Below are 113,831 nucleotides of genomic sequence, written 5' to 3'. Positions count from 1 at the left end.
TCACCCGCTTCGCGCCGAGGAGCTTCGCGATCTGTCCGACGGCGGTGCCGACGGCTCCGGCGGCACCCGAGACGAAGACCGTGTCGCCCTCGCGCAGACCGGCGATGGCGGTCAGCCCGACGTAGGCCGTCAGCCCGGTCATTCCGAGGATGTGGAGCCGGAGCGACGACGGCACGCCGGGCACCTCGGGCACCGCGCGGAAGGATCCGGCCGGCGCCTGGACGGTATCGGCCCACCCGTGCTGGTGCAGCACCACGGTGCCCACGGGCAGCTGCTCGGCGGCCGAGGCGACCACGCGACCGATCGCGCCGCCGGCGATCACCTCGCCCAGTGCGTAGGGGGCGACGTAGCTGCGCACGTCGTTCATCCGCCCGCGCATGTACGGGTCGACGGAGACGAACTCGTTGGCCACGCGCACCTCCCCCGGCGCGAGCTCGGGGTGCACGACGGTGACCGTGCGGAAGTCGTCGTGCGTCGGCCAGCCCTGCGGGCGGCGGGCGAGATGGATCTGCGTGCTGGTGGTGTTGCTCATGGCTCTTCTCTGCGAGTGCTGCGGGGCAGGGTGGGGTGTCGGGAAGTCGGAATCGATCGGGTGGCCGGCTCGCGTCAGAGTGCGAGTCCGATCGCGAGCGCGACGACGGCGAGTGCGGGGACGACGCCCTGCTTGAGCGCGGCGCCCGCCTTGTCGGGGCTCGAGAGGAGCAGGACGAGGCTCGCGGCGACCATGGAGCCCGCGCCGGTGAAGACGAGGGTCGCGCCGATCGTCGCATCGCCGATGGCGAAGAACACGATGCCGAGCACGACTGCGACCGCCAAGAAGAGGTTGTAGAACCCCTGGTTGAACGCGAGCTCCTTCTGCACGGCGGCCTGTTCGACCGTGCCGGTGCCGAAGATGCTCCGGGCCCGCTTGCTCGTCCAGGCGATGGACTCGAGATAGAAGATGAAGACGTGCACGAGCGCCGCGATGCCGGCGAGCACGAGTCCCGCGATGACCATATGGGGAGTCCTTTCGAAGCGGCAGGGTGCCGAGGATGATTACTGTACCGTTCGATCCAATATATACTGGACCGACCGGTACGCAAATCGAGATGGAGTCACCGATGGGACGCACGCAGACGTTCGACACGGGCGACGTCGTGCGCGCTGCGCGGGCGGTGTTCTGGGAGCACGGCTTCGAGAGCGCGGCGCTGCCCGAGCTCGAGCGTGTCACCGGACTCAGCCGGTCGAGCATCTACCACGCGTTCGGCTCGAAGCGGGGCCTGTTCGACGCAGCCGTCGACAGCTACCTCGACGAGGTGATCCGCCCCCGGCTCGCGCCGCTGACCGTCGACCCCGTCGCCCCGACCGCGCTCGAGGAGTACCTGACGGGCCTGCGCGGGGCGCTGACCCGGCACGGCACGCTGCCGGCAACGAGTGGGTGTCTCCTCGTCAACGCCTCCGCCTCCCCCATCGGGCACGACGACGCCGTCGCGCGCACGATCGCCTCGTACCGGGCGGAGCTCCGCGCGGCGTTCGGCAACGGCGTGCGAGCGCGCGCCGCCGGCGCGACTCGCGATTCTCAGGATCTGCTCGCCGACATCTGCACGGGGCTCGTCATCTCGGCCTTCGCATCGGTGCGCGTCGACCCCGAGGCCGCGGCCGGTTACCTCGACAACGCGAGGGCCCTCATCGCCACGCACCCAGCCTGACGCGACCGCGACGATGGAGCGTCAGCTCGGGACGGAATGGGTGGGCCCTGCCGGGCTCGAACCGACGACATCCACGGTGTAAACGTGGCGCTCTACCAACTGAGCTAAAGGCCCGTCGCGCATGTGCGACGCATCCGCAATGCTATCGCGGACGGCGCGCTCAGCCTGCGCGCAGCAGCTCGAGCGCCGCGCGGTACTGCTCGATCGTGCGCGGCTCGCCGGCCGGCGTCGCGAAGGCCGCACGGATCACGCCCGCCTCGTCGATCACGAAGGTCGCGCGGGCCGCGTAGCCGCGGTCCTCGACGAACGCGTCGTACGCCCTCGCGACCTCGCCGTGCGGCCAGAAATCGGCGAGCAGCGGGAAGCCGTAGCCCTGCTCCTCGGCCCAGGCGCGCAGCGCGAACTTCGAGTCGACCGAGATGCCGACCAGGCGCACGCCCGCGTCCTCGAACATCGCGAAGTCGTCGCGCAGCGCGCCGAGCTCCCCCTGGCAGGTGCGCGAGAAGGCCAGCGGGAAGAAGACGAGCACGACCGATTTCTCGGCCCGGAGCTCGGCCAGCCGCGCGGTGCGGCCGAGGTGGTCGACGAGTTCGAAGTCGGGGGCGGGGGCACCGATCTGCAGCGGCATCCGATCTCTTCTCTGCTTTGTGGGAAGGCTGAGCGAAGCCACAGCCGACCGAGCCGAAACGTTGTGCGAATGTCACTAGTATGGCCAAGTGTGATCGGTCGAAACCCGGCCGTTCGTCGTGCGCGCAGCACCCCGCGCGCCGTAGATCTGCCGTAGAGAAAGGTCGAGTGTGACTGTCAACGACCAGGACCCTTACTCCGTCGAGGCGCTGGACGCCGATCCCGAGGAGACGAGCGAGTGGGCCGAATCCCTTGACGCCCTCGTCGCCGAGAAGGGCCACCAGCGCGGGCGCGAGATCATGCTCAGCCTGCTCAAGCGCTCGAAGGAGCTCCACCTCGGCGTGCCGATGGTGCCGACGACCGACTACCTGAACACGATCGCCCCCGAGAACGAGCCCGCGTTCCCCGGCAACGAAGACATCGAGCGCCGTTACCGCGCCTGGCTCCGCTGGAACGCCGCCATCCTGGTGCACCGTGCGCAGCGCCCCGGCATCGCCGTCGGCGGCCACATCTCCACCTACGCGGGCGCCGCGTCGCTCTACGAGGTCGGACTCAACCACTTCTTCCGCGGCCAGGACCACCCCGGCGGCGGCGACCAGATCTTCTTCCAGGGCCACGCCTCCCCCGGCATGTACGCCCGCGCGTTCCTCGAAGGGCGCTTCGACCAGGACGACCTCGACGGCTTCCGCCAGGAGAAGTCGCGTGCCCCGCACGGCCTCTCGAGCTACCCGCACCCGCGCCTCATGCCCGAGTTCTGGCAGTTCCCGACCGTCTCGATGGGCCTCGGCCCGATCAACGCGATCTACCAGGCGCAGCTCAACAAGTACCTCACCAACCGCGGCATCAAGGACGCCTCCGACCAGCAGGTCTGGGCGTTCCTCGGCGACGGCGAGATGGACGAGGTCGAGAGCCGCGGTCAGCTCCAGGTCGCCGCGAACGAGGGTCTCGACAACCTCAACTTCGTGATCAACTGCAACCTGCAGCGCCTCGACGGCCCGGTGCGCGGCAACGGCAAGATCATCCAGGAGCTCGAGAGCTTCTTCCGCGGCGCCGGCTGGAACGTCATCAAGGTCGTCTGGGGCCGCGAGTGGGACGACCTGCTCGCGCGCGACCACGACGGCGCGCTGCGCAACCTGATGAACGTCACCCCCGACGGCGACTACCAGACGTACAAGACCGAGTCGGGCGCCTACGTGCGCGAGAACTTCTTCGGTCGCGACCCGCGGGCGCTCGAGCTCGTCTCGCACCTCAGCGACGACGAGGTCTGGGGCCTCAAGCGCGGCGGCCACGACTACCGCAAGATCTACGCGGCGTTCAAGGCGGCGACCGAGCACAAGGGCCAGCCCACGGTCATCCTCGCGAAGACCATCAAGGGGTACGGTCTCGGCAAGTCCTTCGAGGGGCGCAATGCGACGCACCAGATGAAGAAGATGACGCTCGACAACCTCAAGACCTTCCGCGACGAGATGCGCATCCCGATCTCCGACGCGCAGCTCGAGGAGAACCCGTACCTGCCGCCTTACTACCACCCCGGTCAGGACGACGAGGCGATCCAGTACCTGCAGGAGCGCCGCCGCGAGCTCGGCGGCTACGTGCCCGAGCGCCGCTCGAAGCACGTCGCGCTCAACCTGCCCGACGACTCGACCTACGCGATCGCGAAGAAGGGCTCGGGCACGCAGGAGATCGCCACGACGATGGCCTTCGTGCGTCTCCTGAAGGACCTCATCCGCTCGAAGGACTTCGGCCACCGCATCGTGCCGATCATCCCCGACGAGGCGCGCACCTTTGGCATCGACGCGTTCTTCCCGACCGCGAAGATCTACAACCCGAACGGCCAGCACTACACCTCGGTCGACCGCGAGCTGCTCCTCGCCTACAAGGAGAGCCCGCAGGGTCAGATCGTCCACGTCGGCATCAACGAGGCCGGAGCGTTCGCCGCGTTCACGAACATCGGCACCTCGTACGCCACGCAGGGCGAGCCCCTCATCCCGGTCTACGTCTTCTACTCGATGTTCGGGTTCCAGCGGACGGGCGACGCGATGTGGGCGGCCGGCGACCAGATGGCGCGCGGCTTCATCATCGGCGCGACCGCCGGACGCACCACCCTCACGGGTGAGGGCCTCCAGCACGCCGACGGCCACTCGCCGCTGCTCGCGTCGACGAACCCCGCGGTCGTGTCGTACGACCCCGCCTACGGCTACGAGATCGGGCACATTATGCGCGCCGGCCTCGAGCGCATGTACGGCGGCAACCACGCCGACCCGAACGTCATGTACTACCTCACCGTGTACAACGAGCCGATCGTGCAGCCCGCCGAGCCCGAGGGGGTCGACGCCGAGGGCCTGCTCCGCGGCATCCACCGTCTCTCGGAGTCGAACACCGCAGGCCCGAAGGCGCAGCTGCTCGCCTCCGGCGTCGCCGTGCCGTGGATCCTCGAGGCGCAGCAGCTCCTCGCCGAGGACTGGGGCGTGTCGGCCGACGTCTGGTCGGTCACGAGCTGGTCGGAGCTGCGTCGCGACGGCCTCGCCGCCGACGAGCACAACTTCCTGAACCCCGACGCCGAGCGTCGCGTCTCATACCTGACGCAGAAGCTCGCGGGGGCGCGCGGCCCGTTCGTCGGCGTGTCCGACTACATGCACGCCGTGCCCGACCAGATCCGTGCTTACGTGCCCGGCCAGTTCGCGACGCTCGGCGCCGACGACTTCGGGTTCTCCGACACGCGTCCGGCCGCACGCCGCTACTTCAAGATCGACGGCCCCTCGGTGGTCGTCCGCACGCTCGAGATGCTCGCCGAGCGCGGCGAGGTCGACCGTGCGCTGCCCGCGCAGGCGATCGAGAAGTACCGTCTGCACGACGTGAACGCCGGCACGACCGGATCGGCCGGCGGCGAGAGCTAGCAGGCGACGAGGTGGCGACGAAGCCGAAGACGAAGGCGGAGACGCTCGCGTGGTTGCGGACCATCGCGGGCGAGCTCGCGACCGCGACGCTCAAACGACTCGAAGACACGTTGCCGTGGTACGGCGACATGCCGCCGAGCCGCCGCTCCGCCGTCGGCCTCGTCGCCCAGGCCGGCATCTCCTCGTTCATCGCGTGGTTCGACGACCCTCGATCGACGCCCTGGATCGCCGCCGACGTGTTCGGCGCGGCTCCACGTGAGCTGCTGCGATCGGTGAGCCTGCAGCAGACGCTGCAGCTCATCAGGGTGACGGTCGAGGTCGTCGAGGACCGCGTCAAGGACGGCGGCGAGCCGCTCCGCGAGGCGATCCTGCTCTACTCGCGTGAGATCGCCTTCGCGGCGGCCGACGTGTACGCGCGCGCCGCCGAGGCCCGCGGCCTCTGGGATGCGCGGCTCGAGGCGCTCGTGGTCGACTCGATCCTCTCGGGCGAGGCCGACGACGAGCTGCCGAGCCGCATCGCGGCCCTCGGCTGGCACGGTCACGGCGAGGTCGCGGTGCTCGTCGGCACCGCACCGAAGCAGCTCGACGTCGATCACGTGCGACGGGCCGCCCGGCACATGCACGCCGATGTCCTCATCGGCGTGCAGGGCAACCGGCTCGTGCTCGTCATCGGCCGGGCCGACCCGCTCGCCCGTGAGGCCGACGAAGCGATCGGCACCGCGCCGGCGCTGACCTTCATGGAGATCGCCGCGCAGCTCGAACCGCACTTCGGCCCGGGGCACCTCGTGCTCGGGCACGCGGTGCCGAACCTCGTCGACGCGTCGAAGAGCGCGAAGGCCGCCCTCGCGGGCTTCGCCGTCGCCCGATCGTGGCGCCACGCCCCGCGGCCGGTGCACGCCGACGATCTGCTGCCCGAGCGCGCCCTGGCGGGCGACCCGCTCGCCCGTGCGACCCTCGTGCACCGCATCTACCGTCCGCTGCGCGCGCACTCGACCGAGCTGCTCACCACGCTGTGGAGCTACCTCGACAACGGCCGCTCGCTCGAGGCGACGGCGCGCGAGCTGTTCGTGCACCCGAACACGGTGCGGTACCGCCTGAAGCGCGTATCCGACGTGATCGGCTGGGATGCCACGGGCGCCCGCGAGGCGCTCATCCTGCAGTCGGCGCTCATCATCGGTTCGATGAGCGATCACGAGCACGGCACGCCGCCACGCCGCCCCTGATCGGGCCTCGCCCGATGCGTTCGCGCGCGTTCCGACCGGGCCCGCTGTGTCGTCGGCACAAGGGTTTCGCGAAGAGCTTGTAGCGTGTGCACACCACTTGCGGCCCGGTGATTGGCAGACTGGGGTGGTGATCGTCGTCGTCTGCCCTGGACAGGGCTCTCAGACCCCCGGATTCCTCGCCCCCTGGCTCGACGTGCCCGGCTATGCCGAGCGCCTCGACGCGTTCTCCGCCGCCGCGGGCCTCGACCTGGCCGCGCACGGCACCGTCAGCGACGCCGACACGATCCGCGACACCGCGGTCGCGCAGCCGCTCATCGTCGCGGCGGGGCTGCTCACGCTCGGCGGTCTGCTCGCCGACGGCCGCGCCGAGCGCATCGGCGGCATCGCCGGCCACTCGGTCGGCGAGATCACCGCGGCCGCCGGCGCCGGCGTGCTCAGCGACACCGACGCGATCGGCTTCGTCGCCGAGCGCGGTCGCGCCATGGCGGATGCCGCGGCGCAGGTCGCCACCGGCATGAGCGCCGTCATCGGGGCCGACGAGACCGAACTGCTGGCGCGCCTCGCCGAGCTCGGGCTCGAGCCCGCGAACTTCAACGGCGGCGGGCAGATCGTCGTCGCCGGCGCACTCGACGCGCTCGAGCAGCTGAAGGCCGAGCCGCCGGCCGGGGCACGGGTCATCCCGCTGCAGGTCGCCGGCGCCTTCCACACCCGGTACATGCAGCCCGCGGTCGAGCGGCTCGCACAGGTCGCCGCGACCCTCGCCCCTGCCGACCCCGCGCTGCCGCTGTGGTCGAACCGCGACGGCGGCCGCGTGGCATCCGGTGCGACCTTCCTCGAGCTGCTCGTCGGGCAGGTCTCCTCGCCCGTGCGCTGGGACCGCTGCATGGAGTCCTTCGCGGACGCCGGCGTGACCGGCATCATCGAGCTCGCGCCCGCCGGCGCGCTCGTCGGGCTCGCGAAGCGCGCGCTCAAGGGCGTGCCGACCGTCGCCGTGAAGACGCCCGACGACCTCGCCACCGCGATCGACCTCATCGATCAGGCCGCCTGATCCCCCGCACTACGAGAAAGCCGAGCATGACGAGACCTACGCTCCAGCAGTCGCACGGACCCGCGTACACGCGCATCTACGCCCTGGGCGCCGCCCGCGGCGCGAACGCGGTGCCGAACGACGACCTGATCGGACCGATCAACTCCTCCGACGAGTGGATCCAGCAGCGCACCGGCATCATCACCCGCGCCCGTGCCGGCGCCGAGGTGTCGGCACTCGACCTCGCGACCGACGCGGCGAAGGAGGCGATCGAGCGTTCGGGCGTCGCGCCCGAGCTCATCGACCTCGTGATCGTCGCGACGATCTCGAACGTGCAGCAGACCCCGTCGATGGCCGCGGTCGTCGCCGACCGGGTGGGTGCGAACCCCGCCGCGGCCTACGACAGCAACGCCGCCTGCGCGGGCTACGCCTACGCGGTCGCCCAGGCCGACGCCCTCATCCGCACCGGTGGCGCGCACTACGCGCTCGTGATCGGCGCCGAGAAGCTCTCGGACGTCGTCGACCCGACCGATCGGAGCATCTCGTTCCTGCTCGGCGACGGCGCCGGCGCCGCCGTCATCGGCCCGAGCGACACGCCCGGGATCGCGCGCACGGTGTGGGGCTCCGACGGCTCCAAGGCGGGTGCGGTCGGCATGAACGGCACGCTCGTCGAGTACCGCGACGGCACCGCCGAGTGGCCGACGCTGCGCCAGGAGGGCCAGACGGTCTTCCGCTGGGCCGTCTGGGACATGGCGAAGGTCGCGAAGCAGGCACTGGATGCCGCGGGCGTCACGAGCGCCGACCTCGCCGCCTTCATCCCCCACCAGGCGAACATGCGCATCATCGACGAGTTCGCGAAGCAGCTGAAGCTGCCCGAGTCCGTCGTGATCGCCCGCGACATCGCGACGACCGGCAACACCTCGGCCGCGTCCATCCCGCTCGCGACGCACCGTCTGCTCGAAGAGCACCCTGAACTTTCCGGGGGCCTCGCCCTCCAGATCGGCTTCGGCGCGGGCCTCGTGTTCGGCGCCCAAGTGGTGGTTCTTCCCTGAACCGCCGACCCCTGTCCATCTAGACTGTCTCTCGGTCAAACGAGACACCCCTCAAGGAGAAGAACCATGGCATTGTCCACCGAAGAAGTGCTTGCCGGCCTGGCCGAGCTCATCAACGACGAGACCGGCATCGCAACCGACACGGTTGAGCTGGACAAGTCGTTCACCGACGACCTCGACATCGACTCGATCTCGATGATGACCATCGTCGTCAACGCCGAAGAGAAGTTCGACGTGAAGATCCCCGACGAAGAGGTCAAGAACCTCAAGACCGTCGGTGACGCCGTCAGCTTCATCGTCAAGGCCCAGGCCTAGTCGCCGCGACGAGCGGGCCGCGGCATCGCCCGGCCCGCTCGATCCGTATTTCCTTCGCCTTCCTCCCCGGAGTGTTTTCGTCATGACCAAGAAGATCGTCATCACGGGTATCGGTGCGACCTCGCCCATCGGCGGCACCGCTCGTGACAGCTGGAAAGCCCTGCTCGCAGGCGAGTCCGGTGCCCGTGCCCTCGAGCACGACTGGGTCGCCGAGCTCGAACTGCCCGTGACCTTCGCCGCGACCGCCAAGGTCGCCGCCTCCGAGGTGCTCGAGCGCCACGAGATGAAGCGTCTCGACCCCTCGAGCCAGTTCGCCCTCATCGCCGGCCGCGAGGCCTGGGCCGACGCGGGCGCCCCCGAGGTCGAGCCCGAGCGGCTCGCCGTCGACTGGGCGACCGGCATCGGCGGCGTCTGGACGTTGCTCGACGCCTGGGACACCCTGCGCGAGCGCGGCCCGCGTCGCGTGCTGCCCATGACCGTGCCGATGCTCATGCCGAACGGCCCGGGCGCGGCCGTCGGCATGGACCTGCACGCCCGTGCCGGCATCCGCACCGTCGTCTCGGCGTGCGCGTCGAGCACCGAGTCGCTCGTCAACGCCTACAACCAGCTGCAGGCGGGCGAGGCCGACGTCGTCATCGCCGGCGGCTCCGAGGCGGCGATCCACCCGATCACCATCGCCTCGTTCGCGTCGATGCAGGCGCTCTCGAAGCGCAACGACGACCCCGCGACGGCCTCCCGCCCCTACGACGTCAACCGCGACGGCTTCGTGATGGGCGAGGGCGCGGCTGCGCTCGTCGTCGAGACCGAGGAGCACGCGAAGGCCCGTGGCGCCCGAATCTACGCCGAGCTGCTCGGCGGCGCGGTCACGAGCGACGCGTACCACATCACCGCGCCCGACCCCACGGGTCTCGGGGCCTCGCGTGCGATGCGCGCGACCCTCGAAGCGGCCGGCCTCGAGCCCGGCGACGTCGCACACGTGAACGTGCACGCGACGAGCACGCCGGTCGGCGACATCGCCGAGTACACGGCGCTCCGCGAGGTCTTCGGCGACCACCTCGACAACATCGCGATCAGTGCGACCAAGGCATCGACCGGGCACCTGCTCGGAGGCGCGGGCGCGATCGAGGCGATGTTCACGGTGCTCGCGCTCCATGAGCGCACCGCTCCCCCGACGATCAACGTCACCGAGCTCGACCCCGAGATCCCGCTCGACGTGGTGCGCGAGCCGCGCGCGCTCGCCGACGGCGAGCTCGTCGCGATCTCGAACTCGTTCGGGTTCGGCGGACACAACGCGGTCGTCGGATTCCGGTCGGTCTGACGCCCACTGCATGACGAAGGTCCCGGTGCGAATCGCACCGGGACCTTCGTCGTCGTCGGGCCGCTGCTTCACTCGTACGGCTGCCGGGAATCCCCCTTCCGACCTCCGCGTCGCGCCGCAGCGGGCCCTCGGTTCGTCACCCCACCTGGTGCAGCCAGACGACGGGGGCGAAGTCGCTCGCGTGGCGGAACGGCTCGAGTTCGTCATCCCACGCCTGGCCGAGCGCGAGCCGCAGTTCGCGGTGCACCTCGAGCGCATCGAGCCCGCCGACCTCGAGCGCGTAGCGGACGCGGTCTTCGGGGATGACGGTGTTGCCGGCGGCATCGGTCTGCGCGAAGTAGACACCGAGCTCGGGCGTGTGCATCCATCGGGCCCCGTCGTTGCCCGGGGTGGGGTCTTCGCTCACCTCGAAGCGCAGTTGCTCCCAGCCGCGCAGCGCCGATGCGATCTTCGCGCCGGTGCCGGGTTCGCCCTCCCAGTAGAACTCCGCGCGCATGGCGCCGCGAAGCACGGGCTGCTCCTGCCAATCGAAGTTCACGGGTGCACCGAGGGCGCGCCCAGCGGCCCACTCGACATGCGGACAGAGCGCCCGCAGCGAGGAATGCACGAACAGCACACCCCGCGCGGAGCGTGCGGCCCGCGCGACCGTCTCTGCCATCTCCTTCTCCGTTCTGCTGAGGTGCGTCTTCCCCTACGACCTCTGAACGGCGGGTGGCCGGATGTTCGATTGTGCGCGGCAAGCGCCGCATCGCCGATTATGCCCCGGATCAGGGCGGTTCACAAGGGTCGCGGCCGGTGCGGTGCATCGCGGCGCGAGGATCACTATGCTCGGTGAGGTATTCGCCCGACACTGAAGGAGTCGCGGATGGCCGTACGTGAGGCACTGCTGGCATCGCTCATCCCCGGCCCCGCCTACGGCTTCCAGCTGCACGGCGCGCTCACCGCCCGGACGGGCGGGCGGCGCCAGGTCAACGTGGGCCAGAGTTACGCGACGCTCGAGCGTGCGACCAAGGCGAAGCTCATCGAGGCCGCCGGCGCGACCGACGACGGGCTGCCGCTGCACCGGCTGACCGCAGTGGGGCGCGCCGCCGCCGACGCCTGGCTCGGCGGCGAGGATGCCTCGGGCGCCGACCCGTGGGACGAGACGGTCGACCGCGTGCTGATCGCGGCATCGCTGCCCGGCGTGGACGTGTCGTCGATCGTGGCGGCCGAGACGCAGCGCTGGCGCGCACGGCTCGTTGAGGCCGAGCACACGGCGGGCGATGACGACACCTCCGGCTCCGACGCCGCACTCGCCGGGCTCGCCCGGGCGGCCGATGCCGCGCGGGCCCGGGCGGCGATCGACTGGCTCGAGGGCGTGGCCGTGGCCGTGGCATCCGGACCGTCGCTCGAGCTCGTGCCGAGCGCCGAGCGCCCCCGACGCGGCCGACGCCCGTCGGCGGCAGCGGCGCCCGACGCCGACGCTCAGCCTTCGGCCAACGCGTAGCTGTCGACCACCGCGAGGTCGAGCGGGAAGTCGACCGGGAAGTCGCCGAAGAGCAGACGCCCCGAGCTCGCAGCGCAGTCGGCGACCGCGGCGGCGACCTCGTCGGCGCGATCGGCGGGCGTGTGCACGATGATCTCGTCGTGGAGGAAGTACACGAGGTGCGGGACCGCGGCGAACGCCGGGCCGGAGCGCGGGGCCAGGGTGCTCGACGGCGGAAGCGCGCTGAGCCGGGTGCGGAGGGCCGCCATCCAGCAGAGGGCCCACTCGGCGGCGCTGCCCTGCACGACGAAGTTGCGGGTGAACCGTCCCCACTCTCGCGCGACGGAGCGCGCACGCCGCTCGTCGACGGCCGTGGCCTCGGGGTCGCTCGCGCGTGCCTGGGTCTCGCGCCACGACGCCGGCGGCAGGGGTGAGGAGCGACCGAGGTTCGTGGTGACCTGGCCGCCGCGCTCCCCCACCGCCGCTGCACGGTCGACGAGCGCCATGGCACGCGGGTACGCCCGCGCGAGGCGCGGCACCAGGCGGCCGCTGTCGCCGGTCGTCGCCCCGTACATCGCACCGAGGATCGCGACCTTCGCCTGGTCGCGCGTCTCGACGACCCCCGCGTCGACGATGCCCTGGTAGAGATCGGTGCCGCGCGCGGCGCCCGCGAGCGCCTCGTCGCGGGCGAGCCCGGCGAGCACCCGCGGCTCGAGCTGCGCGGCATCGGCGACGACGAGCTTCCATCCGGGGTCGGCCACCACGGCGGCGCGGACGTTCTTCGGCAGCTGCAGCGCACCACCGCCCGAGGTCGCCCATCGCCCGGTGGCCGTACCGCCCGGCACGTAGTCGGGGCGGAACCGACCGTCGAGGATCCACTCGTCGAGCCAGGACCAGCCGTTCGCGCTGAGGAGCCGCGCGAGCCGCTTGTACGCGAGCAGCGGCTCGATCGCCGGATGATCGTGCTCGCGCAGCTCCCACTTGCCCGTCGAGGCGACCTGAATGCCCGCGCGCCGCAGCGCGCGGAGCAGGTCGACCTGCGAGTCGAGGTTGACCGTCGGCTGCTCGAGCGCGGCGCGCACCTCGAGGGCGAGCGCCTCCATGCGGGCGGGCTTCCACCCGGGTTTCGGCTTCGGTCCGAGCTCGCGTTCGAGCACGGCCTCGTGCACGCCGCGATCCCACGGCAGGCCGGCCGCCTGCAGCTCGACGCCGATGAGCGCCCCCGCCGACTCGGCGGCGAGCAGGAGCTGCAACGCGCGCGGTCGTGCGCTCGCCTCGACGAGGCGCAGCTGCCGCCGGTACTCGGCGACGACGGCGTCGACCGTGACGTCGCCGGCGAGCGTGTCGGATGCCTCGGCGTCACCGCTCGCCCTACCGGGAGGCACGACGCTCGCGGCCTGCGCGGCGGCCTCGGTGTCGGCCCCGGCCGACTCATCAGCGAACTCGTGGAAGTCGAACAGCGCGGTCGATCGTGCGGCCGCCGTGGCGGCGCTCGGCGCGACGGGGATCGCGCCCTCGAGGCTCGCGAGGTTGGGTGCTGCCGAGAGCCAACGCGGGCGCGGCTCGTCGTCGGCCGCACGAGCCGCGACCGTGTCGGCCGAGCCTTCGACGATCGCCCCGCCGAGCAGGAGGTCGTGGCAGCGCTCGACGCGCACGCCTGCACCGAGCAGCGCCGGATACCAGCGTCGGGCGTCGCTCCACACCCATCTGGGGCGCTGCCGCTCGAGCTCGGCGACCGCGGCGGGCAGCTCGTCGGCGTCGAGCACCGCGATCGGGTGCGACGGATCATCGACGTCGACGAGCGCGACCCGGCCGCGCGGCGCCGTTCCGATCGCGATCCGCATCCCTCCATTCTCGTGCCGGGCACCGACAGCGGTGCACCGCGGATGCCGCAGCGGCGCCGGTGTCGGTGGTGCGGGGCAGGATCATCGGCATGAGGAGCACGGGAGGCGACGCATGGTCGCCGTGAGATTCCGCTGCGGGCACGGGGCTGCGTCAGGCGAGGGCACGGTCACGCTCTCGCGCGGCTGCCCGTTGTGCATGCTCATCGACGAGACGCAGCGCTCGCGCAGCGAACTGCTGCGCAGAGTGGCGCCCGCACAGCGTGCGCGACTGGCGGTCGAGACCCGCATCGGCGCCGAGTACGACTGGCGCTGCGATCGCGGCCACGACCGCTACACCGCGACCGCGCGCGAGGCCCTGACGAGCCCGGGGTGTCCGAAGTGCCGCCGCAACGCTGCCGGACCGAGCGCCGCCCGCGAGGCCGGCCTCGCCTACATGAACCACGGTCTGCGCACCCGCACGTCCGCGACCGAGCAGCGCCTGCGTGTCCTGCTCGGCGAACGCATCCGCCTGCATCACCGGGTGAACGCCGTGCGCATCGCCCGCACGTTCTACGGGCGCCAGGAGGTCTGGCCCGACATCCTCGTGCCGCAATTGCGCATCGCCGTCGAGTACGACGACCCGGGCCGCTCGCGACGGGCGCACTCAGGCCTGAAGGCGGCGTCCGATCTCGAGAAGGACGAGGCCCTGCACGAGGTCGGATGGGACGTGATCCGCATCCGTGCCGGCGGGCTCGACGCGATCAGCCCGACGAGCATCGTGTGCCGCGCGCTGACCGTCGAGGTGGTCGACGAAGTGGTGGCGATCATGCGCCGCCTGCGCGGCGACGCCGCGGTCGATGCGCTCGCCGTCGGCGGCGCGGTGACCGCCGGCGCTTCATCGTGAACCGCCTTCCGTGAACCGACTGCTCTGAGCGGCGACCGCTCGATGGCAGCGGTCGCGAATCGGCGGCATCATGTAGGCACACACCGATGAAGGGCACACCATGCTGATCTATTCGATGAGCGTCTCGATCGACGGGTACATCGCCGACCGCGACGGGCGGTTCGACTGGTCCGTGCCGAGCGAGGAGCAGTTCCGCTTCCACCTCGAGGAGACCCGCACGCTCGGCGGCGTCGTGTGCGGCCGCAGGCTCTACGAGACGATGCTGCCCTGGGAGAACGATCCCTCGCTTCGCGATGAAGAACTCGGTGCCGAATTCGCCGACGCCTGGAACGCACTGCCCAAGGTCGTCTTCAGTCGCACGCTCGACCGCGTCGAAGGCAGCGCACGTCTCGCCGAGGGCTCGCTCGCCGACGAGGTCGCGGCCGCGCTCGCCGCAACCGACCAGCACGTCGAGATCGGCGGCGCGGGCCTCGCCGCCGAGGCGATCGAGCTGGGACTCGTCGACGAATTGCGCATCTTCCGCAACCCGGTTGTCGTCGGCGGTGGAACCCCGTTGCTGCCGCCGGTCGCGGCGCAGATCGACCTCGAACTCGTCGAGACGCGCACCTTCACGTCGCGCGTCGTCTACGAGCGGTACCGCTTCGCGGGGCGCGGCCGGGCGTGACGCGACGGGCCGAACTCCTCGCCGAGCTCACGAGCTGCGTGAAGAGCTCGTAGACCATGAAGTCGGTCCAGAAGATGCCCTGGAAGAAGGCCCAGATGAACAGCCAGAACTGGTCGGCTTGCTGAAAGTTGAACACCCAGGCGCCGATGACGCCGAGCCCGTAGATGGCGCCGCCTCCGGAGAAGCATCCCGCGTTGGAGTTCCTGTCGGTCATCTCGCGCCTCCCTGCATCGATGGCCCGCCCGTCAGCTGCAACCCACTCCGAGCCGACGCCGACGGAAAGGGAGATCGCATCCCGAGTTCCGGCACGTCCGCCCGGGGCTCCGCGAGGCCGATCCGGGCCTTCGTCTTGGCTCTGCGAGACCTCGTCTGCTAGGAAGGGTGCGCCCCCTATCGGCACGACGATTGGACCCGACGATGAGTTCCTCCACCCTGCAGACCGAGCCCGAAGCCCTCAGCGACTACGCCGCAGTCGGCGGTGCCCCGGCGATCACGGCGGTGGTCAACCGCTTCTACGAGCTGGTGCTCGGCGACGACGACCTCGTGCGCTACTTCGACGGCATCGAGATGGTCCGCCTCAAGCGGCACCAGGTCGCGCTCGTCTCGCACGTGATGGGCGGGCCGGTCGTCTACGAGGGCCGCGACGTGCGCACGGCGCACGCCGGCATGGGCATCTCCGCCGACGACTTCGCGGCCGTCGCGGGGCACCTCGTGACCGCGCTGACCGAGGCGGGCGTGCCGGCCGAGATCATCGACCGCACCGTGAGCGCGGTCGCGGCGACGCAACCCGACATCGTCGAGGTCACCTCGACGCAGGAGTGATGCGGTGGACACCGCCGCACTGAAGCACAGCTGGTCGCTCGCCGAGTCGCTCGGCGACGAGGTGCCGCTGTTCTTCTACTCGCACCTCTTCTACACCCACCCCGAACTGCGGGGGATGTTCCCGGTGTCGATGGCGACCCAGCGCGACCGGCTCGTCGGCGCGCTGGGACGCATCGTGTCGAACGTCGACCAGCTCGACGAGGTCACCGCGTTCATCCAGCAGCTCGGTCGCGATCACCGGCGCTTCCAGGTGGTCGCGGGACACTACGACGCGGTCGGCCTCTCGCTGCTCACGACGCTGAAGCACTTCCTTAGCGAGCGGTGGACGCCCGAGCTCGCGGCAGACTGGGCCGCGGCGTACGGCGTCATCGCCACCGCGATGGTGCAGGCCGCCGAGGAGTCCGAGGGCGACAGTCCGGCTTTCTGGGAGGGACACGTCACCGCCGTCGAACGACGCGGCATAGAACTCGCGGTCGTGCAGGTGCGCCCCGAACCCGCCCTGGTCTTCGAACCCGGTCAATCGGTCGCGGTCGAGACGACGTACGCGCCGCGCCTGTGGCGCTATCTCAGCATTGCCAACGCGCCGCGGCCCGACGGCTCGCTCGAGTTCCACGTGCAGCTCGTGCCCGGCGGTCAGGTGTCGAGCGCGATCGTCCGCAAACTCAAAGCCGGTGACGTGCTGCGCCTCGGGGCGCCCGTCGGCAACGAGCTCACGCTCACCTCCGACGAGCACGAGCGCGACCTGCTGATGGTCGCCGGGGGCACCGGGTTCGCGCCGCTCCGTGCGCACCTGGAGCGCATCGACCTCGACTGGCAGGAGACCGGCCGAGCCCCCCGCGTCCACCTCTTCCACGGTGCACGCGTGCCGTGGAACCTGTACGAGCACCGCCTGCTGCAGAGCCTCGCGGGCCGACCCTGGTTCAGTTACACGCCCGTCATCTCCGACGACCCGAGCTACCCCGGACGCACGGGGCTGGTCGGCGATGTCGCGGTGGCCGAGGGCCTGCGCCCCGACTCCCTGGCGATGGTCTGCGGCTCCCCCGCCATGGTGCGGCACACCCTCGCGCAACTCCGCAGCGCCGGCCTGAAGGCCGGTGATCTCCGCTTCGAGCAATTCGCGACGCTCGAAGACGGCGGTGCGAGCGGCCCTCGTCGCGACATCCGAGATGGGCAGCCGTCCGCGCAGCCCGCCGAACGATTGGGAAGTGCACGATGACGCCCGACCCTGACAACGAACTCCGGTCCGACACCGCTCCGACCCCGGTGACCGCGCCTGATCCCGTGCCTGCGGTCGACCTCGCCCGCGCCATCGCCCGGCTCCCCAAGACCGACCCGGCGAAGTTCTCGGTGCGTCACATCGGGGCCGGGTACGACCGCTCCGAGATCGATGAGTTCCTCGCCGAACTCAACGAGGCGATCGACACCGTACGCGCCGCGGCAGAGCATGATCGCCGCGAGATCGACGCGCTGCGCGCCGAGAACGCGCGACTGAGCTCCACCGCCGAGGCGAAGCACGACGAGGAGGTCACGCTCGGCGCGGTCGATCTGCTCTCGCAGGCGCAGACGATCGCCGACCGTGCGGTCGCCGACGCCGAGCAGTACGCACGAGACCTGGTGCTGGCCGCTCGCGAGGAGTACCGCGATGTGCTCGAACGCGCCGCGCGCGCCGAGGAGGCCCACGCTGGATCGGGTGCCGCCGCACCCGACGCTGCATCTCATGGCTCGATGCCCGAGATCGAGTACGTGCGCACCTACGCGAAGGTCGCCCAAGTGCAGCTGCGTTCGGTGCTCGAGGCCCTCGCCGAGCAGGTCGACCGGCTCGGCTCGTTGCCGCAGCCCCGGAGCGCCCCCGCGAGCAATCCGGAGGACGCATCCGATGACCACGACGGCATCGACGATGAGCCCGACTGGCTGCCGGCGGTGCCGCCAGAGCCCGCCATCCAGCGGCAGACGTACATCAAGCCCTGACCGCGCTCGGCGCGGCCGACGGAGGCGTCGGCCGCACCGCATGCGCGGGCAACCACGCCGGTCCGAGCGGCGGCCCGGCCGGAACCCGGCTCAGGACGCAGCTCGGAGTGCTTCGTCAGGTACGGCCGGTTCGGCGCCCTTCTCCGACCCATCGCTGTCATCGGACACGACGGCCACGGAGTCCCCTGCCCCTCCCGACTCGGTACAGCTAGCTCACGAGTTGCGTGAAGAGCTCGTAGACCATGAAGGCGGGCCAGAAGATGCCCTGGAAGAAGGCCCAGATGAACAGCCAGAACTCGTCGGCCCGCTGGAAGAAGAACACCCAGGCGCCGATGACGCCGAGCCCGTAGATTGCGCCGCCTCCGGCGAAGCATCCCGCGTTGGAGTTCCTGTCGGTCATCTCGCACCTCCTGGGAAGGGTGGATCGCAGCTCGGGGTGACCGCACCGGGCGGCCTGCCGACGAACCGGCAGCGACCGCCCGAGCGCGACCCCGGCGCTCGCCGCTCAGTGTACGCGCGGCCGGGCGGGGCCGACACCTCGTGGAAGGTGCAGTTGCCCTCGGCTGCGGACGACGGCATGCGGGTCTAGTCGGCCCGCGGCTCTGTCATCCCGTCCTGCTCGACCGAGTGCACCTTCAGTGGCACAAACCCGCCCTCGAGCTCCTCGATGGTGAACGGCGAGCTCAGCGTAGGCAACCCCTGCAGCAGCGACATCGAGTACTCGCGAGCTTCATCGTGCTCCAGCATCGCGAAGGCGGCGGTGATTCCATCGGCGACCCTGCGCACCCGGTCCCACTCCTCCTGCGGCGTCTGGACGCGCAGCCGCTGTCGGATCAGCTCGATGTCGAAGGGCGGCGGATCGCCCGGCCGTGGACGGCGCGTCGGGTTGTACATCTCCTGGTAGCGGCGGAGGAAGACCTTCAGACACCCCTCGAACTGGCGCGTGTACGACGGATCGATCTCCACGACAGCCCCGCGGACGCCGATGAGGACGCTCGGCCTCGCTGTCGGCTGCGACAGCACGTTGCCCGTGACGTCGGCATCCGTGATCGCACAGCCGACGGTGATCGGGAATCCGCCGGTGACCCCCGTGACGGTGATGTCGAGGCCGTTCGACGTGACCGCGTACCCCAGCACGACGGAGGCCGGATACTCGTGGGGCTCCTTTCCGCTGAAGCCCTGAACTGTCACGGAGAGCGTGATCGTCCCCGAGGCTGCGCTGAGTGCGTGCCCGTTGATCGTCCACGCGGAGGCCTTCGCGGTGCGGAATCCGGTCGCGTCGAAGCGCACGTGGATCCGCTCATCGAGGGCGGAGGTCTTCCACCAGTAGTCGCGGTCCGCGATGCAGAAGGAGAGCCCGCCCTTGCCAGGCCGGAACGTGCCCTCGCCGAGCGTGCGGCGCGACGTCTCGCGGAGCTTCACGCGCAGCCGTGCGGCGTAGCCCTCGTTGACGGGGATCACCGTGCGGCCGTGCGCATTCGACCAGTAGGCCTGCAGCTTGACGTCGTCGGTGTAGGCGGTCTGGTCGGTGGCGTTCGCCGTCCACGGTGTGTTTCCCGGCCGCGGCGACTGGCCGGCGTCGACGATCTCGTTCGCACCGCTGTTGACCTCGGTGTGCCAGCCGTCGCCCTCGGGATCGGTCACGATCTCGGCGATCTCGTGCGCGACCGTGACCACGGTCTCGTCGGGCGCCGAGCCGCCGGCGTCGGCGAGCCGCACCCAGCCTGCCCAGTACTCGTCGGAGTCGAACGGCCCGTCGAAGTCGTAGTCGTGCCAGTGCGCGCCGAGACCGCCGTCGGTGACCACGTAGCCGTCGGGAAGCAGGACGACGAACGCGATGCGCGGGCCGTCGTCTGGATCGGGGAACACGTCGTCGTCGAGCAGGTCGTCGACCATGTCGAGTGTGGCGCGCATCGTCTCCGTCCCGCTGCCGCTCATGGGCGGGCCCGGCGAGATCACGGTCATCGCGCCGCGCCAGACCGGCGCTCGCGGGATCCCGTACTGCACGAGCTGCGTGAAGTAGCGGGACGCGAGCAGCCGATGGGTCTGGGCGATGATCTCCCCCTTCATGCCGCTCCCCGGGCCGTTCCACCACGAACCCCAGAAGAGCAGCTGCACGGGGACGCCGGTGGCCGTGCCGGCGATGGTCCCACCGTGGTGGGTCATCTTCGTGCCGTCCATGTTGTGGTCCGCGAAGATGTAGATCGGGTCTCGCACTCGGCTCCAGACCCCCTCGTAGGACTCGTCGCTGAGCTTGTTGGTCAGGATCTCCGCGACGACCGAGTCATCGAGACGTTCGAACGCGTGAAGGAATCGTTTCGTCATCTGCTCGCCCCCCCGAGCTGCCGACCGCAGGCGTACCCACCCACAAGTGCGAGCGTGGCACCGTGTCGAGCTGTGGTCAAGACCGCGGCACGAGGACGCAGCAGCGCCGCGTCAGCGGCTCGGCAGTTCCTCGGGCGCGAGCACCAGATCGACGAGCGCACCGTTGCGCAGCACGGTCATCTCCATACTTCGGCCGATGGCGTCTTCGACCATGAGGCGCTGCACGCCGGTCGGGTCGAACACGGGGGTGCGGTCGATCGTGACGACGACGTCGCCCCTGCGAGCTCCGGCCAATGCGGCCGGGCTGCCTGCGACCGTCGACATGACCTGCATGCCGGTGGGCGATCCGACCCGTGCGGCGGCCTCGGGGCTCAACGGCACCTTCGCCCCGGCCACGCCCAGCCACGCCCGACGCACGCGCCCGTCTGCCGTGAGCTTCTCGATGATGCCGAGCGTCGTGGCGTTGATCGGCACCGCGAGCCCGAGCCCGAAGCCGGCGACCGCGGTGTTGACGCCGACGAGCCGGCCCGCGCTGTCGGTGAGTGCTCCCCCGCTGCTGCCGGGATTGAGCGCCGCATCCGTCTGGATCACCTCGTCGATCACTCGGCCCGCGCCGGTCGGCAGCGAACGGCCGAGTGCTGAGACGATGCCGGCGGTGACGCTGCCGGCGAGCCCGCGCGGGTTGCCGAGGGCCACGACGAGCTGTCCGACGCGCAACCGCGTCGCGTCGCCGAGCGGCACCGGACCCGGCGTCGGCCCCGTCGCGCGCAGCACCGCGAGGTCGGAGAGCACGTCGACGCCGACCACCTCGGCGTCGGTCGAGCTGCCGTCGGCGAAGGCGAGTTCGACCGCGGACGCATCGACGACCACGTGCGCGCTCGTCAGGAGGCGGCCGTCGGCGCTGATCACCGAGGCGCTGCCTGCGCCTGAGCCGGCGGCGGTGCGCACGCTCACCGCCGCGATCGACGGCAGCACGGTCTCGGCGACGCGCACGACCGCCGCCGAGTACGCGTCGAGGGCTTCATCGTCGTCCATACAGCCAGTCTCGACCTGCCGGACGGCCCAGCGGCCCGGGTTCGCGCAGGGCTGACGAAGTCGACGACCCTTCACCACTGGATGTTGTCGACGTCCCCCAGCGGCTGTCGCTTCCCGCATCAGGTCTCGCTGTCACTCGACACCGCGTAGGTCACACGCGGGCCCGAGTCGGTCGGGCGGAGCGAGTTCGACTTCGGGGTGCCGATCAAGCCGCGATATGCGGATCTACGGGCCGGGCTCGATCGGCTCGTCTGTGAGCGATGGGTGAACGGCGCAATCAAGCAGGAGGCGCGCAGGACGTGGTGTCCCGCACGGACTTCTCCGTGGGGACTCGCTCGCTCGATCGCGCGATGCGGGAGGCCGGAGATCGCCAGCGACCGTTCTGCATGTGAGCTACTCGACCGTCGCGGTCTCACCATCGCAGGGTGCGAACGCACCCGAGTCCCGCTGCCCGTCCGTATCCCGGACGAACGTGAACCGCGTCCCGTCGCCGTCCGTCGGGAGCGCCATGACCGCGCCGTATTCACGAGTCCAGCCGTCCGACACCAACCAGTAGTTCTCGCCGGTGCGATCCAGCAGTCGGAGCCCCGTGTAGCGGTATCTCGTGTTCTCCCCATCGGACGTGCAGAGGGCGATCACTCCGGGAGCGGTGAGGTCGAGCGGCTTCGTGCTGTCCACCTCGACGCCCGGGAGCCCGGCGACCACGCGTTCGTAGTCGGCCGCGAGGCTGGTCCCCTCGACGATGGCGTAGTTGTGCGCCGAGTAGAACACGCCGACCGCGACGAGCAGCGCGGTCGCGCCGCGGAACACCGCCTCGGTCGTCGATGAGACCGCGACCGCGCCGGGGAGCGTCGAGCGGAGCCTGAAGCTGTACGCGACGAGGAGCAGGCCGCCGGCGGCGATGAGCGGACCGGCGATGAAGGTCCACGCGAGTCCGACGAACCCGAGCAGGAACCCTCCGACGATGACGCCGAGCGCGATCGCCCACATCCAGCGAGCGAACCACGTCGCGATCGGGTCGTGCGGGTCGCGTGCGCGGCGGCTCGCCCACCAGCGGTCGAACCCGACCCAGGCGAGCGCCGCGAGGCCGACGAAGAGGACCGGAACGAAGACCGACCGAACGCTCCGCAGCAGGTAGTCCTCGACCGACATCCGCAGGATCGACTCGTCGATTCCGAGCTCCGCGGCCATCCGGTCGCTGCGGACCCATCCGAAGTAGACGAGCAGCGCCGTCAGGACGCTGACGTTGAGGAGGATCGTCGTGAGCGTCCGGACGAGGCCGCTTCGGGTTTCCTCCGCTTCCTCTGCGGACTCGGGTGCCGGTGCCGGTTCCGGCACCGGTGCCGGTGCCGGTGAAGAGGCTGGCGCGGACATCGTTCACGCTCCGGGATCCTGCGCAGGCTCGACGAGCGGATCGGTGGGGACCTCCGTCCCCGCCGGGACATCCGCCGGGGCATCCGGCTCGGGGACTGCGACTTGCTCCGTCGGTGCCGGGGCTTCCGCCGGGGCATCCGGCTCGGGGACTCCGGCGTCCTCGGTCGATGCCGGATCGATGGGATGAGCCTCAGCGGCCGGCTGGAGGGCCGGCGCGTCGGCCGTCGGAAGGGCCTGGCCCTCGGCCGGGGACTCCGGCGGCTCAGCACCCGCAGGCGCCTGCTCCTCCGCGTCCGGCCCGGCCGTCGAGAGGTCAACGTGTTCCGCGGATGCCTCGAGGACGATCACCGCGTCACCGGCCGTCGCCGGATCCTCCGCTGAGAGTCCCGCTGGATCCCCTTCCGGACCTGAGCCGGGGAGGGGGGTGACGGCCGCTTCGGAGGCCGTGAACAGGCTGTACAGATCTGCCGTGTAAGTGCCCTCGTCGGGGAAGGGCGGCGGCGGTCCGCTCGGGCAGGTGTAGCTCGCCCCGGCCTGCCCATCGACCACGCTCCGCACGGCGCGGTACAGGATGCAGACTCCCGGATGGGTCGCCGTCAGCCCCGAGGTGCCCCAGGTGGCGTCCGCACGGTCGGCGAGGTCTCGAGCGACCTGCACATCGGTGGGAGTTCCGCAAAGATACGAACCGGCAGCCAGGTAGACGACCTCGCGAGGGCTGTAGTAGAGCGTGAAGATGAAGTGCTCCCCGAGGTCGTGCTCGATGATCGACCGCACCGCTTCGCCGCCACCGACGCAGCTCATCAGGATGCCGAAGGTGGTGGTGAACCCGGACGCCACGTTCGGGTTCTCCGACACGAGCACCCAGCGGTACTCGCGCTCGCCCGATCCTTCAGCGGCCTGTCCCTCGCGATCTGTTCCGGGCCGACCGGAGCCCTCCACGCTCGTGTCGGGCGCGGCCAAGTCGAACGCATCCGCCGAGAAGTCCTCGGGCGCGTCGGGGATCGGGGCCGGGGCCGGGTCCGGGGCGTCAGCGCCATCCGGTTGCTGCGGCGGTGCAGCACCCGTGGTCACGGCAGGCGGCAGGGTCCACCGGTACGCGGGGGCATCCGTCTCGGGCGCCGCGGATCCCTGCGTCGGCGTGGGTTGCGACCACCACCCCGGACCCGCGGTGACCACGGCGGCGGCCAGCACCCCGGCACCGATGAGGCCGCCGATCACGACGACGAGTCGACCTGAATGAGCAACTCTGGACATGGCTGACTCCCTCGTTCATTCGTTCCCTGCGCCGGGCGGCGCGCCCGAGTCGGTCGCGGGCACGTCGGTTGCACCGCCCTCGCCATCCTCCGGCGGGTCGGTCGTCGGCGGACTGCTCGACGGCGGGACATCCGCGCGGTCGCTCTCGTCGACGTCGAGCGTCACCGGGTCGTCGACCCACGTGACTCCGTTGGCGTCGGTCCGGAAACGGTATTCCGGCGGACTCCCTCCGGGGCAGTCGTATTCCTCGCGCGGTGCCTGGTCGAGCACGCTCATGACCGATCGGTACACCTCGCACTCGGGTGCGCTATCGGGGTCGCAGCTCGCCGGATCGCAGGGCGGGAGGATCTCCGGGTTGTAGAGTCCCGCGAGTCCGTACTCCTCGATCGCGTGCGCGGCGTAGATCCTCGCGGTGTCGAGGTCTCCGCGGCACACCGCGATGGCGGCGACGAACATCACCACGTTCCGTGGACTCCGGAAGCCGTAGCCTTCCGGGGCGCGGTCGTCGAGGTACGCCTGACCCTCGTCGCAGCTCCGCTGCAGCGATCCATAGGCCGGCCCGTCGTTGCCGCTGACTCCGGTGTTCGTCGTCGGGAGCCCCCACGTGTAGGACACCGCTTCGGCGCCGCCGCCACCGGGGTCGCCGCCACCGGGGTCGCCGCCACCGGGGTCGCCGCCACCGGGGTCGCCGTTGCCCGTGCCCGCGTCGGGCGACGACTCGGCATTGCTCGACGGCTCGCCCCCTGCCGGGGCTCCCGGTGCCGAGAGGCCGCACGCCGTCGAAGTCATCACCAGGGCGAGCACCACGCCCGCCACCACGATGAATACGGACCCGCTTCGCGGGCCCCGACTGAACACGGCGACCACCTCCGGATGCAATCGGTCGGATGACCGACTGGTACACGATCACGGTGCGCTCGGCGGTGGTGCGCGGCATCCGTGCAGATACTGACCCGGTTCCGGGTGGTCCCTGAACGTGGTCTCGCAGCGTAGCGATCGACTGGGACGTCACGGCCAACGGCAACGTCTGTACTACGTCAGGCGCCGACGCTGCGGCAGGCTCTCTTCACATGGTGCCGTACCGACGAAGTGGAACGAGATCTCCTACCAGCCGTTGGTCACCGTGCGGCCACTGTGGCACACATCGCGATCAGGCCGTCAGAGACGCTGAGGAATGAGGTCGGCGCCGGACCGGAAGACCGAACAACTGGCTCGAGTTGATTCGGCCTGGAGTTGGTTCCGCGTCCGCCAGAGCTCTGTCGTACACCCAATCTTTGCCGATCGGATGGGCGTCAGGCTGCCCTGCCCATGCCGAGAACGCCCCCACTTCGGGTGCCCTTCTCGCAGTCGACAAACTCTCACTTCTCGGTCACACTGACTTACGGGGGGCGGTTGGCGCCGGTGGGAAACGCCGACTCACGTCGACCGGATATGCCATGATCGGTCCAGTTCGCCAGATCCAACTCGGCAACGGTGCATCCGCAGATCTGTATCTTCTGCGGTTCGACAAGAACGGGCGGCTGCAGAGTCCGAAGACCGCGGAGCTCGCAGTGAAGGCAGCTCGCGCGGCAACCGACGTCTACCTGTTCTCGCACGGCTGGAACAACGTGTATGCCGACGCGCTGGCCGCCTACGTGCGTTTCGCCGAAGGCTTCATCGAGCAGCGGAGGAAGCTGGATCTCCCTGTCCCCGGCCAGTACAGACCCGTGCTGATCGGCGTGATCTGGCCGTCGACATGGTTCGTCCCCAAACGCGACCGAGGTCCGGTGATCGCCGGCGGCGGCGAAGACGACGCCGAACGCGAGCGAGACGAACGCATGCTCGCCGAGATCACCAGCCAGATGTCGTCCGAGGCGGCCGCGGAGTTCATCGAACTCATCGACGGGGCCGACTCGCTCGGGCGCCACGACGCAGAACGCGTGGCCGAGCTCATGCGGGCGGCGATCTGGTCCGAACCCGATGATGACGGCGCATCCGCACCGCCGGACAATGCCGCCGTGCTGTCGGCATGGAGTGCGATCTCGAATCCTGACGAGCCGTTCGTCGAGGAAGAGGAGGACGTGAAAACGGTCGACCGCCCGACCGACGAACCGACGAGCGCCGCGTCAGCGGAGTCGGAGACGCCCAAGACCGCCGGTGGCACCCGCTTCAGCCCGCGCGACGCGCTCCGGCTCGGCAGCGTCTGGACGATGAAGGCTCGAGCCGGAAAGGTCGGCGTCATCGGGGTGCGCCCTTTGCTCGAGGAGATCCTCGCCCGAGGTTCCGATGCCAGAGTGCACCTCGTGGGCCACTCCTTCGGCGCGCGAGTGCTCCTCTCCGCCGTCGCGTCAGCGCGGCTCGACCGCAAGGTCCGATCGATGCTCCTGCTTCAGCCGGCGGTGAATCGATGGTGCTTCGCGGAGAAGGTCATAGGAACTGAAATCCCCGGCGGATACCGAGTGGTGCTGCAACGTGTCGAGCAGCCGGTGCTCGCGACGCGATCCAAGCACGACTATCCGCTCCACCAGTTCTTCCACCTGGCAGTGCGCGGTGGATCACTGGGCGAGATCGACATCGCGGCCGTGGGCGACACCGACCGATACGGAGCCCTCGGCGGATATCGACCGCAACAGGAGGCTGACTTCCCGCACGGCGACCTGCTCGATCCAGGAAAGGCCTACAACCTGACGGGCACGACAACGGTGATCTCCCTGGACGGCTCGCGTCAGGTCAACGGCAAGCCTGCGATCGGCGGCCATGGGGACATCAACAATCCGTTCACATGGTGGGCGCTCCACGCCCTTGCGGCACCACCGAAGGCGCCCTGATGTCCGGTGCGCTCATCCGGCGGTGGCGGCTCGCAGTGCTGCGGGTGCGTCTCGATCTCTCAGCGAGTGCACCGACAGTGGAGAGCCGGCTGGACGGGTATGCCGGCGAATCCGACGTGACCTATTGGACGCGCACCGATCCGCTCGGGGACTTCGGGCCGAAGGTCTCGCCCACCATCCCGGACCGGGTCGTGCTGCCCCAGGCACTTGTCGAGGCGGTTCGCAGCACCATGGCCGAGGAACTCAAGCACGAGACGATCCTGTGGCTCCGGTTGCAGCCTCCCTACGGGTACCTCGGCGCGGTGCCATGGGAGAACCTGTCCGAGCTCATCGACATCCCGGTGCTCCGAGTGCCCGACCACCTCCCGCTCCCCGCGTCCCTGGGCCGAACCTGGCGGGTCGCGATGGTCGTGAACGCTCCCAGGCAGGCGCTTTGGGGCGCCAAACACGTGCAGGAGTTCACCGCGGCTTTGCGGTCGGCGTTCCGACATCGGGACGTGACGATCGACGTCTTCCCGGATGTTCGGACGCACGAGCAGCTGATGAACGGGCGAAAGGACCAGGACGACATCGTCCGGATCCACGACCCCAACCGCGCACATCTCTCGCACGAACGCGCCGTCTCCTCACGCCGCCGGCGGCCGGAGACGCGAGCCGCCTCGGGCATGCGACCGTTCGAGCCGAACGACCCCCGCCTGCTCTGGGCGGAATGGATCGTCGACTCCCTGAGCGGCGTCGCCGTGCGGGCGCTGCACGTGGCTGCGCCCGGCATCGCAGGCGTCGATCGCGCGGTTCTCGCGATCGCGGCGGACCCAGCCCTTCCAATGAGGGGTTCGCTGTTCGAGGCGGTCGACAGCAACGACCTGTGGAAGCTCGCCGACGTGCTCGGCGCATCACTGGTGTCGATCGCCGCACCCGAATCGCGTGGCATCGACGTGGCGGCGAGAATGGTCGCGGACAGCCTCGGGCAGTTACGGCCGGGGCCGACGCTGTTCAGCTCGCTGCGCCGCGACCCCGGGAGCAGGGCCCTCGCCCGCGCACACGCGTTCTTCGCCGACCCGTCGGCAGCGCAGGATTTCCCGAGTCACCCGTCCTGGTTCGGGTACGTCCAGCCCGAATCGGTCCGGGAAGTCGTGGGCACGCCCCCACTCGATCAGACCGGCCAGCAGGCACGCGAGACGCTCGCGGAAGCGGCGTTGTCGGAATCGCCGGACGCCGGGCTGCTCGCCCGGACGTTCGAGTCGGTTGACGAAGTACCGACATGGGTCGCATCGTCGTCGCGCTTCGTCGAAACGAAGTTCGCCGATCTCCGCAACCTGTCGGCTCCGACTCGCGAGATCGCGTCGTCGAGAGCGTACGAGTCGGGCGCCTCGAGCGCTCTCGCCGACATCCAAGCCCTCGTCCAGCGACACACCAAGGGGCTGTGATGAGGATCATCGTGAACCTGGACGCCGTCGGCAAGATGACGGTGCTGGCGCTCAACAAGGCACCCTTCGCCGTCGACGGCATGAACCAGGGACGGCAGATCCGGATCGGCGAGCTCAACGGCGCCAACGCCCAGGCACGCGGGCAGGAACTCGTGCGTCTGCTGCAGCGGCACGAACCGGTCAAGCAGGCGCTCAAGATCACACTCGCCCAGCCACCGGCGTCGCCGCCGCAGCCGGTGTACTTCCGCGTCGTGTCACCCCAGGCCGATGCGCTCCCGTGGGAATGCCTCTACGACCCGAAGCAGGGCTTCGTCGCGCTCGACCGGCGATGGCCACTCGCCCGCATCGGCACCCTCGTGTATGACGTGAAGGAACGCTCCTACCGGCCTCCGCTCAACGTCCTCGCGGTCCTCTCGGCTGCGCAGCGCGACGCCCTCCCTCAGTTGGACGCCCTCATCAGCGCCGTGCGGAAGGCGCGCAAGGAAGGACTCGACGTCCACCTGCACGTGATATCGGGGCAGCAGACGGTCCTGGAGCGGATCGCGAAGAACCCGGCGCCGTACCTCTCCGGCCAGCGGCTCGAAACCACTCCAGCCGCACTGGCCGCGCAGATCGGTGACGCAGAACCCGACATCGTTCACGTCCTCTGCCACGGAACCTACTCGGGAACGGTTCCCGGTCTGGCATTCGCCACCAAGCAGGACCTCACCGGTGACGAACCCGTCGGTACCGTCGTGTTGGCGACAGAGAATCTGGCCGGAGTCCTGCAGCCGCACGATCCGTGGCTGGTCGTGCTGGCGGCCTGCGAAACCGCGCAATCCGGAGACGGAGCGGGCTTCGCTCACAAGCTCGTCGACGCCGGGCTCCCGGCCGTGATCGGGATGCGCCGGCTGGTCAACCTCGGTGCGATGAACACGTTCACCGCGGCCGTGTACCCCGAGATCTTCTCCTTGGTGAACTCAGCGGTCGGTGGGAATGGGAATCCAGGCCTGCCGCGCGTCATCGAATGGTCATGCGCACTCACGGCGCCACGCCAGGCCGCGACCGTCGGGGTAGACCCGATCGTGGTGGACGCCTGGTCCGACCCGGTGCTGTACTCGCAGCAGGACGATCTGAAAGTGCTGGTGGAGCCCATCGATCCGGTCGCCGCCGACCAGCAGGGACAACTTCGCGCAGCGCTCGACACCTGGAGCGAGTACCGGCAGACACTCGACCCCGTGACCACGCCGCCCGATCTCCTGACCGAGGCCGACGAGACGATCGCCCGGCTCCGCACACTCGTGGAGGCGTCCCGTGGCTGATCTTGACGACGAACTCCCGCATGCGATCCAGATCGATGCCTGGCCGGGCCGGCCGGCCGTCGGCGCGCTCGTCGCCGGCGCGGAGGCCTGGGGGGCGCGACGCGGTCTTCCGCCCGCTCAGGAGCCGCTCGCGTTCGAAAAGCCGGTCGACATGACCTGCTGGCAGGATCCCCGAGTCGGATACGGCATCCTGCTTCGCGACACCCCCGACCTCGCGTGGTCGCGCGAGAAGGTCTCGGGTGTGCTCGCTCCGCCGGCGATCCGGGAGCTTCTGGCGGCTCGGAAGGGGACCGCACTCCTGTACTGGAACCCAGCCCTCGGCGACACCCACGTGCGGCGCTACTACGACGACGGGAGCACGAGCGACCACCCGGTCGGGCTGACCCATTTCGGAACGACGAAGAACAAGCTGCCGCGCTACATCCTCATCGCCGGCTCACCGACCGAGATTCCGTGGCAGGTGCAGTTCTCCTTGGCCGTCCGTCACGCGGTGGGCCGCCTGCCCTTCGACGGCGACGCGCTGGAGCCGTACATCGACGCCATGCTCGACGGCGAGAACGGATGGGAGTCGACGCCGACCGACGACACGGCGCCGGTCGTCTGGACGGTGGATCACGGTGTGGGCGACATCACACGGCTCATGCGAAGTGTGCTCGTCGCGCCCGTGCTGAAGGCATTCAGGGGAACACTCGCGGGCCTGACCGAGCGAGACGATGCAGAGGCGACTGCCTCGGAACTCGTCGCCGCACTCGGCGGATCCCCGACGGTGGTGATCACGTCGAGCCACGGCGCCACGCCTCTGGATGCGGTCGAACTGCCGAAGGTGCTGGGCCTGCCCGTCGACGTCGAGCACTCGACAGTACCGCTCGACGACCTGACCTCCTCGATGCCCGCGGGCGCCGTGTGGTTCGCGCAGGCGTGCTGCTCTGCCGGCTCTTCGGCGACGAGCCGGTTCGCAGATCTGCTCGAGCCGAACACCGACGCTCGCGCGGTCGTCGAGTCCGTCACGGCCCTGGGCTCGACCGTCGCTCCGGCTCCCCTGGCGTTGCTCTCCCGGAAGAAGCCCGTGCGTGCCGTCTTCGGCCACGTGGAACCGACGTTCGATTGGACGCTGGAGGATCCTGACTCCGGCGCGCGGCTGACCGGGGATCTCGTCGACGGTCTCTCGAGCAATCTCCACTTCGGCCAGCCAGTCGGCCACATCTTCACCGAGTACCGCGCCGGGATCGGCGCGCTGTACAGCAGATGGACGGGCTTGGCCGTGCTGCTCAACACGGACGACGACGCGAAGGTGCTCAAGGAGATGACGAAACTCAGGCTCACCGCGATGGACCGGCAGTCCTTGGTGCTCCTCGGGGATCCGACCGTACGCATTCCAGGACTCGGTTAGTCAGGGCCGCACGACTCCCCTGCCCAGCGACTCGTACCCCGTGGCGCTCGGCTGCCACGCCGACCCGTCCCAGCCCTTGTGCAGCACATCCGAGTCGACCCCGGCTGCGAACACGTCGATCCGCCCGGGCCCCCACGAGACCACCGAGCCGGCCGGCCGCGGCATGCCGGCCACCGGGACGAGCCATGCGGTGAGAGCCGCCGCGTTCATGCGCAGGATCTCCATCGCGAGCGCGTGGTCGAGGTGCGCGAGCACATCGTCGGCGCTGTGGATGCGGCCGTTCGCGCTGTCGGCGCCCTCGATCGAGAGCACCGCGGGGATCGCCGCGTCGATGAACGGCACGTGGTCGCTCGCGAACGGCGACAGCGAAGTCTCGACGCGCAGCCCCGTGTAGGTCGCTGCGGCGACGGTCAGTGCGTCGATCAGCGTCGCCGAGACCTGGGCGCCCTCGAGCAGCACGGTCGGCACGGCAGTGTTCCGCGTCGCGATCATGTCCATGTTGAGCACCGCGCGGATCCGGGCCCGTTCGGCGGACGACACCGACGCAACGTACGTCCGGCTGCCGAGGAGGCCTTGCTCCTCCCCGCCGAACAGGATCAACCGGAGGTCGTGTTGGAACGACCGGGAGGCGAGCACCCGGCCGAGCTCGAGCACGCCGGCCGATCCGCTGCCGTTGTCATCCGCGCCCGGAGCGGGTGCGCCGGGGCCTCCCGCGAGGTTCACGGAGTCCAGGTGCGCGGACACGATGACGACGCCACGATCGCCGGATGCCGCGCCCGGCCGCTCACCGATGAGATTCGCGCTCCGGCCTCCACCCACCGCGACCAGCTGCCGGCTCGTCGCGAATCCGAGCTCCATCATCCGGCCCTCGGCCCACTCGATCGAGGTCGAGAACCCGGCGCTCAGCGAGTGCCGCGTCGGCAGGCTCGCGAGCGTGGCCAGATCTGCGGCGTACGAGGCCGACGACAGTCGGTCGAGCAGGTCGGCGACCGTCGGGTCAGCGCGCGCCGCCCGGAGCTCTGGAACGTCGACGACCACGGCACCGACCGGGACCGGTTCGACGCGCCAGCAGTCGTCGCGCGGCAGCTCCGACAGGCGTTCGTCGGCCGGGACGACCAGGTGTCGGCCGTGGTCGAGCACCGGCTTCACGTCGGGGAAGGCGTCCTGGAACGACCGCCCGACCTGCGTCACGAGCAGCAGGCCGGACGAGCGGCGGGACGCACGCCCGAGGGTGCGGTCGGCGGAGGTCCAGACGACCTCGGCCTCCGCGATCCGTATGCGATACGCGTCGGCGTGATCGCCGGTCCCCGCAGGTTCTACGAGATAGCGGACGTCGTCGCTCACGGCGGCGGACTCTCCTCCGAGACCTCCAGCCGGTCATCCTCGATCGAGACGATCCGAACGCTGCGGGAGTCGCCCGTCACCCCGTCGAGCGCGAGTCGGTCGGCTCCGACGAGGTGCCAGCCGCCCGGCCGGCTCTCGGCGGTGTCGTCTCGCCCGATACCGTGCTCGACGAGGGTGCCGTCCGGCCGGAACTCGATGCCGGTGCGCCCTCGCGCGGGCGGCAGCGCGTACCCGGCCGGACGGTAGACGGTCACGCCGTCGTGATCCTCCTCGCGGGAGTGCACCCACACCTGGAAGAGCCGCTCGTCCATCATGGTCGTCGGGTGCGCTGGCCGATGAGTGCGTCACCGGGAACGACGAGGCCCGCCGGCGAGTCCGGCACAACGTGCCGGAGGTCGCCGATGACGCCGCCCATGTACTCGTAGCCCGTGACGGACGGCCCCCAGGCCGCGCCATCCCACCACTTGTGGTACAGCGCGCCGTCGGTGCCCGTGACGAACACGTCGAGCCGGTCCGGACCCCACGAGGTGACGTCGGGCCCCTTGACGCAGGTGCCGCCCATGTACTCCCAGTCGGTGACCGACGGACCCCACGAGGAGCCGTCCCACCACTTGTGGTACAGCGCGCTGTCGGTGCCGATCACGAACACGTCGAGCCGGTTCGGACCCCACGACACCACGGCCGGCGCGCTCGTGCAGATCCCGCCCATGTACTCCCAGTCGGTGACCGACGGACCCCACGACGAGCCGTCCCACCACTTGTGGTAGAGCGCGCTATCCGTGCCGATCACGAACACGTCGAGCCGGTTCGGACCCCAGGCGACCGCCGTCGGCGGACTCGTGCAGACGCCGCCCATGTACTCGTAGTCGGTGACCGACGGGCCCCAGCCCGTCACGCCGTCGAACCACTTGTGGTAGAGCGCGCTGTCGGTGCCGATCACGAACACGTCGAGCCGGTTCGGACCCCACGCCACGACCTCGGGTCGCGTGAGGCACACCCCGCCCATGTACTCGTAGTCGGTGACGGCCGGCCCCCAGGCGGCGCCGTCCCACCACTTGTGGTAGAGCGCGCGGTCGGTTCCGAGCACGAACGCATCGAGGCGGTTCGGGCCCCACGTCGCGAGCCGCGGCCGGGTGAGGCACGTGCCGCCCATGTACTCCCAGTCGGTGACCGACGGACCCCACGACGACCCGTCCCACCACTTGTGGTACATCGCCCGGTCGGTGCCGAGGACGAACGCATCGAGGCGGTCCGCGCCCCAGGTCGCGACTTCTGCTGCGCTCATGCAGATCCCACCCATGTACTCGTAGTCGGTGATCGAGGGCCCCCATCCGGACGCGCTGTCGAACCACTTGTGGTACATCGCGCGGTCCGTGCCGATGACGAACGCGTCGATGCGGTCCGAGCTCCACGAAACGACCGGTCCGGCCGGTTCCGGATGACGCGCCAGCGTGAGGAACGAACGGCGGGCGCCGTCCAGCGTCGCCTCCATGCGGGCCACCTGGCCGGTGGTGAACATGAACATCGACGGGTCATCGGTGTAGTCCATGTAGTTCATGAACAGGTCTCCGTCGGGCCCGTTACTGCAGCTCGTCGTCGGGAACGTCGGCGCGCCGAAGTTCGGACCGCCCTGGTTCGGCGTGTCGGCGACCTCGTCGGTGCCGTTGCACCCAGTGCCGTCGTCGCCCCAGATGTGGAAGAGGTTCAGCCAATGCCCGATCTCGTGCGTCGCGGTGCGACCCAGGTGGAACGGCGCGGTGGCCGTGCCCGTCGTGCCGAACGCCGTGGTCGCGATCACCACGCCGTCGGTCGCCGCGGGTCCACCGGGGAACTGGGCGTAGCCGAGGAGCGCACCGTTCACGTTGTGGACCGGACAGACCCAGACGTTCAGGTACCGGTCCGCCGGCCACGCATCGGTGCCGCCGCTCGAGGCGAACTTCGCCGCGTTGGTCTCCTGCGCGAACGACGTCACATTGGTGGCACGGCGCGTGATGCCGTTCGTCGGATTCCCCTGCGGGTCGGTCGACGCGAGGAAGAACTCCACGCGAGCGTCCGCGACGAGCGGCTGGAACACGCCGGGCACGGCCGAGACGTCCGGGTTCGTCGCGCGGAAGTCGCGGTTCAGCACGTCGATCTGGCTCTGCACCTGCGCATCGCTGATGTTCAGCGCGGCGGTGTTGTGCAGCACGTGCACGACGACGGGGATCCGGACCACGCCGGGGAACCGCGCCTGCATGGCCTCTTCGTCCGCCGGAAACTGCCGCGCGTGGTTCTCGATCGCCGCCCTCGCGCGGACGTATTCCTCTGACGTGGAGATCAGACGCCGGTGCTCCTCCATCGTGCCGCACCAACCGCGGGCCGGCATCGGGGCCTCGTCGTCCGATGCTCCGTATGCCGTCCCGCCGGCGCCGCCGCCCGAGACGTCACCCGCCATGCGGTTCATCCCGACCCCCCTGATGCCGTCGGTCCCCATCGAGGCGGCATCCCGGCTCATCGCACCGCTCTTGCGGCCCGACGCGGACATCGCGCCGCCCTTCATCCCGCCGTCGGACATCCCGCGCGCGCCTCCCGACATCGCGCCGCCCGACATCGCGTCCGCATCGGACGCGCCCATCGCCCTTCCGGCCTCGGCCGGGTCCGGCTCTCCGGCCTTGCCGGATGCGCCATTGCTCTTTCGTGGCATGATCGTCCACCCCCCTGTGGCAGGCGGCACGACGAAGGTTCGGCATCGCGCCACCCTCATGGCAGCCTCCCCCTGGGGCTGCAATCCCTCACGATGCTCCTCTCATGGCGTCGCCACAAGCCCCAGTTCGCTGTGGATTCGGCAATCGGTTCTGCGCTGGCCGTCGGGCACCGTCGCGCCGCTGTGCGAGCCGATCACCGCCTAACCCGGTACTGATATGCGCGCGACTCCGCTGCCCGCCATTGCGTCGACAGGAGGAACTGGACGAGTTCGTCCGCCCGCATGAAGATGCTGACTTCCCTCGGCACCAGGTAGGCGGACTCGGGCTGAAGCCAGTCGATCTCCAGGCCTTCGCTGCACACGATCGGGACGATCCACCGGATGTCGGTGGGGACGGCGTGAATCGGGCCGACAGGATGCTGCGCGAAGAACTCGGCGGTCCGACGGACTTGCGCGGCCCACGCACCCACCGCCCGAACTCGAGCGCTCGCGTCCTCGAAGGTCACGCACGTGTCCGTCTTGGTGGCACGGCGCGACTTGCACTCGATCACGAATGCCGTGTCCTCGATCCGCACAACGACATCGGCTTCGGCCACCACCGCCTTGCCGACGCGGAGAGCCGGTCCGACGCTGAGCCCGGGTCACCGGCGACGACATCGAGCACGATCGGGCAACGGTTTCGCTCCCGTCAACCCGCGCACGGAGCGGGCCTCAGTGCTATCCCTCTTGCCGTCCCTCCCGGATCAGGCGTAGGACGGGACCAGATCCGGGAGGATGCGGCGGCCTCGGGGCTCCGCCGCCGGCATCCCCCGTCCCACGGGCGTGAGGGGGCGAACATGGCCAGGGCGACGGACCTCATCGAGGCGATCCGCACCTCCCCTGCGATCGCCGACGACGCACTGCGCGCCGCGCAGCTCGGATCGGATGCGGCGCCCGTCGACCTGCGCGCGATGACCGCGGCGGCGCGGGTGCTCGGGCTCGACCCGGCGGAGTTCTGCGTCGAGCGGGTCGCGGCGATGCATCTCATCCCGGTGTTCCGCGATGCGCTCCGGGTGCGCGGAGCCTCGGTGGGCGTGCATCGAGCGTCCCCGGGGCATCCCGAGACGAACCACCCTGCCCAGGGGCATCCAGCGCCGCCCGGCCACCCGGAGCCGGACGAGCCTTCGGACCGTTTCGACCCCGATCTGCGGAACCTCTTCCTCGCACGGGCCAAGCGGATGCGCTGCAGGGTCTTCGTCGGCGGACGCCTCGAGGGCAGCGGTTTCCTCGTCGGGCCCGACCTCGTGCTCACCGCTTGGCACGTCGTGCGCCGCGCGATCCGGAGCGGATCGACGGACGTCACGGATGTCTCGGTCAGACTCGCCGACGGCCGCGTGTTCCACGTCGCGCCGCACCTGGCGTACTCCTCCGAATGCGGCACGGCCGAACTCCTCCAGCACGCGCCGGGCAGCGACGCCGACGTCGCGGGCAAGCACGATGTCGTCCTGCTCAGGCTGAAGGAGCGGGCGGCGCGCTCGCTCGGCTACGCGGAGCTGCCCGAGTCCGCGCCGAGCGTCACCGACGCCCGGTCGATCTACCTGCTGGACTTCCCCGCGGGGTGGGACCGCGGGTTCGGTCAGGGCCGGGCCTCCTCGATCCGCGACCTGACGACCAGGCTCCAGCACAGCGTGAAGACCGACGGCGGATCGTCGGGCGGGGCATGCTTCGACAGCGAGTACACGCTGCTCGGCCTGCACCAAGGGCGGTACGGCTCGAAGCGGAAGGACGGCAAATGGCAGGCGGGCCGGCTCGTCCCCCTCTCGGCGTTCTACGAGGGCATCCGGCCGGCCGTGACGACGGCGATCCGCCCGGCGGCGCTCTGGCGTCTCGGCGACGGCCTGGAGCATCCGGTCGTCGGGCGCGACCACTTCATCGAAGCCGTCGCCGCTGCCGGCGAGCCGGCAACCCGGGTCCGAGGCGTCCGGCTCAAGCGTCGCGACCCCACCACCGTCGACGACGACCAGACCGGGTTCGGGTTCTCGGCGCGGATCCTGGAGGAGCTCCTCCAGCGCCGGGTCGGGCGGCATGTGCTCATCCGCGTCCCGCTCGACCAACTCCTGGACGATGTCGCCGTGGACATCGCGATCCGCGCCCGCGCCGCCGGCTTCGCGGTGGACGCGGGTGACGGCCTCGACGGTGCCACGCTCGCTGCCCGGCTCGATGCCGCGGCCGGCGACCGGACCGCGTGGGTGTTCGTGGACGACGCGTCGCGCCAGCTCACCGAATCCGGGCGGATGCATCTGGAATCGTTCGTCGGCGCGGCCCTCGAGTGCGAGCACCTGCGCCTGGTGATCGCCGGTCTCGAGACGGTGCAGTTCGGCGGGCTCGAGTTCTCGAGCGCCGGAGCGGCCTCGGGAGAGGGGTCGCGGGGGCTCGTCGTCGACTACGTCGGCACGTTCAGCGCCGCCGACGTGCGCGACTACCTGACCGCCGCGCTCGAATCGGTGGGCGTCGAGCCGAATCCGGACCTGATCGAATCTCACGCCGAGGTCGCGCTCATCGACCGTCCGCACGTGAACGGCGCGTACCCGACAGCCGTGCTCGCGGACATCGCGCCGCAGCTCGGCAAGGTCCTCAAGTTGCTCGGCGGTGCGGCGCTCCGCGCCGAAGGAGGCGGGTGATGGACACCGGTGCCGGCACCGCCGCTCCGCCGTCCGCCGACGGCGAGCGCCACCGGCCTGCACGCGCCGAGCACGCCGCCGAGGAGGCCAAGCGGTTCGCGGCGCTGTCGGGGCCCTTCGACCCGGCCGACGCGCTCCGGGCGGTGGAGTCATGGTCGCGCCTCCGGCCCTCGGAGCTGACCGCGGTCGCCTCCGCCCTGTCCCGTGTCTGCGAAGCGAGCGGAGCAGAGGGGCTGGGGTCGCTCGACACCGCCGACGCCCTCTGGCTGATCCGCGGCGTCGAGCGACGGCGCATCCTCGGAGCCCTGTCGGCGGAACCCCGGTTCCAGGACCGCGTCGCCGAACGCCGCGCTCAGGCGGAGCTCGACGGCGACCGCGCTACGCTCGACCTCCTCGACGCCGTCGACGGCGTCGGGATGTTCACGGACGCGGCGATCACGAGGCTCCTCGAGCGCACCCACCGACCGATCGGCGCCGTCGGCGAGGACGATCGCGGTCTGCTCGCGCGGACCTCGACCGGCCTGAGCTGGGCGAGCGGCCTCGCGCTGTGCGCGGCGCGCCTCACGGAGGTGCGCGCGGTCATCGTGCGGCTCGGCCTCGAGGAGCGCCGGGCGCGGATCGGCGCGGCGGCCTTCGCGGCGGATGCGGCGGATGCGGCGGATATGGCAGCGGATGCGGCGCAGGATGCCACGCACGCCCTCCCGTCCGACGTTCAGGACTGGATCGCGGAAGCCAGGGCCGCTCCGCGCGGCCGGCTGCAGCGCCGCTCGCTGCCCGTCGGAGCGGCCTCGGCGAAGCTGCTCGACCGGCTGGCGAGCGCGGCCGTGCCGGTCGACGACGTCGCCGCGATCCGGCTGGACTTCGCCCGTCCTGGTCTGGACGTGCAGGACGCCCCCGGGCTCGTCGTCGAGTTCGCACGGCAGGCGTCCGTGCAGCTGCGCGGAACCGAGCGCAGGCTCCTCGCTGCGCGCAAGCGCGCCGCCGCCGCAGTGCCCGGCCAGCGGAACCTCAAGGGCGACACCCGGGAATCGGTACCGCCGGAGCTCGCCTCGGCGATCGGCGAAGCGTTCGCAGAACCATCCCGGCCCGGCGGCGGCGCACCCGTCGCCCTCGTCGTGATCGAACATCTCGACGCGCTCCGTTCGCGCGGCGGCACGACGCATCCCAGCCGGTTGCTGTTCCTGCTCGACGAGCTGGCCGAACTCGCCGACATCGCCGTCACCGCGATCGGCGAAGGCCTCGACGAATCCGGGCCGGCAGAGCTCGCGGACCCGGGCGCACGGCTGCGCGACCTGAACGGCCGGTCCGACTGGCTGGAGGGCGACGCTGTGTTCCGCACCGCCTACCGCGGCGTCCCGCCCGCCGCCGGCGCCCCGGATGCCCCGGACGTCCTGACGTTGCTCTGGCGAACCGGCCGCTGGGCCCAGGCGCACGCCGCAGCGGAGCTGGGCGACGGGTTTGGAAGCCGGCTCGCCGACGACCTGCGCGCGAGACCGCTCGACGCGTTCTGCCAGCTCGAGCTCGCCGCCGAGCTCGAGTTCGCGCGGCTCGTCGTGGAGCTTCGGCCCCCGCCCGCCGTACCCGGGGCGCGCGACGCGCAGCCGCCGGACACCTGGACCGAACTCGGGCGGCTCGCCGTCGACCGGATCGCCGGGCCGTCCATCCCGCTGCTCGGCGGCGGGGCCCTGCGCTTCGCGCTGCACGCCGCGGGATTCCCGGTGCACCGGCCGGCGCCCGCCGTCGACGCCGCCGGCTCCGCGGTCTCGACCTGGTACGCGCCGCCGTCGAATCGCGCGCTCGACGCGAGCGGCCGACGCATCGACAGCCGGCTCGGCGTCGACGCGAACGATCGGCCGTGGCCTGCCCATCGCCGAACGGCCGGGATCGCCCGCTCGCTCGCCGCGCTCGTCCCGCACACCGACGTCCTCGACACCATGAGCCGCCTGCCCGAGCATGCGCACCTCGCCGAGCACGCCATGAAGGTGATCGGCCCGCTCGACGCGGTCGGCCTCCTGGCGCCCGGTGGCGCGCGATGGCATGTGCGCCGTCCGGTGCCCGATTCGCTCGCGCTCGAGACGCTGACCGACCTGGGCCTGCTCGCCGAGGTCGCGGGCCTCGCGGCGTGGCTCCGCGAGGACGACGACCTCCGCTCGGTGGCCGCCGCGGCCGAACGCTGGCGTCGCACGGCGGCGGGCCGGTGGGCGTACGGCGTTGTCGAGGAGAGCGCCGCTGCGCCTGCCGCGATCGCGGTCGACGTGTCGATCGCGGATCGCCTGACCCGGCTCGCGAGCGGCGACGGGCCTGCGCTCGCGATCGCAGAGCTCGCGGCATGGCATCCGGATGCCGGCTCCGGCGACGCCGTCCTCGATCTCGTCCGCGACCGCCGGCCCGAGGCGGTGGCGGCGGCGGAGGCCGCAGCGGACGCCGCCGACGGCTCGACCGGCCCTGCCGCGCTCGAGGCGGCAGCGGCCGCCCTGCTCGACGGCGATGTGCCCGCCGCGCTCGTCCCGGGCGTTGCGACCCTCCTGCGCGGAACCGGCCGGCGCGGGACATCCACTCTCCGACCCAGACCACCGATCATCGACCGCGAAGCAGCACCCCACCGAAAGGAGACCGTCATGTCGATCCACGATGGCGACGAGGCACAGCGCCTCGGAAGCCTCCGTCGGGAACTCAACCGTTCCGACGCACTCCGAGCCGCCGTCGAGCGGTTCGTCACCGACCAGCGCCTGCCCGAGACCGTCGTGCCGCCGAACGTCGTCGAGGCCGTGAACGACCGAGGCGCAGAGGCGCTCGAGAGCGCCGACGGCGTCGACCTGCTCGAAGCGATCGTGCAACGCGTCGGCCGGCCCCCGATGCTGGTGAGGAACGGCGAGGTCGAGATCGGCCCCGACGACCTGGTCGACTTCCCCGCCGGAACCGATGCGCTCATCAAGGGCGCCGAAGCCCTGATCCCGTCGGTGGGCCGGGTCGAGTTCCTCAACCATCGGATGGCGTGGGGCGGAACCGGGTGGGTCATCCGCGAGGACGGCGACGCTCGCGTGGTCGCCACCAACCGGCACGTCGCGAAGCTCGTGGCCGAGCGCGTCGCCGACGGCAGCGGCGCCTTCCTGCGCTCGCCGAGCGGGGTCCTCTACCGGGCCAACCTCGACTTCAAGGAGGAGGTCACCTCCAATCCGGGGGACGCCACCCCCTTCAAGGTCGAGAAGGTGCTCTACCTCGCCGACGACCTCTCCGCCGACGTCGCCCTGCTGCGGATCGTGGGCGACGACCTGCCGTCGACGTTCGAGCTCGCCGACGAGGAGGCCGAGCGGGACGCGCTCGTCGCCATCATCGGATATCCGGCGTTCGACAGTCGCAACGACCAGAACCTCATGGCGAAGTACTTCGGCGACATCTTCGACGTCAAGCGCTTCGCGCCGGGCAAGGTGCTCCAGCCGCTCGGCGGAGGCGGCAAGCTCACCCACGACTGCACGACGCTCGGGGGGAACTCCGGATCGCCGCTGTTCGACCTGCACACGGGCAAGGTCGTCGGGCTGCACTTCTCGGGCCTGTTCGGCGTCGAGAACAGCGCGGTCGGCGCCGGAACGCTGCGTGCCCTCGCCGCCGGCGAGCGGCCGGTGGTCGGCGGGTTCGTCCCGCGACCCGACGCGGTTCCGGGACCCGAGGCGGCGGGCGACGGCACCCATCGAGTCGACCACTTCGACGGACGCGAAGGTTACGACCCCGACTTCCTCGGGCACGGCCTCTCCGCGCCCTGGCCGGTGCTGTCGGACGAGCAGGAGCAGGCCCTCGCCGCACCGAGCGACGCCGACGACGACCGGCCGCACGAGCTGCGGTACCTCCACTTCGGCGTGAAGTACCACCTCGCCCGCAAGCAGCCGTTCACGACCGCGGTGAACATCGACGGCGAACACTTCGTGCAGTTGAAGCGATCCGGCGACAAGTGGTTCCAGGATCTGCGCATCCCGTTGGAATCCCAGCTCGGCAAGGACGACTACCGCGACCGGAACCTCGATCGCGGCCACATGGTGCGCCGGCAGGACCCGAACTGGGATCCGGCCGCACGCAACAGCGGCGAGGTCACAGAGCTCGTGCGGCTCGCCAACGAAGACACGTTCCACTACACGAACAGCGCGCTCCAGCACTCCCGGCTCAACCAGGGCGCACAGCTCTGGCTCGGCCTCGAGGACTACATCCTGAACAGTGCGCAGACCGAGGGGCTGAAGGCATGCGTGTTCACGGGTCCGGTCCTGCGGCCCGGCGACCCCGCCCACGACGACAGCGGCGTGCAACTTCCGGTCGAGTTCTGGAAGCTGGTCGTCATGGCGGCCGCGCAGAACGACGGCCAGCCGAAGCTGCACGCCACGGCGTACGTGCTGAGCCAGGGCGACCTCCTGCGCGACCTGCTCGAAGGTCGCGAGCTCGTCGAGGCCGTCGAGGGCTTCGCGTTCGGCGCGTACCGGACCTTCCAGGTCTCGGTCGCCGACCTGGCGGACGCGTTGGACGTCGACCTCGACCACTACCTCGCCGCCGACCCGCTCGGCACCGGCCCCGGCATCGAGGCCGTCGAGGCCGGTCAGCCGGTGTTCCTGCCGCTCGACCGGTTCGACCAGATCGTGACCTGACAGGCCCGCGCACGTGTTGTCGCCGGTGCAGGAGATCGGGCGATTGCCCGCTGTGGGGGCGGATGGGTCCCGATCTCCTGCGCTGACGACCACGGCGCCGGCGTTTCACCCGTGAACGCAGCGGCCGGTTCGAACGCTGCGCCGGGTTTGCCGTACGCGCGCCGGAAGAGGGCGCCCGCTCAGGGCACCCCTTGTCGATGTCCGTGGCCTCGTCTACGGTCGAGCACATGGCCTTCATCGAGGCCCGGGGGCTCGTCAAGCGCTACCAAGTGCGCAAGGCGCCACCGGTAGCAGCGCTCGCCGGCGTCGACCTGTCGGTCGAGCAGGGCACGGTGCGCGCGCTCCTCGGCCCCAACGGCGCTGGCAAGACCACCGCAGTCAAGGTGTTCACCACGCTCCTCGTGCCAGACGAGGGCACCGCGACCATCGGCGGTATCGACGTGCTGAGGCACGGCGATGAGGTGCGCCCAATTATCGGGGTGTCGGGCCAGTACGCCGCCGTCGACGAAGACCTCACCGGGCTCGAGAACCTCGACATGGTGGGTCGCCTCTATCATTACCCGGCCCGTGAGTCGCGACGCCGGGCGCACGAGCTCATCGATGCGTTCGAGCTCAGCGAGGCGCAGAACCGACCGGTGAAAGGCTTCTCGGGCGGCATGCGGCGCCGCATCGACCTCGCAGGCGCGATCTTCTCGAAGCCCCAGGTGCTCTTCCTCGACGAGCCGACGACGGGTCTCGATCCGCGTAGCCGCTTGGGGATGTGGGAGATCATCCAGGGCCTCGTCAGTGAGGGCACGACGGTGTTCCTCACAACCCAGTACCTCGAGGAGGCCGACCGGCTCGCCGACGCGATCTCTGTGATCGACGGCGGGCTCGTCATCGCCGAGGGCACCGCCGACGAGCTGAAGGCACAGGTCGGCGGGCAGCAGATCGAGCTCACCGTCGTCGACCCGGGTGACGCCGGTCTCGTGCTCGCGGTGCTCGAGCGGCACGGAGCATCCGATCCTCGCACATCCGACGACGGGCGCACGTTCACCGTCGGCGTGACCGAGGGCCCACGCGCACTCGAGTCCACGCTCACCGAACTCAACGCGGTCGGGGTGCGCATGCATGACGCAGGCATGCGGCGCCCGACGCTCGACGACGTGTTCCTGAAGCTCACCGGCCACTTGGCCGAGACCGATAACGCCGCCGACCAGCCGGCGCACGAGCGGGCGGAGGCGGGCCCATGACGACGATCGCGCGACCGGCGGCATCTGGTCTCCGTCGTCCGACTGGGCTCAACACCTGGTACACCGACGGATGGGCGACGACGAAGCGCAACCTCATCAAGATCAAGCGCGTGCCTGACGTGCTCGTGTTCACGACCCTGCAGCCGATCATGTTCGTGCTGCTATTCACATACGTGTACGAGGGGGTGATCGACATTCCGGGCATCAGCTACACCGAGTTCATCATGGCCGGCATTTTCGCGCAGACCATCGTGTTCGGTTCGACGTGGTCGGGCTCGGCGATGGCGCAGGATCTGAAGAACGGCATCATCGACCGCTTCCGCACCTTGCCCATCAGCCACTCGGCGGTGCTCATCGGCCGAACCAACGGCGACCTCGTGATCAACTCCCTCTCGATGGTCGTCATGATCGTCGCGGGTCTGATCGTCGGCTGGCGCATCACCACGAGCGTCTGGGAGGGGCTCGCCGGCATCGCGCTCCTGCTGCTCTTCGGCTACGCGTTCTCGTGGGTGATGGCGTTCCTCGGCATGAGCGTTCGCAGCCCCGAGGTCATCAACAATGCCGCATTCATCATTCTCTTCCCGCTCACCTTCCTGTCGAACGCGTTCGTGCCGTCAGAGACCCTGCCGGGTCCGCTCCAGACATTCGCTGAGTACAACCCGGTTTCGGCGCTCGTGCTCGCTGCGCGCGAACTGTTCGGCAACGTGCCGCCCGGATACCCAGAACCCGACGTGTGGACGCTGCAGAACCCGATCGCCACCTCGCTCATCGGCATCGCCCTCATGCTGCTCGTCTTCGTGCCGCTGTCGATCCGAAAGTTCGGCCGGGTGTCGACCAGGTCGTGAGCTCATCGAACAGAGTTTCTGGGGGCAGCCGCATGGCTCGAGGATCTGCCGGCCGGCTCGGTCGGCCCGCGTTCGAGCAGTGATCCCCGACTGAGCGCATTCACCTCCGGCGTCTGGAAGCGACCCGACCTGGCCGGTGACTGCGATGCTCAGCGGGCATCGCAGCAGAACCGGATGGGTCGTGGACGGTGCGCCATCCAGCACGTCACACTGGGGCCCGATCGACCCCCGCTTTCGGATGACCTGAAGGAGTTCCCGTGCGTCGCCCCGTATCGATCCTCGTCTGCAGCACGCTCGCCGCCGCCTTCTTCGTCGGCCTCGGCGTCGCACCCGCCTCGGCCGCCGTCTCACCTGTGCCCGGCGACCCGCTCACCGGCTCGGGAGCGGTGAGTCGCACCGTCCTCACCGCCGCACAGCTTGCGGCGACCACCGCACCTTCAGCGACGGTGGCGAACAGCGCGTTCGCGCTCCCCTCGAGCGCCGCCGCGCCCACGAACTCTTTCGAAGGCACGCTCGCGCTCACCGGTGTCGCCACCTCCGGGAGCTTCACGACGCTGAAGGACACCTACGGCTACGCCGCGACCGCCGCACTCAAGCATCTGCCACCGTTCTCGGTTCAGCTCGTGCAGAACGGCAGCCATCTCGTGCCGACCGCGCGCGGCCTGCAGATCACCGGCAGCCCGTACTGGAATCTCGCGGTCGGCGCCGGACGCGCGTGGAACGAGAACGGCGACAGCGGACAGACCCGCGCCGCTCTGCCCTTCGCGCTCATCGAGCGCAACGCAAACTGCGTGCACAACGGTGTGCTCACGTTCCTCTTCACCGCGTCCTCGGTGTCGAAGGTGCGCTACCAGGTCACCAGCGAGACCTGCGAGTACTTCCAGTTCGACTTGTGGGGCCAGACCGGCGCGACGTACACACCCGCGACGGTGTCCGGCGCGGAGGCGGCGAAGAACGCGTATGCGGCCGAGGTTGCCGGCCGACTGCCGACCAAGCCGATCGCCGCGCTCGCCACCGACTACCCGTCAGCCGGTGTCGACCTCGCTGCCTTCGGCGGAGGAATCACCGCAACCGCCCTCAGCACCTACGGGTTCCTGTACGGCGGCGTCAATTACGTCGGTTCCTGCCCGACGAGACAGGGATCGTACCCGTATTGCGGGCAGCTTCTGCTGCCCTCGTACTCGACCGCGAAATCGGCGTTCGGGGGCATGGCGCTCATGCGTCTCGGCCAGAAGTACGGCACCTCGGTCGCGGGCGAACTGGTGCGCGACCACGTCGCCGAGGCCGGCTCGAGCGCGTGGAACGGGGTGACCGTGCAGCACGCGCTCAACATGGCGACCGGCAACTACACCTCGCCCGACTACGAGGTCGATGAGGCGGGATCGACGATGTCGTCGTTCTTCGTCGCGGAGAGCTACGCCGACAAGATGACCGCCGCGCTGTCATTCCCGCACAAGGCCGCGCCGGGGAGCATCTGGACCTATCACACCTCCGACACCTTCCTGGCGACGCGCGCGATGGACGACATCCTGAAGGACAATGCCGGCTCGGGGGCCGAGCTCTTCGCGATGCTGCGCGACGAGGTGCTGAAGCCGGCGGGTGTCGGCCCAGACTCGCTCACCACGCTGCGGACCGGCAACTCGTCGACGGGCGCGGCCTTCGGCGGCTACGGCATGTTCTGGACGCAGGACGACATCGCCAAGGTCGCGAAGCTGCTCACCGTCGACGACGGCGTCGCCGGCGGCAACCAGGTGCTGCACCCGGGTATCCTCGATGCCACGATGCAGCGCGACCCTTCGAACCGTGGCATCGTCACGACCGGATCGGTGCCTTTCCACTACAACAACGCGTTCTGGGCACGCGACTTCAGCTCAGCCGACAACAGCGCATTCACGACGCCGTTCTCCGTACCGTTCATGTCGGGATTCGGCGGCATCTCGGTCGTGCTCATGCCGAACGGTTCGAGCTACTACGTGTTCAGCGACAACAACGAGTTCGCCTGGAGCAACGCCGTGGTGCAGTCGAACAAGCTCGCGCCCATGGCCGGGGGCGGCGGGGGTGGAACCTGCGCCCGGGCGGAGTTGCTCGGCAACGGCGGCTTCGAGACCGGAACCGCCGCCCCCTGGTCGGCGAGCCCTGGCGTGATCGACAGCCGCACGGCACTGCAACCGCCTCGCACAGGATCGTGGAAGGCGTGGCTCAACGGCTTCGGCACCGCGAACACCGAGATACTCAGCCAGACCGTCACGATTCCCGCCGGCTGCACGAACGCGAAGCTCGAGTACTGGCTGCGCATCGATTCCGCGGAGAACCTGCCGAATCCATACGACACGATGCGGCTCACGGTGACACCGTCGGGCGGCTCGGCGTCGACACTCGCGCAATGGTCCAACCTCGATGAGGCCGGATATACCAAGCGGAGCCACGCACTCGGAGCCTACGCGGGCCAGACCGTCACGCTCACCTTCACGGGCAGCGAGGATGCTTCGCTGCAGACGTCGTTCGTCATCGACGACGCGACGATACCGGCTGCCGGCTGAGCCGTGGCGCCCCGGGGCTCCTGCCCCGGGGCGCCACCTCCGGCTGCGTCTCCGATAGAACAAGGGTGATTCGGCGGAGCTGAATGCGCTCCCGATCGGGACGCGCTCAGGACCACCCGATGAGCACCCGATTGCTATGTCATGATCTCGATGGCCCCGGTGCCGGTGAGGTTCAGGAACATCCGGCCGTCGCCTTCGACGAGTGTGAGCAGCACGGCTCCGCAACCGCGGCACCGCGCGACGCTGCCCGCTGCGCTGCGATAGACGAGCGCGGTCGCCAGTTCCGCGACCGCGCCGCAGCCGTTGCATCGTGCACGCGCCGTCGTCGGGTCGAACGCGAACACCCCGGCGAGCGGGCCCGCGAGCAGATTGCCGTCGAAGTGCTGCATCAGGTTCCTCCGTAGCGTTCGGTGCGGATTGCGCCCTGGTCATGGCCGAGTTCGATGAGCCAGGCGGCGACGCGCTCGACGAAGCCTGTCGAGCCGCAGACGTACACGATCGGCCCTGCCGCGGCGTCGATCGCCGCCGCAGCGAGGCGTTCGCGAGTGATCCGGCCGACGGGAGCACCCGTGCCGGCAGGCGCAGTCCGCGTGTAGACGACGTCGACGGCGAGCGGGGCGGGCCCGCGGTGCGCCTCCTCGAGCTCGGCCGCGAAGAACACGTCGGCAGGCGTGCGCACCGAGTAGAGCAGCCGGAATGGCGTCGCATCGCCCGCGTCGGCATGGGCTCGCGCCATGGCGACCAACGGCACGACGCCCGATCCACCGGCGATGAGCTGCACCGGCCGGCCGACGGCCCCTGCAGCGGGCGGCTGCCACACGAAGAACGCGCCGAGCGGCCCGTGCACCTCGAACCGGTCGCCGGGGCGCAGTTCGTCGACGAGGAACGGCGACACCTCGCCGTCGGGAAGCCGGTCGACCGCGAGCACCACGCGCTCGCCGTCGCCCGACGAGGCGATCGAGTACGAACGCGTCGCCGTGTAGCCGTCGGGCGCGGTCAGACGCACGTCGAGATGCTGGCCCGCCAGATTGCCGGGCCAGCCGGCCACGTCGAGCGAGATGCGCGCCGCCGACGGGGTCTCGCGCCGAGTGTCGACCACCTCGGCGACGTGCCACCCGGTTCGCGGCGCAGTGGCGAGCTGCGGCATCCCGGTCACCAATAGCGCTCCTCCTGCCACGGATCGCCGTGGAGGTGATAGCCGTTCTGCTCCCAGAAACCAGGGTCGTCGCCGGGCATGAGTTCCAGCCCGCGTACCCACTTCGCGCTCTTCCAGAAGTAGAGGTGCGGCACGAGCAGTCGCGCCGGCCCGCCGTGCTCGGGGTCGAGCGGCTCGCCCTCGAACTCGAATGCCACCCAGGCCTTGCCGTCGAGCAGATCGTCGAGCGGCACGTTCGTCGTGTAGCCGCCGTAGCTGTGCGCCATCACGTAGTCGTACTCGGTGTCGACGTCGGCGAACAGCGTGTCGAGCGAGATGCCTCGCCAGGTGGTGCCGAGTTTCGACCAGTGCGTGACGCAGTGGATGTCGGTCGTGATGTCCTCGATCTCGAGCTGCATGAACTCGTCCCAGTTCCACCTCCGCTCGCCCTGCTCGGAGCGGATGGCGAACTCCCACTCGGCGGTGTCGACCTCCGGCGTCGGCCCGGCCGACAGCACCGGGAAGTCGTGCACCAGCGTCTGCCCGGGCGGAAGACGATCGTCGCGTTCACGATCGCGACCGGTGAAGCCCCTGGTGACGAACGACATCGCGACCCCCTTCGCGGGAGCGGCCGCCGCCGCGGCGGTCGCGTACAGGCTCAGCCTGCCACGCCGCCGCGCGACGCGCTACGGACCGACGGCTGGCGATCGCCTCACTCACCTCCCCGAGTTGGAAGCGTCGGCAATACTGTGGATGTGGAGTATGTGTCCAGGGTGCCCGGTCCGCCGTTGGACGGGCTGATCGGCGACCTCTACTACCTGGATGGCGTTCCGCCGTACTCCCGGCTGTTGCTGCCGGCGGCGCCCGCGCCGTTGCTCATTGTCAATCTCGGGGCGCCGTTCCTCATCCGCGCAGGCACCGACGTCGAAACCGTGGAATACGCCGATGGCTGCGCGGTCACCACGCCCACCCATGCGTGGGAGTTCGGCTACCCGACCCCGACGCGGTCCGTGGGCGTCCACTTCAGGCCATGGGGGCTGGCACCGTTCCTTCCGATGCCCGCGGCCGAGTTGTGCGACCGACCGGCGACGGTGGAGCAGATCTGGGGTCGGTCCGAGGTCGCCGAGTTGCGACACCGGCTGGACTTGGCCGGCGCACCGCACGAAATGCTGATGTTGCTCGAGGAGGAACTGGTGCGACGGCTGCGCCCGATCGACGGCCTGGATCTCGTCCGCCACCTGAGCAGCGCCATCGCGGAGACCCGTGGAGCAGTGCCGATCAGCGAACTCGGCGTCGCCGCCCGCGCTAGCAGCACGTACGTGGCGAAGCGATTCAAGGACATCATCGGCATCACACCGAAACGACTGGCGCGCAGCTACCGATTCACCGCCACCGTGTTGGCGCTCGACGTCGCCGCACCGATTGACTGGGGCGACGTCGCCGCCGCCGCGGGCTACTTCGACCAGGCCCACTTCGTCCACGAGTTCCGGGAGTTCACCGGGCTGACGCCGACGCGGTATGTCGAAGTCCGACAGCGCTTTCAACGCGAACATCCCGACCACGAGCTGGACGGCTGGCCGCTGCCAGCGGATTGATTCCTTACAAGAGCGACCGCTCTCGACACACGAGACTTGGGACTTCAGACAGAGGAGGAACCCATGGGAAAAGTGGTCATGAATGCGTCGGTCTCGGTGGATGGTTTCATCGCGGCTGAGAACGACGATCCCGGTCCACTGTTCGAATGGTTGGTCAGCGGCGACGTGCCGTTGGACGACAGCGGCGTACTGAACGTGTCGCAGGCGTCGTACGACCACATCCGGCCGTACTGGGACCAGATCGGGGTGACGATCGCCGGCCGCCACGTCTTCGACCTCACGGACGGCTGGGACGGGAAGCCTCCGAGCGGGATCGACCACGTGGTCGTCGTGACGCACCGGCCGGCGCCCGAGGGCTGGGACTCCAACGCGGCGTTTCACTTCGTCGACGGGATCGAGGCGGCCGTGGCCACGGCGAAGGAGCTCGCGGGTGACCGCACGGTCGAGATCGCCGCCGGCGACGTCGGCGGCCAAGCGCTCGCCGCAGGTTTCGTCGACGAAGTACGCATGGACGTCGCACCCGTCGTGCTCGGGTCCGGCAAGCGCTACTTCGGCTCCGTCGACTCGCAGCACCTGCTGGAGGATCCCGACGTGGTGGTTCAGGGCAACCGGGTGCTTCACCTGCGGTATCAGGTGCGTCGTTGACCGATCTCAGCGCCGCCGCCTCGTGGGCGAGAATCCGATGCGTAGGGCGGACGGGACTTGAACCCGTGACCGATGGGAGCCGACTGCGATTTCAGAGTTTCCCCAACCGCTGGCGATGCCTCGACTGATCTGGCGCTGATCAGCATCTTCTCGTGCGTCACATTCGAACTCCTCCAGAATACCCCGCCTGCTCCTCGGTCCACTTGGAAGGCCCTCGGATCGATTGGCGGTGAATATGTGGTCGAGATCTGCTGCTGAGAGCCCGCGACGCTGATGCTCGCGCATCGATCTTGTCGTGCACGCCCCGTGCGATCTAGGCGATTCCCTGATGCCAAGATGAAGCCGCTCAAGTGGGGCTCAACCGCCGGAGTGATGGCGGCAGGCAGCTCCTAGTCAGCATTTCGGTGCGGGCTCTGTGGTAGTTAGGCTGAACTCGAGTCGCAGGGAGTCGGTTTTTGTCAGCACGATGGCGGTGCCGTCTGTGGCCGTCCAGGCTCGGGGCAGCAACAGGAGCTGACCTCCTTCCTGTGTGATCAACGTGAGGCCGTCATAGCGATAGCCGAAAGCTCCTTCCGCATCGGAGCACGCCGTCTCAGTCACTCCTTCGCCGCCAAGGCTCAGACTTCGCTCCGAATAGACGACGACACTTGGCCATGTAGGCAGGGCGCGGACGACGTCTTCTGCGCGTTGAGATCCGACACGGGCAGACCAATCGCCCACAGCCCAGAACAGACCGACGCTGATCAGCATGATGACAGCTGTCCATTCTGTGACCGCCCATGACGCGCTCCGCCGCCGGGGTGGCCGGTCACTCCGCACCCCGAGCCGGCGCATCGACGCGATCGCTCCTTCCAACAGGAGAACGCCGAAGACAAGCGCAAGGCCGCCGAGTGACGGACGGTCTAGGAACCACGTAGGTCGCACAAACGCCACACCAGCGACGGTGGTGAGCGCGAGCCCGAGCAACGAGAAGACGGGTGCTGCGACTTGCACGATGCGATGGATGGATTCCTGACTCAACTGCGGTGCGAGCAACTGAAACAGCCACGCCACGAACAATACTGCTAGGGACGCGATGCTGAACGGAAACAGCAACCCGTCCGCGCTCCGGAGGATGTAGTCCTCAGGGGAGAGTTCGAAGACGCTGTAGTCCACGCCGAATCCGCCAAAGAACCAGTACGCATGAATGAGGCCGAAGTAGAACATCAACGCGGTAATCAGAGTCAAGGGAGTGATGATCGCCGCTATCCCCTTCACCACCCGCCAAGGTCCCGGCTCAGCCGCACGTTCGATGTCGCGCGGCTCTCCGGGGGGGTGTGCGACCGCGTCCATCGTGGTGGGCCCTGCGTTAACCGGTTTCCGGGATTGCCGTTTCACGCTCGGCCGCGTTTCATTTCTCGATCAGTCCGTTGCCGGGCTCCGGAAGCTCGGGCGCAGGAATGAGTGAGGGTTGTGGGTCATCACCTTCAGGGTCGTCGCTCGGAGTGACGTCTTCGTCGCCCGGCGGCAGATCCTCGCAGCGCACGTTGACGAAAACGACGATGTTGCCCCCTGCGGGAACGTCGACGTAGGCGCCAGACTCTGGAGGAGGGTTCAACACCGAACCCTCTACCTCGCGAATGGTGTCGCACACCGTGCCGTCCTCGAGCTCTAGGCTCAGCCCGACCTTCGTCACAGAGACACATTGCGCGCCTCCGCAGGCCGAACTGATTCCCGACTGCAGGTCGGCCAGACCCGAGGCGAAATTCATCCCCATCAGCTCGTCTGTGGGCAAGGGGATCCGCAGCGGACTGGTGATCGCGTCCGGCCCGGATGGCTCGTCAGCCTCTCCCTCATCTTGATCACTGCCAGGAGAATCGGATCCAGGGGCGGGCGGGGTCGACGTGGGCGTCTCGGTCGTGGAAGGAGTTGGCGAGGGTGTCGATACCTCACCCGTCGAGGCGGACCCGATCGGCGAACACCCGACGAGCAGCACACCAACGAGAAGAACCAGCCCAACTCGCACGCGTTCGAATGTGAAAGCCACAGTCCTACCTCCCCCAAGCGAGGACGTCATCCTCCAGCCTTAGGCCGCGAACACCAACCGCGTCCGCGTAGCTGATGAGGCGCGTGATACGGAGACTTAATGCCTCCGCTTCGTCGAGACGCCGCCGGACATGGAATCGCTCTTGGGCAGCCCTCTTGCACCGGGACAGTGCCGGTGGTGACGCCATCGCCATTGCCCGCCTGACCTGCCTCGAAGGCAGCCTGACGCTCCAGTCCCGGGTATGACCGGGAACCTGCGTACTGGCGTCGAATGTCAACTCTGATGAATGGAACACGTGCTCGGCCCCACGGTGTCGTCGATCCGCACCGCGCTACTAACTCAGACCGGCACAGGTTTGACTTCTTCAACCGCTGACCGCCTCAATGCGCCACACACTACGCTCCCGCGACAACGACGGCAATCGCCGCTGTGATTCATTGGCCGAACGGCATCGTTGTCCAGCTGGGACTCGCAAGTGACCGCGAGAGCTCGACGGGGATGCGTATTCAGGGAGGCGGCGGAAACCACTACTAGCTCGCCGCGAGGATCCCCTTGTCGCGGGTGAGCAACGTGGGATGACGGCTTCGACCAAGAAGGGGCGCGCGGTTACCTCGGACGCTGACGAGGAGCGTGGGCACCCGTGAAAGCATCCAGCTTGGCGAGCTTATCCATAGACCTCTTGCCGGACGGTGCTCGTCCGGAAATGATCGACGACCCGACGAACGCCGCGATGAGATCGCGCTCGAACTGGCCAAGGACGGCTCGCCGGTTTCGCTCACGACACGCGAAGTCCGAGCGACCGGCCGGCGTGTGGAGCCGCAGGCGCCGGTCCCGGTCATCGCGAAGGTCCGGTACCGCGTGGTCTACGAGGAGCCGCGCAACATCGGGGCCGAGGCGATCGACTGGACTCGCGGAGCTACCTTCGCGTAGCCAACCATCTGATGCAGAGCAACATGACGCCGCCTCCATTCGTTGAACAGCTCCTGACCGCGGCGACTCAGATCGCATCTACCAATGCGCCGTTGGCCCGACAGACCCTCAACACCTTGTTGAGCCTCGGCTATTCACCCGCACGTGCGTACCTCGAGTCGATGGGGTGAATCGCCCCGACACTGTTGACCCCTGTCTCAGTTGGCCGCACCTGCGGTGGCGACGTGGTCATTGGCGCGGACAGGCACGAAGTGTCGTCCCGTGGCGTGCTCGCGGCCATTCTTGACGCGGCCGTGAGGGACCGCCGCATCCCCTCAAATCACGCCCGAGGCGTTGGCTTGCCGCAAGGTAAGCCGGGAGCACGTGCACCTCAGCCATCAGCAGGTCGAACAGCTCGCTCGATGCCCCAACCAAGAATGTCGTTGCGGCGGATGGCACAACTCCATGCGAAGCATCCTGATTGGAGCCGAGCATGTACTGTCACGTGATCGGGACCGCCGCTCGCACGCATCCGACCCGCGAGCTCGAGTTTGAGGACGGTCTCCGCGCCCTTCCGGCTCTTCGCCGTGGCGGTGACTCTTCGAGATCGACCGTCCCAGTCGCGAATTCTCGTGGTGGCACGAAACCTCCCCGGTGCGTATTCAGTCGTGGCAATCGATCCGAAGGTGCCGACGGGCTGGCGTGGCCGGCCCGCCATCACTGCTCGCCCGATCCAGCGATCGCGTTCCCAGGTTCGTGCATACCTTCCAGCCGGTGCAACACGTCGGAGATGCGGAAGCGGATCTCTCGTCCCACGCGGATGCCAGCCAGCCCTCGGCCATCGGTGCGCAAGTCGTAGATCGCCTGTACGTGCACGCCGAGATACTCGGTGAGTTCGCTTGTCGTCAGCACTGGCTCGAGTCCGAGCCCTGCAAATCGTTCGGTGTCCATAGTGGACAGGTACACGTTGCGCTGCAACGTACCCAGTTCACTGATCAGACAGAAATCAAGGTAGGGCGGACGGGACTTGAACCCGTGACCGATGGATTATGAGTCCACTGCTCTGACCGGCTGAGCTACCGCCCCGCGCGCCGCGTCACTCGGGGAGCGCTGCCGGCGCGACATCGGTGACCGGGTCGGTCACCGGCCTCCCACGATACAGGCTCTCGAACGTCGAGAGCGTGCGCTGGATGTCGTGGGCGGCGATGAGCCGGATCGACTCCTCTTTCAGCCGGCGGTACTCGTCGGGCGACGCCTCGAGCACGGTGCGGAGCTTCGCCGCAAGGTCTTCGGGGTTCGACGGCTCGAAGAGGTAGCCGTTCTCGCCGTCGTGCACGAGGTGCGGCAGTGCCATCGCGTTCGCGGCCACGACGGGCAGCGCCGAGGCCATGGCCTCCATCGTCACGATCGACTGCAGTTCGGCGATCGAGGGCATCGCGAGCACGGATGCCCGGTGGTAGGCCTCGCGCAGCTCCTCGTCGGTGACGTAGCCGGTGAAGGTCACCCGGTCGGCGATGCCGAGCTCGACGGCGAGGTGCTCGAGGTTGCGCTTCTGGTCGCCCCCGCCGACGATCTCGACCTTCGCGTCGAGCGAGGCCGGCAGCAGCTTCAGGGCGCGCAGCAGCACGTCGATCTGCTTCTCACCGGTCACGCGGCCGACGAAGAGGATGCGGTTCTCGGTGCGCTCGTCCCAGTTGGGCGAGTACTTGTGCGCGTCGATGCCGCAGGAGATGGCGTGCACGTTCTCGAGGCCGGTGTGCTTCTCGAGGAACTGCGCGGCGCGGCGGGTCGGCGTGGTCACGGCCTCGGCGCGGCCGAAGGTACGGCCCGCAGCCTTCCAGGCGAGGCCGACGGCCCAGTCCTGCCAGGCCTTCGGCAGCAGCGAGAACTCGAGCATGTTCTCGGGCATGACGTGGTTCGTGCCGATGATGCGGATGCCGCGCTTCTGCGCTTCGATCGAGAGCCCTCGGCCGACGACGATGTGCGATTGGAAGTGCACGACGTCGGGCTTCACCTCGTCGATGACGCGGGCGCTGTTCTGCCGGATGCGCCACGGCAGCGCGAAGCGCAGCCAGTCGTGCGGGTACCAGCGCCAGCTGAGCAGGCGGTGCGCGGTGAGCTCCTGCCCCTCGTGCACCTCTTTCCAGGTGCCGTGCTTGCGGCTCGCGGCCGGGGCCATGATGTGCACGTCGTGGCCTCGTTCGACGAGACCTGCGGCGAGGCGCTCGGCGAAGCGGGCGGCACCGTTGACGTCGGGGGCGAAGGTGTCGGCACCGATCAGGATCTTGAGGGGGCGATCGAGCTCGGCGCCGGCGGGCGTACTCGCACCGGGGGTGTCAGACACGGGTCGTGTTTCCTCACAGTTCTGGGGGCGGGACGGTCGGTCCCGTCGAGTCCACGGCGCGCGCGATGGGCGCTCCGGACTGAATCCGACCCTAGTCTACGCAGCGCAGCCGTGCGGATGCCGTAAGCGCATGTCGGAAGCTCGGGGCGAAACGCGCTCAGAGCCTCGTCTGCGGGTGGTTCCTCGCGAGCTGGAAGACGCCCCACACGGCGATCGCGCCCGACACGACGTAGACGATGATCGCCCACAGCGGCGCCTGCGACGCCTCGCCGAGGACGGCGATGCCGATGATGACGGCGACGAGCGGGTCGACGACGGTGAGGCCGGCGATGACGAGGTCGGGCGGGCCCGAGGCGTAGGCGTTCTGCACGAAGTACGCGCCGATGGCCGTCGCCGCGAGCATGCCGAAGATGCAGAGCATCGTGAGCCAGCCGAATTCGCCCTGCTCGATCTTGCCGAGCACGACCTTCGCGAGCGTGGCGACGAAGCCGTAGACGACGCCGGCCATGATCACGTAGTAGATCGCCCGGATCTTCGCGCGGAAGAGCACGAAGGTGATGCCGGCGACCGCGAGCACCACCGCGAGGATGATGAGGATGACGATCAACTGGCGGTCGGTGACGGGCTTGTCGACCGCGGTGAAGGCGGCGACGCCGACGAAGAGGAACACGCCGCCGACGCACATGATGATCGCGATGATCGATTTGCGATTGAGCTGCACGTGGTTCACGCGCGAGTTCACGATCGAGGTGACGACGAGCGCGATCGCCCCGAGCGGCTGCACCACGATGAGCGGTGCGAAGTAGAGGCTCGAGAGCTGGAACACGATCGCGAGGCCCAGCATGAGGGTGCCGATGACCCACGACGGGCGCGCGAGCAGCAGCGCGAGCTGCTTCAGGTTGAGGCCCTTGCCGAGCGTGTCGGTCGTGTGCTTCTCGACCTTGACGACGCCGCGGTGCTGGAACTGCGCGCCGAGCGAGAGGAAGACCGCACCGATGAGCGCGAGCGGGATACCGATGAAGGTCTGGGGGTCGAGCGGGATCTGCTCGACGATTTCGCTCAGGTCGGGATCCACGCAACGACCCTACCCGTTCGCCGACGGATATCCTTGCCGAATGGCCGTGCTCCCCATTCGAATCTCCGGTGATCCGGTGCTGCACTCCCCCGCCCGCCCCGTCGAGACCATCGACGACGAGCTGCGCACGCTCGTCGCCGACCTGTTCGAGACGATGGATGCCGCGCCCGGCGTGGGGCTCGCAGCCCCCCAGGTGGGCGTCGGCCTGCGCCTCTTCACCTACGGCTGGGTCGACGAGGAGGGCACGAAGTGGCGCGGCGTCGCCATCAACCCCGAGCTGTGGATCACTCCCCCGCCCGCCGGGGAGCCCGACCTCGACGAGGAGTCCGAGGGCTGCCTCTCGTTCCCGGGCGAGCGCTTCGGCCTGCGCCGCGCCGAGCACGCGATCCTCCGCGCCACCGACCTCGACGGCGAGCCCTTCGAGATCGAGGCCCACGGATGGCTCGCCCGCATCTTCCAGCACGAGTTCGACCACCTCGACGGCACCCTCTACACCGACCGGCTCGGCGAACGCGACCAGAAGATCGTCGCGAAGATCAGCCGCAAGCTCGGCTGGGGTCGCCCCGGTCAGCAGTGGATGCCAGGGGTCGACAACCTTGAGGGCTGAGTTCCACGGCGGATGCCACGTGCGGCGCGCCGCACGCTCGTGCAGCGTCGCGCACGTGGCATCCGCTCAGGTGAACGCGCGGATGCCGGCGGCGACGGCCGCCGCGACGATCACGACCACGACGAACGGCACACGCAGCGCGTAGAGCGCCGCCGCGACGATCACCGCGGGGACGCGCGCATCGATGACAATGTCCTGCCCGGCGCCGAGGGTCTGCACCGCGATGAGCGCCGCGAGCAGCGCCACGGTGAGCAGGTCGGCGATGCGCGCCGGACGCTCTCGTTCGAGGAACCCGGCGGGCACCAGGTGCCCGGCGAGCTTCAGGGCGAGCGTCGCCGCCGACGCGATGAGGATGATGTGCCACGTCGTCATGCGGCGCGCCTCCGGGAGAACAGGTCGAACCAGCCGACCACGACGGCCACGACCGCGGCGACGAGCACCGGCAGGCCGGGCATCAGCACCGGGGTGGTGAGCGTCGCGACGACGGCGGCGCCGACGGCGACGGCACCCGCCTGGAATCGCTTGAGCCGAGGCCAGAGGAGTCCGAGGAACGCTGCGGCCGCGGCGGCATCGAGCCCCCAGGCGCGGGTGTCACCGATCGCGTCGCCGATGAGGGCGCCGGCGAGGGTGGTGAGGTTCCAGCCGATGAAGATGACGACGCCGGTGACCCAGAAGCCCGTGCGGGCCGCGCGGTCGTCGGACTGCGCGAGCGCGACGGCGGTCGACTCGTCGATCGTGATCCAGGCCGCGGCGACCCGTCGCCACACGCTCGCGGGGCGGCCGTCGGCGCCGGGCGGCGTGACGAGCGGCTTCATGCGCATGCCGTAGATGACGTTGCGGATGCCGAGCATCGCCGCGGTGGCGATCGCCGAGCCGCCCGCCGCGACGCCGCCTGAGGCCAGCACGCCCACGAGGGCGAACTGCGAGCCGCCCGTGAACATCACGAGGCTGAGGAAGCAGGTCTGCCAGACGTCGAGCCCCGCAGCGACCGCGAGGGCGCCGAAGGAGATGCCGTAGACCGCGGTGGCCAGGCCGACCGCGAAGCCGTCGCGGCGGGCCGCGCGGCGGGCGGCGGCGAGCTCCTCGACGCCGAGCTCGACGGTGCCGTCGGTCTCTTCGGTGTCGTCGGTCTCCTCAGGAAGGACGTCGTCCGGGCGCTCAGTCATTCCGCGCCTCCGTCGGGCCGTCGCCGGCGGCGATCCGCCCGGCGATGCGCAGTTCGAGGTCGTCGAGCTCGCCCGAGACATCCGTGACGAGCCACGCACGGTCGCGCTTGCGGCCGGTGATCTCGCGGATGACGCCGGCCGCCTCGAGCCGCGCCACCGCGGGCGCCAGGTTCGCAGGACCCGAACCCGTGACCCGGCCGATCTCGTCGATCGAGAAGACCGGGTGATCGAGCATCGCCGCGATGAGCTTGGCCCCCGCCGAATCGGCCCGGAACGGCACCGCGGCCGCCCACAGCTGCGGAAGCTCGATGAGGCGCTCGGCCGAGACCCGCGACTCCTCGGCCGCGAACCGCAGCCCCTCGGCGAGGTCGGCGACGAACGGGGCGACGCGACCGGCGCGGTACTCGTCGATGAAGGCGAAGTAGCGCTCGCGCTGCGCGAGCAGCGCGCTCGCGACCGGCACGACGCTCGTGCCGGTGACCCCGCGGCGCCGCAGCACCGCATTGATGATGGCGCGCCCGATGCGGCCGTTGCCGTCGGTGAACGGGTGGATCGACTCGAACTGGGCGTGCCCGACCGCCGCCTGTACGACGATGGGCACGTCGTCACGATTGAGGTAGGCGACGAGATCGTCCATGAGCGGCTCGACCCGACCGGGCGCCGGCGGAACGTGGAGCGCCGCACGGGGAGCGTGATCGCTGCCCCCGATCCAGTTCTGCATCGTGCGCCAGCGACCGGCGTACCGCCCGTCGAGCGGGTCGTCGCCGAGCAGCCGTCGGTGTGCTTCGAGGATCGCCTCGCATGTGATCTCACGGCGGGCGCCGGCCTCGTCGACGAGGCCGGCCAGCGCGCGCGTCGCCGCGACCATGCTCTGCGCCGAGCTGTTCGCGCGGCTGCCGGCGAGGGCTCGAGCGAAGTCCTCCGCGCTCGCGTCCTCGTACTCGATGCGGCTCGAGGCGACCGAATCGGTGCGCATCAGGAACCGGCCGAGCGCGGCCAGGCCGCCGGTCGCGTGTTCGGCCCGCGCGATCTCGACGACCGCGCGCTCGCACGCGGCGGCGAGGCTCGGAGGCGCCTGAAGGTCGAGCCCGGCGATCATCGGCGGAACGCTCGCGTCGACGTGGTCGAGGGTGCGGTCGTCGCGACTGCCGCCGCGGATCGCCTGGCGCCACGGAAGACGCTCGACCGCGTGCGGGGGCCAGTCGCGCGTCTCGACGAGATTGCTCACACGCCTCACCCCTCAACTGACATCTTCTCGCACGAGAGTATCACTTCAGCTACCTAAGTGGTCATACCGCGACCACTGATTGCACCCCTGTGCTAGCGTCATGGCGATCGTGACCCGTCGACAGGAGGTGAGACCCATGACCGCAGTATCCGCAGTGGGCGCTCCCCCGAGTCCACGATCGCGCGACTGAACTCGTCGCCGCCGGGAGCGCCGCCAGGCATCGCGAAAGGCGACTCCCATGAACTCGAACGCTTCTTCTTCTTCCTCCTCCTCTGCGCTGCGGCGAGCCCTGGTGCTCGGCGGCGGCGGATCGACCGGCAACGCGTGGCTGATCGGCGTCGTCGCCGGCCTGCATGACGCGGGTCTCGACGTGACCGACGCCGAGCTGACCATCGGCACCTCGGCCGGCTCGACCGCTGCCGCGCAGCTGGCGGGCGCCGGCCCGGCCGAGCTGTACCAGGCCGCACTCACGCCGATCTCGACCCCGCCCCATCGTCCGGCGACTCCTGCCGGGCAGGGAGGTGCTCGGAGCGCGGCGGTGCACGACCACCTCGAGCGGATGCATCGGATCATCGACGCGTCGGCCGACGCCGCCGACCTCCGGCGTCGCATCGGCGCAGCGGCCCTCGAACTCCCCGCATCGAGCGACGGCGCTCGGCAGGCCCAGTGGCGCGCGACCGTCGCTGCACGGCTGCCCCAACCGCACTGGCCCGAACGTGCGGTATTCCTCACGGCGATCGATGCCGAGACCGGCGAACCGGTCGTCTTCGATCGACGCAGCGGCGTCGAGCTCGTCGACGCCGTCGCCGCCAGCTGCTCGAGCGGCTTCGCGTACACGATCGGCGATCGGCGGTACCTCGACGGCGGCTTCAGGTCGAACGCCGAGAACGCCGATCTGGCCGCCGGGTGCGACCGCGTGCTCGTGCTGTCGCCGTTCAGCGGCCGATCGCTGACCCCGATCGAGTGGGGTACTCATCTCGAGACCCAGCTCGACGAGCTCCGCGCGGGCGGCAGCCGCGTCGAGACGATCGTCCCCGAGCCGGCGACGGAGCACTTCTTCGGCGCCAACGCGATGGACCTCTCGCAACGTCCGGCCGCGGCTCGCGCGGGATACGAGCTCGGCATCGCCCGGGCGGGTCATCTCGCCGAGTTGTGGGGCTGACGCCGCACACGCGAAAGCCCCGCATTCCGTCGGAATGCGGGGCTTGTTCGCTCCCCCACTTGGACTCGAACCAAGAACCTATCGGTTAACAGCCGATTGCTCTGCCAATTGAGCTATGGAGGATCACGCGCATTCAGACCTCACGGCGCCTCTTGCGTGCAGAGATACTGTAGCAAAGGGATGCCCCGACTCCCAATTCGAGGCCGCCTCGCATTCGGGTATCGTCAGGACGACCCGTCAGTAGCCCGCGTCGAGGTCGATCCGCCCCTCGAATTCGCCCACGCCGAAGAAGGCGCGCACGTTGTGCTCGACCCGCGCGGCGAGCAGCGCCGGCGTCGTCGCCATCGCATCGGCGACGTGCGGTGTGATGACGCAATCGGGCGAGCTCCACAGCGGATGCCCCGCCGGGAGCGGTTCGGGATCGGTGACGTCGAGACCCGCACCGCCGAGATGCCCCGAATCGAGCGCGGCGACGAGTGCCGCCGTGTCGATGATCGGACCGCGACCGACGTTCACGACCACGGCGCCGGGCGCCAGGGCGGCGAGTACCTCGGCGCCGACCGCCCCACGCGTCTCGTCGGTCAGCGCCGACGCGACGATGAGCACGTCGGCGCGGGTCGCGACCTCGGCGAGGCGATCGAGCTTCACCGTGCGGGCAGCGCCCGGGAGGTCGCCGGCACTCCGACGCACCACGGAGACGCGCACGCCGAACGGCGCGAGCAGGCGCAGCAGCTCGATCGCGATGCCTCCGGCACCGACGATGACGACGTCGGCGCCGTGCAGGCTGCGGCTCGAGTGGTCGCGCCGCCATACGCCGGCGCGCACCCGTCGCGGAAGCCGACGGAGCAGTGCGAGCGTCAACGTCAGGGCGTGCTCGGCGACCGGCCCGGCGTACACGCCCTTGCCGCTCGTCCACACGCGCCCATCACCGCGGAATCGCGGCAGGACCTCGGCGAACGGGTCGATGCCCGCCCACGGCAGCTGCACCCACTCGACCCCGGGTGCGCGATCCAGCGCCTTGACGAGTGCGGCACCGCCCGAGGAGCCGCTCCACACGATGCCGCGCGTTCGAGCGTCGAGCGGGGCGACCGCTCCCCCGGCCCGCTCGACCGCGGCAACGAGCTCGGGCTCGGCCTCGGGCACGACCGCGATCGTTCCCCGGGCGTCGACCGTGCCGCGCGCGGCCGAGGCATCCGTCATGCCAGTGGCTCGGCCAGGTCGTCGATGACCGCGTGCCCGCCGTCGAGTGCCCCCGCGAGGGCCTGGACGTACGGGTGATGCGGGTCGTGGAAGACCTCTTCGATGGTGCCGATCGCGGCGAGCTCGCCGCGATCGAGCACCGCGATGCGGTCGGCGACGCTGCGCAGCACCGGCAGGTCGTGGGTGATCATCACCGCCGAGAACGCGTGCCGCTCGCCGAGCTCGGCGATCAACTGCGCCACCGCATCGCGCACCGTGAGGTCGATGCCCGCCGTCGGCTCATCGGCGATGAGCACCGAGGGGCCGAGCACGAGGGCACGCGCGAGCGCGACACGCTGGCGCTGCCCGCCGCTCAGCTCGTACGGGTACTTCTCGAGCATGCCGAGCGGCAGTCGCACCCCGTCGAGCATGGTGGCGACCCGGGTCGCGAGCGCCTTGGCGTTGTACCGTCGGTCGCGCTCGAGGATGGGCTCGCCGATGATCTCGGCGACGCTGTGATCGGGCGGCAGCGTCGACGCGGCGTCCTGGGGCAGGTAGCCGACGTGGAACCGGTACTCGGCGACCTTGCGCTTGGGCAGGCCGCGCAGCGGCTGTCCGAGCACGGTCGCCTGACCGCCCGTGATCACCGGGCGCGCCTCGTTCGAGCGCGTCTCGAAGGCCACGCCCGAGAGCACCTTCGCGAGCGTCGACTTGCCGCTGCCCGCACTGCCGAGCACGCCGAGCACCTCGCCCGGCGCGACCTGCAGAGTCAGGCCGTGCAGGGCGACGTGCGCCGGGCTGGCACCGCGCGGCGGATACTCGAGCGACAGGTCGCTCAGGACGATCGGGTACCCGTGTGCCGCGCCGCGCATCAGTTCGCCTCCCGGAGTCGGCGGAGTTCCTCTCGGCGTTCGGCCTGCGCGACCGGGTCGGGCACCGGCAGCGAGGCGAGCAGGCGCTGCGTGTACGGGTCGCGCGGCGCGCCGAGCACCTCGGCGCCCGTGCCCTCCTCGACGAGGCGGCCGTGGTACAGCACCGCGATGCGGTCGGCCAGCAGGTCGACGACGGCGAGGTCGTGGCTGATGAACAGCGACGCGAAGCCGAACTCGCGCTGCAGCTCGGCGAAGAGCTCGAGCACGCGGGCCTGCACCGAGACGTCGAGCGCGCTCGTCGGCTCGTCGGCGATGAGCAGCTCGGGCTCGAGCGCGAGCGACCGTGCGAGGCTCGCGCGCTGGCGCTGGCCGCCCGAGAGCTCGTGCGGGTAGCGGTCGCCGTACGCCTTCGGCAGCTGCACCGCCTCGAGCAGCTCGTCGACGCGGGGGCGCGCCGCGACGGCGTCACCGGCCCGGCCGTGGATGATGAGCGGCTCGGCGACGCACTCGGCGATCGTCAGCAGCGGGTTGAAGCTCGACGCCGGATCCTGGAAGACGAACCCGATGCGGCTGCGCAGCGGCCGGAACTCGCGCTCCGAGAAGTCGTTCATCTCGTGCCCGAGCACCTTGAGCGAGCCGCCCGTGACCTTGGTGAGGCCGGCGATCGAGCGACCGATCGTGGTCTTGCCCGAACCCGACTCGCCGACGAGCCCCAGGACCTCGCCGGGCCGGATCACGAGGTCGACGCCGTCGACCGCGCGGAAGCCGGGCCTGCCGAAGCGCCCCGGGTAGACGATCTCGAGCCCCTGCGCGGCGACGACCGGGGCCTGCTCGGCCCAGCCCGCGGGGCGGGCCGCCGCACGCTCGGCGGTCTTCGCCGAACCGGTGCCGACGTAGGGCACTGCGGCGAGCAGCGCCTTCGTGTACTCGGCCTTCGGTGCGGAGAACAGGGTCTTCGCATCCGCCTCTTCGACGACCTTGCCCTGGTACATCACCGCGACCCGGTCGGCGAGATCGGCGACGACGCCCATGTTGTGGGTGATGAGCACGATGCCCATGCCGAACTCGTCGCGGCAGCGGCGCAGCAGGTCGAGGATCTCGGCCTGGACGGTGACGTCGAGCGCCGTCGTCGGCTCGTCGGCGACGATGAGCCCCGGGTCGAGCACGAGCGCCATCGCGATCACGATGCGCTGCTTCTGACCGCCCGAGAACTCGTGCGGGTAGTGGTCGATGCGCACCTCGGGCTCGGGGATGCCGACGCGACGCAGCACGTCGATCGCCTTCGCGCGGGCCTCCTTCTTCGAGAGATCGGAGTGCGCGCGCAGGCCCTCGATGATCTGCCACCCGACGGTGTACACCGGGTTGAGCGCGGTCGACGGCTCCTGGAAGACCATCGCGACGTCAGTGCCGCGAATGGCCCGGAGCGTGCGCTTCGGGATCGAGACGACGTCGTGCTGGGCCGTTCCCGCCTTGTTCGACAGGATCACCGCCCCGCTCGCCGTCGCCGTCTCGGGGAGGAGGCCGAGGATCGTCTTCGCGGTCACGGTCTTGCCGCTGCCCGACTCGCCGACGATCGCGAGCACCTCGCCGCGTTCGACCGACAGCGAGACGCCATCGACCGCCTTCACCGCACCGGCGTCGGTCGAGAACGAGACGCCGAGCCCTTCGATGCTCACCACCGTGCTCATGGCTTGACCTCGATCCCGTGTTCGTCGAATGTCGCTTCGTCTTCCAGTCCGGCGAGGCCCCCGGGGCCGGCCGTCAGCGTGCCGCCGGGCACGACCGAGGTCTCGGCGACGACGCCCGACGACTGGGCGACCCGGCGGCGACCGCGCAGGCGCGGGTCGGCGAGGTCGTTGAGGCTCTCGCCGACGAGCGTGATGCCGAGCACCACGAGCACGATCGCGAGACCCGGGTAGAGCGAGGTCCACCAGATGCCGCTCGTGACGTCGGAGAGCGCCTTGTTGAGGTCATAGCCCCACTCGGCCGCGGCGGTCGGCTCGATGCCGAATCCGAGGAAGCCGAGGCCAGCGAGCGTGAGGATCGCCTCGGAGGAGTTCAGCGTGAAGATGAGCGGCAGCGTGCGGGTCGCATTGCGCAGCACGTGGCGGAACATGATGCGGCTGTTCGACGCGCCGAGCACCTTGGCCGACTCGACGAAGGCCTCGGCCTTGATGCGCACCGTCTCTGCACGGATCACCCGGAAGTACTGCGGGATGAAGACGACGGTGATCGAGAGCGCCGCCGCGAGCACGCCGCCCCACAGGTTCGACTGGCCGCCCGAGATCGCGATCGCCATGACCATCGCGAGCAGCAGCGAGGGGAACGCGTAGATCGCGTCGCACACGACGACGAGCACCCGGTCGAGCCAACCGCCGAAGTACCCCGACAGGAGGCCGAGCAGCACACCGGCGAAGATCGACAGGATCACCGCGATGATGATCACGAGGATCGCGGTCTGCGCGCCCCAGATCGTGCGGGAGAGCACGTCGTACCCGCCGACCGTGGTGCCGAACGGATGCTCAGCCGACGGCGGCTGCTGGCTGCCGAACGGGCCGTCGGCGTTGCGCAGCTGCGCGAATCCGTACGGCGCGAGGAGCGGCGCGAAGACCGCGGTCAAGATGAAGATCGCGGTGATGATCAGGCCCGCGACGAGCATGCCGCGCTGGAGTCCCACACTCTGGCGGAGCTGGTGCACGACGGGGATGCGGTCGCGGAGCCGGCGCTTCTGCGCGGGCGCCGCGACGGCGTTCGATGCGGTGGTCGACATGTCAGTACCTCACCCTCGGGTCGATGAGCGCCGCGATGATGTCGACGATGAAATTCGTGAGGGCCACGATGACGGCGAGCAGGGCGACGATGCCCTGCACGGCGACGAAGTCGCGCGCCTGGATGTACTCGACCAGCTGGAAGCCGAGGCCCTTCCACTCGAAGGTCGTCTCGGTGAGCACGGCGCCGCCGAGGAGGACCGCGATCTGCAGACCGATGACCGTGATGATCGGGATGAGCGCCGGACGGTAGGCGTGCTTGCGCAGCAGCCGCGACTCGGCGACGCCGCGCGAGCGGGCTGCGTCGACGTAGTCGGTGCCGAGCGTGCCGATGACGTTCGTGCGCACGAGGCGGAGGAACACGCCGGCGGTGAGCAGGCCGAGCGCGATCGCCGGGAGCACCGCGTGGGCGAGCACGTCGCCGAGCACTGCGGGGTCGCCGGTCATGATCGCGTCGATCGTGTAGAAGCCCGTCTTGTTCGGCAGGAACTCCATCTCGATGGTCGCCCCGGTCGAGGCGCGGCCCGCGACCGGCAGCCACTTCAGCCAGACCGCGAAAACGAGCTTCAGCAGGAGGCCGGCGAAGAACACCGGCGTCGCGTAGCAGAGGATCGCGAAGACGCGGAGGAGCGCATCCTGACCCTTGTCGCGGAAGTAGGCCGCGATGAGCCCGAAGGGGATGCCGACGGCGAACGCGACGAGGAGCGAATAGAAGGCGAGCTCGAAGGTGGCGCTGCCGTAGGTGAACAGCACCTCGGTGACCGGCCGGTTGTCGCTGATGGTCATGCCGAAGTCGCCGGTGAAGACGCCGCCCATGTACTCGAGGTACTGGACGATGAGCGGTCGGTCGAAGCCCGCGGCGTGGATGCGCTCCGCGAGCTGGTCGGGCGGCAACTGGCCGCCGAGCGCCGCAGTGATCGGGTCACCGGTCGTGCGCATGATGAGGAACACCACACTCACCAGGATGAACACCGTGGGGATGATGAGGAGTGCGCGGATGATGATGTAGCGGCCGAGGCTGCTGCCCGAGGATCTCTTGGATCGCTTTCGGACGGGATCAGCGCCGGTGGCGGCCGTCGTCGTTGAGGTCAATGTTCGCCAATCAGGGGTGTGGCTCGAATGCGGGTGGCCCGCTCACGAAGAGCGGGCCACCCGTTCCGGTATCAAAGCGACTCTAGTCGCTCAGTTCGCTCAGCCCTTGGTGAGCGAGGCGAATCGGAACTTGAACGAACCGTCGAGGACCGCGCCGTCGATGTCGGTGCCGGTGACGGCCACCTGGGCGCCCTGGAGGTACGGCACGGTCGACAGGTCGGCCGCCACCTTCTCCTGGATCTCCTCGATGATCGCGGTGCGCGCGGCGACGTCGGTCGTCACGGCCTGCTCGAGGATGAGGTCGTTGACCTCGGGGTTGTCGTAGTGGTTGCTGAGGAAGTTCTCCTTGAGGAAGAACGGCGTCAGGTAGTTGTCGGCGTCCGAGTAGTCGGGGAACCAACCGAGCTGGTAGGCCGGGTAGACGTCGGCGACGCGGTCCTCGGAGTACTGCACCCACTCGGTGGTCTGCAGGTTCACCGTGAACAGGCCGTCGGCCTCGAGCTGGTCCTTGATGAGCGCGTACTCGTCGGCCGACGAGGGGCCGTAGTGGTCGTTCGAGTACTGGAGGTTCAGCTCGACCGGCGTGGTGACGCCGGCAGCCTCGAGCGCCGCCTTGGCCTTCTCAGCGTCGGGCGCACCGGCGCCGTCGCCGTAGAGCTCCTTCAGGGGCTCGACCGCACCGGCCAGGCCCGCGGGGATGTAGGAGTACAGCGGCGTGTAGGTGCCCTTGTAGACCTGCTCGCCGAGCTCCTCGCGGTCGATGAGACCGGCGACGGCCTGACGGACGGCGAGGGCCTTGGCCGGGTCGGCCTCGGGGGTCTTCGCGCCGTAGGGCTGCGTGTCGAAGTTGAAGACGATGTAGCGGATCTCGCCGCCGGGGCCGTCGACGACCTTGACCTTGTCGTTGCCCTTCAGGTCGTCGATGTCGGTCGCAGACAGGCTGCGGTACGCGACGTCGATGTTGCCCTCCTGGACGTCGAGCTTCATGTTCGACGACTCGGCGTAGTACTTCAGGTTGACCGTGTCGGTCGACGCCTCGGCGAGCAGGCCCTTGTACTCGGGGTTCTTCTTGAACGAGATCAGGTTGTTGAAGTCGTAGCTCGCGATCTGGTACGGGCCGCCGAAGGCCTTCGCCTCGACGATGTCGTCGTCGGAGGTGAGGGCGTCGGGCGAGAACACCTCGTCGTCGACGATGGCGCCCGGGAAGCTCGTGAGGATGAGCGGGAAGACCTGGTCGTTCTCGGCCTTGAGGTGGAACACGACCGTGGTGTCGTCGGGGGCGTCGACGCTCTCGAGGTTGTAGAGCAGGCTCGACGCGCCGTTCGGGTCGGCGATCTTCAGCTGACGGTCGAACGAGAACTTCACGTCGGACGAGGTGAGGTCGTTGCCGTTCGCCCACTTGAGGCCGGCGGGCAGCGTGACCGTGTACTCGGTCGGCGCGGTGAACTCGGCGGACTCGGCGAGGTCGGGCACGACGTCGGTGCTCTCGTAGTCGGTGTTCAGCAGGTACGGGAAGACCTGCGTCTGCACCGCGAGCGAACCGTTGTCGTACGAACCGGCCGGGTCGAGCGTCGTGACCTTGTCGGTCGTGCCGACCGTGATCGAACCGCCCGAAGCGTTGTCGCCGTCGCCACCGCCGGCCGAGCAGCCGGCGAGCACGAGTGCGGCCGCCGAGAGTCCGGCTGCCGCGATGAGCGCGCGGCGGCCGTTCTTGGTTGCGGATGTCATATCCGTCTACCTCTTCCTGTCAGGACTGAAGCGCACCGCGGATTCCACGGCGCGTTCTCGTATCACTCAGAGGTAGCACAACGATCCGAAGTGATGCAGGGAGGTGCCGTCGAACGTCGGAATGTTTACCGATCTGCAACCTTGCGCGCAACGGATCGTCGCGCGGCGTCGCACGGCGACGGAATCCGTCAGTCGGCGCGCAGCGCCCGGCGCTCCTGCTCGAGCTCGACGAGGGCGCGCTGCAGGGCCGAGAAGGTCGCCTGGTCGTCGGTCGACAGCCGCTGCAGCCGGCCGAGCAGCTCGGACTTCTGGCGCAGCAGCTCGCGGTCGATGAGCGAGCTCACCACCCCGCGCGCCCACGCCTCGAGCTCGGTGTCGTTGCGCTGCGGCACGGGCAGCACCGCGAGCTGCTGCACGACCCCGGCGAACGGCGCGGGCACCTCGGCGACGACCCGATCGACGCGCAGCCTCGGATCTGTCGACCCGAGCACCGCAGCGACGCCGTCGCGCACGACGGCGAGCGTCGCGTCGCCGAATCGCGAGTCGACCGCGTGCCGGAGGAGTTCGTCGCCGACCCGGTCGGGGAACTGCAGCATGGCCTGCAGGGCATCGCGCTCGAGCCTGGTCGACGGGTCGTTCGGCAGTGTCGCGATCGAGAACGGGCGCTCGGCGGCTGCCTCTCCCCCGTTCGAGGCGGGCGGTGCGGATGCCTCGCTCCGCGGCTGCGGCGCCGTCGCCGGTGCGCGACCGCGGCCGCCCCCGCCGGCCCCGCGCACGGCACGGGTCACCTCGGCGAGCTCCATGCCGAGCATGCGGGCGAGCTCGCGCGTGTAGCCGGGCCGCAGCGAGGCGTCGCGGATCTCGGCGACGATGGGCGCCGCGGCGCGGAGCGCGCCGACCCGGCCTTCGACGGTCTCGAGGTCGTAGCGGTTCAGCGTGTGCCGGATCACGAACTCGAACATCGGCACCTTCGTCTCCACGAGGGTGCGCACCGCGCCGTCGCCGCGGGCCAGCCGCAGGTCGCAGGGGTCGAGGCCGTCGGGGGCCACCGCGACGAAGGTCTGGGCCGCGAAGCGCTGCTCTTCGGCGAAGGCGCGCATCGCGGCCTGCTGGCCGGCGGCGTCGCCGTCGAAGGTGAACACGACCTCGCCGACCCCCGAGGAGTCGCCGAGGACCCGCCGGAGCACCTTGATGTGGTCGACGCCGAACGCCGTGCCGCAGGTCGCGATCGCCGTCGTCACCCCCGCGAGGTGGCAGGCCATGACATCGGTGTACCCCTCGACCACGACGACGCGGTGCGTCTTCGAGATGTCGCGCTTGGCGAGGTCGAGCCCGTAGAGCACCTGCGACTTGTGGTAGACCGCCGTCTCGGGGGTGTTCAGGTACTTGGGGCCCTTGTCGTCGTCGAGCAGGCGCCGGGCGCCGAATCCGACGGTCTGGCCCGTGACATCCCTGATGGGCCAGACGAGGCGGCCGCGGAACCGGTCGTACACTCCACGGTCGCCCTGCGAGACGAGCCCGGCGGCACTCAGCTCTTCGGTGGAGTAGCCCTTCGACTTCAGGTGGTTCGTCAGCGCGTCCCAGCTCTTCGGCGCGAAGCCGACGCCGAACCGGCGGGCCGCCTCGGCGTCGAAGCCGCGCTCGCCGAGGAACCGGCGGCCGATCTCGGCCTCGGGCGCGCCGAGCTTCTCGACGAAGAACTCGGCGGCGGCCTGGTTCGCCGCGAGCAGCCGCGCGCGGTTGCCGTGGTCGGGCGCCTGCCCGCCGTCTTCGTAGTGCAGCTCGAAGCCGATGCGGCCGGCGAGCCGCTCGACCGCCTCGGTGAACGAGACATGGTCCATGCGCTGGAGGAAGGTGTAGACGTCGCCCGACTCGCCGCAGCCGAAGCAGTGGTAGTAGCCGACGCCGGGCCGCACGTTGAAGCTCGGGCTGCGCTCGTCGTGGAAGGGGCAGAGGCCCTTCAGCGAACCGACTCCGGCGGACTTCAGGCTGACGTGGTCGCCGATGATGTCGGCGATGTTCGTGCGGGCCTTCACCTCGTCGACATCGCTCTGTCGAATTCGGCCCGCCATGCTCACATCCTAATCTCGGTCGACGGTTCACTGGGCGGGTCTGCGGCGGACGCCGCCGCACCGATCAGCGCTGCACGAGCCGCTCGTACCAGCTGAGCGCCGACTGGTCGGTGAGGCTCGCGACCTGGTCGACGACGACCCGCTTGCGCGCGGCGTCGTCGGCCGCGGCCGCCCAGTCCTCGGCGAACCCGGCATCGAGGTGCTCGTCGCCGCTCGTGTACAGCGCGTCGGCGAGCGAGGCCAGCACCTGCCGCTGCTGGAGGTAGATCGGCTGGCGCGTGTTGCGCGACATCACGAAGGCCGCGACGATGCCCTTCAGCACCGCGATCTCGGCCTGGATCTCGCGCGGCACGACGACGTCGGCGTCGAAGCGGATGAGGCTCGCGAGCGGGAAGGCCGAACGCGTCGCCGCGGTCGCCGCGTGCGCGAAGCGCCCGATGAGCTGGCTCGTCAGGTTCTTCAGCCGGGCCTGGTCGCGCCGGCTGCCCGTCCACTCGTCGAGCCACCCGTCGAGCGAGTCGAGCCGGTCGAACGCTGCGATGAGCTCGTCGTGCGAGATCGCGCCGCCGACCCACTCGTGCATCGACGAGACGAGCTCGTCGTGATCGACGCGGGCGCCGAGTGCCGCGACGTCGATGTAGCCGCCGACGATCGCGTCCTCGAAGTCGTGCACCGAGTAGGCGATGTCGTCGGAGAGGTCCATCACCTGCGCCTCGATGCAGAGCCGCCGCGCGGGGGCACCAGCGCGCAGCCACTCGAACACCGCGACGTCGTCGTGGTAGAAGCCGAACTTCTGCCGCCCCGACGGGTCGGCGACGCCCGTCGCCTCGGGCCACGGGTACTTGCAGCTCGCGTCGAGGCTCGCGCGCGTCAGGTTGAGGCCGTAGCTGCGGCCGTCGCCGCCGAACACCTTCGGCTCGAGGCGGGTGAGCAGGCGCAGGGTCTGCGCGTTGCCCTCGAACCCGCCGATGTCGGCCGCCCAGTCGTTGAGCGCCTTCTCCCCGTTGTGCCCGAACGGCGGGTGGCCGAGGTCGTGCGCGAGGCACGCGGTGTCGACGACATCGGGGTCGAGTGCGAGGTTCTCGGCGAGCTCACGCCCGATCTGGGCGACCTCGAGCGAGTGGGTGAGCCGGTTGCGCGCGAAGTCGAGGCCCGAGGTCGGGCTCAGCACCTGCGTCTTCGCCGCGAGGCGTCGGAGCGCGCTCGAGTGCAGCAGGCGCCCCCGGTCGCGCGCGAAGTCGCTGCGCCGCGACGAGTGCTCCTCGGGCAGCATCCGTTCGGTGTCGACGGCCTCGTAGCCGCCGAAGAGTCGATCTGCCACCGGGCTACCCGCCGCTCGTGTCGAGCTCGGCGTCGACGAGGGTCACCCGGTCGTGGCCGACCAGCTCTTGCGAGTCGAGCCAGCCCTCGGGAAGCGTCGGGTTCTTCGGCGTGCCGGCGCGGCCGCGCGGACCCTCGGCGCCCTCGCCCGGGTACGGCATCGACCAGTCGAGCGTGCCGAGGAGGTCGTCGAGCATCGCGAGCGACTCGACGGTCGCGAGGCGCGCACGCAGGTCGCCGCCGACCGGGTACCCCTTGAAGTACCAGGCGACGTGCTTGCGGATGTCGCGGCAGCCGCGCTCCTCGCTGTCGAAGAACTCGGTCAGCAGTTCGGCGTGCCGCCGGAAGGTCTGCGCGACCTGCCCGAGCGACGGCTGGAACAGTGCGCCGTCGTCGCCCGCGAGCTCGCCGCGGAACCCCGCCGCGAGATCGCCGAAGAGCCAGGGGCGCCCGAGGCATCCGCGACCGACGACGACGCCGTCGCAGCCCGTCTCGTCGACCATGCGCAGCGCGTCGGCGGCCGACCAGATGTCGCCGTTGCCGAGCACCGGCACGCTCGTCACCGTCTCCTTCAGCTTCGTGATCGCCGACCAGTCGGCCTGGCCCGAGTAGAACTCGGCCGCGGTGCGGGCGTGCAGGGCGACCGCCGAGACTCCGGCGCCCTCGGCGATGCGCCCGGCCTCGAGGTAGGTGAGGTGGTCGGCGTCGATGCCCTTGCGCATCTTCACCGTCAGCGGGATGTCGCCCGCGGCCCGCACCGCGCCCTCGACGATGTCGCGGAAGAGGCCCGTCTTCCACGGGAGGGCCGAGCCCCCGCCCTTGCGGGTGACCTTCGGCACGGGGCATCCGAAGTTCAGGTCGATGTGGTCGGCCCGGTCTTCGGCGACGAGCATCGTGACGGCCTCGGCGACGGTCTTCGGGTCGACGCCGTAGAGCTGGATCGATCGCGGCGTCTCGGACTCGTGGTGCGTGATCAGGCGCATCGACTCGGGCGTGCGTTCGACGAGCGCGCGCGAGGTGATCATCTCGGAGACGTAGAGGCCCGCGCCGAACTCGCGGCAGAGCCGGCGGAACGCCGTGTTCGTGATGCCGGCCATGGGCGCGAGCACGACGGGCACGTCGAGCTCGATGCCGCCGATCGCGAGCGGGCCTGCGGGAAGCGTGGTGGTTGAGGACATCACCGTCGATTCTCCCAGAGATCGGGGCGCACTCGCCCGATGCCGCCGAGCGAGCCTAGGATTCACTGCAGGTCGACCATTGGGGAGGACGAGATGGCGGAACTCACGGGTGCCGAGCGGGTGCGGGCGGATGCCGCGGCGCGCGGCCTCGACGTCGAGATCATCGAGCGGCCCGCCGCGCGCAGCCTCGAGGAGGCGGCCGAGCTCATGGGCATCTCCCCCGGCGACATCGTGAAGTCGCTCGTCGTCAAGCGCAGCGACGACACCTACCTCTTCGCGCTCGTGCCCGGCGGACGCAAGATCAGCTGGTCGAAGCTGCGGGCGCTCGTCGGCGTCAACAAGCTGCAACTGCCCGACGCGTCGCTCGCCCTCGCCGCGACCGGCTACGAGCGCGGCACGATCACTCCGCTCGGCTCGACGACGCCGTGGCCGGTGTTCGTCGACGAGTCGATCGCAGGCCGCCGCGTGTCGATGGGCGCGGGCGAGCACGGGCGCAGCCTCTTCGTCGACGCCGACGCACTCATCTCGGCGTTCGACGCGACCGTCGCCGACCTCAGCGACCCCGAGTAGCGGAGAATGGCGACCGTTTCGGGAATGCCGGGCGCACCCGATGCGTTCGCACCCATCGTGACTTCCCCCATCAAGATCGACATCTGGTCCGACATCGCCTGCCCGTGGTGCTACATCGGCAAGCGCCACTTCGAAGAGGGCCTCGCGTCGCTCGGCGACGACGCGCCCGCCGTCGAGATCGAGTACCACTCCTTCGAGCTCGCCCCCGACACCCCCGTCGACTTCGAGGGCAGCGAGATCGACTTCCTCGCGAAGCACAAGGGCCTGCCGGCCGAGCGCGTGCAGCAGATGCTGCAGCACGTCACCGGTGTCGCCGCGAACGCCGGCCTCGACTACGACTTCGACGCACTCCAGCACACGAAGACGCTGAAGGCGCACGAGCTCCTGCACTTCGCGAAGGCGCAGGGGCGTCAGCTCGAACTCTCGGAGCGCCTCTTCAAGGCCTACTTCACCGAGGGCCGTCACGTCGGGCGCATCGACGAGCTCGTCGAGCTCGCCGTCGACGCCGGACTCGACGCCGACGCCGCCCGGGAGGCGCTCGAGTCGGACCGCTACGCCGCCGACGTGCAGGCCGACATCGCGCAGGCCGGCGCCTACGGCATCAACGGCGTGCCGTTCTTCGTGTTCGAGGGCAAGTACGGCGTCTCGGGCGCACAGCCCGCCGAGGTCTTCGGCCAGGTGCTCACCCAGGTCGCGGGCGAGCGCGACGGCGCGGCCGCGTGAGCCCCGACATCAGGGCGGATGCCACAGGCGCGGCCCCGTTCGAGGTCGTCCCTGCGAACGGCGTGGTCGGCGAGGCATCCGCGTCGCCGTTCACCATGCTGCCCGGCGCCACCGGTGCCATGGTCTGCGAGGGCGACGTCTGCTTCGTGCCCGGGCTCTCGGCCGAGTAGCCCGAGGCCGTCCGCGCTTAGAGTGGTCGGATGCCCGAGCATCCGCGCCGTATCCTCGTCGCCGGGGCGAGCGGTGCCGGCAAGACGACGCTCGCGCGGCGCATCGCCGCGGCGGCCGGCCTGCCGTTCCAGGAGATCGATGCGCTGTTCCACGGACCCGACTGGACGCCGCGGCCAAGCTTCGTCGACGACGTCGACGCCTTCACCTCGCAACCCGGATGGGTGATCGAGTGGCAGTACGGCGCGGTACAGCCGCTACTCGCGGAGCGTGCGCAGCTGCTCGTCTTCCTCGACTACCCGCGCGGGCGGGTGATGCGCCAGGTGATCGGTCGCACGCTGCGGCGCCGCCTCCGCCGCGAGGAGCTCTGGAACGGCAACCGGGAGGCGCCGTTCCGCACGATCCTCACCGACCACGAGCACATCGTGCGCTGGGCGTGGCGGACCCACGGCACGCGGGCGGCCCTCGTCGACGAGGCCGGCGCCAGGAACCCCGGGCTCGCGGTCGTGCGGCTCAGGCACCCGCGCGAGGCCGAGTCCTGGCTGCGGGAGACCTTCCCTTTCGCGAGATAGCGATATATCGTTGAGTATCGTTCGCATCTCGCGGGAGGTCATCATGAACGGCAATCGCCCGAACGGCGGATTCGGCGGCGCAGGCTTCGGCGGAACGGGACCCGGCAACCCGGGCGCCGCGATCTGGGAGGCGATGGAGCAGTTGCGCTCCTCGTTCGACCAGCGGCCCGGCATGCGACGCATGGCTCGCGGCGACGTGCGCGCGGCGGTGCTCGCGCTCCTCGCCGAGCAGCCGATGCACGGCTACCAGATCATCCAGGAGATCGACGAGCGCAGCGGCGGCTCGTGGAAGCCGAGCGCGGGCTCGGTCTACCCGACGCTGCAGCTCCTCGCCGACGAGGGGCTGATCGTCGCCGACGAACTGCAGGGTCGCAAGACGTACTCGCTGACCGAGGCCGGCCGCGACGAGGCCGCCGCCGCAGCCGACAAGCCCGCACCGTGGGCCTCGCCCTCGGCGCAGGGCGGCGCGCACCGCGCTCTCTCGAAGGCCGGCGTCGAACTCGCCGCCGCCGCAGCGCAACTCGGTCGCAGCGGCTCGCCCGAGCAGATCCAGCAGGCCGTCACCGTGCTCGACGAGGCGCGGCGCCGGCTGTACTCGATCCTCGCCGAGGGCTGATCGGGTGCCGCTGCGCGTGCCGCATCCGTCGCGACGCGAGAGGATGGCGGCATGACCGACGGTGCCCACCGCGCGCGCTCACGCCGCATCCTCGGATTCGCGGCGCGCCAGCTCGTGCAGCTCTGGTGGTACGAACTCGTGCTGCCGAAGCTCGGTCTCGGCGGCATCGCCGACCGTTCGCGTGAGCGACGGATGCGATCGCTCGCATCGAAGTTCCGCACCCTCGCGGTCGACCTCGGCGGTCTCATGATCAAGGTCGGGCAGTTCCTCTCCGCGCGCCTCGACGTGCTGCCGCCCGAGATCACCACAGAACTCGCGGGCCTGCAGGACGAGGTGCCGGCCGTGCCGTTCCCCGAGATCCGCGCGCTCGCCGAGGCCGAGCTCGGGGCCCCGCTCGATCGGGTGTACGACCGATTCGACGAGGCCCCGGTCGCAGCGGCCTCCCTCGGGCAGGCGCATCGCGCCCGGCTCTCCGCAGGCGACGCCGCCGCCACCGGGCTCGCCGACGTCGTCGTGAAGGTGCAGCGCCCCGGCATCGAGCAGATCGTCGCCGTCGACCTCGCGGCGCTCCGCCGGGTGGCGGGATGGCTGCGACGCGTGCGCATCGTCGCCGACCACGTCGACGCGCCCGCCCTCGTCGAGGAGTTCGCCCAGACGAGCCACGAGGAGATCGACTACGTTCACGAGGCCCAGAACGCCGAGCGCTTCGCCGAGTCGTTCGCCGACGAGCGGCGCGTGTACGCCCCCGCGGTCGTGTGGGAGCGGACGACCCGACGGGTGCTGACGCTCGAGGACGTCACCGCGATCAAGATCAACGACACCGATGCGCTCGAGGCCGCCGGCATCTCCCCCGCGGCGGTCGCACGCGTCTTCGCCGAGGTCATGTTCGACCAGGTGTTCACCCACGCGTTCGTGCACGCCGACCCGCACCCCGGCAACATCTTCGTCACGCCGCTCGTGGGCGACCCTGCGAGCGGCACGCCGGCACCGGGCATCCCGTGGCGCCTCACCTTCGTCGATTTCGGCATGATGGCCGAGGTCCCCTCCGAACTGCGGGCCGGACTCCGCGCGCTCGTCATCGCCGTCGCGTCGCGCGACGGCCACGGGATGATCGAGGCCGCGCACGAGATCGGCGTGCTCATGCCCTCGGCCGACACCGGCGAGCTCGAGCGCGCGCTCACGCAGCTGTTCGAGCGCTTCGGCGGTATGGGCTTCGCCCAGCTGAAAGAGGTCGACCCGCGCGAGTTCCGCGACTTCGGCGTCGAGTTCGGCGACGTCATGCGCTCACTGCCGCTGCAGTTGCCCGAACACCTGCTGCTCCTCATCCGGGCGATGGCGCTCACCTCGGGCATGTGCAGTTCGCTCGATCCCGACTTCAACGTCTGGGACGCGGTCGAACCGTACGCCACGCAGCTCCTGAACGAGGAGCGCGGCGACCTCGCGCAGGACCTCCTCGGGCAGGCGATGTCGAGCGCCGGTCTCCTCTGGGGCATGCCGAAGCGCGTCGATGCGCTCATCACCAAGGCCGATCAGGGCCGGATGTCGTTCGACACCTCGCGCCTCGAACGACGCCTCGATCGGCTGGAGGGCGTCGCGCGCCGGATCCTCTCGGGCGTCCTGTTCGCCGCACTCCTCATCGGCGGCGCGCTGCTGCTCACCCCGAACCCGGCGCTCGGCACCACGCTGATGATCGCCTCAGCCCTGCCGCTGCTGCACGCACTGTTCGCCGGGGTCGTCGGGCGGATGCGCCGCGGACGACGCTAGCGGTTCGAGCGCACCGCCGCCGCGGCGGGAGCGGTGTCGACGGTGCGCGGCCATCTGCGCGACACCCAGACGACGAGCACGGCGACGACGGCGAACGCGAGCGCGATGACGACCACCCAGAACGAGACGCCGAGGTAGCCGTTCTCCTGGCGAGCCGGATTGAGGAAGGGGTACGGGTACCACGTGTCGACCGCCCGGACCTGGTCGAACACGAGCGGCCCGCGCACGAGGGTGTAGGCGACCCACGCGATCGGGAACGCGAGGATCACCCAGACGCGGCGCCAGTCGAGCCGCGGGCGACCCGGGGCGACCAGCCAGTCGACGACGAGGAACAGCGGGCCGATCACGTGCATGACCTCGTTCGTCCACGGGTGCGAATCCTCACCGGCACCCGTCACCGGGAGGCCACGCAGCAGCAGGTTGTAGACGATGCCGGTGATGGCCATGTAGGTGACGGCGCACGCGCGCAGGATCGCGAACCACACCGGGTCGGGCAGGCGCCGCGCGAACGCGAGTCCGGCGCCGATGAGCAGCACGACCGCCGCGAGCAGGTTCGACTCGATGGTGAAGTAGCTGAAGAAGTTGACGTTGAGGGTGGCGAGGTCGGCGTAGCCCTCCTCCTGCCACGAGCCCGATGAGCCCTGGTACGTCACGACCGTCGCGGCGATGATCGCCACCGCCATCACGATGCGGAGCACCGCCCACACGATCGAGAATCCGGTGCGGGGCGGGGCGGAGAGTCGCTGGGGCGCAGTGTCGACGGTCACCCGCCCAGCTTAGGGTCGTCGCGGAACTCGCCGTCAGCCGACCGTCGGCGCGTCGATCGCCCCGCCGAACCGGCGATTGCGACGGGCGTAGATCTCGATCGCCTCCCACAGCTGGATGCGCGAGAAGTCGGGCCAGAGCGTGTCGAGGAACACCATCTCGGCATACGCCGACTGCCAGAGCAGGAAGTTCGAGGTGCGCTGCTCGCCCGAGGAGCGCACGAACAGGTCGACGTCGGGCAGCTCGGGCACGTAGAGCCGCTTTGCGATGAGCTTCTCGCTGACCGCCGAGGGCCGCAGCCGGCCGGCCGCCACATCGTCGGCGATGGACCGCACGGCGTCGGTGATCTCGTTGCGTCCGCCGTAGTTGACGCACATGGTGAGCGTCAGCACGTCGTTGCCGGCGGTGAGCTTCTCGGCGAACTGAAGCTCGTTGATGACCGAGGCCCAGAGTCGGGGCCGACGGCCCGCCCAACGGATGCGCACGCCCCACTCGTTCAGCTGATCGCGCCGACGGTGCAGCACGTCGCGGTTGTAGCCCATGAGGAAGCGCACCTCCTCGGGCGACCGCTTCCAGTTCTCGGTCGAGAACGCGTACACCGAGAGATGCTTCACTCCGGCCTGGATCGCGCCGGCGACGACGTCGAGGAGCGCCGCCTCACCCGCCTTGTGCCCCTCGATGCGGGTGAGTCCACGCTGGTTGGCCCAGCGCCCGTTGCCGTCCATCACGATCGCGACGTGCTCGGGCACCGCCCCCTTCGGGAACGCGGGCGGGTGGATTCCCGTCCAGTCGAGCGGCTTGTAGGGCACCGCGTCGCGATGGGTGAAGGGCTTCGGGGTCACAGGGTTCCTCAGAGGGCGGGGTGCGGGGCGGATGCCTCGCGGCTGACGTGCGGCAGCGAACGGAGGCCCCGTTCGAGATGCCACTGGGTGTAGGCGGCGACGATGCCGCTCGCCTGGTTGCGATCGCGTTCGGGGGCCGCCTCGGCGTAGTCCCAGTCGCCCGAGAGCAGCGCGCCGAGCAGCGCCACCGTCGTGCGCTCGATGCGCGGGGTGCCGGGCGGCGCGCACTCGTCGTCGCAGACGACGCCGCCGAGTTGCACGACCACGGCCGTGTGCTCGCCGGGGCGACCGCAGCGGGCGCAGTCGCCGAAGCTCGGCGCCCACCCGGCGAGGGCGAGGGCGCGGAGCAGATACGAGTCGAGGGTGAGGCTCGCCCCGTGCTCGCCGCGGGCGAGCGAACGGAGGGCGCCGACGAGCAGCAGGTACTGCTGCAGCGACCCCTCGGACTCGGTGAGCTTGTCGGCGGCCTCGACCATGGCGTTCGCCGCGGTGTACGCCGCGTAGTCCTGCGTGATCTGCGCGCCGTACGAGCCGAGCGACTCGGCCTGGTTCACGACGTCGAGGCTGCGGCCCTCGTAGAGCTGCAGGTCGGCGACCATGAACGGCTCGAGGCGGGCGCCGAACTTGGAACCCGTGCGTCGCACGCCCTTCGCGACGGCGCGCACCTTGCCGTGCTCGCGCGTGAGCAGCGTGAGGATGCGGTCGGCCTCGCCCAGCTTGTGGGTGCGCAGCACGACGGCTTCATCTCGGTACACGGGCACACGTCGATTCTCCCATCTCTGCAGCCCGCGGCATCCGTGATTCACTGTGATCGTGGAAACCGCAGAGTTCACGATCCCCCTCTGGCTCGACCTGACCGCCGTCGGCCTCGGCGGCGTGCAGGGCGCACTGTTCGCCTCCGGATTCCGCGGCGAACGCCGCCTCGACCTGCTGGGCGTCGCGATCGTCGGCATCGTGATGGGCTTCGGCGGCGGTGCGATCCGCGACCTGCTCCTGAACCAGCCGATCGGCGCGCTCCAGAGCAACTGGTACCTCGTGACCGCGGTCGCGGCGTCCCTCGTCGGCATGCTGCTCGCGGCTCCCCTGCAGCGCCTCAACGGGGTCATCGTCGGGCTCGACGCGCTCGTCATCGGCATGTTCGGCGCCTTCGGCACGACGAAGGCGCTCGACCTCGGGCTGCCCGTGCTCCCGGCGGTGTTCGTCGGCGTCGCGGCTGCCGTCGGCGGCGGCATCCTGCGCGACATGCTGATGAGCCTGCCGGTCGCGATCATGCACGTCGGCTCGCTCTACGCGGTCGCCGCCGCAGCCGGATGCCTCGTGCTCGTCGGTCTCGACGCCTTCGGCGTGCCGCTGCTCATCGCGGGCATGGTCTGCATCGTCGTGACGAGCCTCATCCGCTGGCTCGCGGTGATCTTCGACCTCTCGCTGCCCGAGCAGCGCATGCTCTACCGTCGCAAGGTCGCGACGGAGACCGGCGTGCTGCCGGTCATCCGCCGCTGACCTCGCGGCGCGATCAGGCCCCTGCGGTCGCGAGTGCTGCCGCCGCCTGATCAGGGCGCCGCTGACCCTGCGCGGCGCTCAGGCGCCTGCGGTCGCGAGCTCGGGCTCGGGAGTGCGCACGCGCAGCGCGCGGTTGACCGCCGAGACGACCGCCTTCAGCGACGCGGTTGAGATGTCGGCGTCGATGCCGACGCCCCAGAGCACCGTGCCCTCGACCTCGAGCTCGACGTACGCGGCCGCCTGCGAGTCGCCGCTCGCCGAAAGCGTGTGCTCGACGTAGTCGCGCAGCTTCACCTCGACGCCCTCCGCGCCCAGCACGTTGAGGAACGCCGAGATCGGCCCGTTGCCGCTCGCATCGGCCTCGACGCGCTCGGCGCCGTCGCGGAGGCCCACTCGCACGTTGACGACCCCATCGAGGGCGCTCTCGGTGCGGAGGCTCAGGAGCTCGAAGCGGCCCCACTTCTCGTCGGGGCGATTCTGCGGCGCCGGCAGGTACTCGTCGGTGAAGGCACGCCAGATCTCGTCGCTCGAGACCTCGCCGCCCTCGGCGTCGGTCTTCTGCTGCACGACGCCCGAGAACTCGATCTGCAGGCGCCGCGGCAGGTCGAGCGCGTGGTCGGTCTTCAGCAGGTAGGCCACGCCGCCCTTGCCCGACTGCGAGTTCACGCGGATGACGGCCTCGTAGCTGCGTCCCAGGTCGCGCGGGTCGACGGGCAGGTACGGCACCGCCCACTCGAGCTCGTCGACGGAGACGCCGCGGCGCTCGGCCTCGGCGGCCATCGCCTCGAAGCCCTTCTTGATCGCGTCCTGGTGCGACCCCGAGAACGCGGTGTAGACGAGGTCGCCCGCCCACGGGTGCCGCTCGGGAACCGGCAGCTGGTTGCAGTACTCGACGGTGCGCTTGACCTCGTCGATGTCGGAGAAGTCGATCTGCGGGTCGATGCCCTGCGTGAAGAGGTTCACGCCGAGTGCCACGAGGTCGACGTTGCCGGTGCGCTCGCCGTTGCCGAAGAGGCAGCCCTCGATGCGGTCGGCGCCCGCCAGGTAGCCGAGCTCGGCGGCGGCGACGGCCGTGCCGCGGTCGTTGTGGGGGTGCAGCGAGAGGAGGACGTTCTCGCGGTGCGCGAGGTGCCGGCTCATCCACTCGATCGAGTCGGCGTAGACGTTGGGGGTCGCCATCTCGACGGTCGCGGGCAGGTTGATGATCACCTTGCGCTCGGGCGTGGGCTCGAGGATCTCGAGCACCTGGTTGCAGACGTCGACCGCGAACTCGAGCTCGGTGCCGGTGTAGCTCTCGGGCGAGTACTCGTAGTAGACCGTGGTGCCCGGGATCGTCGCCTCCTGCTCGCGGCACTTGCGCGCGCCGTGCAGGGCGATGTCGATGATGCCCTGCTTGTCGGTGCAGAAGACGACCTCGCGCTGCAGGATGCTCGTCGAGTTGTAGAGGTGCACGATCGCCTGCTTCGCGCCGGCGATCGCCTCGTAGGTGCGCTCGATCAGGTGGTCGCGGGCCTGCGTGAGAACCTGGATCGTGACGTCGTCGGGGATCGCGTTCTCGTCGATGAGGCTGCGTACGAAGTCGAAGTCGGTCTGGCTCGCGCTCGGGAACCCGACCTCGATCTCCTTGTAGCCCATCTTCACGAGGAGGTCGAACATGATGCGCTTGCGCTCGGGGCTCATCGGGTCGATGAGGGCCTGGTTGCCGTCGCGCAGGTCGACGGCGCACCAGCGCGGGGCCTGCTCGATGCGCTTGGACGGCCACGTGCGGTCGGGCAGTTCGACCGAGATCTGCTCGTGGAAGGGGCGGTACCGGTGAACGGGCATCGCCGAGGGCTGCTGGGTGTTCTGCATGAGGTGCTCTTCTCGCTTGTTCGGATGGATTCAGCCGACGACGAACTCCGCAGCGAGGGAGGCCTTCGAACTAGGACTCGCTGCGGCAGCTAAGGAGAAGCAGGCCGTGAAGCACGGCACAAGGCTAACATCCGAGCACGGCGGCCGCATGCATGTGACGCGCCCGCGGCGCGAGCGGACGGACGGAAGCGGGCGGCGGCCTCCCCCGAGGCCGCCGCCCGCCCTTCCCTCCCGTCCCCCGCGGTCCCCCTAGTCGACCGCGAGGGCGACCACCGGCGAGACGCGCATCGCGCGCCGCGCCGGGGCGATGGATGCGACGAGCGTCAGCACGCCCGCCGCGACGACGAGTGCGCCGATCATGATCCACGGCACGCCCGGCAGGACGAACACCGGTTCGCCCTGCGCGCCGCCGAGGAGCGCCTGCGCACCCGCCCAGCCGTAGCCGAAGCCGAGCACCAGGCCCGTGAGGGTGGCGGCGACGGTGAGCGCCGCGCTCTCCACGACGATCATGCGGCGCAGCTGCCCGCGGTCGAAGCCGAGCGCCCGCAGGAGCCCGAGCTCGCGCGTGCGCTGCATGACGCTGAGCGAGAGCGTGTTGACCATGCCGATCGCGGCGATGAGGGCGCTGAAGCCGATGAGCACCGTGAAGACGGCGATCGTCGCGTTCAGCATCTCGTCGATGCCGGCGTAGACCTCGGGTTGCGCCTCCTGCGCGGCGAGCAGCATCGCGCGGTACGACTCCATCGTCACCGAGAAGGTCGTGACGAGGGTGACCCCGATGACGAGGCCGATCGTCATGCGCGAGCTCCGCTCGGGGTTGCGCACGGCGTTCTCGGCGGCGAGTCGCGCGGCCGGCGAGCGACCGAAGAGCCGGCCCACGAGGCGCAGCACCGGCGGCATCACGACATCGGCGCCGAGCACGACACCGGTGAACGAGAGGATGCCTCCGGCCAGGCCGATGAGCACGCCCATCGGGTCGGTGAGGCCGACCACGACGCCGGTGGCGAGCAGGCCGATGCCGATGACGACCAGCACGATCGCCGCGATGTTGCGACCGCGGCGGCGACCGAGCTCCTCGCGGTCCTGCGCGTTCGAGTTCGAGATCGCCTCGATCGGGCGCACCCGGAGCACCCGGCGCGACCCGACCCACGAGGCCAGCCACGTGGTGAGCACGACCGCGATCGCGGGCAGCACGACGGCGGGGTTGAGGTAGTCGTACTCGGTCGGGGGCAGCATCCGGTTCGCGACGGCGAACTGCTCGACGCCGAACGCCGCGCCGGTGCCGGCGAACACGCCGATCGCGGCGCCGGCGATGCCGACGACGAGCCCCTCCTTCGCGATCTGCGCCCGCTGCGCGCGGGCGCTCGACCCGATGAGGCGCAGCAGCGCGATGGTGCGGGTGCGGCCGGCGACGACCGTGGCGACCGTGTTCGAGGTGACGATCGCGCTCACGTACACGGCGATCACGACGAAGACCGTCGCGAGGAAGCCGAGCATGAGGGCCACCGTGTCGCTCTCGCCGGTGACGTCGTCGGCACGGATCGCGGCGGCGAGGAGCCCCGTCACGTGCAGCAGCAGCACCCCGAAGGTGCCGGCGAGGACGGCGACCAGCAGCGTCGGCCACTGGTCCTTCAGACGGGTGCGCATCAGGCCGCCAGCTCCATCGACAGCATGAACGCCGAGATCTCCTCGGGCGTCGACCGGCCCGCGTCGCGCACGATCTTCCCGTCGGCGAGGAACAGGATGCGATCGGCGTGGCTCGCCGCCACCGGGTCGTGCGTGACCATCGCGATCGACTGCCCGTAGCGGGCGCTCGCGACGGCCAGGAGGCCGAGCACCTCGCGGCCCGTGCGCGAGTCGAGGTTGCCGGTCGGCTCGTCGGCGAACACCAGGTCGGGGCGGGTCGCGAGGGCCCGCGCGATGGCGACGCGCTGCTGCTGCCCGCCCGAGAGCTCGTGCGGGCGGTGCGTGAGGCGGCCGCCGAGGCCGAGCGTGTCGAAGAGCTCGTCGATCCACGCCTGCTCGTCGCGGGTGGGCCGGCGGCCGTCGAGCTCGAACGGCAGCATCACGTTGCCGCGCACGTCGAGGGTCGGCACAAGGTTGAACGACTGGAAGATGAACCCGATGCGGCGCCGGCGCAGCACGGTGAGCGCCGCATCGCCGAGTTCGGTGATGTCGGTGTCGCCGAGCCAGACCCGGCCGGACGTCGGCGAGTCGAGGCCGGCCATGATGTGCATGAGCGTCGACTTGCCCGAGCCCGACGGCCCCATGATCGCGGTGAACTCGCCGCGGCGGAGCCCGAGCGACACGTCGTCGAGTGCGGTCACGGCACCGGCACCGTGGCCGTAGCGCTTCGCGAGGCCCGCGACGCGGGCGATGAGACCGAGGTCTGAGGGTTGGATCTGCATGTCTTCGACGCTACGGAGTCGCCCACGCCCGGGTCATCCGACCAGGGATCGGTTCGCGGTCATCCTCTGGGATGACGTCGACGGCACGGCGTAGGCTCCACGCATGGTCTCCGACGGCGTCGCGGAACTCGGCATCGATGGCGCGGCACTCGACGCCGCAGTGGGCGAGCGATCGTTCACGGGCGTCGTGACGGTCGACGTCGGCGATCGTCGCGCCTTCGAGCGCGTCGAGGGCGACGCGCACCGCGCCCTGGGCGTGCCGAACGCCGCTCGGACCCGCTTCGCGATCGCGAGCGGCGGCAAGACCTTCACCGCACTGGCCGTGCTCCGACTCGTCGAGGAGGGCGTGCTGTCGCTGAGCACGCGCGTCCGCAGCATCCTGGGCGCCGACCTGCCGCTCATCGACGTCGAGGTGACCGTCGAGCAGTTGCTCACGCACACGTCCGGCGTCGGCGACTACCTCGATGAAGCGGCGGACTGGGAGCCGGCCGACTACGTGCTCCCCGTTCCCGTGCACGTCCTCGCCGACACCGAGGCGTTCGTGCCGGTCGTCGACGGCTACCCGCAGTCGTTCCCGCCCGGCGAACGATTCGCCTACTGCAACGGGGGCTACATCGTGCTCGCACTGATCGCCGAGCGTGCGAGCGGGGTCGAGTTCCACGACCTCGTCGAGGCGGAGGTCTGCTCGCGGGCCGAGCTGCGGCGAACCTCGTTCCTCAGGTCGGACGACCTTCCCGGCGACGCCGCACTCGGCTATCTGAACGACGAGGGCGACCGAACGAACGTGCTGCACCTGCCGGTGCGCGGGAACGGCGACGGCGGCATCTACACCACCGCCGACGACCTCCACACCTTCTGGCGCGCGCTCCGCGACGGCCGCATCGTGCGCGAAGAGACCGTCGAGGAGATGATCCGTCCACGTTTCGACCTGCCCGACGAGGGCCTGCGGTCGGGTATGGGCGTCTTCCTCGGCGCGACCGCACCCCGGCTCGTCATGGAGGGCCACGACGCCGGCGTCTCGTTCCGATCGGTGCACGACCCGCGTACCGAGACCACCGTCAGCGTGCTGGGCAACAGCTCCGACGGGGCGTGGCCGGTCATCGCCCTGCTGATGGAGGCGATGTAGGCGGATCGCCGTCCGCTCATCGCGGCCGCGACGGCGCTACCCGTTCGACGACAGCTCGTGCTCGTAGGCGAACACCACGAGCTGCACGCGGTCGCGCAGGCCGAGCTTTGCGAGGATCCTGCTGATGTGCGTCTTCACCGTCGCCTCGCTCAGGTACTCGGATGCCGCGATCTCGCTGTTCGAGAGCCCGCGCGCGGCCAGCGCGAAGATCTCGCGCTCGCGCGGGGTCAGCTCGAACCACGCCGCCGGCGCGGGACGCCCCGCCGGCGCCGTCCCGACGTGCGCGAACAGTGCGCGCGTCGCCGAGGCGGCGATCACCTGGTTGCCCTGATGCACCGTGCGGATCGCCGCGAGCAGGAACTCGGGGTCGGCGTCCTTCAGCACGAACCCGCTCGCGCCCGCGCGGATCGCGCGTGCGGCGTTCTCATCGAGGTCGAAGGTCGTCAGCACGAGCACCCGCGGGGCCGCCCGGCCGTCGCGATCGGCGTCCGCGAGGATCCGCTCGGTCGCGGAGATGCCGTCGGCGAGCGGCATCCGCACGTCCATCAGGATGACGTCGGGTCGCTCGGTCGCGGCGAGGGCGACCGCCGCGACGCCGTCGCCGGCCTCGCCCACGACGTCGAGGTCGGGCTGCGACTCGATGAGCATGCGCACGCCGGCGCGGAACAGGGCCTGGTCGTCGACGAGCGCGACTCGGATGCTCATGCGGTCCTTCCGGGTTGGGCGGGGATGCGGGCGGTCAGACGGAACAGGCCGTCGTCGCCGGCTGCGGCGTGCAGGCTGCCGCCGGTGAGCTGCGCGCGCTCGCGCATGCCGGGGATCCCATGGCGGAACGCGTGCGAGTCGGGCGCCGTGGCATCCGGCCGTTGCGAGTTGACGAGCTGCAGCTCGACCCCCGCCTGATCCCAGTCGAGGTCGAGGACGACGGGCTTCGTCGTGTCGCCGTGACGCAGCGCGTTCGTGAGCCCCTCCTGCACGATGCGGTACACCGCGATCTGGTGTCCCGTGCCGAGTTCGGGGCGCGAGCCCGACTCGGAGAATCGCACGTCGAGCCCGGCGGCGCGCACCTGCTCGAGCAGGGCGCCCAGGTCGTCGAGCACTGGTTGCGGCGAGGCACTCTCGTGATGACGGAGCTCGGCGAGCAGCAGCCGCACGTCGCCGAGCGCGCCGCGTGCGACTCCGGCGATCGTGCCGAGCGCATCGACGGCCGACTCGGGCCGGGTGCGTGCCGCGAAGCGCGCGCCGTCGGCCTGCGCGATCACGACCGCGAGCGAGTGCGCGACGACGTCGTGCATGTCGCGGGCGATGCGATTGCGCTCCTGCTCGACGACGTAGCGGTACTGGGCGAGCTCGCGTTCGCGGTTCGCGACCTCCTCACGGCGCGCCACCTCTCGGTTGTCACGAACGGCGCGCACCAGGAGCCCGGCCGTCCACGCGAGCACGAGCACCGCGATCGAGGCGACGAAGAGCATCCCCGTGAGCACCAGCATGCTGATCGGGTCGCCGCCGATCGCCGCCGCTCCGCCGAGCAGCGGCTTCACGACCGCGAGGTAGCCGGTCGCGAGGAGCGCGCCGACCCCCGCCGACCCGAGCCCCAGCCACTTCACGACCCGGCCGCCGTGCGCCGCGGTCGAGTAGAGCACCCCGAGCACCGCGGCATCGTAGAGCTGGAGGTCGCGCAGCAGCAGCATCTGCGTCAGCGCCGAGGCCCACGCGACGGCGAGCGACCACCGCACGTCGTAGCGACGGATGACGAGGGCGGCCGTGAAGCCGGAGAGGATCACCAGATCGGCGACGCCGCCGAGCAGGGCGAACGGCAGGCACATGAGTGCGAACACGCCGGCGAGCACGATGTCGGTCGTGAACTTCGCGCGGCTGATCCTGGTGGGCACCGATCCACCGTACGCGCTCGCACCGCGAGGAGCCGCCGTTCGCGGGCAGAATCATCCTCGAGTCGTACGACAGGCGCTCCCCGAATCCGCCCGGAGACCGAGCCGACCGAGTGGAATCAGGCCCGAGTCGCGCTGCCGCTCAGAAACCGAGCTCAGAAACCGAGACGGCCCAGTTGCTTCGGGTCGCGCTGCCACTCCTTCGCGACCTTGATGTGCAGGGCGAGGTGCACCTTGCGCCCGAGCAGCCCCTCGATCTGCGCGCGCGCGGTCGTGCCGACCTCGCGGAGGCGCGAACCGCCCTTGCCGATGATGATGCCCTTCTGACTGTCGCGCTCGACGTAGAGGTTCGCGTAGATCTCGAGCAGATCCTTGTCCTCGCGCTCGACCATGTCGTCGACGACGACGGCGATCGAGTGCGGCAGCTCGTCGGAGACGCCCTCGAGGGCGGCCTCGCGGATGAACTCGGCGATACGGTCGGACACGTCCTCGTCGGTGAGGGCGTCGGCCGGGTACAGCGGCTGCTCGGATTCGGGCAGGAGCACGAGCAGCTCGGAGACGAGCACGTCGAGCTGCTCGCCGCGCGGCGCCGAGACGGGGATGATCGCCGCCCACTCGCGAAGCTCGGAGACCGCCAGCAGCTGCTCGGCGACCTTGGCCTTCGACGTGGCATCCGTCTTGGTGACGATCGCGACCTTCTTCGCGCGCGGATACTGCTCGAGCTGCTCGTTGATGAAGCGATCGCCCGGACCGATCGGCTCGTTCGCGGGCACACAGAACGCGATCACGTCCACGTCGCCGAGCGTCGACTGCACGAGCGTGTTGAGGCGCTCGCCGAGCAGGGTGCGCGGGCGGTGCAGGCCCGGGGTGTCGACGAGGATGATCTGGCCGTGCTCGCGGTGCACGATGCCGCGGATGGCCCGGCGGGTCGTCTGCGGCTTCGAGCTCGTGATGGCGACCTTCTCGCCGACGAGCGCGTTCGTGAGCGTCGACTTGCCGACGTTCGGGCGCCCGACGAAGGACACGAATCCGGCACGGTAGTCAGTCACGATGGTTCCTCTCGACGGAGTCTCCCGCATCGAACGCGGTGCGCGCGTCGATGAGGGCCTGATCTGCCTCGACGAGAATCGTCGAGATTCGCTTGCGACGGCCCTCGGTGCGCTCGGCTTCGAGGCGCAGGCCCGACACCATCGCGTGCTCGCCCGGTTTGGGCAGGCGCCCGAGCTCCTTCGCGAGCAGTCCCCCGGCGGAGTCCACGTCCTCGTCCTCGAGGTCGAGCCCGAACAGTTCGCCGAGCTCGTCGACGGGGAGGCGCGCGTTGACGCGGTACCGACCCTCGCCCAGGTCCTCCACCTGCGCGGCCTCGCGGTCGTACTCGTCGGAGATGTCGCCGACGAGCTCCTCGATGAGGTCTTCGAGGGTCACGAGCCCGGCGATGCCGCCGTACTCGTCGACGACCATCGCGAGGTGGTTCGACTCGAGCTGCATCTGCCTGAGCAGCGCGTCGGCCTTCATCGAGTCGGGCACGAACACCGCGGGTCGCGCCAGCTCGCCGACGGTGAGCCCCTCGGCGTCGAGCGGCCGCTCGAACCCGAGCCGTGCGAGGTCGCGGAGGTAGAGGATGCCGGCCACGTCGTCGGCGTCGTGCTCGATCACCGGGATCCGCGAGTAGCCGGCCTTCAGGAACACCGACATCGCGTGCGGCAGGTGGGCGGTCGCGTCGATCGTCACCATGTCGGTGCGCGGCACCATGACTTCGCGCACGACGGTGTCGTTGAACTCGAAGATCGAGTGGATCAGTTCGCGGTCGCCCTCTTCGAGCACCTCGAACTCGGCGGCCTCGTCGACCATGCTGAGCAGCTGCTCCTCGCTCGAGACACCGGCGAAGCGCAGGCTGCCGGGCGTGACCCGGTTGCCGAGCGAGACGAGCGCGACCGCGAGCGGCCCGATCAGCACGCGGAGGAAGTGCACGAGCGGGGCGGTGAGGCGCAGCACCATCGGCGCGTGCTCACGCCCGACGCTCCGCGGGCTCGCGCCCACGAGCACGAACGACGCCGCCGTCATGATGAGCGCGGAGCACAGCAGCACGAGCCAGATGTCGTCGATGAAGAAGGTGAACGCGAGCGTCACGAGCACCGCCGCGGTGGTCTCCGCGATGATGCGCACGAAGTTGACGGTGTTCACGTGGGCGCCGGTGTCGTCGGCGATCGCGAGGATCGACCGGCGCGCACGGGCGCCGACGGCGAGGTCGTTCAGGTCGGCGCGGGAGCTCACGCCGACCGCCGCGTCGACGGCGGCCATGAGGCCGCCGAATGCGACGAGGAGGAAGGCGGCGCCGAGGAAGAGCCAGGGCAGCATGGTCAGCGGCGGCGCTCCTGCATGGAGAAGCCCACGAGGATGTCGCGCTGGAGGCCGAACATCTCCTTCTCCTCGTCGGGCTCCGCGTGATCGAAGCCGAGGAGGTGCAGGATCCCGTGCGTCGTGAGCAGGAGCAGCTCGTCGACGAGCCCGTGCCCCGCGGTGCGGGCCTGCGACTCGGCGACCTGCGGGCAGAGCACGATGTCGCCGAGGAGCCCCGGCGGGGTCGGCGCCTCCTCGGTGCCGGGCCGGAGCTCGTCCATGGGGAAGCTCAGCACGTCGGTCGGGCCGGGCTCGTCCATCCACTGCACGTGGAGCTGCTCCATGGCGCCCTCGTCGACGAGCACGATGGCGAGTTCGGCGTCGCGGTGCACGTGCATCGCGTCGAGCGCGTAGACCGCGAGCCGCTGGATCGCGGCCTCGTCGACCTCGATCGCGGATTCGTTGTTGATCTCGATGCTCAAGACGTGCCCCTTCTCGGCAAGTGGTCGCGGGGACCCGCATGTCCGCGCCGTTCGGCGCGGTTCGCGAACTCGCGGGCCTCGGCGCGTTCGTAGCGCTGGGCCTGCTGCCGCTGGTCGAACTCGGTGTAGGCGTCGACGATGCGGCCGACGAGGGTGTGCCGCACGACGTCGTCGCTCGTCAGGCGGGCGAAGTGGATGTCGTCGATGCGATCGAGGATGCGCGTGACGAGTCGGAGCCCCGAGGCGCCGCCCGGCAGGTCGACCTGGGTGACGTCGCCGGTGACGACCATCTTCGAGCCGAACCCGAGCCGGGTGAGGAACATCTTCATCTGCTCGGGCGTCGTGTTCTGCGCCTCGTCGAGCACGACGAACGAGTCGTTGAGGGTGCGGCCGCGCATGTAGGCGAGCGGTGCGACCTCGACCGTGCCCGAGGCGAGCAGCTTCGGCACGAGCTCGGGGTCCATCATCTCGTTCAGCGCGTCGTAGAGCGGGCGCAGGTAGGGATCGATCTTGTCGGTCAGGGTGCCCGGCAGGAAGCCCAGCCGCTCCCCCGCCTCGACGGCGGGGCGGGTCAGGATGATCCGGCTGACCTCCTTGCGCTGCAGCGCCTGCACGGCCTTCGCCATCGCGAGGTAGGTCTTGCCCGTGCCGGCGGGGCCGATGCCGAACACGATCGTGTGCTCGTCGATGGCGTCGACGTAGGCGCGCTGGCCCTCGGTCTTCGGCCGGATGGTCTTGCCCCGGCTCGAGACGATGACCTGGCCGAGCAGTTCTGACGGCTTCGCGTCGGGATCGGCGTCGAGCATGCGGGCGGAGCTCCTCACTTCGGTCGGGGTCGGGTCCTGGTCGTGGCGCACGAGCTCGAGCAGCTCTTCGATGAGCCGGCGCACCTTTCTCCGCTGCTCGAGTTCGCCACGGATCGAGATCTCGTTGCCGCGGACGTGCACCTCGACCCCCGGGTACTCGCGCTGCACGGTCGTGAGCAGTCGATCCTGCGGGCCGAGCAGCCGCACCATCGCCACGCCGTCGATGCTGAGGCGCTCCTCGTCGGCGCCCGCCTCGGGCGCGTCGGGATCGATCGATTCAGGCTCCGGCAAGCGTGTCCTCCTCGAGGGCGCCGGCGAGGACGTGCGCGTGCACGTGGAAGACGGTCTGGCCCGCGGATGCCCCGGTGTTGAACACGAGGCGGAACTCGCCGTCGCCGAGCTCGGCGGCGACGCCCTGCGCGACCGCGACGAGTTCGGCGAGCAGCGCGGGGTCGCCGGCCGCGAGGCCCACGACGTCGCGGTAGTCGGCCGTCTTCGTCGTGACGACCACATGCACCGGCGCCTTCGGCGCGATGTCGTGGAAGGCGATGACCCGGTCGGTCTCGGCCACGATGCGGGCGGGGATCTCGCGCGCGACGATGCGTTCGAAGACGGTCGGTTCAGCGGGCGAGTCGGTCATCTTCCCATCGTAGCGAGCGATCGGCTACCACCGCCCGAGCGCGGCGTTGAGCACGGCGATCGCCGCCGGCCCCGCCGTCGAGGTGCGCAGCACCAAGGCCCCGAGACGCACCGGCTCGGCACCGGCCGCCGTGAGCTTCGCGAGCTCGTCGGGCGAGATGCCGCCCTCGGGGCCGACGACGAGTGCGAGGTCGCGGCCGTCGGGGCGCAGCTCGGAGAGCGGCGTCGCCGCGGTCGGCTCGAGCAGCAGCATCCGAACCCCGTCGAGGCGCGCGGGAAGCTGCGCCGTCGTCGCGACCGGGGCGACCTCGGGCAACCACGAGCGGATCGACTGCTTCACGGCCTCGCGGACGATGCTGGCCCACCGGGCGCGGCCCTTCTCGGCCTTCGGCCCCTCCCAGCGGGAGACGGAACGCGCCGCCGCCCACGGGATGACGGCGTCGACGCCGAGTTCGGTCGCGGCCTGGACTGCCAGTTCGTCGCGGTCGCCCTTCGCGAGCGCCTGCACGAGTGTGATCATGATCTCGGGGCGTTCCTCGACGAGCACCTCGTCGGCGACCAGGGTGAGCTCGCGCGACTCGGTCGCGACCACCTGACCGCGCACCACGACCCCGCGGCCGTCGCCGATCGAGATGCGCTCGCCCGCTCGGACCCGCGCGACGGTGACCGCGTGGCGCGCCTCGTCGCCCGCGAGCCGGAGCTGGGCGCCCGGCGCGAGCGCCGCGAGGTCGAGGCTCTCGTCGAGGTAGAGGCTGCTCATCGCGCGGCCCTGCTCAGCCGAGGAACCGGTCGCGCAGGCGGGCGAAGAGCCCCTGCTGGAAGTGGGTGAGCTCGGGAGCGGGCGACTTCTTCGAGGCGGCGAACTGCGAGATCAGGTCGCGTTCCTTCGACGACAGCTTCGTCGGGGTCACCACCTGGACGCCGACCTTGAGGTCGCCGCGGCCGTTGCCCCGGAGGCGCGTCACGCCGCGGTCGCGCACGGTGACGACCTCGCCGCTCTGCACTCCGGGCTTGAGCTCGACCTCGACGTCGCCGTCGAGCGCGTGGATCGTGGCGGTCGTGCCGAGGATCGCATCGGTCATCGCGACCTCGAGGGTCGCGAGCAGGTCGTCGCCGTTGCGGCTGAACACGTCGTGGTTCTTGACCTTGATCTCGAGGTAGAGGTCGCCGTTCGCGCCGCCGGCGGGGCCGGCCTCGCCGGAGCCCGGCATCTGCAGCCGCACACCCGTGTCGACGCCCGCGGGGATGTCGACGGGGACGGTGCGACGGGCGCGCACGCGACCCTGCCCCTGGCAGGTGACGCACGGCGTCGCGATGATCGTGCCGTAGCCGCGGCAGGTGCCGCACGGGCTCGAGGTCATCACGTTGCCGAGGAGCGAGCGCACCTGGCGCTGGATCTGGCCGCTGCCCCGGCAGATGTCGCAGGTGACGGGCGAGGTGCCCGGCTGGCAGCACGACCCCTGGCAGGTCTCGCAGCGCACGGCCGTGTCGACCTCGATGTCGCGGTGGGTGCCGAAGATCACCTCGTCGAGACCGACCTCGACACGGATCAGGGCGTCCTGACCGCGCTCGCGCCGCGACCGCGGCCCCCGGGTCTGTTGGCCGGCCCCGAAGAAGGTCTCGAAGATGTCGCCGAATCCGCCGAAGCCCTGGCCGCCGAAGCCGCCCTGGTCGCCGAGGTCGTACTGCTGGCGCTGCTTCGGGTCGGAGAGCACGTCGTACGCGTGCGTCACCTCCTTGAACCGCTCGGATGCCTCGGCACCGGGGTTCACGTCGGGGTGGAGTTCGCGAGCCAGTCGGCGGTACGCCTTCTTGATCTCGTCGGGCGTCGCTTCGCGCGAGACGCCGAGGACCTCGTAGTGGTCGGCCACGGAGGGCTTGTCCTTTCGATTGCGGATGCCGGTCTTGCGACGGGCGGAAGGTCAGCTCTCGCCGAGCGTGCGGGAGAGGTAGCGGGCGACCGCGCGGACGGCGGCCATGCTGTTGGAGTAGTCCATGCGGGTGGGGCCGACGATGCCCAGTCGCGAGATGTCGCGGCCCGGGATCTCGAAGGCGCTCGAGACGATCGAAGTCTCGCCGAGCCCGAAGGAGGCGTTCTCGCGCCCGATGCGCACGGCGACGGCGTGCTCGTCGCCGGACATCTCGCCGAAGAGCTTCAAGAGAACGACCTGCTCCTCGATCGCCTCGATCACGCCGAGGATCGAGCCGGCGAAGTCCTGCTCGGTGCGCACGAGGTTCGCCGCGCCCGCGACGACGAGCCGGTCGCTGCGCTGCACCCGAGCCTGCTCGGCGAGGGTCGCGGCGAGCGTGTGCAGCACCGCCGCGTGGCGCGGGTCGACGGCGTCGATCTCGCCCGAGAGCAACGCCGTGGCATCCGCCATGGTGGTGCCGGCGACCAGTTCGTTCAGCCGCAGCCGCAGCTCGGCGAGCGTGCCCTCCTCGACGGGCTGCTCGAGCTCGGCGAGCCGCTGCTCGACCTGGCCCGAATCGGCGATGAGGATGCAGAGCACCCGGTTCGGCGAGAGCGAGACGAGCTCGACGTGGCGCACCCGTGCGCTCGCGAAGCTCGGGTACTGCACGACCGCGAGCTGCTTCGTGAGCTGCGAGATGAGGCGTACGGTGCGGGCGAGGAGTTCGTCGAGGTCGCTCGACTCGCCGAGGAAGGTCTCGATGGCCTGCCGCTGCGCGGAGCTCAAGGGGCGCACCTCGGTGAGCTGGTCGACGAAGACCCGGTAGCCCTTGTCGGTGGGGATGCGACCCGAGGAAGTGTGGGGGGCCGCGATCAGCTCCTCCTCCTCGAGGAGCGCCATGTCGTTGCGGATCGTGGCCGCCGAGACGCCGAACGCGTGCCGCTCGACGATCGTCTTCGACCCGACGGGCTCGCGCGACGCGACGTAGTCCTGCACGATCGCCCGAAGCACGGCGAGACTGCGTTCTGAGGCCATGCCCCGCTCCCTCCGACGACTTAGCACTCGTTCTGTCTGACTGCTAATCATATCGCGACATCCGACGACGAGGCCGTTGCCCGCGGCGGTTCGCGGCGCTACCGTATGGATGTCCCGCGAGTCGTCACGACCGCGACCCCCTCCCGAAACCCGAGATCACCGAAGCCCGAAAGGCGCGTCATGACCGAGCCCAACGCCCAGCAGCCCGACCCCAACAGTCAGCCTCAGCCCGCAGCCGCCGGCCCCCTCACCCAGGAGCAGGACCTGCAGTGGGCGTCCTTCGCGCACCTCGGCGGCATCATCGGGTTCCTGCCCTCGCTCATCATCTGGCTGGTCTTCAAGGACCGCGGCCAGTTCACGAACACCGAGGCCAAGGAGGCGCTGAACTTCCAGATCACCGCCACGATCGCGTACGTCGCCATCCTCATCGTGAACTCGATCCTCACCGCGATCACCTTCGGCTTCTGGGCGCTGATCGGCTGGATCCTCCCCCTCGCCCTCTGGGTCGTCGTCATCGTCTTCTCGATCCAGGGCTTCCTCAAGGCGAAGGACGGCAACCACTACCGCTACCCCTTCGCGATCCGCCTCATCAAGTAAGCAGCACCTTTCGAGCGCGCCGCCGGGGCTCTTCCCGCGGCGCGCTCTGCTGTGCCAGCATGACGGTTGACGAAGTCTCGCCTTCGGGCGACCCGAGCAAGGAGAACCCCATGTCCGACGCCACCCCGCCTCCCCCGCCGGCGAACCCGTACCAGCAGAGCCAGCCGCTGAGCCCCTCCGACGAGAAGCTCTGGGCGACGCTCATCCACATCGGCGGGGCGATCTTCAACTTCCTGCCGGCGCTCATCGGCTACCTCGTCCTGAAGGACAAGGGCCCCTTCATCCGCGGGCACTCCGCGACGGCCCTGAACTTCCAGCTGACGATCCTCATCGCCTACGTCGTGAGCGGCCTGCTGATGTTCGTGTTCATCGGCTTCCTGCTCTACCCGGCCGTGTGGGTCATCAACATCGTGTTCTGCATCATCGCCGCGATCGCCGCGAACAAGGGCGAGCCGTACACCTACCCGCTCGCGATCAAGTTCGTCAGCTAGCTCTCGAGCAACTGCCGAACGACCGCGTCGGCCAGCAGCCGCCCTCTCCTGGTGAGCGTCAGCACACCCGAGAGGGCGGCTTTGGCGTCGACGAGGCCGTCGGCGATGAGCGCGGCGACCGCGTGCCGGCCGCCCGTGTGCAGCGTCGAGATCTCGAGGCCCTCGCGGATGCGCGCCCTGAGCAGCACCCGCTCGGTCTCGCGGGTCGGCGCGTCGAGCACCTCGCGTCCGACGGCCGGCGACACGCCCGCGGCGATGCGGTCGGCGTACGCCGAGGGGTGCTTCGCGTTCCACCAGCGCACGCCGCCGACGTGGCTGTGCGCGCCGGGACCGACGCCCCACCAGTCGTCGCCCCGCCAGTAGCCGAGGTTGTGGCGCGAGCGCTGCGCAGGGCTCGACGCCCAGTTGCTCACCTCGTACCACTCGTACCCGGCGGCTTCGAGGCGCTCGTCGACGAGCTCGTACATGTCGGCCTCGAGGTCGTCGTCGGGGGTCGCGAGCTCGCCGCGGCGGATCTGCCTGGCGAGCTTCGTGCCGTCCTCGACGATGAGCGCATAGGCGCTCAGGTGGTCGGGGCGCTGCGCGATCGCGTGCTCGACGCTGCGCCGCCAGTCGTCGAGCGACTCCCCCGGCGTGCCGTAGATGAGGTCAAGGCTGACGTCGAGGCCCGCGTCGCGCGCCCACCCGACGACGAGCGGCACGCGCTCGGGGTCGTGCGTGCGGTCGAGCGCGGCGAGCACGTGCGGAACGGCCGACTGCATGCCGAACGAGACACGGGTGAAGCCGCCGTCGGCGAGGCGGGCGAGGTCGTCGGGCCCGACCGAGTCGGGATTCGCCTCGGTCGTGACCTCGGCACCCGGCGCGAGCCCGAACTCGTCGCGCACCGCGCCGAGCATGGCGACGAGGTCGCCGGCAGGCAGCAGGGTCGGCGTCCCACCGCCGAAGAAGACCGTCTGCGCCGGTCGGGCGGGCAGTCCGGATGCCTCGAGCATGCCCCGTGACATCCGGATCTCGCCGATCGCCTGCCCGGCGTAGTCGCTCTGCTTCGCGCCGCGCAGTTCGTCGGAGGTGTACGTGTTGAAGTCGCAGTAGCCGCACCGCACCCGGCAGAACGGCACGTGCACGTAGACGCCGAACGCCCGCTCGTCGGCGCCGAGTGCGGCCGAGGCGGGCAGCAGGCCGTCGGCCGGTGCGGGTTCGCCGAGCGGCAGCGCGGCGCCCACGGCTACGCGCCGCTCGCGGGGTGGAGCGCCCGGAGCTCGTCGCGGGTGAGCTCGCGGCGACGACGGCGCCGCCAGGGCGCGACCACGGTGCGCACGCCGCCGGCGGTGGCGAGGATCGAGCGGATCGTCAGCCACACGGTGTCGTCGTCGCGGTGCTCGAGGATGAAGGACTCCTCGCCCGTCTCGGCGCCGTTCGACGTCGTGCCGTACGCGAATCCGATGCGGTTCGGCTCGTCGATGACGTAGACGACGAGCACGGGGATCTTCGCCGCGCCGAAGCGGCGACGCCGCACGAGCGTCGCGGTCATGCCCGCGGCGATGTACGCCGTGCCGTCGGCGCCGAAGCGATCTTCGGTGCGCGGCGCGGGCTGGTCGGTGAGGGGCGAGCCCTCGGGGTCGAACACGATGCCCGGGTACTGAGCGCCGGTGCCCGCGGAGACGTCGGCGACCGTGAATCCGGCGCCGCGCTGCACCCCCCAGGTCATGAGCGCCTCGGCCGAACGGTCGAACCGCTCACGGCCCGAGCCGAGCCGCACCGAATCCTCGGCGGGGCGGAGGCCCGTCGGCGGGTAGCGCAGGAAATCTGGGTCGAGGGTCGCGCCGATCGCGCCGTAGGTGACGGACTGGTCGGTGAACGTGCTTCTGCGGGTCATCCGGAGCTCTACTTCTTCGCGTCCTTCTTCTCGACGTCGCCGCTGAGAGCAGCGATGAACGCCTCCTGCGGAACCTCGACGCGGCCCACCATCTTCATGCGCTTCTTGCCCTCCTTCTGCTTCTCAAGGAGCTTGCGCTTGCGGCTGATGTCACCGCCGTAGCACTTGGCGAGCACGTCCTTGCGCATCGCACGGATCGACTCGCGGGCGATGATGCGGGCGCCGATCGCGGCCTGGATCGGCACCTCGAACTGCTGGCGCGGGATGAGCTCGCGCAGGCGCCCGGTCATGAGGACCCCATAGGCGTAGGCCTTGTCGCGGTGCACGATCGCGCTGAACGCGTCGACCTGCTCGCCCTGCAGCAGGATGTCGACCTTCACGAGGTCGGCGGCCTGGTCGCCCGTGGGCTCGTAGTCGAGGCTCGCGTACCCCGCGGTCTTCGACTTCAGCTGGTCGAAGAAGTCGAACACGATCTCGCCGAGGGGCATGTTGTACCGGATCTCGACGCGGTCCTCACCCAGGTACTCCATGCCGAGCAGCGTGCCGCGGCGCGACTGGCAGAGCTCCATGATGGTGCCCACGTAGTCCTTCGGGGCGAGGATGGCGGCCTTGACGACCGGCTCGCGCACCTCGGTGATCTTCGCGCCCGTCGGGAACTCGCTCGGGTTCGTCACCGTAACGGTCTTGCGGTCTTCGGTGGTGACCTCGTAGACGACGCTCGGCGCCGTCGCGATGAGGTCGAGGCCGAACTCGCGCTGGAGGCGCTCGGTCACGATCTCGAGGTGGAGGAGGCCGAGGAAGCCGCAGCGGAAACCGAAGCCGAGCGCCACCGAGGTCTCGGGCTCGTACACGAGCGACGCGTCGGAGAGCTTCAGCTTGTCGAGTGCCTCGCGGAGCTCGGGGTAGTCGCTGCCGTCGATCGGGTAGAGGCCCGAGAACACCATCGGCAGCGGCTCGGTGTAGCCGGCCAGCGCTTCGGTGGCGGGCTTCACGGCCGTGGTGACGGTGTCGCCGACCTTCGACTGGCGCACGTCCTTCACGCCGGTGATGAGGTAGCCGACCTCGCCGACGCCGAGACCCTTCGACGGCTGCGGCTCGGGCGCGCTCACGCCGATCTCGAGGATCTCGTGGGTCGCCTTCGTCGACATCATCTGGATGCGCTCGCGCGGCTTCAGCTGGCCGTCGATCATTCGCACGTAGGTGACGACGCCGCGGTAGCTGTCGTAGACGGAGTCGAAGATCATCGCGCGGGGCGGCGCGTCGGCGTTGCCGACCGGGGCCGGAATGCGCTCGACGACGCGGTCGAGCAGCTCCTCGACGCCGACGCCCGTCTTGCCCGAGACCTTCAGCACGTCGTCGGGCGACCCGCCGATGAGGTCGGCGAGCTCCTTCGCGTACTTCTCGGGGTCGGCGGCCGGCAGGTCGATCTTGTTCAGCACCGGGATGATCTCGAGATCGTTCTCGAGCGCCAGGTAGAGGTTCGCGAGCGTCTGAGCCTCGATGCCCTGCGCCGCGTCGACGAGGAGGATGGCGCCCTCGCACGCGGCGAGCGAACGCGAGACCTCATACGAGAAGTCGACGTGGCCGGGGGTGTCGATCATGTTGAGGGCGTACGCGCGGTCGCCCTGCTGCCAAGGCATGCGCACCGCCTGGCTCTTGATCGTGATGCCGCGCTCACGCTCGATGTCCATGCGATCGAGGTATTGCGCGCGCATGTCGCGGTCGCTGACGATGCCCGTGATCTGGAGCATGCGGTCGGCGAGCGTCGACTTGCCGTGGTCGATATGCGCGATGATGCAGAAATTGCGGATCGACGCAGGGTCGGTGGCGGCGGGCACCGGCGGGTTCACAGCTCTCGGAGACATCCAGACGATTCTCCCATGACTTCGCTTCAGACTTTCGACGGATGCCTCGCGGCGGGCCCCGAGACTACGCTCGAAGCACCATGATGACGGCTGCAACTGCCCTTGCGGGCGACGAGACCGTGGCGCGATCCGCGCTCCGGCCGGTGTTCGTCGCGCTCCGGCTCGGGCTGCACCTCCTGGTCGTCGGGCTCACGCTCTTCGTGATCGTGCGGGCACTGCTCGCCGACGACTCCGCCGAGGTCCCCATCACCATCCTCGCCGTCGCCTTCCTCGCCTGCTACGGCGCGGGCATCGCGACCGCGCACCGGCACCTGCCGACGTTCGCGCGCGTGCTGTGGCTCGCGTCGCTTCTGGCGCTCTGGGTCGGCATGTCGGCGCTCACGCCCGACGCGGCGTTCCTCGCCTTCCCGCTCTTCTTCCTCGAGCTGCACGTGCTCGCCGCCCCGATCTCGGTGCCGCTCGTCGTCATCACCTTCGGGCTCTCGGTGTGGGGCACGGCCACCCATCTCGGGTTCGAGGTGGGTTCGATCCTCGGGCCGCTGATCAGCGCGGGCGTCGCGATCGTCATCGGGCTCGGCTACCGCGCCATGTCGCAGGAGACACAGGAGCGCCAGTCGCTCATCCTCGACCTCATCGCGACGCGCGAGGAGCTCGCGGCGGCGAGCCGCGAGGCCGGCACACTGGCCGAGCGCGAGCGACTGGCCCGCGAGATCCACGACACCGTCGCGCAGGGACTCTCGAGCATCCAGATGCTGCTGCACGCGGCCGAGCGCGACGTCGACGACGAGCGCGTCGCAGAGAAGCTCCGACTCGCCCGCGAGACCGCAGCCGAGAACCTCGGCGAGGCGCGGCGCTTCATCCGCGAGCTCACCCCGCCCTCGCTCGACGAGCAGACCCTCCCCGCCGCGCTCCGCCGCCTCACCGAGGCCGTGAACGAGCAGGCGAGCCAGGCCGGCGCCGACACCCGCGTCGAGTTCGCGACGAGCGGCGACCCGGTGCTCCTGCCGATGACGGTCGACGCCGCGCTCCTCCGCATCGCGCAGGGCTCGCTCGCGAACGTGCTGCGCCACGCCGATGCCCGCGCCTGCTCGCTGACACTGAGCTACCTCGGCGACGAGATCGCGCTCGACATCGTCGACGACGGCCGCGGCTTCGACGCCGAAGCGGTGGCGCGGCGCGCCGATCCGGCCGAGTTCGGACTCCGTGCCATCCGCCGCAGGGCGGAGGAGCTCGGCGGCACGGCCGACCTCGAGACCGCACCCGGCGAGGGCACCGCCCTCTCCGTTCGCATCCCGGTGGTGCCCGCATGATCCGGCTCCTCCTCGCCGACGACCATCCCGTCGTCCGCGCCGGCATCAGGGCGATGCTCGAATCAGAAGCCGACCTCGAGGTCGTCGGCGAGGCCGCCACCGCCGAGGACGCGGTGCGGCTCGCGCGGGGCGACTCGGTCGACCTCGTCCTCATGGACCTCCAGTTCCCCGGCGCAGTGCAGGGCGCTGAGGCGACCCGCCGCATCCGCGCGGTGCCCGGAGCACCACGGGTGCTCGTGCTGACGAACTACGACACCGACGCAGACATCCTCGGCGCGATCGAGGCGGGCGCGAGCGGGTACCTGCTGAAGGACGCCCCGCCCGACACGCTGCTCGCCGCGGTGCGCGCGGCCGCGGTCGGCGAGCAGACGCTCGCGCCCGGGCTCTCGTCGCGGCTCGACGCCTCGCAGGCCTCGGGCGAGCGACTCACCGTGCGGGAGTCGGAGGTGCTCTCGCTCGTCGCCGAGGGGCGCACGAATCGGGAGATCGGCAAGACCCTCTTCCTCAGCGAGGCCACCGTGAAGTCGCACCTCGTGCACATCTTCACGAAGCTCGGCGTCGGCTCGCGCACGGCGGCCGTCGCGCGGGCCCGCGAACTCGGGGCGATCAGGGCGGGCTGAGCGATGCCTCGCGCCCGCATCGTGCTCGTGCACGGCATCCGCACCTCGGCGACGATGTGGCGGCGGCAGCTCGACGCGCTCTCGGCGCACGACCTCGACGTCGTCGCGATCGACCTGCCCGGTCACGGCACGCGCATCGGCGGCGACTTCTCGATCGACGAGACCATGACGATCATCGATGCGGCGTTGAACCCGGCCGCTTCCGACGCCTCGGCCGGTACCGACGCCCGTATCGGTGCCGACGCCCGTGTCGACACCGACGTGCCGCGACTGCTCGTCGGGTTGAGCCTCGGCGGCTACCTCGCGATCGAGTTCGCGGGAAGGCACCCCGACCGACTCGACGGACTCGTGGCGGCGGCCTGCGGAACGCTCCCCCGCGGCTCCGCCCTCTCCGCGTACCAGTCGCTCGCCGCCGCGATCGCCCGCACGCCCGACCGCGGGCGCGCGCTCAACGACGCCATGGCGGCGCTCTTCCTGAACAGCGACGCGGCGCGCGACGTCGTCGCCGGCGGGGTCGCGCTCGACGTGATGGGGCCGGCACTCGCCGCCGTCGGGCGCCTCGACCCCCGTGCGGCGCTCGCGAAGGTGCGGGTGCCGATCTGGTTCGTCAACGGGCGGTACGACCACTTCCGGCTGCAGGAGCGCACCCTGCTGCGCGCCGCGCACGACGCGCGACTCGTGATCGTGCCCGGCGCGACGCACCTGGTGAGCCTCACCCGACCCGACGACTTCACCGCCGCCGTGCTCGGCGCGGTCGCCGAGCTCGACCGTCGTGCCGCCGTTCGCCGCCGCCACGACGCTCGCCGCATTGGTGCCGCTCGCGCGTAGCTGGTATCGTTGTCTGTTGGCTTGCCGTGTGGGTCCCACCCCGCACGATCGCCGGGCACGAGCCCCTCTACCTCGTGACGGCACATCCTGTACCCACACGAGAACGAAAGACGAACCACACGTGGCAAACATCAAGTCGCAGATCAAGCGCATCAAGACCAACCGCAAGGCCGAAGAGCGCAACAAGGCCGTGAAGAGCGAGGTCAAGACCGTCGTCCGCGCCGCGCGCGAGGCCATCGCCTCGGGCGACAAGGACAAGGCCACCGCTGCCGTGCGCGTCGCCGGCCGCAAGCTCGACAAGGCCGTGTCGAAGGGCGTCATCCACAAGAACCAGGCCGCGAACCGCAAGTCGGCGATCGCGAAGCAGGCCGCCGCGCTCTGAGTCGCGTCGCACTGCAGTACGGCTGAAGGCCCCGCTCCGGCGGGGCCTTCGTCGTTCCGGGGCGGATACCTCGTGGTGCCGCCGCATCCGCCGGCCGCTCGTTGCGCGCCACCTGCGCACGCTCTGCGCCGGTTCACGCGGCGCAGACGGCGTCGAAGCGGCGCAGCGCCCAGGGAACTCGAGCGGCGCAGGGCGCGCCCGCGTGGCGCACGGCATGGCGCGCCACGGACGAGAGCTCGCGCCGCTCAGCGGCGGCCGCGGGCGGCGATGACGCCGACGAGGCGTTCGAGCGCGAAGACCGGGTCGCGCTCGGCGCCCTTGACCGCCGCGTCGGTCTGCGCGAGGGTCTCGATGGCGACGCCGAGGCCGGCGTCGGTCCACCCGGCGAGGTCGCGCCTGGCCCGGTCGACCTGCCAGGGGGCCATGCCGAGCGAGGAGGCGAGCTGGCCGCCGCTGCCGCGCGAACCCGAGACCTTCGCCATCGTGCGGAGCTTCATCGCGAAGGCCGCGACCATCGGCACCGGGTCGGCGCCGCTGTCGAGCGCGTGCCGCAGCGCGATGAGCGCCTCGCCGTGACGGCCCGCGATGGCCGCGTCGGCCACGGCGAAGGAGTTCGTCTCGACGCGGCCACCGTAGTACTTGGCGACGATCGCCTCGGTGATGTCGCCCGGTGCGTCGGAGAGCAGCTGGCGGCTCGCGGCGGCGAGTTCGCGCAGGTCGTCGCTGAACGCCCCGACGAGGGCGCGAAGCGCGCCGGGTGCGATCTTGCGCCCCGCCGCACGGAACTCGGCGACGACGAAGTCCTGCTTCTCGGCGTCCTTCTTGAGCTCGGCGCAGACGATCTCGATGCCGCCCCCACCTCCGGCGCGAATGGCGTCGAGGAGCTTCTTGCCGCGCACGCCGCTGCGGTGCCGCAGCACGAGCGTCGTCGCGTCGGCGGGCTGCTCGAGGTACTCGAGCGCGTCGAGCAGGAAGTCGTCGCTCGACTTCTCGACGCCGCTCACCCGGATGAGTCTCGGTTCGCCGAACAGCGACGGGCTCGCGAGGGTGAGGAGTTCGCCCCGGCGGTAGCCGTCGGCCTCGAGGTCGCTGACCTCGAGCGCCGGGTCCTCCGAGCGGAGGAAGTCGCGCAGCATGCCGATCGCCCGCTCGGCGAGCACGTCTTCGGCGCCCGAGACGAGCACGATCGGAGCCGGCCGCACGGCGTGCCACGCCAGCTGCGGAATCGCGACCTTCGTTCGCGCTGAAGCGCCTGCTCCGCGAGCTGCCACCAGTGCCTCCCTGTTCCGCTTCAAGTCTAGGGTCGGCCGCCGACGCTCGGGTTCGGCGCGTGCTGGGGGCCGACGAAGGTCGCGTCGACAGTGTCTTCTCGCGACCCGACCTCTCACCGCACCTCGGAGGCATCAGTCGGGATGAGCCACTCGATCCCTGGCGTGACGATCAACCGGGCTTCGCGCCGCCCGGTGCAGCGGCCGCCGACCCACCGGCCGTGCCGGCCCGGCGCTCGCTCCACACGCGCACGCCGCCTTCCGCCGGTGAGAGCGTGATCGTGCCCGAAAGGTCGGTGCGCAGCGTCGCCGTGCCGACGCGGTCGAGCAGCTCGAGCAGCCGTGCCGTCGGGTGTCCGTACCAGTTGTCGGCGCCGACCCCGACGAGCCCGACGCGTGCACCGAGCCGCTCGTACAGCGCATCGCGCTGGTCGGCGGAGCCGTGGTGCGCGACCTTGACCAGGTCGACGCGCCCGAGGCCCGAGTCGGTGAGCATGCGTCGCTGCGCATCCTCGCCGAGGTCGCCGAGGAACACCCCGTGATAGCTCGGCGACACGACCTCGAGCACCACGCTCGCGTCGTTGCCTGGCGGCGTGTCGGGCAGCGGCCAGAGCGTGCGCCATCGTGCTCGCCCGAGGGTGCCGTGGGCGCCGGCCGTCACCTCGCTCGCCTCGGCACCCGAGTCGAGAAGCGGGTCGAGCGCCCGAGAGGAGCGTTCGCCGTCGAGCGGCCCGTGCAGCACGGCCGACACGATGCCCTCGACCGCAGCGACTCCGCCGACGTGGTCGGCGTCCCAGTGGGTGAGCACCAGGAGGTCGATGCGGTCGACACCGAGCAGCTCGAGGCATCGGGTCAGCGCCGCAGGGTCGGGCCCCGCGTCGATGAGCGCGGTCGCCTCGCCCGATCGCAGGAGCACGGCATCGCCCTGGCCGACGTCGCAGGCGGCGACCTCCCAGTCGCCCGGCCGCGAGACGCGCGTGATCAGGTTTCCACCGACGACGACACCGAGCTGCACGGCGACGGCGATGACGAGCAGGCCGGCGACGCTCATGCGTGCCCGTCGCCCGAGCGGTCGGCCAAGCACGAGTCTGAGCGCGAGCGCGGTGCACACGGCGAGGAGCAGCGCGCCCGGGGCATCCGGAAGCCAGGGCATCCGCCCGCCCGGCATCGCCGCCATCGTGTGCGCCACGACCGCGATCCACTGGGCGGGCAACCACGCGAGCTGCAGGGCGGCGAACCCGACCGAGGGCAGCACCGGCAGCAATAGGCAGCCGATGAGCCCGGCGACCGTGCCGACGGGCGCGGCCGGCGCTGCGAGCAGGTTCGCGGGCACCCCGTAGACCGCGATCGCCGGGTCGAGCAGCACGAGCACCGGCTGGCACGCGAGCTGGGCGGCGAGCGGCACGCCGAGCATCACGGCGAGCGGCACCGGCATCACGCGAGCGAGCGCCCGTGAGAGCGGAGCGGCGAGCAGGAGGAGCCCCGCGGTCGCGCACACCGAGAGCGCGAAGCCGTAGTCGCGCGCGTACCAAGGGTCGATGACGAGCAGCACCACAACCGCCAACGCGAGGGCCGCGAGCCCGCCGCCGGGCCGCCCGGCCGCGACCGCGACGAGCACGACGACGGCCATCACGGCGGCCCGCACGACGCTCGACTCGGGCGTCACCAGCACGACGAAGGCGCCCAGTGCGAGCAGTGCGACGATCACTCGGATGCCACGGCGCAGCCCCAGCGCCGCGGCGAGAGCGAAGGCTGCGGCCGTGATGATGGCGCAGTTCGCCCCCGACACGGCGGTGAGGTGGCTGAGCGAGCTCGCCTTCATCGCCGCGTCGAGCGGTTCGCCGACTGCGCTCGTGTCGCCGATCGCAAGCCCGGGCACGAGCGCGCCGCCGTCGCCGCCGAGCCGCGTGGCCGCGTCGGCGAAGCCGGTGCGGAGAGCTGCGCTCCAGGCGAGCCACGCGGGCGGCGCACCCACCTCGACGTCGGACTGCGCGCGGAGTCGGAAGGCGGCGGCCTCGACCGACGGTTCAGGCGACGCCCGCGCGGTGAACGCGAGCGTCGCACCGAGCTGCAGCGTCGCCGGCACCGCATCGACGACCCCGCTCACGGAGATGGGAGCGACCGAGGCCCCGTCCACACGCAGGAGACGCCCCTCGATCCGCATCGACGAGCGCGCCGGCTCCGTCGCCGCGTCACCCCCGCGCGCGTTACCCGCTTCGGAGGGCGCGGCCCACGGCATCACCGAGACCATCGCCCGCGGCGCCGCGGTGAGCTCGACGACGACCTCGACCGTCGATCGGGCGTCGGCCGCGCGCGCGAGCGGTGAGGCGTCCCGAGAGGCGAGGGAGAAGCCGGCCGAACTCGCGACGAGCGCCGCCGCGACGGCCGCGATCGAGGCGGTGGCGGCCACGGTCGTGAGCGGCGACGCTCCTCCACGACGACCGGGTCGGCGCGCGAGCAGCGCGGCGACGAGCAGCACGGCAGCGACAACCCAGAGCGCGGCCGTCGCGATCGACGGACCGACTCCGACGTCGGGTGCGGCCACCGTCGCCCACCCCGCCGCCCAGGCGGCGACGGCCGGTGCGACCAGCCTCGCGTCGCGCATTCAGGGCGCCACCAGCTCGGCGAGCCCCGAGTAGACGGCGTCGCCGATGCCCGCGACATCGAGCAGCTGCTCGGTGCTCGTGAACGGGCCGTTGGCCTCGCGCCAGTCGATGATCCGCTGCGCGAGCGCCGGGCCGATGCGCGGCAGCGTGTCGAGCTCGCCGACGTCCGCCGTGTTGAGGTGCACCTTGCCGTCGGCCAGGGCGCTCGCGCCCGCGCCCGTCGCGGCGGCCGGGGCCGGGACGGCCCCGACGACCGGCACGACGAGCTGCTCGCCGTCGGCGACCGCGCGCGCGAGGTTCACCCCGGCGGGATCGGCCTCGGCCGTCAGCCCGCCCGCCGCAGCGATCGCGTCGACCACCCTCGCACCCTCGCCGAGCTCGACGAGGCCGGGTTCGGTCACGGCGCCGAGCACGTGCACGAGCAACACGGGCGGGGCCGCGCCGGCCTCGACTGCGGCGCCCGAGCCATCCTCTTCACCGTCGCCCGTGGCGCCCGAGAAGGAGACGCTCGGCTGCGCTCCCCCACCCGAACTCGCGAACGACAGCATCGCCGCAACGGCCACCGCCGCGATGAAGAGCGCGACGGCCGCGCCGACGCCGAGTCGTACGCGCGCCGAGGCCCGTCGCGCCGAAGGATCGAGCGCGGCGAGCGGATCGGGACTGTCGGGGCGCGGCATGCCCGCAATCTACGAGCGCCGGACGAGCCCCGATCGGCCCACGACCTGAGCGCCCGCGAATCGGCGCCGCTCGCGGCCTGTCGAGGAGGAGTCAGCCGGGAGGCGCGAGGCGTCCGGGCCCCTCAGCGGGATCGGCGGGAACGCGGCGCCGACCGCGCGAACCGGCCGACCGCCGCTTGCGCTCGCACCGCGATCCGCCGCAGGCGATGGCCGAACGGCACCCGGTGCAGCGCAGCTCGGAGCCGTGGAACCCGGTGCGAGCGGCGCAGATCGCGACGCGCACGCGCCCACGACAGCTCCCGCGCCCAGGTCGCGACGACCCGGCGCTCGTCGAACGCTCGCGCGCTGCGCACGGCCGCCCGTCGCATCGCGGCGACCTTCCGCGGCGGCATGCGCTGCAGCGAGCCGATCGCGTCCGTGAGCGCTTCGACGTCGCCGCTCGGCACCAGCAGTCCGTTCCTGCCGTGGCGGATGAGATCCGCCGGCCCGTAGCGGATGTCGTAGGCGATCGGGATGCAGCCGGCCGCCATCGCCTCGACGAGGACGAGCGGGAAGCCCTCCGAGCGCGAGGTCAGCAGCAGGAACGACCTCGTCGCGAGCTGCCGGCGTGCGTCGGTTGCGAAGCCGTGCAGCTCCACACCGGGTGCCTCGGACGCCCGGTGTGCCAGCACCTCGCGCTCCTCGCCATCGCCGTAGACGTCGAGCGTGACCGGGCCGGAGGCATCGCGCTGCGCGGCCGTCACCGCCGCGATCGCGTCCGACACGCGCTTGCGCGGGGTGAGCGAAGCGAGGACGACGCCGGCACCGACCGGTCTCGGCGTCGAACCATGCCGCTGCCCGCGCATCGCTGCGTGAGCCTCACGCGGCGGCCGGGCGTTGGGGATGACGGCGAGGTGCTCGTGCGTGCCGACGAGCTCGGCGACCTCGGCCGCCTGGCGCTGCGAGAGCAGCGCGACGAGGTCGAAGTCGTCGAGGTGCTCGAACACCTCCCGCCGCGAGGCTCGCACCGGGTGCTCGGCGCCCCGCCCGGCGCGGTGCGAGGCGTGCACCACATGTGCGGTGATGACGTGCGATCGCCGGTAGCCCAGCATGAACGGGGCGATCGTCTTGCTGTCGACGATCATGTAGCTGGGAGTCGACGCCGTGAGCGCATCGAGCCAGGCCGTGTAGAGCGGCCATGCCCGCCGCCAGGAGCGGACCGGCGCCCCCGAGGCGTCGCAGAGCACGAGCGAGCGCCCGCCCGGCTCGCCACGACGCCGGGTGTCCCGCCGATCGCTGAGCACGAGGCTGCCGTCGTCGCGCAGGTGGTCGATCTGCAGCAGACGACCGCCGTCGTCACGACGCACACGGGCGATCACCCGTCCGTCGTCGCGGTGCAGCATCTCGTCGGCCTCGCCCTCGGCGAGGGGCGTGAACGCGTCGCGGTCGAGGCGCAGGCTGCCTCCAGGAAGCGGGTTCGATCGCAGCCACTCGACGAGGTTCATGATGCGCACGCCGTCGGCGATCGCACCGCGATCGCGCAACCGGGCCTCGAGCGCCGGAGTGTCGGGGCACGCGTCGAGGGTGAGCACCTGCACCTCGACGCCGCCGAGCCGGGCGAACGACGAGGAGCGCGCGAGCAGCGCCGCCGTCATCCCGCCGTAGTCCTCGGGAATCGACCAGGTCACCGCGAAGTGGCGGCCACGGGGCATCCTGACTCGACCGGTCGCGCCCCCATCACGATCGAACATGCTTCGACGCTATTGCGACAGCCTTTGCAGAAACTGTGTGCAACAACGGCGCGGCGGCCGACCCGAGAGGGTCGACCGCCGCGCCGTCGTCGAACGCGCCGCCGCTAGCCGCGCGTCGCGATGTTCACGAGCCGCGGCGCGCGCACGATGACGTTCACGATCTCGCGATCGCCGACCGAGCGGATCACCGCCTCGGAGGCGCGGGCGAGCTGCTCGAGCTCGTCGGCCGAGATCTTCGGCGAGATCTCGAGGCGGTCGCGCACCTTGCCGTCGACCTGCACGACGGCCGTGACCTGCTCCTCGATGAGGAGCGCCGGGTCGGCCTTGCGCCACGGCACAAGCGCGATCGTCGGCTCGTAGCCGAGCCGCTGCCACATGTCCTCGGCGGTGTACGGCGCGAACAGGTCGAGCACCATCGCGGTGACCTCGGCCGCTTCGCGCACGGCGGCGTCGGATGCCCCGGGCCCCGAGTCGATCGCCTTGCGGGTCGCGTTCACGAGCTCCATGAGGCGCGCCACGATGACGTTGAACTTGTACGCCTCGGCCAGCCCCGGGGCATCCGCGAGCAGTCGGTGGGTGACCCGGCGCAGCGCCCGGTCACCGGTCGACCAGTCGACGTCGGGCGACGAGGTCACCTCGCCGGCGATGCGCCAGGCGCGCGCGAGGAACTTGGCGGAGCCGACGGGCGACAGGTCGGCCCAGTCGATGTCGTCTTCGGGCGGACCGGCGAAGGCGAGCGTCACGCGCAGCGCGTCGGTGCCGTGGGCGGCGAGCTCGGAGGCGAACTCGACGAGGTTGCCCTTCGACTTCGACATCTTCGAGCCGTCCATGAGCACCATGCCCTGGTTGAGCAGCGAGGTGAACGGCTCGGTGAAGCCGAGGTAGCCGAGGTCGAACAGCACCTTCGTGATGAAGCGCGAGTAGAGCAGGTGCAGGATCGCGTGCTCGACGCCGCCGACGTACTGGTCGACGGGCGCCCACTTCTCGGCCTCGGCCGGGTCGAAGGCCTTGGTGTCGTCGTTCGCGTTCAGGTACCGCAGGTAGTACCACGAGCTGTCGACGAAGGTGTCCATCGTGTCGGAGTCGCGCTTGGCCGCGCCGCCGCAGTTCGGGCAGGCCACGTTCACCCAGTCCTCGGCTGCGCCGAGCGGGCTCGAGCCCTTCGGCTTCAGGTCGAGACCGGCCGCGTCGGGCAGGCGCACCGGCAGCTCGCTCTCGGGCACGGGCACCTCGCCGCAGTCGGCGCAGTGGACGATCGGGATGGGCGTGCCCCAGAAACGCTGCCGCGAGATCAGCCAGTCGCGCAGGCGGTAGTTCTTCGCGGCGCGACCGGTGCCGCGCTCGTCGAGGATCTCGATCGCGCGACGGATCGCGTTCGACTTCGAGAGGCCGTCGAGCGGGCCCGAGTTGATGAGGCGGCCTTCGCCGGTCAGCGCGACGCCGGTGCCGGCCGGGTCGAGCGGCTCGTGGTCTTCGGGGAGGTACGGCACGCCGTTCTCGTCGACGGGGATGACCGGGATGACGCCCGTGACGGGCGCGTTCGTGTCGACGACGACGCGCACCGGCAGCTCGAAGGTGCGGGCGAAGTCGAGGTCGCGCTGGTCGTGCGCGGGCACGGCCATGATCGCGCCGTGTCCGTAGTCGGCCAGCACGTAGTCGCTCGCCCAGATCGGCAGCCGCTCGCCGTTCAGCGGGTTGATCGCGTAGCGCTCGAGGAACACGCCGGTCTTCGGGCGGTCGGTGGCGAGGCGCTCGATGTCGGTCTCGGCGCGCACCGAGTCGAGGTAGTCCTGGAAGTGCATGCGCACCTCGGGCGAGGCGCCGCCCGCGAGCTCGGCGGCGAGGTCGGAGTCGACCGCGACGACCATGAACGTCGCGCCGTAGAGCGTGTCGGGGCGGGTCGTGAACACCGGCACCTTGCCCTCGCGGCCCTCGATCTCGAACTCGACGTCGGCACCGGCCGAGCGGCCGATCCAGTTGCGCTGCATCGAGACGACCTTCGAGGGCCAGCTGCCCTCCAGCTGGTTGAGGTCGTCGAGCAGGCGGTCGGCATAGTCCGTGACGCGGAAGTACCACTGCGTCAGCGCCTTCTTCGTGACGACGGCGCCGCAGCGCTCGCAGTGACCGTCGACGACCTGCTCGTTCGCGAGCACCGTCTGGTCGTTCGGGCACCAGTTGACCTGGCCCGCCTTGCGGTAGGCGATGCCCTTCTCGTAGAGCTTCAGGAACAGCCACTGGTTCCACTTGTAGTACTCGGGGTCGCTCGTGTGGAGCTCCCGCGACCAGTCGAAGCTCGGCGCGTACTGGCGGAACGAGGCCTTCTGCTGGGCGATGTTCGCGTAGGTCCACTCGCGCGGGTCGGCACCGCGCTTGATCGCGGCGTTCTCGGCGGGCAGGCCGAACGAGTCCCAGCCGATCGGGTGCAGGACGTCGAAGCCCTGGTGACGCCAGTAGCGCGCCGCGATGTCGCCGAAGCCGAACGCCTCGGCGTGCCCCATGTGCAGGTCGCCGGAGGGGTACGGGAACATGTCGAGGACGTACTTGCGGGGCCGCGTGTCGCCCGACGTCCCGGCGCGGAACGGCTGGAGCTCGTCCCACACGGGAAGCCACTTCGCCTGGATGGCGGCGAAGTCGTACGCGCCGGATTCGGCGTGTGCAGGGTCGTGATCGTGTGCCACGTGACTCTCAATCGTGTGTCGCTCGGCGGGCGCGGCCCGCGGGGTCTGCAGGGCGCGCCGGAGCACGGCGCACTCGGGTATCCAGCCTAGTCACTCGGCGGGGGTGGATGCCGCGCCGAGCACCGCGAGGAGGGCGCGGGCCTTCACCCGGGTCTCCTCGATCTCCTCCGCCGGCACCGAGAGCGCCGTGATGCCGCCGCCCGTGCCGATGCTCGCGCCCGACGGGGCGAGCACGATCGAACGGATCACCATCGCGAGGTCGGCCCCGCCGTCGACGCCGAGGTAGCCGAAGGCGCCCGAGTAGATTCCGCGCGGCCCCTGCTCCAGCCCGTGCAGGATCGACATCGCGCTGTGCTTCGGCGCCCCGGTCATCGAGCCCGCCGGGAAGGCGGCGCGCACGACGTCGAGCACGGAGCGCGGCGGCGCGATGCGGGCGTGCACCGTCGAGACGAGCTGGTGCACGTGCGCATACTCCTCGACCTCGAGGAGCCCCTCGACGCCGACGCTGCCGAGCTCGGCGATGCGGCCGAGGTCGTTGCGCATGAGGTCGACGATCATGAGGTTCTCGGCGCGCTCCTTGTCGCTCGCGAGGAGCTCGGCACGGAGCTCAGCGTCGCGGACGGGGTCGGCGTCGCGCGGCCGGGTGCCCTTCATCGGCTTCGTCGACACTCGGCCCGACGGCTCGACCAGGAGGAACTGCTCGGGCGAGGCGCTGAGCAGCGCGACCTCGCCGAACCGCACGAATCCGCCGTGGTGGCTCGGACTCGTCGCCCGGAGCGCGAGGTAGGTCGCGGCGGGGTCGGGGTGCACGTCGACGTCGACCCGGTTCGTGAGGCAGAGCTGGTAGGCGTCGCCGCGCACGATCGCGGCCTGGCAGGCCTCGATCAGCTCGGCGTAGCGGGCGGCGTCGTGGCGCCATTCCGCCACGGCTGGCGGTGCGGTCGTCGAGGTCGAGCGGTGCGGATGCCCCGTGGCCGTCGTCGCGCCGTCGTCACCGATCATCTCGCCGAGCGCCGTCGCCTCCGCGTCGGCCCACGCGGACCCGTCGTCCGAGTCGAGCCAGACGAGCCGCAGTTCGCGTGCGACGTGGTCGAAGACGAGCGCGCGGTCGACGAACAGGAAGGCCGCGTCGGGCGTCTCTGCGTGCGACACCGGCACGCCGTCGGCCGCGGCGCCGAGCTCGTAGCCGAACCAGCCGAACCAACCGAGCGGGCCGGGTGCCGGCTCCCCCGGCTCGAGCTCGACCGCGGGCATCGCGAGCGCTTCGGCGAGCAGATCGAGCACCGCGCCCTCGCGCACGGTCGCCGTCGTCGTCCGAGTGTCCGCCACCGGGCGCACCGTCTCGATGCGGCCCGTGCCGAGCGTCGCGCCTTCGCCGGCGTCGAGCACCGCGGTGACGAGCTCGCTCGCCTGATGCGCCCGGCCGAGCATGCTCATCCCGCTCGCATCGTCGCCGCCGTCGAGCCAGACGACGTACTCGGCGTCGGCGTAGCGGAGCCCGAACACCGCCGCGGGGTCGCGCCAGAAGGGCAGCACGCGAGACCGGATTCGACGGGGCATCCCCCAAGCCTAGGGCGCGGCCCACGCCGTCGGCCGCGCGACCACCCCACGGCAGTCCGCTCCCGACCATCGCGGCCGGAAACCGGCGGGATGGCCACAGCGTTGCTCCGGCACCGACCCGCCGGGCGACTCAGTGCCGGAGGACGGCGGAAGCGGGCACGTCACCCCGGCGTCTCAGCCGCGGGTGCCCGCCGTGTCCGACTCGAGTGCGCGTCCGTCGGCGATCGTGACCACCCGATCGACGAGCGCCGGGTCGACGGGAACGTGCGAGATGAGCACGACCGTGCGGCCGTCGCCCTCCGCGGCGCCGAGGAGATCGCGCAACAGGGCGTCGGCCCGGTTGCGATCGACGTTCGCCGTCGGCTCGTCGAGCACGAGCACGGGGAACCCGGCGAGCATCGCGCGCGCGAGCGCCAGACGTTGCGCCTGCCCGCCCGAGACGAGCGAGCCGCGCTCGCCGACGCGCGCGCCGAGCCCGCCCCGGTCGAGCACCCACTCGCGCAGGCCCACCCGGTCGAGCACGTCGAGCAGCTCGTCATCGGTCGAGGTGTCGCGCGCGAACACGAGGTTCTGGCGCACGTCCTCGTCGAAGAGCCAC

103 protein-coding genes and 3 tRNA genes (2 of these 106 running past the window's edge) are annotated in these 113,831 nt (G+C 70.5%); 41 read left to right on the top strand and 65 right to left on the bottom strand.

From position 1 onward, the window contains the following. Both ACFVTR_RS10045 and ACFVTR_RS10040 read right to left on the bottom strand, forming a co-directional pair. Nucleotides 1-532 carry the 5' portion of an NADP-dependent oxidoreductase gene (locus ACFVTR_RS10045; RefSeq protein WP_387036949.1) on the bottom strand. Its footprint begins 494 nt before the window's first position, so 532 of the gene's 1,026 nt are visible here — the first part of the coding sequence; the start codon lies at nucleotides 530-532; its stop codon lies beyond the left edge, outside the window. 74 nt (nucleotides 533-606) lie between these two features. Further along, entirely contained in the window at nucleotides 607-996 is a 390-nt protein-coding gene (locus tag ACFVTR_RS10040; RefSeq protein WP_387036947.1) for a DUF1304 domain-containing protein, read from the bottom strand. A gap of 104 nt (nucleotides 997-1,100) precedes the next feature. Between ACFVTR_RS10040 and ACFVTR_RS10035 the strand changes: the two genes are divergently transcribed. Next, nucleotides 1,101-1,688, top strand: a complete 588-nt coding sequence (locus ACFVTR_RS10035) for a TetR/AcrR family transcriptional regulator (protein WP_387036945.1) — start codon at nucleotides 1,101-1,103, stop codon at nucleotides 1,686-1,688. A 41-nt stretch (nucleotides 1,689-1,729) separates the two neighbouring features. Here the strand turns inward: ACFVTR_RS10035 and ACFVTR_RS10030 are convergent. Together ACFVTR_RS10030 and ACFVTR_RS10025 are read right to left on the bottom strand one after the other, a co-directional pair. Beyond that, nucleotides 1,730-1,802, bottom strand: a tRNA-Val gene (locus tag ACFVTR_RS10030). A gap of 46 nt (nucleotides 1,803-1,848) precedes the next feature. Further along, on the bottom strand, nucleotides 1,849-2,316 hold the full coding sequence (locus ACFVTR_RS10025; protein ID WP_387036944.1) for a peroxiredoxin: 468 nt from the start codon (nucleotides 2,314-2,316) through the stop codon (nucleotides 1,849-1,851). A gap of 169 nt (nucleotides 2,317-2,485) precedes the next feature. Between ACFVTR_RS10025 and aceE the strand changes: the two genes are divergently transcribed. The 6 genes from aceE (at nucleotide 2,486) to ACFVTR_RS09995 (ending at nucleotide 10,147) form a co-directional block, all read left to right on the top strand. Next, complete coding sequence (gene aceE, locus ACFVTR_RS10020; protein WP_387036942.1) at nucleotides 2,486-5,212, top strand: pyruvate dehydrogenase (acetyl-transferring), homodimeric type; 2,727 nt, start codon at nucleotides 2,486-2,488, stop codon at nucleotides 5,210-5,212. Nucleotides 5,213-5,223: 11 nt separating this feature from the next. Next, a complete protein-coding gene (locus ACFVTR_RS10015; protein ID WP_376945034.1) occupies nucleotides 5,224-6,435 on the top strand; it encodes a PucR family transcriptional regulator in 1,212 nt (403 codons plus the stop codon). Between the two features lie 127 nt (nucleotides 6,436-6,562). Next, nucleotides 6,563-7,483 carry an ACP S-malonyltransferase gene (locus tag ACFVTR_RS10010; RefSeq protein WP_387036940.1) on the top strand — a complete coding sequence of 307 codons (921 nt, stop codon included), beginning with the start codon at nucleotides 6,563-6,565 and terminating at the stop codon, nucleotides 7,481-7,483. Nucleotides 7,484-7,509: 26 nt separating this feature from the next. Beyond that, entirely contained in the window at nucleotides 7,510-8,514 is a 1,005-nt protein-coding gene (locus tag ACFVTR_RS10005) for a beta-ketoacyl-ACP synthase III (RefSeq protein WP_387036938.1), read from the top strand. 66 nt (nucleotides 8,515-8,580) lie between these two features. Beyond that, nucleotides 8,581-8,829 (top strand): acyl carrier protein, encoded by a 249-nt coding sequence (locus ACFVTR_RS10000; protein ID WP_026378239.1) that lies wholly within the window; start codon nucleotides 8,581-8,583, stop codon nucleotides 8,827-8,829. An 82-nt stretch (nucleotides 8,830-8,911) separates the two neighbouring features. After that, the gene (locus tag ACFVTR_RS09995; protein ID WP_387036936.1) at nucleotides 8,912-10,147 is read left to right on the top strand and encodes a beta-ketoacyl-[acyl-carrier-protein] synthase family protein; all 1,236 of its coding nucleotides are present in this window, start codon (nucleotides 8,912-8,914) and stop codon (nucleotides 10,145-10,147) included. A 136-nt stretch (nucleotides 10,148-10,283) separates the two neighbouring features. On the opposite strand, the gene ACFVTR_RS09990 is transcribed toward ACFVTR_RS09995, so the two are convergent. After that, nucleotides 10,284-10,805: a DUF3145 domain-containing protein gene (locus tag ACFVTR_RS09990; RefSeq protein WP_387036934.1), complete on the bottom strand. Its 522-nt coding sequence runs from the start codon at nucleotides 10,803-10,805 to the stop codon at nucleotides 10,284-10,286. Nucleotides 10,806-11,012: 207 nt separating this feature from the next. On the opposite strand from ACFVTR_RS09990, the gene ACFVTR_RS09985 reads away from it, so the two are divergent. Then, nucleotides 11,013-11,633: a PadR family transcriptional regulator gene (locus ACFVTR_RS09985; RefSeq protein WP_387036933.1), complete on the top strand. Its 621-nt coding sequence runs from the start codon at nucleotides 11,013-11,015 to the stop codon at nucleotides 11,631-11,633. Here ACFVTR_RS09985 and ACFVTR_RS09980 read toward each other — a convergent pair. Then, a complete protein-coding gene (locus ACFVTR_RS09980; RefSeq protein WP_387036931.1) occupies nucleotides 11,612-13,456 on the bottom strand; it encodes a bifunctional 3'-5' exonuclease/DNA polymerase in 1,845 nt (614 codons plus the stop codon). The two genes, ACFVTR_RS09985 and ACFVTR_RS09980, sit on opposite strands and share 22 nt — an antisense overlap. 112 nt (nucleotides 13,457-13,568) lie before the next feature. On the opposite strand from ACFVTR_RS09980, the gene ACFVTR_RS09975 reads away from it, so the two are divergent. Then, complete coding sequence (locus ACFVTR_RS09975; protein ID WP_387036929.1) at nucleotides 13,569-14,339, top strand: hypothetical protein; 771 nt, start codon at nucleotides 13,569-13,571, stop codon at nucleotides 14,337-14,339. A gap of 100 nt (nucleotides 14,340-14,439) precedes the next feature. Then, nucleotides 14,440-15,003 (top strand): dihydrofolate reductase family protein, encoded by a 564-nt coding sequence (locus ACFVTR_RS09970; RefSeq protein WP_387036927.1) that lies wholly within the window; start codon nucleotides 14,440-14,442, stop codon nucleotides 15,001-15,003. Here the strand turns inward: ACFVTR_RS09970 and ACFVTR_RS09965 are convergent. Continuing rightward, on the bottom strand, nucleotides 14,948-15,217 hold the full coding sequence (locus tag ACFVTR_RS09965) for a hypothetical protein (protein ID WP_387036926.1): 270 nt from the start codon (nucleotides 15,215-15,217) through the stop codon (nucleotides 14,948-14,950). The two genes, ACFVTR_RS09970 and ACFVTR_RS09965, sit on opposite strands and share 56 nt — an antisense overlap. A 203-nt stretch (nucleotides 15,218-15,420) precedes the next feature. Between ACFVTR_RS09965 and ACFVTR_RS09960 the strand changes: the two genes are divergently transcribed. From ACFVTR_RS09960 to ACFVTR_RS09950, 3 genes are read left to right on the top strand one after another with little or no spacing between them, the layout of a single operon-like run. Next, nucleotides 15,421-15,825, top strand: a complete 405-nt coding sequence (locus tag ACFVTR_RS09960) for a group 1 truncated hemoglobin (protein ID WP_376945014.1) — start codon at nucleotides 15,421-15,423, stop codon at nucleotides 15,823-15,825. Nucleotides 15,826-15,829: 4 nt separating this feature from the next. Beyond that, complete coding sequence (locus ACFVTR_RS09955; protein ID WP_387036925.1) at nucleotides 15,830-17,041, top strand: globin domain-containing protein; 1,212 nt, start codon at nucleotides 15,830-15,832, stop codon at nucleotides 17,039-17,041. Beyond that, nucleotides 17,038-17,793 (top strand): DivIVA domain-containing protein, encoded by a 756-nt coding sequence (locus ACFVTR_RS09950; RefSeq protein WP_387036922.1) that lies wholly within the window; start codon nucleotides 17,038-17,040, stop codon nucleotides 17,791-17,793. Before ACFVTR_RS09955 ends, ACFVTR_RS09950 begins: the two co-directional genes overlap by 4 nt. Before the next feature lie 208 nt (nucleotides 17,794-18,001). Here the strand turns inward: ACFVTR_RS09950 and ACFVTR_RS09945 are convergent, their stop codons facing one another. The 6 genes from ACFVTR_RS09945 to ACFVTR_RS09920 all read right to left on the bottom strand — a co-directional run bounded on the left by ACFVTR_RS09945 (nucleotide 18,002) and on the right by ACFVTR_RS09920 (nucleotide 24,588). Further along, nucleotides 18,002-18,193 carry a hypothetical protein gene (locus ACFVTR_RS09945; protein WP_387036921.1) on the bottom strand — a complete coding sequence of 64 codons (192 nt, stop codon included), beginning with the start codon at nucleotides 18,191-18,193 and terminating at the stop codon, nucleotides 18,002-18,004. A gap of 185 nt (nucleotides 18,194-18,378) precedes the next feature. After that, entirely contained in the window at nucleotides 18,379-20,118 is a 1,740-nt protein-coding gene (locus tag ACFVTR_RS09940; protein ID WP_387036919.1) for a hypothetical protein, read from the bottom strand. Nucleotides 20,119-20,229: 111 nt separating this feature from the next. Continuing rightward, nucleotides 20,230-21,153, bottom strand: a complete 924-nt coding sequence (locus tag ACFVTR_RS09935) for a S1C family serine protease (protein ID WP_387036918.1) — start codon at nucleotides 21,151-21,153, stop codon at nucleotides 20,230-20,232. A 393-nt stretch (nucleotides 21,154-21,546) separates the two neighbouring features. Next, complete coding sequence (locus ACFVTR_RS09930) at nucleotides 21,547-22,527, bottom strand: hypothetical protein (RefSeq protein ID WP_387036917.1); 981 nt, start codon at nucleotides 22,525-22,527, stop codon at nucleotides 21,547-21,549. Between the two features lie 3 nt (nucleotides 22,528-22,530). Next, nucleotides 22,531-23,781 (bottom strand): hypothetical protein, encoded by a 1,251-nt coding sequence (locus tag ACFVTR_RS09925; RefSeq protein ID WP_387036915.1) that lies wholly within the window; start codon nucleotides 23,779-23,781, stop codon nucleotides 22,531-22,533. Nucleotides 23,782-23,796: 15 nt separating this feature from the next. After that, the gene (locus tag ACFVTR_RS09920; RefSeq protein ID WP_387036913.1) at nucleotides 23,797-24,588 is read right to left on the bottom strand and encodes a hypothetical protein; all 792 of its coding nucleotides are present in this window, start codon (nucleotides 24,586-24,588) and stop codon (nucleotides 23,797-23,799) included. A gap of 629 nt (nucleotides 24,589-25,217) precedes the next feature. Between ACFVTR_RS09920 and ACFVTR_RS09915 the strand changes: the two genes are divergently transcribed. From ACFVTR_RS09915 to ACFVTR_RS09900, 4 genes are read left to right on the top strand one after another with little or no spacing between them, the layout of a single operon-like run. Beyond that, the gene (locus ACFVTR_RS09915; RefSeq protein ID WP_387036911.1) at nucleotides 25,218-26,588 is read left to right on the top strand and encodes a hypothetical protein; all 1,371 of its coding nucleotides are present in this window, start codon (nucleotides 25,218-25,220) and stop codon (nucleotides 26,586-26,588) included. Further along, a complete protein-coding gene (locus ACFVTR_RS09910; RefSeq protein ID WP_387036909.1) occupies nucleotides 26,588-28,015 on the top strand; it encodes a hypothetical protein in 1,428 nt (475 codons plus the stop codon). Before ACFVTR_RS09915 ends, ACFVTR_RS09910 begins: the two co-directional genes overlap by 1 nt. Before the next feature lie 11 nt (nucleotides 28,016-28,026). Continuing rightward, a complete protein-coding gene (locus ACFVTR_RS09905) occupies nucleotides 28,027-29,316 on the top strand; it encodes a CHAT domain-containing protein (protein WP_387036907.1) in 1,290 nt (429 codons plus the stop codon). Beyond that, nucleotides 29,309-30,706, top strand: a complete 1,398-nt coding sequence (locus ACFVTR_RS09900) for a hypothetical protein (protein WP_387036905.1) — start codon at nucleotides 29,309-29,311, stop codon at nucleotides 30,704-30,706. Before ACFVTR_RS09905 ends, ACFVTR_RS09900 begins: the two co-directional genes overlap by 8 nt. Here ACFVTR_RS09900 and ACFVTR_RS09895 read toward each other — a convergent pair whose 3' ends face one another. From ACFVTR_RS09895 to ACFVTR_RS09880, 4 genes are all read right to left on the bottom strand, one after another. Further along, nucleotides 30,707-32,050 (bottom strand): M20/M25/M40 family metallo-hydrolase, encoded by a 1,344-nt coding sequence (locus ACFVTR_RS09895; protein WP_387036903.1) that lies wholly within the window; start codon nucleotides 32,048-32,050, stop codon nucleotides 30,707-30,709. Further along, the gene (locus ACFVTR_RS09890) at nucleotides 32,047-32,364 is read right to left on the bottom strand and encodes a hypothetical protein (protein ID WP_387036901.1); all 318 of its coding nucleotides are present in this window, start codon (nucleotides 32,362-32,364) and stop codon (nucleotides 32,047-32,049) included. Before ACFVTR_RS09890 ends, ACFVTR_RS09895 begins: the two co-directional genes overlap by 4 nt. Next, nucleotides 32,361-34,604 (bottom strand): M43 family zinc metalloprotease, encoded by a 2,244-nt coding sequence (locus ACFVTR_RS09885; protein ID WP_387036899.1) that lies wholly within the window; start codon nucleotides 34,602-34,604, stop codon nucleotides 32,361-32,363. The genes ACFVTR_RS09890 and ACFVTR_RS09885 overlap by 4 nt, the downstream gene beginning before the upstream one ends. Nucleotides 34,605-34,927: 323 nt before the next feature. After that, entirely contained in the window at nucleotides 34,928-35,329 is a 402-nt protein-coding gene (locus ACFVTR_RS09880) for a hypothetical protein (protein WP_387036898.1), read from the bottom strand. 240 nt (nucleotides 35,330-35,569) lie between these two features. Between ACFVTR_RS09880 and ACFVTR_RS09875 the strand changes: the two genes are divergently transcribed. From ACFVTR_RS09875 to ACFVTR_RS09855, 5 genes are all read left to right on the top strand, one after another. Next, nucleotides 35,570-37,393: a trypsin-like serine peptidase gene (locus ACFVTR_RS09875; protein ID WP_387036896.1), complete on the top strand. Its 1,824-nt coding sequence runs from the start codon at nucleotides 35,570-35,572 to the stop codon at nucleotides 37,391-37,393. Continuing rightward, nucleotides 37,393-42,021, top strand: a complete 4,629-nt coding sequence (locus tag ACFVTR_RS09870) for a DNA/RNA non-specific endonuclease (RefSeq protein WP_387036894.1) — start codon at nucleotides 37,393-37,395, stop codon at nucleotides 42,019-42,021. The genes ACFVTR_RS09875 and ACFVTR_RS09870 overlap by 1 nt, the downstream gene beginning before the upstream one ends. A gap of 227 nt (nucleotides 42,022-42,248) precedes the next feature. Then, nucleotides 42,249-43,253: an ATP-binding cassette domain-containing protein gene (locus ACFVTR_RS09865; protein ID WP_387036892.1), complete on the top strand. Its 1,005-nt coding sequence runs from the start codon at nucleotides 42,249-42,251 to the stop codon at nucleotides 43,251-43,253. Beyond that, nucleotides 43,250-44,098, top strand: coding sequence for an ABC transporter permease (locus ACFVTR_RS09860; RefSeq protein ID WP_387036890.1), 849 nt, complete (start codon nucleotides 43,250-43,252; stop codon nucleotides 44,096-44,098). The genes ACFVTR_RS09865 and ACFVTR_RS09860 overlap by 4 nt, the downstream gene beginning before the upstream one ends. Before the next feature lie 257 nt (nucleotides 44,099-44,355). Then, nucleotides 44,356-46,638 (top strand): hypothetical protein, encoded by a 2,283-nt coding sequence (locus ACFVTR_RS09855; protein WP_387036889.1) that lies wholly within the window; start codon nucleotides 44,356-44,358, stop codon nucleotides 46,636-46,638. A 134-nt stretch (nucleotides 46,639-46,772) separates the two neighbouring features. Here ACFVTR_RS09855 and ACFVTR_RS09850 read toward each other — a convergent pair whose 3' ends face one another. Genes ACFVTR_RS09850 through ACFVTR_RS09840 form a run of 3 tightly spaced genes read right to left on the bottom strand, consistent with a single transcriptional unit; the run spans nucleotide 46,773 to nucleotide 48,381 of the window. After that, nucleotides 46,773-47,027, bottom strand: a complete 255-nt coding sequence (locus ACFVTR_RS09850) for a DUF6510 family protein (protein ID WP_387036887.1) — start codon at nucleotides 47,025-47,027, stop codon at nucleotides 46,773-46,775. Next, nucleotides 47,027-47,785, bottom strand: coding sequence for a ferredoxin reductase (locus ACFVTR_RS09845; RefSeq protein WP_387037741.1), 759 nt, complete (start codon nucleotides 47,783-47,785; stop codon nucleotides 47,027-47,029). Before ACFVTR_RS09845 ends, ACFVTR_RS09850 begins: the two co-directional genes overlap by 1 nt. 5 nt (nucleotides 47,786-47,790) lie before the next feature. Next, nucleotides 47,791-48,381 (bottom strand): sulfite oxidase-like oxidoreductase, encoded by a 591-nt coding sequence (locus tag ACFVTR_RS09840; RefSeq protein WP_387036885.1) that lies wholly within the window; start codon nucleotides 48,379-48,381, stop codon nucleotides 47,791-47,793. Between the two features lie 180 nt (nucleotides 48,382-48,561). Between ACFVTR_RS09840 and ACFVTR_RS09835 the strand changes: the two genes are divergently transcribed. Both ACFVTR_RS09835 and ACFVTR_RS09830 read left to right on the top strand, forming a co-directional pair. Beyond that, complete coding sequence (locus ACFVTR_RS09835; protein ID WP_387036882.1) at nucleotides 48,562-49,368, top strand: helix-turn-helix domain-containing protein; 807 nt, start codon at nucleotides 48,562-48,564, stop codon at nucleotides 49,366-49,368. Between the two features lie 63 nt (nucleotides 49,369-49,431). Continuing rightward, nucleotides 49,432-50,013, top strand: a complete 582-nt coding sequence (locus ACFVTR_RS09830; RefSeq protein ID WP_387036880.1) for a dihydrofolate reductase family protein — start codon at nucleotides 49,432-49,434, stop codon at nucleotides 50,011-50,013. 393 nt (nucleotides 50,014-50,406) lie between these two features. Here ACFVTR_RS09830 and ACFVTR_RS09825 read toward each other — a convergent pair whose 3' ends face one another. Both ACFVTR_RS09825 and ACFVTR_RS09820 read right to left on the bottom strand, forming a co-directional pair. Next, a complete protein-coding gene (locus ACFVTR_RS09825) occupies nucleotides 50,407-51,345 on the bottom strand; it encodes a hypothetical protein (RefSeq protein ID WP_387036879.1) in 939 nt (312 codons plus the stop codon). A 58-nt stretch (nucleotides 51,346-51,403) separates the two neighbouring features. Further along, complete coding sequence (locus tag ACFVTR_RS09820) at nucleotides 51,404-51,787, bottom strand: hypothetical protein (RefSeq protein WP_387036877.1); 384 nt, start codon at nucleotides 51,785-51,787, stop codon at nucleotides 51,404-51,406. Between the two features lie 882 nt (nucleotides 51,788-52,669). On the opposite strand from ACFVTR_RS09820, the gene ACFVTR_RS09815 reads away from it, so the two are divergent. Next, a complete protein-coding gene (locus ACFVTR_RS09815; RefSeq protein WP_387036875.1) occupies nucleotides 52,670-52,969 on the top strand; it encodes a hypothetical protein in 300 nt (99 codons plus the stop codon). Between the two features lie 696 nt (nucleotides 52,970-53,665). Here the strand turns inward: ACFVTR_RS09815 and ACFVTR_RS09810 are convergent. From ACFVTR_RS09810 to ACFVTR_RS09795, 4 genes are all read right to left on the bottom strand, one after another. Continuing rightward, nucleotides 53,666-53,899, bottom strand: a complete 234-nt coding sequence (locus ACFVTR_RS09810) for a helix-turn-helix domain-containing protein (RefSeq protein WP_387036873.1) — start codon at nucleotides 53,897-53,899, stop codon at nucleotides 53,666-53,668. Between the two features lie 61 nt (nucleotides 53,900-53,960). Continuing rightward, nucleotides 53,961-54,034: transfer RNA gene (locus tag ACFVTR_RS09805), tRNA-Ile, on the bottom strand. Between the two features lie 10 nt (nucleotides 54,035-54,044). After that, entirely contained in the window at nucleotides 54,045-55,292 is a 1,248-nt protein-coding gene (locus tag ACFVTR_RS09800) for a glycosyltransferase (RefSeq protein ID WP_387036871.1), read from the bottom strand. Nucleotides 55,293-55,449: 157 nt separating this feature from the next. Continuing rightward, nucleotides 55,450-56,367 (bottom strand): DMT family transporter, encoded by a 918-nt coding sequence (locus tag ACFVTR_RS09795; RefSeq protein ID WP_387036869.1) that lies wholly within the window; start codon nucleotides 56,365-56,367, stop codon nucleotides 55,450-55,452. 40 nt (nucleotides 56,368-56,407) lie between these two features. Between ACFVTR_RS09795 and def the strand changes: the two genes are divergently transcribed. Further along, on the top strand, nucleotides 56,408-56,974 hold the full coding sequence (gene def / locus ACFVTR_RS09790) for a peptide deformylase (protein ID WP_387036867.1): 567 nt from the start codon (nucleotides 56,408-56,410) through the stop codon (nucleotides 56,972-56,974). Between the two features lie 66 nt (nucleotides 56,975-57,040). Here the strand turns inward: def and ACFVTR_RS09785 are convergent, their stop codons facing one another. The 3 genes from ACFVTR_RS09785 to ACFVTR_RS09775 are packed head-to-tail and all read right to left on the bottom strand — an operon-like array spanning nucleotide 57,041 to nucleotide 59,368. Then, nucleotides 57,041-57,346, bottom strand: a complete 306-nt coding sequence (locus tag ACFVTR_RS09785; RefSeq protein ID WP_157424409.1) for an AzlD domain-containing protein — start codon at nucleotides 57,344-57,346, stop codon at nucleotides 57,041-57,043. After that, nucleotides 57,343-58,140, bottom strand: coding sequence for an AzlC family ABC transporter permease (locus ACFVTR_RS09780; protein WP_387036864.1), 798 nt, complete (start codon nucleotides 58,138-58,140; stop codon nucleotides 57,343-57,345). Before ACFVTR_RS09780 ends, ACFVTR_RS09785 begins: the two co-directional genes overlap by 4 nt. Then, a complete protein-coding gene (locus tag ACFVTR_RS09775; protein ID WP_387036863.1) occupies nucleotides 58,133-59,368 on the bottom strand; it encodes a Fic family protein in 1,236 nt (411 codons plus the stop codon). Before ACFVTR_RS09775 ends, ACFVTR_RS09780 begins: the two co-directional genes overlap by 8 nt. Nucleotides 59,369-59,606: 238 nt before the next feature. On the opposite strand from ACFVTR_RS09775, the gene ACFVTR_RS09770 reads away from it, so the two are divergent. Then, nucleotides 59,607-60,530, top strand: coding sequence for a patatin-like phospholipase family protein (locus ACFVTR_RS09770; RefSeq protein WP_387036862.1), 924 nt, complete (start codon nucleotides 59,607-59,609; stop codon nucleotides 60,528-60,530). A 50-nt stretch (nucleotides 60,531-60,580) separates the two neighbouring features. On the opposite strand, the gene ACFVTR_RS09765 is transcribed toward ACFVTR_RS09770, so the two are convergent. The 10 genes from ACFVTR_RS09765 to dusB form a co-directional block, all read right to left on the bottom strand. Further along, nucleotides 60,581-60,653 (bottom strand) — tRNA-Asn (locus ACFVTR_RS09765). 114 nt (nucleotides 60,654-60,767) lie between these two features. After that, nucleotides 60,768-61,730 (bottom strand): NAD(P)-dependent oxidoreductase, encoded by a 963-nt coding sequence (locus ACFVTR_RS09760; protein WP_387036860.1) that lies wholly within the window; start codon nucleotides 61,728-61,730, stop codon nucleotides 60,768-60,770. Continuing rightward, nucleotides 61,727-62,581 carry an ABC transporter ATP-binding protein gene (locus ACFVTR_RS09755; RefSeq protein ID WP_376944948.1) on the bottom strand — a complete coding sequence of 285 codons (855 nt, stop codon included), beginning with the start codon at nucleotides 62,579-62,581 and terminating at the stop codon, nucleotides 61,727-61,729. The genes ACFVTR_RS09760 and ACFVTR_RS09755 overlap by 4 nt, the downstream gene beginning before the upstream one ends. Next, nucleotides 62,581-64,269 carry an ABC transporter ATP-binding protein gene (locus ACFVTR_RS09750; protein WP_387036858.1) on the bottom strand — a complete coding sequence of 563 codons (1,689 nt, stop codon included), beginning with the start codon at nucleotides 64,267-64,269 and terminating at the stop codon, nucleotides 62,581-62,583. The genes ACFVTR_RS09755 and ACFVTR_RS09750 overlap by 1 nt, the downstream gene beginning before the upstream one ends. Then, on the bottom strand, nucleotides 64,266-65,351 hold the full coding sequence (locus tag ACFVTR_RS09745) for an ABC transporter permease (RefSeq protein WP_376944944.1): 1,086 nt from the start codon (nucleotides 65,349-65,351) through the stop codon (nucleotides 64,266-64,268). The genes ACFVTR_RS09750 and ACFVTR_RS09745 overlap by 4 nt, the downstream gene beginning before the upstream one ends. Before the next feature lies 1 nt (nucleotide 65,352). Next, nucleotides 65,353-66,441, bottom strand: a complete 1,089-nt coding sequence (locus ACFVTR_RS09740) for an ABC transporter permease (protein ID WP_387036856.1) — start codon at nucleotides 66,439-66,441, stop codon at nucleotides 65,353-65,355. A gap of 99 nt (nucleotides 66,442-66,540) precedes the next feature. Then, nucleotides 66,541-68,169 carry an ABC transporter substrate-binding protein gene (locus tag ACFVTR_RS09735; protein WP_376944940.1) on the bottom strand — a complete coding sequence of 543 codons (1,629 nt, stop codon included), beginning with the start codon at nucleotides 68,167-68,169 and terminating at the stop codon, nucleotides 66,541-66,543. 188 nt (nucleotides 68,170-68,357) lie between these two features. Beyond that, nucleotides 68,358-70,241, bottom strand: a complete 1,884-nt coding sequence (gene dnaG / locus ACFVTR_RS09730; protein ID WP_387036854.1) for a DNA primase — start codon at nucleotides 70,239-70,241, stop codon at nucleotides 68,358-68,360. A 64-nt stretch (nucleotides 70,242-70,305) separates the two neighbouring features. Next, entirely contained in the window at nucleotides 70,306-71,562 is a 1,257-nt protein-coding gene (locus ACFVTR_RS09725; RefSeq protein WP_387036852.1) for a deoxyguanosinetriphosphate triphosphohydrolase, read from the bottom strand. Between the two features lie 4 nt (nucleotides 71,563-71,566). Then, the gene (gene dusB, locus ACFVTR_RS09720) at nucleotides 71,567-72,739 is read right to left on the bottom strand and encodes a tRNA dihydrouridine synthase DusB (protein ID WP_376944934.1); all 1,173 of its coding nucleotides are present in this window, start codon (nucleotides 72,737-72,739) and stop codon (nucleotides 71,567-71,569) included. 93 nt (nucleotides 72,740-72,832) lie between these two features. Between dusB and ACFVTR_RS09715 the strand changes: the two genes are divergently transcribed. From ACFVTR_RS09715 to ACFVTR_RS09690, 6 genes are read left to right on the top strand one after another with little or no spacing between them, the layout of a single operon-like run. Next, nucleotides 72,833-73,309 carry an aminoacyl-tRNA deacylase gene (locus tag ACFVTR_RS09715; protein ID WP_387036850.1) on the top strand — a complete coding sequence of 159 codons (477 nt, stop codon included), beginning with the start codon at nucleotides 72,833-72,835 and terminating at the stop codon, nucleotides 73,307-73,309. A 57-nt stretch (nucleotides 73,310-73,366) separates the two neighbouring features. Beyond that, nucleotides 73,367-74,032: a DsbA family protein gene (locus tag ACFVTR_RS09710; protein WP_387036848.1), complete on the top strand. Its 666-nt coding sequence runs from the start codon at nucleotides 73,367-73,369 to the stop codon at nucleotides 74,030-74,032. Beyond that, the gene (locus ACFVTR_RS09705; RefSeq protein ID WP_387036846.1) at nucleotides 74,029-74,202 is read left to right on the top strand and encodes a hypothetical protein; all 174 of its coding nucleotides are present in this window, start codon (nucleotides 74,029-74,031) and stop codon (nucleotides 74,200-74,202) included. Before ACFVTR_RS09710 ends, ACFVTR_RS09705 begins: the two co-directional genes overlap by 4 nt. Nucleotides 74,203-74,232: 30 nt before the next feature. After that, nucleotides 74,233-74,772, top strand: coding sequence for an AAA family ATPase (locus ACFVTR_RS09700; protein ID WP_387036844.1), 540 nt, complete (start codon nucleotides 74,233-74,235; stop codon nucleotides 74,770-74,772). Between the two features lie 43 nt (nucleotides 74,773-74,815). Next, a complete protein-coding gene (locus ACFVTR_RS09695; RefSeq protein ID WP_376945832.1) occupies nucleotides 74,816-75,388 on the top strand; it encodes a PadR family transcriptional regulator in 573 nt (190 codons plus the stop codon). Nucleotides 75,389-75,439: 51 nt separating this feature from the next. After that, entirely contained in the window at nucleotides 75,440-77,152 is a 1,713-nt protein-coding gene (locus ACFVTR_RS09690; protein WP_387036843.1) for an ABC1 kinase family protein, read from the top strand. On the opposite strand, the gene ACFVTR_RS09685 is transcribed toward ACFVTR_RS09690, so the two are convergent. From ACFVTR_RS09685 to recO, 3 genes are read right to left on the bottom strand one after another with little or no spacing between them, the layout of a single operon-like run. After that, nucleotides 77,149-77,919 (bottom strand): Pr6Pr family membrane protein, encoded by a 771-nt coding sequence (locus ACFVTR_RS09685; RefSeq protein WP_387036841.1) that lies wholly within the window; start codon nucleotides 77,917-77,919, stop codon nucleotides 77,149-77,151. The two genes, ACFVTR_RS09690 and ACFVTR_RS09685, sit on opposite strands and share 4 nt — an antisense overlap. A 33-nt stretch (nucleotides 77,920-77,952) precedes the next feature. Beyond that, a complete protein-coding gene (locus tag ACFVTR_RS09680; protein WP_387036839.1) occupies nucleotides 77,953-78,759 on the bottom strand; it encodes an isoprenyl transferase in 807 nt (268 codons plus the stop codon). Between the two features lie 8 nt (nucleotides 78,760-78,767). After that, complete coding sequence (gene recO, locus ACFVTR_RS09675) at nucleotides 78,768-79,520, bottom strand: DNA repair protein RecO (RefSeq protein ID WP_387036837.1); 753 nt, start codon at nucleotides 79,518-79,520, stop codon at nucleotides 78,768-78,770. Nucleotides 79,521-79,572: 52 nt separating this feature from the next. Between recO and ACFVTR_RS09670 the strand changes: the two genes are divergently transcribed. Next, nucleotides 79,573-80,259 carry a trimeric intracellular cation channel family protein gene (locus ACFVTR_RS09670; protein WP_376944917.1) on the top strand — a complete coding sequence of 229 codons (687 nt, stop codon included), beginning with the start codon at nucleotides 79,573-79,575 and terminating at the stop codon, nucleotides 80,257-80,259. 78 nt (nucleotides 80,260-80,337) lie between these two features. On the opposite strand, the gene leuA is transcribed toward ACFVTR_RS09670, so the two are convergent. From leuA to ACFVTR_RS09655, 3 genes are all read right to left on the bottom strand, one after another. Next, a complete protein-coding gene (gene leuA, locus ACFVTR_RS09665) occupies nucleotides 80,338-82,110 on the bottom strand; it encodes a 2-isopropylmalate synthase (RefSeq protein WP_387036835.1) in 1,773 nt (590 codons plus the stop codon). 249 nt (nucleotides 82,111-82,359) lie between these two features. Continuing rightward, nucleotides 82,360-83,757 (bottom strand): FtsX-like permease family protein, encoded by a 1,398-nt coding sequence (locus ACFVTR_RS09660; RefSeq protein WP_387036834.1) that lies wholly within the window; start codon nucleotides 83,755-83,757, stop codon nucleotides 82,360-82,362. Continuing rightward, nucleotides 83,757-84,518 carry an ABC transporter ATP-binding protein gene (locus ACFVTR_RS09655; protein WP_387036832.1) on the bottom strand — a complete coding sequence of 254 codons (762 nt, stop codon included), beginning with the start codon at nucleotides 84,516-84,518 and terminating at the stop codon, nucleotides 83,757-83,759. Before ACFVTR_RS09655 ends, ACFVTR_RS09660 begins: the two co-directional genes overlap by 1 nt. 103 nt (nucleotides 84,519-84,621) lie before the next feature. On the opposite strand from ACFVTR_RS09655, the gene ACFVTR_RS09650 reads away from it, so the two are divergent. Next, nucleotides 84,622-85,644: a serine hydrolase domain-containing protein gene (locus ACFVTR_RS09650; protein ID WP_387036831.1), complete on the top strand. Its 1,023-nt coding sequence runs from the start codon at nucleotides 84,622-84,624 to the stop codon at nucleotides 85,642-85,644. 36 nt (nucleotides 85,645-85,680) lie between these two features. On the opposite strand, the gene ACFVTR_RS09645 is transcribed toward ACFVTR_RS09650, so the two are convergent. From ACFVTR_RS09645 to hrcA, 10 genes are all read right to left on the bottom strand, one after another. After that, on the bottom strand, nucleotides 85,681-86,349 hold the full coding sequence (locus ACFVTR_RS09645; protein ID WP_387036829.1) for a response regulator: 669 nt from the start codon (nucleotides 86,347-86,349) through the stop codon (nucleotides 85,681-85,683). Continuing rightward, complete coding sequence (locus ACFVTR_RS09640) at nucleotides 86,346-87,536, bottom strand: histidine kinase (RefSeq protein WP_387036827.1); 1,191 nt, start codon at nucleotides 87,534-87,536, stop codon at nucleotides 86,346-86,348. Before ACFVTR_RS09640 ends, ACFVTR_RS09645 begins: the two co-directional genes overlap by 4 nt. Nucleotides 87,537-87,688: 152 nt before the next feature. Further along, complete coding sequence (era, locus tag ACFVTR_RS09635; protein WP_387036826.1) at nucleotides 87,689-88,612, bottom strand: GTPase Era; 924 nt, start codon at nucleotides 88,610-88,612, stop codon at nucleotides 87,689-87,691. After that, nucleotides 88,575-89,891, bottom strand: coding sequence for a hemolysin family protein (locus tag ACFVTR_RS09630; protein ID WP_387036824.1), 1,317 nt, complete (start codon nucleotides 89,889-89,891; stop codon nucleotides 88,575-88,577). Before ACFVTR_RS09630 ends, era begins: the two co-directional genes overlap by 38 nt. A 2-nt stretch (nucleotides 89,892-89,893) precedes the next feature. Then, nucleotides 89,894-90,355 (bottom strand): rRNA maturation RNase YbeY, encoded by a 462-nt coding sequence (gene ybeY, locus ACFVTR_RS09625; protein WP_387036823.1) that lies wholly within the window; start codon nucleotides 90,353-90,355, stop codon nucleotides 89,894-89,896. Then, the gene (locus ACFVTR_RS09620; protein ID WP_387037740.1) at nucleotides 90,352-91,371 is read right to left on the bottom strand and encodes a PhoH family protein; all 1,020 of its coding nucleotides are present in this window, start codon (nucleotides 91,369-91,371) and stop codon (nucleotides 90,352-90,354) included. The genes ybeY and ACFVTR_RS09620 overlap by 4 nt, the downstream gene beginning before the upstream one ends. Nucleotides 91,372-91,438: 67 nt before the next feature. Beyond that, complete coding sequence (locus ACFVTR_RS09615; RefSeq protein ID WP_387036821.1) at nucleotides 91,439-91,801, bottom strand: HIT domain-containing protein; 363 nt, start codon at nucleotides 91,799-91,801, stop codon at nucleotides 91,439-91,441. Between the two features lie 24 nt (nucleotides 91,802-91,825). Continuing rightward, complete coding sequence (locus tag ACFVTR_RS09610) at nucleotides 91,826-92,560, bottom strand: 16S rRNA (uracil(1498)-N(3))-methyltransferase (RefSeq protein WP_387036818.1); 735 nt, start codon at nucleotides 92,558-92,560, stop codon at nucleotides 91,826-91,828. A 13-nt stretch (nucleotides 92,561-92,573) separates the two neighbouring features. Then, nucleotides 92,574-93,671, bottom strand: a complete 1,098-nt coding sequence (dnaJ, locus tag ACFVTR_RS09605; RefSeq protein ID WP_387036816.1) for a molecular chaperone DnaJ — start codon at nucleotides 93,669-93,671, stop codon at nucleotides 92,574-92,576. A gap of 51 nt (nucleotides 93,672-93,722) precedes the next feature. Beyond that, entirely contained in the window at nucleotides 93,723-94,745 is a 1,023-nt protein-coding gene (gene hrcA / locus ACFVTR_RS09600; protein WP_387036814.1) for a heat-inducible transcriptional repressor HrcA, read from the bottom strand. A 180-nt stretch (nucleotides 94,746-94,925) separates the two neighbouring features. On the opposite strand from hrcA, the gene ACFVTR_RS09595 reads away from it, so the two are divergent. Together ACFVTR_RS09595 and ACFVTR_RS09590 are read left to right on the top strand one after the other, a co-directional pair. Then, on the top strand, nucleotides 94,926-95,342 hold the full coding sequence (locus tag ACFVTR_RS09595; RefSeq protein ID WP_376944887.1) for a DUF4870 domain-containing protein: 417 nt from the start codon (nucleotides 94,926-94,928) through the stop codon (nucleotides 95,340-95,342). A 110-nt stretch (nucleotides 95,343-95,452) separates the two neighbouring features. Beyond that, nucleotides 95,453-95,833, top strand: a complete 381-nt coding sequence (locus ACFVTR_RS09590; RefSeq protein ID WP_387036811.1) for a DUF4870 domain-containing protein — start codon at nucleotides 95,453-95,455, stop codon at nucleotides 95,831-95,833. Here the strand turns inward: ACFVTR_RS09590 and hemW are convergent. The 3 genes from hemW to lepA are packed head-to-tail and all read right to left on the bottom strand — an operon-like array spanning nucleotide 95,830 to nucleotide 99,574. Next, on the bottom strand, nucleotides 95,830-97,056 hold the full coding sequence (gene hemW / locus ACFVTR_RS09585; protein ID WP_387036810.1) for a radical SAM family heme chaperone HemW: 1,227 nt from the start codon (nucleotides 97,054-97,056) through the stop codon (nucleotides 95,830-95,832). The genes ACFVTR_RS09590 and hemW overlap by 4 nt on opposite strands. Before the next feature lie 2 nt (nucleotides 97,057-97,058). Next, on the bottom strand, nucleotides 97,059-97,709 hold the full coding sequence (locus ACFVTR_RS09580) for a DUF1990 family protein (RefSeq protein WP_387036808.1): 651 nt from the start codon (nucleotides 97,707-97,709) through the stop codon (nucleotides 97,059-97,061). An 8-nt stretch (nucleotides 97,710-97,717) separates the two neighbouring features. Next, nucleotides 97,718-99,574, bottom strand: coding sequence for a translation elongation factor 4 (gene lepA / locus ACFVTR_RS09575; protein WP_387036805.1), 1,857 nt, complete (start codon nucleotides 99,572-99,574; stop codon nucleotides 97,718-97,720). 83 nt (nucleotides 99,575-99,657) lie between these two features. Between lepA and ACFVTR_RS09570 the strand changes: the two genes are divergently transcribed. The 4 genes from ACFVTR_RS09570 (at nucleotide 99,658) to rpsT (ending at nucleotide 102,714) form a co-directional block, all read left to right on the top strand. Next, complete coding sequence (locus tag ACFVTR_RS09570) at nucleotides 99,658-100,884, top strand: sensor histidine kinase (protein WP_387036804.1); 1,227 nt, start codon at nucleotides 99,658-99,660, stop codon at nucleotides 100,882-100,884. Next, nucleotides 100,881-101,504 carry a response regulator gene (locus ACFVTR_RS09565; protein WP_387036801.1) on the top strand — a complete coding sequence of 208 codons (624 nt, stop codon included), beginning with the start codon at nucleotides 100,881-100,883 and terminating at the stop codon, nucleotides 101,502-101,504. The genes ACFVTR_RS09570 and ACFVTR_RS09565 overlap by 4 nt, the downstream gene beginning before the upstream one ends. A 3-nt stretch (nucleotides 101,505-101,507) precedes the next feature. Further along, on the top strand, nucleotides 101,508-102,332 hold the full coding sequence (locus tag ACFVTR_RS09560) for an alpha/beta fold hydrolase (RefSeq protein ID WP_387036799.1): 825 nt from the start codon (nucleotides 101,508-101,510) through the stop codon (nucleotides 102,330-102,332). Between the two features lie 121 nt (nucleotides 102,333-102,453). After that, entirely contained in the window at nucleotides 102,454-102,714 is a 261-nt protein-coding gene (gene rpsT, locus ACFVTR_RS09555) for a 30S ribosomal protein S20 (protein WP_387036797.1), read from the top strand. A gap of 245 nt (nucleotides 102,715-102,959) precedes the next feature. Here the strand turns inward: rpsT and holA are convergent, their stop codons facing one another. The 7 genes from holA to cydC all read right to left on the bottom strand — a co-directional run. Beyond that, complete coding sequence (gene holA, locus ACFVTR_RS09550; RefSeq protein ID WP_387037738.1) at nucleotides 102,960-103,988, bottom strand: DNA polymerase III subunit delta; 1,029 nt, start codon at nucleotides 103,986-103,988, stop codon at nucleotides 102,960-102,962. Nucleotides 103,989-104,154: 166 nt separating this feature from the next. Beyond that, nucleotides 104,155-106,587 (bottom strand): ComEC/Rec2 family competence protein, encoded by a 2,433-nt coding sequence (locus ACFVTR_RS09545; RefSeq protein ID WP_387036794.1) that lies wholly within the window; start codon nucleotides 106,585-106,587, stop codon nucleotides 104,155-104,157. Next, nucleotides 106,588-107,265: a helix-hairpin-helix domain-containing protein gene (locus tag ACFVTR_RS09540; protein ID WP_387036793.1), complete on the bottom strand. Its 678-nt coding sequence runs from the start codon at nucleotides 107,263-107,265 to the stop codon at nucleotides 106,588-106,590. A gap of 122 nt (nucleotides 107,266-107,387) precedes the next feature. Next, a complete protein-coding gene (locus tag ACFVTR_RS09535; RefSeq protein ID WP_387036791.1) occupies nucleotides 107,388-108,995 on the bottom strand; it encodes a glycosyltransferase in 1,608 nt (535 codons plus the stop codon). 104 nt (nucleotides 108,996-109,099) lie between these two features. Beyond that, nucleotides 109,100-111,673 carry a leucine--tRNA ligase gene (leuS, locus tag ACFVTR_RS09530; protein ID WP_387036790.1) on the bottom strand — a complete coding sequence of 858 codons (2,574 nt, stop codon included), beginning with the start codon at nucleotides 111,671-111,673 and terminating at the stop codon, nucleotides 109,100-109,102. A 90-nt stretch (nucleotides 111,674-111,763) separates the two neighbouring features. Next, complete coding sequence (gene pabB / locus ACFVTR_RS09525; RefSeq protein WP_387036787.1) at nucleotides 111,764-113,233, bottom strand: aminodeoxychorismate synthase component I; 1,470 nt, start codon at nucleotides 113,231-113,233, stop codon at nucleotides 111,764-111,766. A 174-nt stretch (nucleotides 113,234-113,407) separates the two neighbouring features. Further along, nucleotides 113,408-113,831, bottom strand: the 3' end of a protein-coding gene (gene cydC / locus ACFVTR_RS09520) for a thiol reductant ABC exporter subunit CydC (RefSeq protein ID WP_387036785.1). 1,298 nt of this gene lie beyond the right edge of the window; 424 of the gene's 1,722 nt are visible here — the last part of the coding sequence; its start codon lies beyond the right edge, outside the window — the gene reads right to left on this strand; the stop codon is at nucleotides 113,408-113,410.

Source organism: Agromyces sp. NPDC058126 (assembly GCF_042884595.1).
Classification (GTDB): domain Bacteria; phylum Actinomycetota; class Actinomycetes; order Actinomycetales; family Microbacteriaceae; genus Agromyces.
Note: the sequence above shows the minus strand (reverse complement) of the source record. Positions and strands in the feature narration are given on the sequence as shown.

Coding starts and splice junctions, on each gene's coding strand:
- ACFVTR_RS09570 (WP_387036804.1), top strand. CDS start 99,658: ATGACGGCTGCAACTGCCCTTGCGGGCGACGAGACCGTGGCGCGATCC.
- ACFVTR_RS10000 (WP_026378239.1), top strand. CDS start 8,581: ATGGCATTGTCCACCGAAGAAGTGCTTGCCGGCCTGGCCGAGCTCATC.
- ACFVTR_RS09840 (WP_387036885.1), bottom strand. CDS start 48,381: ATGTCGTTCGTCACCAGGGGCTTCACCGGTCGCGATCGTGAACGCGAC.
- ACFVTR_RS09865 (WP_387036892.1), top strand. CDS start 42,249: ATGGCCTTCATCGAGGCCCGGGGGCTCGTCAAGCGCTACCAAGTGCGC.
- ACFVTR_RS09915 (WP_387036911.1), top strand. CDS start 25,218: ATGATCGGTCCAGTTCGCCAGATCCAACTCGGCAACGGTGCATCCGCA.
- ACFVTR_RS09890 (WP_387036901.1), bottom strand. CDS start 32,364: ATGATGGACGAGCGGCTCTTCCAGGTGTGGGTGCACTCCCGCGAGGAG.
- hrcA (WP_387036814.1), bottom strand. CDS start 94,745: ATGGCCTCAGAACGCAGTCTCGCCGTGCTTCGGGCGATCGTGCAGGAC.
- ACFVTR_RS09975 (WP_387036929.1), top strand. CDS start 13,569: ATGGTCGCCGTGAGATTCCGCTGCGGGCACGGGGCTGCGTCAGGCGAG.
- ACFVTR_RS09940 (WP_387036919.1), bottom strand. CDS start 20,118: ATGACGAAACGATTCCTTCACGCGTTCGAACGTCTCGATGACTCGGTC.
- ACFVTR_RS09620 (WP_387037740.1), bottom strand. CDS start 91,371: ATGGTGCGGCTGCTCGGCCCGCAGGATCGACTGCTCACGACCGTGCAG.
- ACFVTR_RS09590 (WP_387036811.1), top strand. CDS start 95,453: ATGTCCGACGCCACCCCGCCTCCCCCGCCGGCGAACCCGTACCAGCAG.
- ACFVTR_RS10005 (WP_387036938.1), top strand. CDS start 7,510: ATGACGAGACCTACGCTCCAGCAGTCGCACGGACCCGCGTACACGCGC.
- ACFVTR_RS09655 (WP_387036832.1), bottom strand. CDS start 84,518: ATGCAGATCCAACCCTCAGACCTCGGTCTCATCGCCCGCGTCGCGGGC.
- ACFVTR_RS09930 (WP_387036917.1), bottom strand. CDS start 22,527: ATGTCCGCGCCAGCCTCTTCACCGGCACCGGCACCGGTGCCGGAACCG.
- ACFVTR_RS10035 (WP_387036945.1), top strand. CDS start 1,101: ATGGGACGCACGCAGACGTTCGACACGGGCGACGTCGTGCGCGCTGCG.
- ACFVTR_RS09825 (WP_387036879.1), bottom strand. CDS start 51,345: ATGGACGCGGTCGCACACCCCCCCGGAGAGCCGCGCGACATCGAACGT.
- ACFVTR_RS09760 (WP_387036860.1), bottom strand. CDS start 61,730: ATGACGGATGCCTCGGCCGCGCGCGGCACGGTCGACGCCCGGGGAACG.
- ACFVTR_RS09545 (WP_387036794.1), bottom strand. CDS start 106,587: ATGCGCGACGCGAGGCTGGTCGCACCGGCCGTCGCCGCCTGGGCGGCG.
- ACFVTR_RS09935 (WP_387036918.1), bottom strand. CDS start 21,153: ATGGACGACGATGAAGCCCTCGACGCGTACTCGGCGGCGGTCGTGCGC.
- ACFVTR_RS09980 (WP_387036931.1), bottom strand. CDS start 13,456: ATGCGGATCGCGATCGGAACGGCGCCGCGCGGCCGGGTCGCGCTCGTC.
- ACFVTR_RS09535 (WP_387036791.1), bottom strand. CDS start 108,995: ATGTTCGATCGTGATGGGGGCGCGACCGGTCGAGTCAGGATGCCCCGT.
- dusB (WP_376944934.1), bottom strand. CDS start 72,739: ATGTCCTCAACCACCACGCTTCCCGCAGGCCCGCTCGCGATCGGCGGC.
- ACFVTR_RS09925 (WP_387036915.1), bottom strand. CDS start 23,781: ATGTCCAGAGTTGCTCATTCAGGTCGACTCGTCGTCGTGATCGGCGGC.
- ACFVTR_RS09770 (WP_387036862.1), top strand. CDS start 59,607: ATGAACTCGAACGCTTCTTCTTCTTCCTCCTCCTCTGCGCTGCGGCGA.
- ACFVTR_RS09845 (WP_387037741.1), bottom strand. CDS start 47,785: ATGCCGCAGCTCGCCACTGCGCCGCGAACCGGGTGGCACGTCGCCGAG.
- ACFVTR_RS09690 (WP_387036843.1), top strand. CDS start 75,440: ATGACCGACGGTGCCCACCGCGCGCGCTCACGCCGCATCCTCGGATTC.
- leuA (WP_387036835.1), bottom strand. CDS start 82,110: ATGCAGAACACCCAGCAGCCCTCGGCGATGCCCGTTCACCGGTACCGC.
- ACFVTR_RS09970 (WP_387036927.1), top strand. CDS start 14,440: ATGCTGATCTATTCGATGAGCGTCTCGATCGACGGGTACATCGCCGAC.
- ACFVTR_RS09860 (WP_387036890.1), top strand. CDS start 43,250: ATGACGACGATCGCGCGACCGGCGGCATCTGGTCTCCGTCGTCCGACT.
- ACFVTR_RS09565 (WP_387036801.1), top strand. CDS start 100,881: ATGATCCGGCTCCTCCTCGCCGACGACCATCCCGTCGTCCGCGCCGGC.
- dnaG (WP_387036854.1), bottom strand. CDS start 70,241: ATGGCGGGCCGAATTCGACAGAGCGATGTCGACGAGGTGAAGGCCCGC.
- ACFVTR_RS09995 (WP_387036936.1), top strand. CDS start 8,912: ATGACCAAGAAGATCGTCATCACGGGTATCGGTGCGACCTCGCCCATC.
- ACFVTR_RS09830 (WP_387036880.1), top strand. CDS start 49,432: ATGGGAAAAGTGGTCATGAATGCGTCGGTCTCGGTGGATGGTTTCATC.
- ACFVTR_RS09885 (WP_387036899.1), bottom strand. CDS start 34,604: ATGTCCGACGGCGGGATGAAGGGCGGCGCGATGTCCGCGTCGGGCCGC.
- ACFVTR_RS09985 (WP_387036933.1), top strand. CDS start 11,013: ATGGCCGTACGTGAGGCACTGCTGGCATCGCTCATCCCCGGCCCCGCC.
- lepA (WP_387036805.1), bottom strand. CDS start 99,574: ATGTCTCCGAGAGCTGTGAACCCGCCGGTGCCCGCCGCCACCGACCCT.
- ACFVTR_RS09870 (WP_387036894.1), top strand. CDS start 37,393: ATGGACACCGGTGCCGGCACCGCCGCTCCGCCGTCCGCCGACGGCGAG.
- ACFVTR_RS09700 (WP_387036844.1), top strand. CDS start 74,233: ATGCCCGAGCATCCGCGCCGTATCCTCGTCGCCGGGGCGAGCGGTGCC.
- ACFVTR_RS09695 (WP_376945832.1), top strand. CDS start 74,816: ATGAACGGCAATCGCCCGAACGGCGGATTCGGCGGCGCAGGCTTCGGC.
- ACFVTR_RS09810 (WP_387036873.1), bottom strand. CDS start 53,899: ATGGACACCGAACGATTTGCAGGGCTCGGACTCGAGCCAGTGCTGACG.
- ACFVTR_RS09960 (WP_376945014.1), top strand. CDS start 15,421: ATGAGTTCCTCCACCCTGCAGACCGAGCCCGAAGCCCTCAGCGACTAC.
- ACFVTR_RS09965 (WP_387036926.1), bottom strand. CDS start 15,217: ATGACCGACAGGAACTCCAACGCGGGATGCTTCTCCGGAGGCGGCGCC.
- era (WP_387036826.1), bottom strand. CDS start 88,612: ATGCGGGAGACTCCGTCGAGAGGAACCATCGTGACTGACTACCGTGCC.
- ACFVTR_RS09580 (WP_387036808.1), bottom strand. CDS start 97,709: ATGACCCGCAGAAGCACGTTCACCGACCAGTCCGTCACCTACGGCGCG.
- ACFVTR_RS09990 (WP_387036934.1), bottom strand. CDS start 10,805: ATGGCAGAGACGGTCGCGCGGGCCGCACGCTCCGCGCGGGGTGTGCTG.
- ACFVTR_RS09735 (WP_376944940.1), bottom strand. CDS start 68,169: ATGACATCCGCAACCAAGAACGGCCGCCGCGCGCTCATCGCGGCAGCC.
- ACFVTR_RS09755 (WP_376944948.1), bottom strand. CDS start 62,581: ATGCGCGGCGCGGCACACGGGTACCCGATCGTCCTGAGCGACCTGTCG.
- ACFVTR_RS09750 (WP_387036858.1), bottom strand. CDS start 64,269: ATGAGCACGGTGGTGAGCATCGAAGGGCTCGGCGTCTCGTTCTCGACC.
- ACFVTR_RS09540 (WP_387036793.1), bottom strand. CDS start 107,265: ATGCCGCGCCCCGACAGTCCCGATCCGCTCGCCGCGCTCGATCCTTCG.
- ACFVTR_RS09560 (WP_387036799.1), top strand. CDS start 101,508: ATGCCTCGCGCCCGCATCGTGCTCGTGCACGGCATCCGCACCTCGGCG.
- ACFVTR_RS09660 (WP_387036834.1), bottom strand. CDS start 83,757: ATGCGCACCCGTCTGAAGGACCAGTGGCCGACGCTGCTGGTCGCCGTC.
- ACFVTR_RS09910 (WP_387036909.1), top strand. CDS start 26,588: ATGTCCGGTGCGCTCATCCGGCGGTGGCGGCTCGCAGTGCTGCGGGTG.
- ACFVTR_RS09780 (WP_387036864.1), bottom strand. CDS start 58,140: ATGACTGAGCGCCCGGACGACGTCCTTCCTGAGGAGACCGACGACACC.
- pabB (WP_387036787.1), bottom strand. CDS start 113,233: ATGCCCCGTCGAATCCGGTCTCGCGTGCTGCCCTTCTGGCGCGACCCC.
- ACFVTR_RS09945 (WP_387036921.1), bottom strand. CDS start 18,193: ATGACCGACAGGAACTCCAACGCGGGATGCTTCGCCGGAGGCGGCGCA.
- ACFVTR_RS09745 (WP_376944944.1), bottom strand. CDS start 65,351: ATGTCGACCACCGCATCGAACGCCGTCGCGGCGCCCGCGCAGAAGCGC.
- ACFVTR_RS09595 (WP_376944887.1), top strand. CDS start 94,926: ATGACCGAGCCCAACGCCCAGCAGCCCGACCCCAACAGTCAGCCTCAG.
- ACFVTR_RS09630 (WP_387036824.1), bottom strand. CDS start 89,891: ATGCTGCCCTGGCTCTTCCTCGGCGCCGCCTTCCTCCTCGTCGCATTC.
- ACFVTR_RS09715 (WP_387036850.1), top strand. CDS start 72,833: ATGGCGGAACTCACGGGTGCCGAGCGGGTGCGGGCGGATGCCGCGGCG.
- ACFVTR_RS10040 (WP_387036947.1), bottom strand. CDS start 996: ATGGTCATCGCGGGACTCGTGCTCGCCGGCATCGCGGCGCTCGTGCAC.
- ACFVTR_RS09650 (WP_387036831.1), top strand. CDS start 84,622: ATGGTCTCCGACGGCGTCGCGGAACTCGGCATCGATGGCGCGGCACTC.
- def (WP_387036867.1), top strand. CDS start 56,408: ATGGCCGTGCTCCCCATTCGAATCTCCGGTGATCCGGTGCTGCACTCC.
- ACFVTR_RS09645 (WP_387036829.1), bottom strand. CDS start 86,349: ATGAGCATCCGAGTCGCGCTCGTCGACGACCAGGCCCTGTTCCGCGCC.
- ACFVTR_RS10025 (WP_387036944.1), bottom strand. CDS start 2,316: ATGCCGCTGCAGATCGGTGCCCCCGCCCCCGACTTCGAACTCGTCGAC.
- ACFVTR_RS09785 (WP_157424409.1), bottom strand. CDS start 57,346: ATGACGACGTGGCACATCATCCTCATCGCGTCGGCGGCGACGCTCGCC.
- ACFVTR_RS09950 (WP_387036922.1), top strand. CDS start 17,038: ATGACGCCCGACCCTGACAACGAACTCCGGTCCGACACCGCTCCGACC.
- ACFVTR_RS09615 (WP_387036821.1), bottom strand. CDS start 91,801: ATGACCGACTCGCCCGCTGAACCGACCGTCTTCGAACGCATCGTCGCG.
- ACFVTR_RS09850 (WP_387036887.1), bottom strand. CDS start 47,027: ATGCAGCACTTCGACGGCAATCTGCTCGCGGGCCCGCTCGCCGGGGTG.
- ACFVTR_RS09610 (WP_387036818.1), bottom strand. CDS start 92,560: ATGAGCAGCCTCTACCTCGACGAGAGCCTCGACCTCGCGGCGCTCGCG.
- ACFVTR_RS09875 (WP_387036896.1), top strand. CDS start 35,570: ATGGCCAGGGCGACGGACCTCATCGAGGCGATCCGCACCTCCCCTGCG.